The sequence below is a fragment of the Pseudomonas sp. MOIL14HWK12:I1 genome (assembly GCF_000510705.1).
GTDB classification, from domain to species: domain Bacteria; phylum Pseudomonadota; class Gammaproteobacteria; order Pseudomonadales; family Pseudomonadaceae; genus Chryseomonas; species Chryseomonas oryzihabitans.
Genome location: NZ_KI783308.1, coordinates 172474 through 284132, shown reverse-complemented (window position 1 = coordinate 284132; position 111659 = coordinate 172474). Strand labels below are relative to the sequence as shown.

The 111659-nt window shown below is 66.7% G+C and carries 105 protein-coding genes and 1 tRNA gene (2 of these 106 only partly in view); 54 read left to right on the top strand and 52 right to left on the bottom strand.

Annotation, left to right across the window (positions count from 1 at the left end):
• The 5 genes from uppS to rpsB form a co-directional block, all read right to left on the bottom strand.
• A protein-coding gene (gene uppS, locus PSEK12I1_RS0118955) for a polyprenyl diphosphate synthase (RefSeq protein WP_027602572.1) crosses the window boundary here: on the bottom strand, positions 1–300 show its start. Its footprint begins 450 nt before the window's first position; only the first 300 of its 750 coding nucleotides appear in the window; the start codon lies at positions 298–300; its stop codon lies beyond the left edge, outside the window.
• Between the two features lie 18 nt (positions 301–318).
• Entirely contained in the window at positions 319–876 is a 558-nt protein-coding gene (gene frr, locus PSEK12I1_RS0118950) for a ribosome recycling factor (RefSeq protein WP_007159491.1), read from the bottom strand.
• Entirely contained in the window at positions 873–1616 is a 744-nt protein-coding gene (gene pyrH / locus PSEK12I1_RS0118945) for a UMP kinase (protein ID WP_007159492.1), read from the bottom strand. The genes frr and pyrH overlap by 4 nt, the downstream gene beginning before the upstream one ends.
• A gap of 192 nt (positions 1617–1808) precedes the next feature.
• The gene (gene tsf, locus PSEK12I1_RS0118940; RefSeq protein WP_007159493.1) at positions 1809–2678 is read right to left on the bottom strand and encodes a translation elongation factor Ts; all 870 of its coding nucleotides are present in this window, start codon (positions 2676–2678) and stop codon (positions 1809–1811) included.
• A gap of 131 nt (positions 2679–2809) precedes the next feature.
• Positions 2810–3547, bottom strand: coding sequence for a 30S ribosomal protein S2 (gene rpsB / locus PSEK12I1_RS0118935; RefSeq protein ID WP_007159494.1), 738 nt, complete (start codon positions 3545–3547; stop codon positions 2810–2812).
• Positions 3548–3833: 286 nt separating this feature from the next.
• Between rpsB and map the strand changes: the two genes are divergently transcribed.
• The 3 genes from map to dapC are packed head-to-tail and all read left to right on the top strand — an operon-like array spanning position 3834 to position 8559.
• Positions 3834–4616: a type I methionyl aminopeptidase gene (gene map / locus PSEK12I1_RS0118930; RefSeq protein ID WP_007159495.1), complete on the top strand. Its 783-nt coding sequence runs from the start codon at positions 3834–3836 to the stop codon at positions 4614–4616.
• A 10-nt stretch (positions 4617–4626) separates the two neighbouring features.
• Positions 4627–7326, top strand: a complete 2700-nt coding sequence (locus PSEK12I1_RS0118925; RefSeq protein ID WP_027602571.1) for a [protein-PII] uridylyltransferase — start codon at positions 4627–4629, stop codon at positions 7324–7326.
• 39 nt (positions 7327–7365) lie between these two features.
• Positions 7366–8559, top strand: a complete 1194-nt coding sequence (gene dapC, locus PSEK12I1_RS0118920; protein WP_027602570.1) for a succinyldiaminopimelate transaminase — start codon at positions 7366–7368, stop codon at positions 8557–8559.
• Here the strand turns inward: dapC and PSEK12I1_RS0118915 are convergent.
• Entirely contained in the window at positions 8556–10190 is a 1635-nt protein-coding gene (locus tag PSEK12I1_RS0118915; protein WP_007159498.1) for a Na+/H+ antiporter, read from the bottom strand. The two genes, dapC and PSEK12I1_RS0118915, sit on opposite strands and share 4 nt — an antisense overlap.
• Before the next feature lie 211 nt (positions 10191–10401).
• On the opposite strand from PSEK12I1_RS0118915, the gene PSEK12I1_RS0118910 reads away from it, so the two are divergent.
• A complete protein-coding gene (locus PSEK12I1_RS0118910) occupies positions 10402–10719 on the top strand; it encodes a hypothetical protein (RefSeq protein WP_027602569.1) in 318 nt (105 codons plus the stop codon).
• Positions 10720–10769: 50 nt separating this feature from the next.
• Here PSEK12I1_RS0118910 and cysN read toward each other — a convergent pair whose 3' ends face one another.
• The 3 genes from cysN to PSEK12I1_RS0118895 form a co-directional block, all read right to left on the bottom strand.
• Entirely contained in the window at positions 10770–12668 is a 1899-nt protein-coding gene (gene cysN / locus PSEK12I1_RS0118905; RefSeq protein WP_027602568.1) for a sulfate adenylyltransferase subunit CysN, read from the bottom strand.
• A gap of 1 nt (position 12669) precedes the next feature.
• Positions 12670–13587 carry a sulfate adenylyltransferase subunit CysD gene (gene cysD, locus PSEK12I1_RS0118900; protein ID WP_007159501.1) on the bottom strand — a complete coding sequence of 306 codons (918 nt, stop codon included), beginning with the start codon at positions 13585–13587 and terminating at the stop codon, positions 12670–12672.
• 165 nt (positions 13588–13752) lie between these two features.
• Positions 13753–14508: a Nif3-like dinuclear metal center hexameric protein gene (locus PSEK12I1_RS0118895; protein WP_027597085.1), complete on the bottom strand. Its 756-nt coding sequence runs from the start codon at positions 14506–14508 to the stop codon at positions 13753–13755.
• A gap of 115 nt (positions 14509–14623) precedes the next feature.
• Here PSEK12I1_RS0118895 and PSEK12I1_RS0118890 point away from each other — a divergent pair, with 115 nt between their 5' ends.
• Positions 14624–15745 carry a S1C family serine protease gene (locus PSEK12I1_RS0118890; protein ID WP_027602567.1) on the top strand — a complete coding sequence of 374 codons (1122 nt, stop codon included), beginning with the start codon at positions 14624–14626 and terminating at the stop codon, positions 15743–15745.
• 13 nt (positions 15746–15758) lie between these two features.
• Here PSEK12I1_RS0118890 and hisC read toward each other — a convergent pair whose 3' ends face one another.
• From hisC to PSEK12I1_RS0118840, 10 genes are all read right to left on the bottom strand, one after another.
• On the bottom strand, positions 15759–16814 hold the full coding sequence (gene hisC / locus PSEK12I1_RS0118885; protein ID WP_027602566.1) for a histidinol-phosphate transaminase: 1056 nt from the start codon (positions 16812–16814) through the stop codon (positions 15759–15761).
• Entirely contained in the window at positions 16811–18130 is a 1320-nt protein-coding gene (gene hisD / locus PSEK12I1_RS0118880; protein ID WP_007159505.1) for a histidinol dehydrogenase, read from the bottom strand. The genes hisC and hisD overlap by 4 nt, the downstream gene beginning before the upstream one ends.
• Before the next feature lie 290 nt (positions 18131–18420).
• The gene (hisG, locus tag PSEK12I1_RS0118875; protein ID WP_007159506.1) at positions 18421–19053 is read right to left on the bottom strand and encodes an ATP phosphoribosyltransferase; all 633 of its coding nucleotides are present in this window, start codon (positions 19051–19053) and stop codon (positions 18421–18423) included.
• 9 nt (positions 19054–19062) lie between these two features.
• Positions 19063–20328, bottom strand: coding sequence for a UDP-N-acetylglucosamine 1-carboxyvinyltransferase (gene murA, locus PSEK12I1_RS0118870; protein WP_007159507.1), 1266 nt, complete (start codon positions 20326–20328; stop codon positions 19063–19065).
• 22 nt (positions 20329–20350) lie between these two features.
• The gene (locus PSEK12I1_RS0118865) at positions 20351–20590 is read right to left on the bottom strand and encodes a BolA family protein (protein ID WP_007159508.1); all 240 of its coding nucleotides are present in this window, start codon (positions 20588–20590) and stop codon (positions 20351–20353) included.
• Positions 20591–20663: 73 nt separating this feature from the next.
• Entirely contained in the window at positions 20664–20978 is a 315-nt protein-coding gene (locus PSEK12I1_RS0118860) for a lipid asymmetry maintenance protein MlaB (protein ID WP_007159509.1), read from the bottom strand.
• Entirely contained in the window at positions 20975–21625 is a 651-nt protein-coding gene (locus tag PSEK12I1_RS0118855; protein ID WP_007159510.1) for a phospholipid-binding protein MlaC, read from the bottom strand. The genes PSEK12I1_RS0118860 and PSEK12I1_RS0118855 overlap by 4 nt, the downstream gene beginning before the upstream one ends.
• A 14-nt stretch (positions 21626–21639) precedes the next feature.
• Positions 21640–22116 carry an outer membrane lipid asymmetry maintenance protein MlaD gene (mlaD, locus tag PSEK12I1_RS0118850; protein WP_007159511.1) on the bottom strand — a complete coding sequence of 159 codons (477 nt, stop codon included), beginning with the start codon at positions 22114–22116 and terminating at the stop codon, positions 21640–21642.
• On the bottom strand, positions 22116–22910 hold the full coding sequence (gene mlaE, locus PSEK12I1_RS0118845; RefSeq protein WP_007159512.1) for a lipid asymmetry maintenance ABC transporter permease subunit MlaE: 795 nt from the start codon (positions 22908–22910) through the stop codon (positions 22116–22118). The genes mlaD and mlaE overlap by 1 nt, the downstream gene beginning before the upstream one ends.
• Positions 22910–23719, bottom strand: coding sequence for an ATP-binding cassette domain-containing protein (locus PSEK12I1_RS0118840; RefSeq protein ID WP_027597091.1), 810 nt, complete (start codon positions 23717–23719; stop codon positions 22910–22912). Before PSEK12I1_RS0118840 ends, mlaE begins: the two co-directional genes overlap by 1 nt.
• Positions 23720–23923: 204 nt before the next feature.
• On the opposite strand from PSEK12I1_RS0118840, the gene PSEK12I1_RS0118835 reads away from it, so the two are divergent.
• The 9 genes from PSEK12I1_RS0118835 to PSEK12I1_RS0118795 all read left to right on the top strand — a co-directional run bounded on the left by PSEK12I1_RS0118835 (position 23924) and on the right by PSEK12I1_RS0118795 (position 30452).
• On the top strand, positions 23924–24898 hold the full coding sequence (locus PSEK12I1_RS0118835) for a KpsF/GutQ family sugar-phosphate isomerase (protein ID WP_007159514.1): 975 nt from the start codon (positions 23924–23926) through the stop codon (positions 24896–24898).
• A gap of 84 nt (positions 24899–24982) precedes the next feature.
• Positions 24983–25555 (top strand): LPS export ABC transporter periplasmic protein LptC, encoded by a 573-nt coding sequence (gene lptC / locus PSEK12I1_RS0118830; protein WP_007159515.1) that lies wholly within the window; start codon positions 24983–24985, stop codon positions 25553–25555.
• On the top strand, positions 25542–26084 hold the full coding sequence (gene lptA / locus PSEK12I1_RS0118825) for a lipopolysaccharide transport periplasmic protein LptA (protein ID WP_007159516.1): 543 nt from the start codon (positions 25542–25544) through the stop codon (positions 26082–26084). The genes lptC and lptA overlap by 14 nt, the downstream gene beginning before the upstream one ends.
• Positions 26081–26809, top strand: a complete 729-nt coding sequence (lptB, locus tag PSEK12I1_RS0118820) for an LPS export ABC transporter ATP-binding protein (protein WP_027597094.1) — start codon at positions 26081–26083, stop codon at positions 26807–26809. The genes lptA and lptB overlap by 4 nt, the downstream gene beginning before the upstream one ends.
• A gap of 102 nt (positions 26810–26911) precedes the next feature.
• Complete coding sequence (locus tag PSEK12I1_RS0118815) at positions 26912–28411, top strand: RNA polymerase factor sigma-54 (protein WP_027602565.1); 1500 nt, start codon at positions 26912–26914, stop codon at positions 28409–28411.
• A gap of 89 nt (positions 28412–28500) precedes the next feature.
• Positions 28501–28809 carry a ribosome hibernation-promoting factor, HPF/YfiA family gene (hpf, locus tag PSEK12I1_RS0118810; protein ID WP_007159519.1) on the top strand — a complete coding sequence of 103 codons (309 nt, stop codon included), beginning with the start codon at positions 28501–28503 and terminating at the stop codon, positions 28807–28809.
• Positions 28810–28827: 18 nt separating this feature from the next.
• Positions 28828–29292 (top strand): PTS IIA-like nitrogen regulatory protein PtsN, encoded by a 465-nt coding sequence (gene ptsN, locus PSEK12I1_RS0118805; protein ID WP_007159520.1) that lies wholly within the window; start codon positions 28828–28830, stop codon positions 29290–29292.
• A gap of 1 nt (position 29293) precedes the next feature.
• Positions 29294–30148 carry an RNase adapter RapZ gene (rapZ, locus tag PSEK12I1_RS0118800; protein WP_007159521.1) on the top strand — a complete coding sequence of 285 codons (855 nt, stop codon included), beginning with the start codon at positions 29294–29296 and terminating at the stop codon, positions 30146–30148.
• A 31-nt stretch (positions 30149–30179) separates the two neighbouring features.
• Positions 30180–30452 carry an HPr family phosphocarrier protein gene (locus PSEK12I1_RS0118795; protein ID WP_007159522.1) on the top strand — a complete coding sequence of 91 codons (273 nt, stop codon included), beginning with the start codon at positions 30180–30182 and terminating at the stop codon, positions 30450–30452.
• Between the two features lie 72 nt (positions 30453–30524).
• On the opposite strand, the gene PSEK12I1_RS0118790 is transcribed toward PSEK12I1_RS0118795, so the two are convergent.
• Both PSEK12I1_RS0118790 and pmbA read right to left on the bottom strand, forming a co-directional pair.
• Positions 30525–31139 carry a superoxide dismutase gene (locus tag PSEK12I1_RS0118790; protein ID WP_007159523.1) on the bottom strand — a complete coding sequence of 205 codons (615 nt, stop codon included), beginning with the start codon at positions 31137–31139 and terminating at the stop codon, positions 30525–30527.
• 223 nt (positions 31140–31362) lie between these two features.
• Positions 31363–32712 carry a metalloprotease PmbA gene (pmbA, locus tag PSEK12I1_RS0118785; protein ID WP_027602564.1) on the bottom strand — a complete coding sequence of 450 codons (1350 nt, stop codon included), beginning with the start codon at positions 32710–32712 and terminating at the stop codon, positions 31363–31365.
• Between the two features lie 92 nt (positions 32713–32804).
• Here pmbA and yjgA point away from each other — a divergent pair, with 92 nt between their 5' ends.
• A complete protein-coding gene (gene yjgA, locus PSEK12I1_RS0118780; protein ID WP_007159525.1) occupies positions 32805–33329 on the top strand; it encodes a ribosome biogenesis factor YjgA in 525 nt (174 codons plus the stop codon).
• A gap of 35 nt (positions 33330–33364) precedes the next feature.
• On the opposite strand, the gene tldD is transcribed toward yjgA, so the two are convergent.
• The 8 genes from tldD to mreB all read right to left on the bottom strand — a co-directional run bounded on the left by tldD (position 33365) and on the right by mreB (position 44671).
• Positions 33365–34810 (bottom strand): metalloprotease TldD, encoded by a 1446-nt coding sequence (tldD, locus tag PSEK12I1_RS0118775; protein ID WP_027602563.1) that lies wholly within the window; start codon positions 34808–34810, stop codon positions 33365–33367.
• 111 nt (positions 34811–34921) lie between these two features.
• Complete coding sequence (locus PSEK12I1_RS0118770) at positions 34922–35761, bottom strand: carbon-nitrogen hydrolase family protein (RefSeq protein ID WP_027602562.1); 840 nt, start codon at positions 35759–35761, stop codon at positions 34922–34924.
• Between the two features lie 58 nt (positions 35762–35819).
• The gene (locus PSEK12I1_RS0118765) at positions 35820–39656 is read right to left on the bottom strand and encodes a YhdP family protein (protein WP_027602561.1); all 3837 of its coding nucleotides are present in this window, start codon (positions 39654–39656) and stop codon (positions 35820–35822) included.
• Positions 39657–39668: 12 nt separating this feature from the next.
• The gene (rng, locus tag PSEK12I1_RS0118760; RefSeq protein WP_007159529.1) at positions 39669–41123 is read right to left on the bottom strand and encodes a ribonuclease G; all 1455 of its coding nucleotides are present in this window, start codon (positions 41121–41123) and stop codon (positions 39669–39671) included.
• A gap of 61 nt (positions 41124–41184) precedes the next feature.
• Positions 41185–41787: a nucleoside triphosphate pyrophosphatase gene (locus tag PSEK12I1_RS0118755; protein WP_027602560.1), complete on the bottom strand. Its 603-nt coding sequence runs from the start codon at positions 41785–41787 to the stop codon at positions 41185–41187.
• 62 nt (positions 41788–41849) lie between these two features.
• The gene (gene mreD / locus PSEK12I1_RS0118750; protein ID WP_007159531.1) at positions 41850–42338 is read right to left on the bottom strand and encodes a rod shape-determining protein MreD; all 489 of its coding nucleotides are present in this window, start codon (positions 42336–42338) and stop codon (positions 41850–41852) included.
• On the bottom strand, positions 42338–43546 hold the full coding sequence (gene mreC / locus PSEK12I1_RS23975) for a rod shape-determining protein MreC (protein WP_155951352.1): 1209 nt from the start codon (positions 43544–43546) through the stop codon (positions 42338–42340). The genes mreD and mreC overlap by 1 nt, the downstream gene beginning before the upstream one ends.
• Positions 43547–43633: 87 nt before the next feature.
• On the bottom strand, positions 43634–44671 hold the full coding sequence (gene mreB, locus PSEK12I1_RS0118740; RefSeq protein WP_007159533.1) for a rod shape-determining protein MreB: 1038 nt from the start codon (positions 44669–44671) through the stop codon (positions 43634–43636).
• 232 nt (positions 44672–44903) lie between these two features.
• Here mreB and gatC point away from each other — a divergent pair, with 232 nt between their 5' ends.
• The 4 genes from gatC (at position 44904) to PSEK12I1_RS0118720 (ending at position 48602) form a co-directional block, all read left to right on the top strand.
• The gene (gene gatC / locus PSEK12I1_RS0118735) at positions 44904–45191 is read left to right on the top strand and encodes an Asp-tRNA(Asn)/Glu-tRNA(Gln) amidotransferase subunit GatC (protein WP_027597101.1); all 288 of its coding nucleotides are present in this window, start codon (positions 44904–44906) and stop codon (positions 45189–45191) included.
• An 8-nt stretch (positions 45192–45199) separates the two neighbouring features.
• A complete protein-coding gene (gene gatA, locus PSEK12I1_RS0118730; RefSeq protein WP_027602559.1) occupies positions 45200–46651 on the top strand; it encodes an Asp-tRNA(Asn)/Glu-tRNA(Gln) amidotransferase subunit GatA in 1452 nt (483 codons plus the stop codon).
• A gap of 14 nt (positions 46652–46665) precedes the next feature.
• The gene (gene gatB / locus PSEK12I1_RS0118725; protein ID WP_027602558.1) at positions 46666–48114 is read left to right on the top strand and encodes an Asp-tRNA(Asn)/Glu-tRNA(Gln) amidotransferase subunit GatB; all 1449 of its coding nucleotides are present in this window, start codon (positions 46666–46668) and stop codon (positions 48112–48114) included.
• Between the two features lie 89 nt (positions 48115–48203).
• Complete coding sequence (locus tag PSEK12I1_RS0118720) at positions 48204–48602, top strand: septal ring lytic transglycosylase RlpA family protein (protein ID WP_007159537.1); 399 nt, start codon at positions 48204–48206, stop codon at positions 48600–48602.
• 8 nt (positions 48603–48610) lie between these two features.
• On the opposite strand, the gene PSEK12I1_RS23970 is transcribed toward PSEK12I1_RS0118720, so the two are convergent.
• The 6 genes from PSEK12I1_RS23970 to PSEK12I1_RS0118690 form a co-directional block, all read right to left on the bottom strand.
• Positions 48611–49630: an alginate lyase family protein gene (locus PSEK12I1_RS23970; RefSeq protein ID WP_231500972.1), complete on the bottom strand. Its 1020-nt coding sequence runs from the start codon at positions 49628–49630 to the stop codon at positions 48611–48613.
• 224 nt (positions 49631–49854) lie between these two features.
• Entirely contained in the window at positions 49855–50766 is a 912-nt protein-coding gene (kdgD, locus tag PSEK12I1_RS0118710; RefSeq protein WP_007159539.1) for a 5-dehydro-4-deoxyglucarate dehydratase, read from the bottom strand.
• Positions 50767–50899: 133 nt separating this feature from the next.
• The gene (locus PSEK12I1_RS0118705; RefSeq protein ID WP_027597104.1) at positions 50900–51652 is read right to left on the bottom strand and encodes a FadR/GntR family transcriptional regulator; all 753 of its coding nucleotides are present in this window, start codon (positions 51650–51652) and stop codon (positions 50900–50902) included.
• Between the two features lie 83 nt (positions 51653–51735).
• Complete coding sequence (locus PSEK12I1_RS0118700; RefSeq protein ID WP_007159541.1) at positions 51736–53469, bottom strand: ABC transporter ATP-binding protein/permease; 1734 nt, start codon at positions 53467–53469, stop codon at positions 51736–51738.
• A gap of 123 nt (positions 53470–53592) precedes the next feature.
• Entirely contained in the window at positions 53593–54153 is a 561-nt protein-coding gene (locus tag PSEK12I1_RS0118695; protein WP_007159542.1) for a response regulator transcription factor, read from the bottom strand.
• Between the two features lie 16 nt (positions 54154–54169).
• Positions 54170–55429: an ATP-binding protein gene (locus PSEK12I1_RS0118690; RefSeq protein ID WP_027602557.1), complete on the bottom strand. Its 1260-nt coding sequence runs from the start codon at positions 55427–55429 to the stop codon at positions 54170–54172.
• A 176-nt stretch (positions 55430–55605) separates the two neighbouring features.
• Here PSEK12I1_RS0118690 and PSEK12I1_RS0118685 point away from each other — a divergent pair, with 176 nt between their 5' ends.
• The 11 genes from PSEK12I1_RS0118685 to PSEK12I1_RS0118635 all read left to right on the top strand — a co-directional run bounded on the left by PSEK12I1_RS0118685 (position 55606) and on the right by PSEK12I1_RS0118635 (position 68823).
• Entirely contained in the window at positions 55606–56313 is a 708-nt protein-coding gene (locus PSEK12I1_RS0118685; protein ID WP_007159544.1) for an SIMPL domain-containing protein, read from the top strand.
• Positions 56314–56559: 246 nt separating this feature from the next.
• On the top strand, positions 56560–58158 hold the full coding sequence (locus PSEK12I1_RS0118680) for an ABC transporter substrate-binding protein (RefSeq protein ID WP_007159545.1): 1599 nt from the start codon (positions 56560–56562) through the stop codon (positions 58156–58158).
• Between the two features lie 70 nt (positions 58159–58228).
• A complete protein-coding gene (locus PSEK12I1_RS0118675; protein ID WP_027602556.1) occupies positions 58229–59827 on the top strand; it encodes an ABC transporter substrate-binding protein in 1599 nt (532 codons plus the stop codon).
• 42 nt (positions 59828–59869) lie between these two features.
• Positions 59870–61462, top strand: a complete 1593-nt coding sequence (locus tag PSEK12I1_RS0118670; RefSeq protein ID WP_027602555.1) for an ABC transporter substrate-binding protein — start codon at positions 59870–59872, stop codon at positions 61460–61462.
• Positions 61463–61607: 145 nt separating this feature from the next.
• On the top strand, positions 61608–63026 hold the full coding sequence (locus PSEK12I1_RS0118665; protein WP_027602554.1) for an OprD family outer membrane porin: 1419 nt from the start codon (positions 61608–61610) through the stop codon (positions 63024–63026).
• A gap of 360 nt (positions 63027–63386) precedes the next feature.
• Positions 63387–64397, top strand: coding sequence for an ABC transporter permease subunit (locus PSEK12I1_RS0118660; protein ID WP_007159549.1), 1011 nt, complete (start codon positions 63387–63389; stop codon positions 64395–64397).
• A 22-nt stretch (positions 64398–64419) separates the two neighbouring features.
• Positions 64420–65331 (top strand): ABC transporter permease subunit, encoded by a 912-nt coding sequence (locus PSEK12I1_RS0118655; RefSeq protein WP_027602553.1) that lies wholly within the window; start codon positions 64420–64422, stop codon positions 65329–65331.
• Positions 65328–66359, top strand: coding sequence for an ABC transporter ATP-binding protein (locus tag PSEK12I1_RS0118650; protein WP_007159551.1), 1032 nt, complete (start codon positions 65328–65330; stop codon positions 66357–66359). Before PSEK12I1_RS0118655 ends, PSEK12I1_RS0118650 begins: the two co-directional genes overlap by 4 nt.
• A complete protein-coding gene (locus PSEK12I1_RS0118645) occupies positions 66346–67371 on the top strand; it encodes a peptide ABC transporter ATP-binding protein (protein ID WP_037007201.1) in 1026 nt (341 codons plus the stop codon). Before PSEK12I1_RS0118650 ends, PSEK12I1_RS0118645 begins: the two co-directional genes overlap by 14 nt.
• A 214-nt stretch (positions 67372–67585) precedes the next feature.
• Positions 67586–68005, top strand: a complete 420-nt coding sequence (locus PSEK12I1_RS0118640) for a GNAT family acetyltransferase (protein WP_027602552.1) — start codon at positions 67586–67588, stop codon at positions 68003–68005.
• Positions 68006–68352: 347 nt separating this feature from the next.
• Positions 68353–68823, top strand: coding sequence for a helix-turn-helix domain-containing protein (locus PSEK12I1_RS0118635; RefSeq protein ID WP_027597112.1), 471 nt, complete (start codon positions 68353–68355; stop codon positions 68821–68823).
• Positions 68824–69055: 232 nt separating this feature from the next.
• Here the strand turns inward: PSEK12I1_RS0118635 and PSEK12I1_RS0118630 are convergent, their stop codons facing one another.
• Entirely contained in the window at positions 69056–70282 is a 1227-nt protein-coding gene (locus PSEK12I1_RS0118630; protein WP_051399077.1) for a hypothetical protein, read from the bottom strand.
• Between the two features lie 34 nt (positions 70283–70316).
• On the opposite strand from PSEK12I1_RS0118630, the gene PSEK12I1_RS0118625 reads away from it, so the two are divergent.
• From PSEK12I1_RS0118625 to PSEK12I1_RS0118605, 5 genes are all read left to right on the top strand, one after another.
• The gene (locus tag PSEK12I1_RS0118625; protein WP_007159555.1) at positions 70317–70622 is read left to right on the top strand and encodes a nucleotide pyrophosphohydrolase; all 306 of its coding nucleotides are present in this window, start codon (positions 70317–70319) and stop codon (positions 70620–70622) included.
• Positions 70619–71374: a methyltransferase domain-containing protein gene (locus PSEK12I1_RS0118620; protein WP_027602550.1), complete on the top strand. Its 756-nt coding sequence runs from the start codon at positions 70619–70621 to the stop codon at positions 71372–71374. The genes PSEK12I1_RS0118625 and PSEK12I1_RS0118620 overlap by 4 nt, the downstream gene beginning before the upstream one ends.
• 47 nt (positions 71375–71421) lie before the next feature.
• The gene (locus tag PSEK12I1_RS0118615; RefSeq protein WP_027602549.1) at positions 71422–72033 is read left to right on the top strand and encodes a DUF4136 domain-containing protein; all 612 of its coding nucleotides are present in this window, start codon (positions 71422–71424) and stop codon (positions 72031–72033) included.
• Between the two features lie 61 nt (positions 72034–72094).
• The gene (locus PSEK12I1_RS0118610; protein ID WP_027597115.1) at positions 72095–72679 is read left to right on the top strand and encodes a DUF4136 domain-containing protein; all 585 of its coding nucleotides are present in this window, start codon (positions 72095–72097) and stop codon (positions 72677–72679) included.
• Between the two features lie 160 nt (positions 72680–72839).
• On the top strand, positions 72840–75380 hold the full coding sequence (locus tag PSEK12I1_RS0118605) for an EAL domain-containing protein (protein ID WP_027602548.1): 2541 nt from the start codon (positions 72840–72842) through the stop codon (positions 75378–75380).
• 4 nt (positions 75381–75384) lie between these two features.
• Here PSEK12I1_RS0118605 and PSEK12I1_RS0118600 read toward each other — a convergent pair whose 3' ends face one another.
• The 3 genes from PSEK12I1_RS0118600 to nirB form a co-directional block, all read right to left on the bottom strand.
• The gene (locus PSEK12I1_RS0118600) at positions 75385–75594 is read right to left on the bottom strand and encodes a hypothetical protein (RefSeq protein ID WP_027602547.1); all 210 of its coding nucleotides are present in this window, start codon (positions 75592–75594) and stop codon (positions 75385–75387) included.
• Between the two features lie 382 nt (positions 75595–75976).
• On the bottom strand, positions 75977–76333 hold the full coding sequence (nirD, locus tag PSEK12I1_RS0118595) for a nitrite reductase small subunit NirD (RefSeq protein ID WP_027602546.1): 357 nt from the start codon (positions 76331–76333) through the stop codon (positions 75977–75979).
• Positions 76334–76335: 2 nt separating this feature from the next.
• Positions 76336–78885, bottom strand: coding sequence for a nitrite reductase large subunit NirB (gene nirB / locus PSEK12I1_RS0118590; protein WP_027602545.1), 2550 nt, complete (start codon positions 78883–78885; stop codon positions 76336–76338).
• Between the two features lie 581 nt (positions 78886–79466).
• Here nirB and PSEK12I1_RS0118585 point away from each other — a divergent pair.
• Positions 79467–83498 (top strand): bifunctional nitrate reductase/sulfite reductase flavoprotein subunit alpha, encoded by a 4032-nt coding sequence (locus PSEK12I1_RS0118585; RefSeq protein ID WP_027602544.1) that lies wholly within the window; start codon positions 79467–79469, stop codon positions 83496–83498.
• Positions 83499–83507: 9 nt separating this feature from the next.
• On the opposite strand, the gene PSEK12I1_RS0118580 is transcribed toward PSEK12I1_RS0118585, so the two are convergent.
• Positions 83508–84116 carry a TetR/AcrR family transcriptional regulator gene (locus PSEK12I1_RS0118580; RefSeq protein WP_231501053.1) on the bottom strand — a complete coding sequence of 203 codons (609 nt, stop codon included), beginning with the start codon at positions 84114–84116 and terminating at the stop codon, positions 83508–83510.
• Between the two features lie 145 nt (positions 84117–84261).
• Between PSEK12I1_RS0118580 and PSEK12I1_RS0118575 the strand changes: the two genes are divergently transcribed.
• Positions 84262–85272 carry a hypothetical protein gene (locus PSEK12I1_RS0118575; protein ID WP_027602543.1) on the top strand — a complete coding sequence of 337 codons (1011 nt, stop codon included), beginning with the start codon at positions 84262–84264 and terminating at the stop codon, positions 85270–85272.
• A gap of 10 nt (positions 85273–85282) precedes the next feature.
• Here the strand turns inward: PSEK12I1_RS0118575 and PSEK12I1_RS0118570 are convergent.
• From PSEK12I1_RS0118570 to PSEK12I1_RS0118560, 3 genes are all read right to left on the bottom strand, one after another.
• A tRNA-Sec gene (locus PSEK12I1_RS0118570) sits at positions 85283–85378 on the bottom strand.
• 9 nt (positions 85379–85387) lie between these two features.
• Positions 85388–87301, bottom strand: coding sequence for a selenocysteine-specific translation elongation factor (gene selB, locus PSEK12I1_RS0118565; RefSeq protein WP_027602542.1), 1914 nt, complete (start codon positions 87299–87301; stop codon positions 85388–85390).
• Between the two features lie 89 nt (positions 87302–87390).
• Positions 87391–88278 carry a LysR family transcriptional regulator gene (locus tag PSEK12I1_RS0118560; protein WP_027602541.1) on the bottom strand — a complete coding sequence of 296 codons (888 nt, stop codon included), beginning with the start codon at positions 88276–88278 and terminating at the stop codon, positions 87391–87393.
• A 110-nt stretch (positions 88279–88388) separates the two neighbouring features.
• On the opposite strand from PSEK12I1_RS0118560, the gene PSEK12I1_RS0118555 reads away from it, so the two are divergent.
• The gene (locus PSEK12I1_RS0118555; RefSeq protein WP_027602540.1) at positions 88389–89375 is read left to right on the top strand and encodes an aldo/keto reductase; all 987 of its coding nucleotides are present in this window, start codon (positions 88389–88391) and stop codon (positions 89373–89375) included.
• Between the two features lie 45 nt (positions 89376–89420).
• Here PSEK12I1_RS0118555 and PSEK12I1_RS0118550 read toward each other — a convergent pair whose 3' ends face one another.
• On the bottom strand, positions 89421–89729 hold the full coding sequence (locus tag PSEK12I1_RS0118550) for a DUF2288 domain-containing protein (protein WP_027602539.1): 309 nt from the start codon (positions 89727–89729) through the stop codon (positions 89421–89423).
• Positions 89730–89943: 214 nt separating this feature from the next.
• Here PSEK12I1_RS0118550 and PSEK12I1_RS0118545 point away from each other — a divergent pair, with 214 nt between their 5' ends.
• The 5 genes from PSEK12I1_RS0118545 to PSEK12I1_RS0118525 all read left to right on the top strand — a co-directional run bounded on the left by PSEK12I1_RS0118545 (position 89944) and on the right by PSEK12I1_RS0118525 (position 94833).
• Complete coding sequence (locus PSEK12I1_RS0118545; protein ID WP_007159570.1) at positions 89944–91065, top strand: branched-chain amino acid ABC transporter substrate-binding protein; 1122 nt, start codon at positions 89944–89946, stop codon at positions 91063–91065.
• A gap of 114 nt (positions 91066–91179) precedes the next feature.
• Positions 91180–92103 (top strand): high-affinity branched-chain amino acid ABC transporter permease LivH, encoded by a 924-nt coding sequence (gene livH / locus PSEK12I1_RS0118540; RefSeq protein WP_007159571.1) that lies wholly within the window; start codon positions 91180–91182, stop codon positions 92101–92103.
• Positions 92100–93356 (top strand): high-affinity branched-chain amino acid ABC transporter permease LivM, encoded by a 1257-nt coding sequence (locus tag PSEK12I1_RS0118535; RefSeq protein ID WP_007159572.1) that lies wholly within the window; start codon positions 92100–92102, stop codon positions 93354–93356. The genes livH and PSEK12I1_RS0118535 overlap by 4 nt, the downstream gene beginning before the upstream one ends.
• Positions 93353–94120 carry a high-affinity branched-chain amino acid ABC transporter ATP-binding protein LivG gene (gene livG, locus PSEK12I1_RS0118530; protein WP_007159573.1) on the top strand — a complete coding sequence of 256 codons (768 nt, stop codon included), beginning with the start codon at positions 93353–93355 and terminating at the stop codon, positions 94118–94120. The genes PSEK12I1_RS0118535 and livG overlap by 4 nt, the downstream gene beginning before the upstream one ends.
• Before the next feature lie 11 nt (positions 94121–94131).
• Complete coding sequence (locus PSEK12I1_RS0118525; protein ID WP_007159574.1) at positions 94132–94833, top strand: ABC transporter ATP-binding protein; 702 nt, start codon at positions 94132–94134, stop codon at positions 94831–94833.
• Between the two features lie 766 nt (positions 94834–95599).
• Here the strand turns inward: PSEK12I1_RS0118525 and PSEK12I1_RS0118520 are convergent.
• Entirely contained in the window at positions 95600–96511 is a 912-nt protein-coding gene (locus PSEK12I1_RS0118520; RefSeq protein ID WP_027602538.1) for a LysR family transcriptional regulator, read from the bottom strand.
• A gap of 98 nt (positions 96512–96609) precedes the next feature.
• On the opposite strand from PSEK12I1_RS0118520, the gene PSEK12I1_RS23965 reads away from it, so the two are divergent.
• From PSEK12I1_RS23965 to PSEK12I1_RS23960, 3 genes are all read left to right on the top strand, one after another.
• The gene (locus tag PSEK12I1_RS23965) at positions 96610–97209 is read left to right on the top strand and encodes a short chain dehydrogenase (protein WP_027597128.1); all 600 of its coding nucleotides are present in this window, start codon (positions 96610–96612) and stop codon (positions 97207–97209) included.
• Between the two features lie 59 nt (positions 97210–97268).
• Entirely contained in the window at positions 97269–97949 is a 681-nt protein-coding gene (locus PSEK12I1_RS0118505) for a membrane protein (RefSeq protein ID WP_027602537.1), read from the top strand.
• A gap of 260 nt (positions 97950–98209) precedes the next feature.
• Positions 98210–100690 (top strand): EAL domain-containing protein, encoded by a 2481-nt coding sequence (locus PSEK12I1_RS23960; RefSeq protein WP_081737534.1) that lies wholly within the window; start codon positions 98210–98212, stop codon positions 100688–100690.
• A 17-nt stretch (positions 100691–100707) separates the two neighbouring features.
• On the opposite strand, the gene PSEK12I1_RS0118495 is transcribed toward PSEK12I1_RS23960, so the two are convergent.
• Positions 100708–101670: a GlxA family transcriptional regulator gene (locus PSEK12I1_RS0118495; RefSeq protein ID WP_007159579.1), complete on the bottom strand. Its 963-nt coding sequence runs from the start codon at positions 101668–101670 to the stop codon at positions 100708–100710.
• Positions 101671–101953: 283 nt separating this feature from the next.
• The gene (acs, locus tag PSEK12I1_RS0118490; protein ID WP_027602536.1) at positions 101954–103912 is read right to left on the bottom strand and encodes an acetate--CoA ligase; all 1959 of its coding nucleotides are present in this window, start codon (positions 103910–103912) and stop codon (positions 101954–101956) included.
• Between the two features lie 162 nt (positions 103913–104074).
• Between acs and PSEK12I1_RS0118485 the strand changes: the two genes are divergently transcribed.
• Complete coding sequence (locus tag PSEK12I1_RS0118485; RefSeq protein WP_007159581.1) at positions 104075–104425, top strand: 4a-hydroxytetrahydrobiopterin dehydratase; 351 nt, start codon at positions 104075–104077, stop codon at positions 104423–104425.
• Between the two features lie 62 nt (positions 104426–104487).
• Here the strand turns inward: PSEK12I1_RS0118485 and PSEK12I1_RS0118480 are convergent, their stop codons facing one another.
• A complete protein-coding gene (locus PSEK12I1_RS0118480; RefSeq protein WP_027602535.1) occupies positions 104488–104901 on the bottom strand; it encodes a VOC family protein in 414 nt (137 codons plus the stop codon).
• A gap of 125 nt (positions 104902–105026) precedes the next feature.
• Here PSEK12I1_RS0118480 and PSEK12I1_RS0118475 point away from each other — a divergent pair, with 125 nt between their 5' ends.
• Both PSEK12I1_RS0118475 and PSEK12I1_RS0118470 read left to right on the top strand, forming a co-directional pair.
• Complete coding sequence (locus tag PSEK12I1_RS0118475) at positions 105027–105251, top strand: hypothetical protein (RefSeq protein ID WP_007159583.1); 225 nt, start codon at positions 105027–105029, stop codon at positions 105249–105251.
• A gap of 2 nt (positions 105252–105253) precedes the next feature.
• The gene (locus PSEK12I1_RS0118470; protein ID WP_027602534.1) at positions 105254–105706 is read left to right on the top strand and encodes a GNAT family N-acetyltransferase; all 453 of its coding nucleotides are present in this window, start codon (positions 105254–105256) and stop codon (positions 105704–105706) included.
• Here PSEK12I1_RS0118470 and PSEK12I1_RS0118465 read toward each other — a convergent pair.
• Positions 105703–105915, bottom strand: a complete 213-nt coding sequence (locus PSEK12I1_RS0118465) for a DUF3820 family protein (RefSeq protein WP_027602533.1) — start codon at positions 105913–105915, stop codon at positions 105703–105705. The genes PSEK12I1_RS0118470 and PSEK12I1_RS0118465 overlap by 4 nt on opposite strands.
• Positions 105916–106037: 122 nt before the next feature.
• Between PSEK12I1_RS0118465 and PSEK12I1_RS0118460 the strand changes: the two genes are divergently transcribed.
• Positions 106038–106844 (top strand): SDR family oxidoreductase, encoded by an 807-nt coding sequence (locus tag PSEK12I1_RS0118460; RefSeq protein ID WP_027602532.1) that lies wholly within the window; start codon positions 106038–106040, stop codon positions 106842–106844.
• Positions 106845–106900: 56 nt separating this feature from the next.
• Here the strand turns inward: PSEK12I1_RS0118460 and PSEK12I1_RS0118455 are convergent, their stop codons facing one another.
• Entirely contained in the window at positions 106901–107092 is a 192-nt protein-coding gene (locus tag PSEK12I1_RS0118455) for a hypothetical protein (RefSeq protein WP_007159587.1), read from the bottom strand.
• 252 nt (positions 107093–107344) lie between these two features.
• Between PSEK12I1_RS0118455 and PSEK12I1_RS0118445 the strand changes: the two genes are divergently transcribed.
• The 3 genes from PSEK12I1_RS0118445 to PSEK12I1_RS0118435 all read left to right on the top strand — a co-directional run bounded on the left by PSEK12I1_RS0118445 (position 107345) and on the right by PSEK12I1_RS0118435 (position 108808).
• Positions 107345–107620 (top strand): BrnT family toxin, encoded by a 276-nt coding sequence (locus PSEK12I1_RS0118445; protein ID WP_027602531.1) that lies wholly within the window; start codon positions 107345–107347, stop codon positions 107618–107620.
• Positions 107598–107870 carry a BrnA antitoxin family protein gene (locus PSEK12I1_RS0118440; RefSeq protein ID WP_027597134.1) on the top strand — a complete coding sequence of 91 codons (273 nt, stop codon included), beginning with the start codon at positions 107598–107600 and terminating at the stop codon, positions 107868–107870. The genes PSEK12I1_RS0118445 and PSEK12I1_RS0118440 overlap by 23 nt, the downstream gene beginning before the upstream one ends.
• 233 nt (positions 107871–108103) lie before the next feature.
• Positions 108104–108808, top strand: coding sequence for an aspartate/glutamate racemase family protein (locus PSEK12I1_RS0118435; protein WP_027602530.1), 705 nt, complete (start codon positions 108104–108106; stop codon positions 108806–108808).
• Here the strand turns inward: PSEK12I1_RS0118435 and PSEK12I1_RS0118430 are convergent.
• Positions 108805–110109: a leucine-rich repeat-containing protein kinase family protein gene (locus tag PSEK12I1_RS0118430; protein ID WP_027602529.1), complete on the bottom strand. Its 1305-nt coding sequence runs from the start codon at positions 110107–110109 to the stop codon at positions 108805–108807. The genes PSEK12I1_RS0118435 and PSEK12I1_RS0118430 overlap by 4 nt on opposite strands.
• 74 nt (positions 110110–110183) lie before the next feature.
• Entirely contained in the window at positions 110184–110861 is a 678-nt protein-coding gene (locus PSEK12I1_RS0118425) for a haloacid dehalogenase type II (RefSeq protein WP_027602528.1), read from the bottom strand.
• Between the two features lie 234 nt (positions 110862–111095).
• On the opposite strand from PSEK12I1_RS0118425, the gene PSEK12I1_RS0118420 reads away from it, so the two are divergent.
• Positions 111096–111659, top strand: the start of a protein-coding gene (locus tag PSEK12I1_RS0118420; RefSeq protein WP_027602527.1) for a bifunctional diguanylate cyclase/phosphodiesterase. The gene runs 1194 nt beyond the window's last position; 564 of the gene's 1758 nt are visible here — the first part of the coding sequence; its start codon is at positions 111096–111098; the stop codon falls past the right edge of the window.

The window sequence follows — 111659 nt, the reverse complement described above, 5'->3', positions numbered from 1 at the left end:
CAGCCGGATGCCATTCTGGTGCAGCTTCTTCGCCTCCCGCCGCAGGGCGGACAGGAAGAGCTCCATCAGGGCGCCGACCTCGTCGGCCGGACGCCGCCAGTTCTCGCTGGAAAAGGCGAACAGCGTCAGTACCTCGACGCCCGCATCGCCGCACACCTCGATGACCGCGCGCACGGCGTCCACTCCGGCCTTGTGACCGGCGACGCCCGGCAGCAACCGACGGCGCGCCCAGCGATTGTTCCCATCCATGATGATCGCCACGTGACGCGGCACCACCTTGCCTGGCTTGCTCATGCCCATGTTACGTCCCAACCGTTGTCAAACAGCCATCAAGTCGGCTTCCTTGGCCTCCAGAGCCTTGTCCACCTCGGCGACGAATTTATCAGTCAGCTTCTGGACTTCGTCCTGAGCGCGACGATCCTCGTCTTCACTGATTTCCTTTTCCTTGAGCAGATCCTTGAGCTGAGCCAGGGCATCGCGACGGATGTTGCGCACGGAAACCCGCGCCTGCTCGGCCTCGGCACGCGCCTGCTTGGTGAAGCCCTTGCGGGTCTCTTCGGTCAGCGCCGGCATCGGTACGCGAATGGTGGTACCGGCGGTGGCCGGATTGAGACCCAGGTCGGAGGTCATGATGGCCTTCTCGACCGCCTGGATCATGCTCTTGTCGAACACGCTCAGGGCCAGGGTTCGCGAATCCTCGACGGTGACGTTGGCCACCTGACGCAGCGGGGTGTCGCTGCCGTAGTAGGACACCATGACGCTATCCAGGATGCTCGGATGAGCGCGTCCGGTACGGATCTTGGCAAAGGCGTGGCCCAGGGCTTCCAGGGTCTTGGTCATGCGCGTCTGCGCATCCTTCTTGATCTCGTTGATCATGCTGCTCCCTCCTCGATCAGGGTGCCCTCACCACCGCCCACCACGATATTGAGCAGGGCGCCGGGCTTGTTCATGTTGAAAACCCGCAGGGGCATGCTGTGGTCACGGCAGAGACAGATGGCCGTGAGATCCATGACACCCAGCTTGCGGTCGAGCACCTCGTCGTAGGTCAGGCGCTCGAATTTTTCGGCATTGGGATCCTTGAAGGGATCGGCCGTGTATACACCATCCACCTTGGTGGCCTTGAGCACCAGGTCGGCCTCGACCTCGATGGCGCGCAGGCAGGCGGCGGAATCGGTGGTGAAGAAGGGGTTGCCGGTACCGGCGGAGAAGATGACGACTTCGCCATCCTTCAGCTGACGCAGGGCCTTGCGCCGATCGTACTGATCGGTCACGCCGACCATGGAGATGGCGGACATCACCGTGGCGGGAATGTTGGAACGCTCCAGGGCGTCGCGCATCGCCAGGGCATTCATCACCGTGGCCAGCATGCCCATGTGGTCACCGGTCACCCGATCCATACCGGCAGCGGACAAGGCCGCGCCGCGGAACAGATTGCCACCGCCGATCACCAGACCGACCTGGACACCGATACCTACCAGCTGGCCGATCTCCAGCGACATGCGATCCAGCACCTTCGGATCGATCCCGAAGTCTTCACTTCCCATCAGGGCTTCGCCACTGAGCTTCAGCAGAATACGCTTGTAACGGGGTTGGCGACCACTCATCTGCTGTGCCATTCACTCTCTCCTGTGGCGATGAACATGTGCGGGGGATTTTGATCCAGCGATAGGAAAGCGCAACCGCAGTTGCGTTCACTCCAATCGGCAAAAAACTCCTTGGAAGAGCAGAAATCAGACCTGCCTTCCAATTTGACAAAGAGGCCGCGCGCTCGAAGCGGGCGGCCTCCTGGTCAACGGCAGATGCCGGGCTTACTGCTTGCTGGCAGCCAGCTGGGCAGCCACTTCGGCAGCGAAGTCGACTTCGGCCTTCTCGATGCCTTCGCCCACTTCGTAACGCACGAAGGAGACGATTTCGGCGCCGGCTTTCTTGGCCAGTTCACCGACCTTGACTTCCGGATCCTTGATGAAGGGCTGCTCAACCAGGCTGGCTTCGGCCAGGAACTTGTTGATACGACCCTTGACCATGTTCTCCACGATGTTTTCCGGCTTGCCGGCGATCTTGTCGGCGTTCAGCGCCAGGAAGATTTCCTTTTCTTTGGCGACAGCTTCTTCGGAAACCTGGGAGGGATTCAGGAACTGGGGATTGCTCGCCGCGACGTGCATGGCGATTTCCTTGGCCAGCTCGGCGGTGCCACCCTGCAGGGTAACGACCACACCGATGCGGTGACCGTGGAGGTAGGCGCCAACGACATCGCCTTCGACACGGGTCAGACGACGGATGTTGACGTTCTCGCCGCACTTGGCGACCAGGGCCTCACGGGCGGCTTCCTGAGCGGCGATCAGCGGAGCGGCATCGCTCATCTTCTCGGCGAAGGCCTTGTCCAGGCTGGCGGCGACGAAGCCCTTGAAGTCGTCCTGCAGAGCCAGGAAATCGGTCTGGGAGTTGACTTCGATGATGACGGCAGCCTTGTGGTCGTCAGCGACCTTGACCGCGATGGAGCCTTCGGCAGCCACGTTACCGGCTTTCTTGGCGGCCTTGATGGCGCCAGCGGCACGCATGTCGTCGATGGCTTTCTCGATGTCGCCACCGGCAGCGGCCAGGGCCTTCTTGCAATCCATCATGCCTTGGCCGGTGCGCTCGCGCAGTTCTTTGACCAGGGCTGCAGTGATTTCTGCCATGTTTGAAATCCTCTTGAATCGGTTTCGAGGTCACTCCGCACGGAGACGGAGCCAATGAAACGCCAGTAGGCAAAAAGGGGGCTAGGCCCCCTTCTCGCACGTCGAACCGCTCGACCCTAGGGTCGACCTGCTCAGCCCTCGACGGCTTCAGCAGCGGTTTCTTCGACGAATTGCTCGTTGGCACCGCCGTTGTTGCCGCCACGGATCACGGCATCAGCAACGCTGCTCAGGTACAGCTGAACGGCGCGGAAGGCGTCGTCGTTGCCGGGGATGACGTAGTCAACGCCTTCCGGGCTGCTGTTGGTATCGACTACGCCGATGACCGGGATACCCAGCTTGTTGGCTTCGGTGATGGCGATGCGCTCGTGGTCGACGTCGACGACGAACAGGGCATCCGGCAGACCGCCCATGTCCTTGATACCACCCAGGCTGCGCTCGAGCTTCTCGAGGTCGCGGGTGCGCATCAGGGCTTCTTTCTTGGTCAGCTTGTCGAAAGTACCGTCCTGGGACTGGACTTCCAGATCGCGCAGACGCTTGATCGAGGCACGGATGGTCTTGTAGTTGGTGAGCATGCCGCCCAACCAGCGATGGTCGACGAAGGGCTGACCGCAACGAGCGGCTTCTTCGCGAACGATCTTGCCGGCGGAACGCTTGGTGCCGACGAACAGGATCTTGTTCTTGCCGGAAGCCAGGCGCTCAACGAAGGTCAGGGCCTCGTTGAACATCGGCAGGGTCTTTTCGAGGTTGATGATGTGGATCTTGTTGCGCGCGCCGAAGATGTACTTGCCCATCTTCGGGTTCCAGTAACGGGTTTGGTGGCCGAAATGCACGCCGGCTTTCAGCATGTCACGCATGGAGACTTGAGACATTTAGATGTTCCTCGTAGTCGGGTTGGGCCTCCACGCATCCCAATGACCAACTTCCCATCGGGAAGCACCCAGGTCATCGTGTCGATGCGTGTGTGGGGTTAGGAGCGCTAAAGGGCGGAGCCCCGAAAAAGCGCGCGACTTTATATCACGCCTTGCCGGATACCACCAGCGGCGATTGCCGGACACCGGAGATCCGGGGCCGCGCCGGTGACCACAGTGCGGGCGCCGGCTCTGATAGAATAGCGGATCGAAAGCTGACACCCGGCGTGATACCTAGAGATTTCCGATGACCGTCATCCTCAAGACCCCTGAAGACATCGCCAAGATGCGCATCGCCGGCCAACTGGCCGCCGAGGTGCTCGAAATGCTGGACGAGCACGTGCGTCCCGGCATCACCACCGAAGAACTGGATCGACTGGCCCACGACTATATCGTCAACGTGCAGCAGGCCATCCCCGCCCCGCTGAACTACAAGGGCTATCCCAAATCCATCTGCACCTCGCTCAACCACGTGGTCTGCCACGGCATTCCCAATGACAAGCCGCTCAAGAGCGGCGACATCATGAACGTGGACATCACCGTGATCAAAGACGGCTACCACGGCGACACCAGCAAGATGTACCTGGTGGGCGACGTGCCCGAGTGGGCCGAGCGCCTCTGCCAGATCACCCAGGAATGCCTCTACAAGGGCATCGACCTGGTCCGCCCCGGGGCGCGCCTGGGCGATATCGGCGAGGTCATCCAGAAGCACGCCGAGAAGAACGGCTTCTCGGTGGTTCGCGAATACTGCGGCCACGGCATCGGCAAGGGCTTCCACGAAGAGCCGCAGGTGGTGCACTACGGTCGCGCCGGCACGGGCCTGGAGCTGCAGGCCGGGATGATCTTCACCATCGAGCCGATGATCAACCAGGGCCGCTACGAGACCCGCCTGCTGGGCGATGGCTGGACCGCCATCACCAAGGACCGCAAGCTGTCCGCGCAGTGGGAGCACACGGTGCTGGTCACCGAACAGGGTTACGAGATCCTGACCCTCAGAAAGGACGAAACCTTTCCCCGCGTTTCTGCGTGAGTGAGCGCCCATGCCCCAGGTCGATTCGGAGTTGTTCGACGCCGGCCAGTTCCAGGCTGAGCTTTCGCTGAAAGCCAGCCCCATCGCGGCCTTCAAGAAATTCATCCGGGCCGCGAACGCCACCCTCGATGCCCGCTTCCTGGCCGGGCGCAGCGTGCGCCGGCTGGTCGAGGATCGCGCCTGGTTCATCGACCAGATGCTGATCGCGGCCTGGAGTCGCTTCAGTTGGCCGGACGATGGCATCGCCCTGCTCGCGGTGGGCGGCTATGGCCGTGGCGAACTGCATCCGCACTCGGACATCGACCTGCTCATCCTGCTCGCCGAAGAAGAGCAGGAGCGTTTCCGCGATTCCATCGAAGGCTTCCTGACCCTGCTGTGGGACGTGGGCCTGGCCGTGGGGCAGAGCGTCAGATCCCTGCGCGAGTGCACTACCGAGGCGCTGGCCGATCTGACGGTGATCACCAACCTGATGGAAAGCCGTACCCTCGCCGGCCCCGAGCACCTGCGCCAGGCGATGCTGGCGGCCACCAGTGTCGAGCACCTCTGGCCGGGACGGGCCTTCTACCTGGCCAAGCGTGCCGAGCAGAGCGCCCGACACGCCAAGTACAACGACACCGAGTACAACCTGGAACCCAACGTCAAGGGTTCCCCGGGCGGCCTGCGCGACATCCAGACGCTGCTGTGGATCGCCCGGCGGCAATTCGGCACCCTCAATCTGCAGGCCCTGGTGGGCCAGGGCTTTCTCACCGAGAGCGAGTGCAGCCTGCTGATCTCCGCCCAGGAATACCTGTGGAAGGTCCGCTATGCCCTGCACATGCTGGCCGGTCGCCCGGAGGATCGCCTGCTGTTCGACCATCAGCGGCGCATCGCCAACCTGCTCGGCTACGAGGACAACGACGCCAAGCTGGCGGTCGAGCGCTTCATGCAGAAGTACTACCGGGTGGTGATGGACGTCTCCCAGCTCAGCGACGTGGTGATGCAGCACTTCGAGGAAGTGAATCTGCGCGACGAGCAGCTGCCCGCCGCGGTGACGCCGCTCAACAACAGATTCCAGATCCGCAACGGCTATCTGGAGGTGGTGCATCCGCAGGTGTTCCTGCGCACCCCCTTCGCCCTGATGGAGCTGTTCGTCCTGCTGGCGCAGAATCCGGCGATCAAGGGGCCCAGCGCCGGCACCATCCGCCTGTTGCGCGACAGCCGCCACCTGATCGACGACGCCTTCCGCCAGGACATTCGCAACACCAGCCTGTTCATCGAACTGCTCAAGAGCGAATCCGGCATCCATCGCAATCTGCGGCGGATGAATCGCTACGGACTGCTGGGGCTCTACCTGCCCGAATTCGGCCAGATCGTCGGCCAGATGCAGCATGACCTCTTCCACATCTATACGGTGGACGCCCACACCCTCAATCTCATCAAGCACCTGCGCAAAATGAGCTACGACGTCCTGGCGGAAAAGTATCCGCTGGCGACGCGGGTGATCCACAAGCTGCCCAAGCCGGAGCTGATCTACATCGCCGGTCTCTACCACGACATCGCCAAGGGCCGTGGCGGCGATCACTCGGAACTGGGGGCGGAAGACGTGGAAGCCTTCGGTCGCCGTCACCAGCTGCCGGAGTGGGACACCCGCCTGGTCAGCTGGCTGGTGCGCAACCACCTGGTGATGTCCACCACCGCCCAGCGCAAGGACCTCTCCGATCCCCAGGTGATCCACGACTTCGCCCTGACGGTGGGCGACCACACCCATCTCGACTACCTGTACGTCCTCACCGTGGCCGACATCACCGCGACCAATCCGTCGCTGTGGAATTCCTGGCGCGCCACCCTGCTGCGGCAGCTGTACACCGAGACCAAGCGCGCCCTGCGTCGTGGCCTGGAGAATCCGGTCAATCGCGAAGAGCAGATCCGCAGCACCCAGCAATCGGCCCTCGATACCCTGATGCGTCGCGGCATCGATGCCGATGACGCCGAGCAGCTGTGGTCGCAGCTGGGTGACACCTACTTCCTGCGGCATACCGCGCTGGATGTCGCCTGGCACACCGAGGCCATCCTCGGCCACGGCGATACCGCCGAGCCCCTGGTGCTGATCCGCGAGACCACCCAGCGTGACTCCGAAGGCGGCACCCAGATCTTCATCTATGCCGCGGACCAGCACGACTTCTTCGCGGTGACCGTGGCGGTGATGGACCAGCTCAACCTGAACATTCAGGACGCGCGCATCATCACCTCCACCAGCCAGTTCACCCTGGACACCTACATCGTGCTGGATACCGACGGAGGCTCCATCGGCAACAACCCCGCGCGCATCGCCCAGATCCGCGGCGGCCTGATCGAGGCGCTCAAGCATCCCGAGGAATACCCGAGCATCATCAACCGGCGCGTGACCCGCCAGCTCAAGCATTTCGCCTTCTCGCCCCAGGTGAACATCTATACCGACACCATGCGCTCGGCGAGCCTGATCGAGCTGACGGCGCCGGATCGCCCCGGTCTGCTGGCACGGGTGGGCCGCATCTTCCTCGACTTCGACCTGTCCGTGCTCAACGCCAAGATCGCCACCCTCGGCGAGCGCGTGGAAGACGTCTTCTACGTCACCGACGCCGATGGCCGTCCGTTGGCGGATCCCGGTCTGTGCAGCGCCCTGCAGCAAGCCCTGATCAAGCAGCTGGGCGAGCCGGACAGCCAGACGCCACTCAGCCGCATCAGCATCTAGCTCCCTGATCTAACGCCTCGAACGAAGGACCACCCGACGATGAATCCCACCCTCGACCTGCTGCAGCCCTACCCGTTCGAGAAGCTGCGCGCCCTCCTCGCTGGCGTGACCCCGCCGGCGGCGCTCAAGCCGATTCCGCTGTCGATCGGCGAGCCCAAGCATCCGTCCCCCGCCTTCGTCGCCGAGGCGCTGACGGCGAATCTGGATCAGCTGGCGGTCTATCCGACCACCCTCGGCATCGCCGAGCTGCGCGAGGCCATCGCCAGCTGGGCTGGCCAGCGCTTTGGCGTACCGGCCGGCTGGCTGGATCCGGCGCGTCATGTGCTGCCGGTGACCGGCACCCGGGAGGCGCTGTTTTCCTTTACCCAGGCGGTGGTGGATCGCAGCCAGGCCGGCCTGGTGCTGAGCCCCAACCCCTTCTACCAGATCTACGAAGGCGCGGCCCTGCTGGCCGGCGCCGAGCCGCACTACCTGCCATGCCTGGCGGACAAGGGTTTCAATCCCGATTTCGACAGCGTGCCGGACGAGGTCTGGCAGCGCTGCCAGTTGCTGTTCCTCTGTTCGCCCGGCAATCCCACCGGCGCCCTGCTGCCGGTGGCCACGCTGAAAAAGCTCATCGCCCTGGCCGATCGCCACGACTTCGTGATCGCCGCCGACGAGTGCTACAGCGAACTCTATTTCGACGAAGCCAGCCCGCCGCCCGGCCTGCTGACCGCCTGCGCCGAACTGGGGCGCACCGACTTCGCCCGTTGCGTGGTGTTCCACAGCCTGTCCAAGCGCTCCAACCTGCCGGGCATGAGATCCGGCTTCGTCGCCGGCGATGCCGCCATCCTCAAGCGCTTCCTGCTCTATCGCACCTACCACGGCTGCGCCATGCCGGTGCAGGTGCAGAAGGCCAGCGCCGTGGCCTGGCGCGATGAAGCCCATGTCCGCGAGAACCGCGAACTCTATCGGCAGAAGTTCGCCGCCGTGCTGGACATCCTGCAGGGCAGCCTGGAGGTGTCACTGCCGGACGGTGGTTTCTATCTCTGGGCCAGGACGCCGGGCGATGACGAAGCCTTCGCTCGCGATCTGTTCGCCCGCGAACACGTGACCGTGGTGCCGGGTTCCTACCTGTCGCGGGAAGTCGCGGGCGTCAATCCGGGTGCCGGACGGATCCGCATGGCCCTGGTCGCCCCTCTGGCCGAATGCGTGGAAGCGGCAGAGCGCATCCGCCGCTTCTGTCAGGGCTAGCGGTTACCCTGATCGCGCATCAGCGCGGTCTCCTGGATATCGAGCTCGCGCAGGAATTCGGTGACCACCAGGTCATCGATCACGCCGGCGATACGCAGCCGATAGAGTTCACGGCGCTGGGCACGGATGGCGAGCAGGCGCAGCTCGCCATCCAGGGTGTCCCGCAGACGTGCCAGCGAACGGGCATCCTCGCTGTCATCGGCGGAACTCAGCTCGTCACGGAACTCGGCGATGATGCCGGCCTTGATCTCCGCCTGCAGCGCCGCCCGCGCCGGCTCGTCGGCATCGCTGGACTCCACGTCTTCCAGTGCCGTGATGGCGGCGCGGGCGGCGTTGATCCGCACTTCGCAGCGTTCCCGCTCAAGCAGGTCGTTGGATTGCTCCGGCAGCCGCGCCAGCAGCAGCGGAATACCGATGCTCGCCACCACCAGTGACAGCAGAATCACCCCGGCGGCGATGAATACCAGGACGTCACGCAGGGGAAAGGGCGTGCCATCCGAGAGCAGCAGCGGCAGCGACAGCACACCGGCCAGGGTCACGGCGCCGCGCACCCCGCTGAGGGAGGCGATGGCGGCGATCAGGCGCGGATCGCCCGCGATGGTCATGGGTCCGCTGCCAGGCTGGGTCAGGTGCCAATAGCCGAGGATGACCCCGAAGCGGATGGCCATGATCACCAGATAGGCACCCAGCACATAGAGCGTCAGCCAGCCCGCGGCCGGCCAGAGCGCCTGGGAGGCCGGCAGCGCGGCCGCCAGGATGTCCGGCAGTTGCAGCCCCAGGATCAGGAACACCAGGCCGTTGAAGGCGAATTCCACCAGTCCCCAGACGCTGTGGTTGAGCAACCGGGTGGCGGTCTGCCGGGGCAGCATGTCGACCCGGCTCTGCATCATCCCGGCGGCCACGGCGGACAGGATGCCGGAAACGCCCAGTCGCTCCGCCAGCACATAGGCAGCGAAGGGCAGCAACAGCATGAAGACCACATGGGGCGCGGCGTCGCTCCAGCCGCGCTTCACCACCATCCAGGCGCGCGCCCGCCCGACCAGCCAGCTCAGCACGCCACCGACCAGCACGCCGCCCACTGCGACGATGACGAATTCCAGGCTGGCCTGGCTCAGCGAAAAGGCGCCGGTCAGGGCCGCCGCCACGGCGAACTTGAAGGTCACCAGACCCGAGGCGTCGTTGAGCAGGGCCTCGCCCTGGATCACGTGCAGCAGGGCGCTGGGCAGCCGGCCACGGACGATGCTGGACACCGCCACGGCATCGGTGGGCGACAGCACCGCCGCCAGGGCGAAGGCCACCGCCCAGGGCAGGTGCAGCATCCAGTGCAGGAACCAGCCGGCACCCAGCACCGTGAGGAACACCAGGCCGAAGGCCAGGACGAAGATTGGTCGACGCAGCCGCCAGAATTCGCGCTTGGGCATGCGCCAGCCATCGGAGAACAGCAGCGCCGGGATGAACAGCAGCAGGAAGAGTTCCGGGTCCAGGGCCACGTGCAGCCCCAGGGTGGGCCAGGCGAGCAAGGCGCCGACCACCACCTGGATCAGCGGCAGCGGGATGGGAATCAGATGGGCGCTGAGTCGGGTGGCACCCACCATCAGCAAGAGGATCAGAGCGGTATAAAGAATCTGCACGGTGGTCTCGTGGTCAGGGCACCGGTCGCGGTGCCAGATACAGGAGATGCATCCCGCGGGAGTTGGGACACGTCGACCTCGAGTTGTTGGGACTGATGTCCCCGGATTTGGTTTTACCCAAACTTTACCCGAGGCGATCTAGGCGACTGGCCACCGTTGCGGTCTGATAGACATACCCGGTTTCATTTCCCCGGGTCGCAGGAGAAAGATCATGCTACGTCGCATCACTCAAGTCGTGGTGCTTGCCGGTTGCCTCGCCATCGCCGGTCAGGCGTCCGCCCACGGTCGTGGCCCCGGTCCGGCCTTTCTCGGTGCCGTAGTGGGCGCCGTGGTCGGCGGAGCCATCGTCTCCCATTCCTACGCCCGCGAGCCGGTCTATGTCGAAGGCCCCCCGTCGCCTCCGCCGCCGCGCGTGGTCTACTACGAGCCGGCACCGGTCTACGAATATCGCGTGGTGGAACCCCGCCCGGTGTACTACGGCCCGCCGCCCGGCGCCTACTACTACTACGGCCCGCCACCGCGCTGGTAAGGCCCATGAAAAACCCCGCCTCTCGGCGGGTTTTTTCATGGCTGGACGCCCTAGACCACCTGGCGCCGACGCAGGACGTCGAGGATCTGCTGGACCCCCTCCTCCACCGACAGCTGCTCGGTGTCGATCACCAGATCGGCATCTTCCGGTGCATCGTAGGCGAAGGAGATACCCGGGATGTTGTCGCCACCGGCGGCATAGAGACCCTGGGGATCACGCTCGGCGCAGGCCTTGGGCGACGCCTTGACGTGCACGGTCAGCAGACGCTCGGCACCGATCAGCGCCTGGGCCTGGGCACGGCCCTCGGCATCCGGCGCGACAAAGGCTGCCAGGGCGATCAGACCCGCTTCGTTGAACTGGCGGGCTACCTGGGCGGCACGCAACCAATTCTCGCGACGCCCGGCGCGATCCTGTGGCAGACCCTTATTCAGGTCGTGGCGCAGATTCTGACCGTCCAGCACGAAGACCGCACGACCGGCATCGAACAGGCGACGCTCCAGGGCATAGGCCAGGGTGGTCTTGCCGGCGCCGGAAAGGCCGGTGAAGAGCACGGTGCTGGGCTGCTGACCGAAGCGCGCGGCCCGCTCGCTGGTGCCGACGTGCAGCTGGTGCGCGCCCTGGCCATGACCGCCCCTGCCCACCGGGTCGGCGATGATCATGCCGGCACCGACGGTGCCATTGGTCAGGCGATCGATGACGATGAAGGCGCCGGTGGTGCGGTTGACGCCATAGCCATCCAGGGCGATGGACGCATCGAGAGCCACCTTGACCCGGGCGATCTCGTTGAGCTTGAGCTCGCTGGCGGCGCCACGTTCCAGGGTATTGACGTCAACCGTGTGCACGATGCTCGGCAGCGAGCCGGGCACGTAGCTGGTGGCGCGCTTGATGTCGTACTTCTTGCCGGGCCGCATGGGTTCTTCGGCCATCCACACCAGCATGGCCTCGAAGCTGTCGGTGACCTGGGGACGGTTGTCGGCATGCACCAGGACGTCGCCCCGGGAGATGTCGATCTCGTCTTCCATGGTCAGGGTCACCGCCTGGCCAGGTCCGGCCTGCTCCAGCTCGCCTTCGTAGGTGACGATGGACTTGATGCGGCTGCCCTTGCCCGACGGCAGGACCACCACGGCATCGCCCTTGGTGACCACGCCCGAAGCCAGGGTTCCGGCGAAGCCGCGGAAGTTGAGGTTGGGCCGGTTGACGTACTGCACCGGGAAGCGCAGATCGTCGAGATTGCGATCCGCGGCGATCTCCACGGTCTCGAGGATTTCCATCAGCGGCTTGCCGCTGTACCAGGGCGTCTGCTCGCTGCGATTCACCACGTTGTCGCCCTTGAGCGCCGACATGGGCACGAAGTGGATGTCCTTGGCGTTGAGGTCGATGCGCTGGGCGAAAGCCAGGTAGTCGTCCTTGATGCGCTCGAACACCGCCTCGTTGAAGCCCAGCAGGTCCATCTTGTTGATGGCGACCACGATGTGCTTGATGCCCAGCAGCGAAGCGATGTAGCTGTGCCGGCGGGTCTGGGTCTGGATGCCGTGACGGGCGTCGACCAGGATGATCGCCAGGTCGCAGGTGGAAGCCCCGGTGGCCATGTTGCGGGTGTACTGCTCATGGCCGGGGGTATCGGCGATGATGAACTTGCGCTTGGCGGTGGAGAAGTAGCGGTAGGCCACGTCGATGGTGATGCCCTGCTCGCGCTCGGCCTGCAGGCCGTCCACCAGCAGCGCCAGATCGACCTCTTCGCCGGTGGTGCCGACCTTCTTGGAATCGCGGGTGATGGCTTCCAGGTGATCCTCGTAGATCATCTTGGAATCGTGCAGCAGGCGCCCGATCAGGGTGCTCTTGCCGTCGTCGACGTTGCCGCAGGTGAGGAAGCGCAGCAGCTCCTTGCGTTCGTGCTGTGCGAGGTAGGCCAGGATGTCCTGGCCGATCAGATCGGATTGGTGCGACATCTTAGAAATACCCCTGACGTTTCTTCTCTTCCATGGATCCGGCGCCATCGTGGTCGATGACCCGGCCCTGGCGTTCGGAGGTGCGGGTGAGCAGCATCTCCTGGATGATGTCCGTCAGCGTGGTCGCCTGGGACTCCACCGCGCCGGTCAGGGGGTAGCAGCCAAGGGTACGGAAGCGCACCTGGCGCTTGTGGATGCGGGCCTTCTCTTCGGGCGAGAGGTGCTCGAGGATACGGTCGTCGTCGATCATGAGCAGGGTGCCGTTCTTCTCGATCACCTCGCGCTCGGCGGCGAAGTACAGCGGCACGATCGGGATGCCTTCGAGGTAGATGTACTGCCAGATGTCCAGCTCAGTCCAGTTCGACAGCGGGAAGACGCGGATCGACTCGCCCTTGTTGGTCTTGCCGTTGTAGATGTTCCACAACTCGGGACGCTGGTTCTTGGGATCCCAGCGGTGCTTGCTGTCCCGGAAGGAGTAGACGCGCTCCTTGGCGCGGGACTTCTCCTCGTCGCGGCGGGCACCGCCGAAGGCGGCGTCGAAGCCGTACTTGTCCAGCGCCTGCTTGAGGCCCTGGGTCTTCATGATGTCGGTGTGCTTGGCACTGCCATGGGTGAAGGGGTTGATGCCCTGGGCGACCCCTTCCGGATTCTTGTGCACCAGCAGATCGAGGCCCATGTCGGCGACCATGCGATCGCGGAATTCGTACATGGCCTGGAATTTCCAGCCGGTGTCCACGTGGAGTACCGGGAACGGCAGCTTGCCGGGAAAGAAGGCCTTGCGGGCCAGGTGCAGCATCACGGCCGAATCCTTGCCGATGGAATACAGCATGACCGGATTGTCGAACTCGGCGGCCACTTCACGGATGATGTGGATGCTTTCCGCCTCAAGCTGTTTGAGGTGCGTCTGTTTGTCGAGCATGGCTACTCACGATTGCAGAAAGGTGGCCTAGGAGATGTCCGTTGCGGCATCCAGTCGACTGGACACACCGGACAGAGCGGGCCGTGGACGAACCTCAACCTTACCATAGGCAACGGTTATGGCCCGCCAGGCTATTTAGAACCAGAAGTTCTATGCTTATGACGCTCAGGCGGGATTGTCGCAGTCGATGAAGAGGTGCTGGATCCCCAACTGCGCGGCCAGATGGTCGCCCAGCGCCTGCACCCCGTAGCGCTCGGTGGCATGGTGGCCGGCGGCGAAGAAACTCACGCCGTTCTCGCGAGCGCTGTGCACCGTCTGCTCGGACACCTCTCCGGTCAGGTAGGCATCCACTCCGCCGGCGATGGCCTGGTCGATATAGCCCTGGGCGCCACCGGTGCACCAGGCCAGGCGTCGGATCGAGCGCCCGCCGTCGACCACCAGCGGCTCGCGCTGCAGCACGTCCGCCACCTGCCGACCGAAGTCCGCGGCGGATTGCGCCTGTGGCAACTCCCCCTGCCAGATCAGCCCCTTGGCATCGCCTGGCAGCGGCCGGATATCCTGCAGCCCCAGGCGGCGTCCCAGCTGGACGTTGTTGCCCACCTCGGGATGGACATCCAGGGGCAGGTGGTAGGCCAGCAGGCTGATGTCATGGCTCAGCAGCGTCTTGATCCGCCGGTGCTTCATGCCGATGAGGCGGGCATCTTCGTTCTTCCAGAAATAGCCATGGTGCACCAGGATGGCATCGGCACCGGCGGCGACGGCGGCGTCCAGCAGCTGCTGGGAAGCCGTGACGCCACTGACCAGCAGGCGCACCTGCTCACGGCCCTGGACCTGCAGGCCGTTGGGGCAGTAATCCTGGATCCGGGCCGATTCCAGGTAGCGGTCGGCGGTCTCTACCAGTTGCTCAAGGGACAGGGTCACGTGCGGCTTACCTCCTCGTTGGCGGCGCCAGCGTGTCTTCGGCTGGCGCCGCTCCTTATAATGGCCGCCAGCTTATCCGGCGCACCCCGGGTGGACAAATTCAAGGATGTGATCGATGTACAAGGCTTTGCGTTATCTCGGCTGGCCCGTGCTGTGCGGTCTGCTCGTTGCAGCCCTGATCATGCAGCGCTATCCCCAGTGGCTCGGCCTGCCCGCCCAGCCACCGCTGTTCGAGGCCGCCCAGGCGCCCGCCAATTCGCGCCAGGAGGGACCGGTTTCCTATGCCGACGCGGCCAGTCGCGCCGCGCCCGCGGTGGTGTCGTTGCGCTCGACCAAGGCCGCCAAGCCGGGCAAGGCCGGGGATACGGCCAGCGACCGCAAGGGCGCGACCAAGCCGGTGGAAGAACTCAGCCTGGGTTCCGCCGTGCTGATGAGCCATGACGGCTATCTGCTGACCAACAACCACGTGACCCTGGACGCCGAGTCCATCGTGGTAGCCCTCGCCGACGGCCGTCAAACCCTGGCCAAGCTCATCGGCAACGATCCGGCCACGGACCTCGCCGTGCTCAAGATCGACCTGCCCAACCTGCCGGCCATCTCGGTGGGCGATTCGACCGCCATCCGCATCGGCGACGTGGTGCTGGCCATCGGCAACCCCTTTGGCGTCGGCCAGACGGTGACCATGGGCATCATCAGCGCCACCGGTCGCAACCAGCTGGGTCTCAATACCTACGAGGACTTCATCCAGACCGATGCGGCGATCAACCTGGGCAATTCCGGCGGGGCGCTGGTGGATGCCAGCGGCAATCTGATCGGCATCAACACCGCCATCCTCTCCGGCGGCTCCCAGGGCATCGGCTTCGCCATCCCGATCAAGCTGGCCATGGAGGTCATGCGCTCGATCATCCAGCACGGCCAGGTCATCCGAGGCTGGCTGGGCGTGGCGGTGGAGGTGATCACCCCGGAGCTCGTCAAGGCCTATGGCCTCAAAGTCGACCAGGGCATCGTGGTGACCGACATCGATCCCGATGGACCGGCGCACAAGGGCGGTCTGCGCGCGGGCGACGTGCTGGTCAAGCTGGCTGGCCAACCGATCAGGGACGGCCGGCTGGCGATGAACCAGATCGCCCGCAAGCAGCCTGGCGACAGCATCCCCATCGAGGTGCTGCGCCAGGACAAGACCGTGCAGGTCAAGGTGACCGTCGGGATGCGCCCCCTGATGGAGAAGGCGCGCTAGCCGCGAACGAGGCTCAGAGGGTGTCGAGGGCCGTGATCAGCGCCTGATTCTGCGTCGGCGTGCCGATGGTGATGCGCAGGAAGTCGGCGATGCGTTCGGGGCGGCTGAAGTGGCGCACGATGACGCCGTGCTCACGCAAGCCCGCGGCCAGCGCCGCCCCACTCTTCTGCACATGACGGGCGAAGATGAAGTTGGCGGCCGAAGGCAGGACCTCGAAGCCGCGCTCCAGCAACTGGCCCACCAGCGCTTCGCGACTCTCGATCACCTGCCGGCAGGTCTCGTCGAAATAGGCGCGATCCTCGAAGGCCGCGGTCGCGCCGGCCAGGGCCAGGCGATCCAGCGGATAGGAGTTGAAGCTGTTCTTGATCCGCTCCAGGGCTTCCATCAGCGGCGCCTGTCCCAGGGCCAGCCCTACCCGCAGACCGGCCAGCGAACGGGACTTGGACAGCGTCTGGGTCACCACCAGGTTGGGATGGCGCTCGATCAGGGCGACCGCCGACTCCGCCCCGAAGTCGACATAGGCCTCGTCCACCACCACCACCGAGGTCGGATTGCCGGCGACGATGCGCTCGATGGCGTCCAGCGCCAGGGCGCTGCCGGTCGGCGCATTGGGGTTGGGGAAGATGATCCCGCCATTGGGGCGCAGATAGTCCTCGGGGACGATCTGGAAATCCTCGTCCAGCCCCGGCGTCTCGAAGGCGATGTCGTAGAGGCCGCAATAGACCGGATAGAAGCTGTAGCTGATGTCCGGAAACAGGATTGGGCGGCCATGGCTGAACAGACCCAGGAAGATGTGCGCCAGCACCTCGTCCGAGCCGTTGCCGACAAACACCTGGTCGCTCTGGAGGCCGTAGTAGCGGGCGACGGCGTCCTTCAGTGCCTGACCGTTGGGGTCGGGATAGAGGCGCAGGTCGTCGGTGGCCGCGGCGCGAATGGCGTCCAGCGCCCGCGGTGACGGACCGTAGGGATTCTCGTTGGTATTGAGCTTGACCAGGTTGGTCAGCTTGGGTTGCTCACCCGGCACATAGGGCACCAGGTTCTTGACGAAGGGACTCCAGAGCTCGCTCATGCCTGCTCCTCCTGAATACGGTATTCGGCGCTGCGGGCGTGGGCGGTCAGGGACTCGCCACGCGCCAGCACCGAGGCGACCCGGCCCAGCGCGGAAGCGCCCGTAGCCGAGCAGTGGATGATCGAGGAACGCTTCTGGAAGTCGTACACGCCCAGCGGCGAGGAGAAGCGCGCGGTGCCCGAGGTCGGCAGCACATGGTTGGGACCGGCGCAGTAGTCGCCCAGGGCCTCGGCGGTGTAGCGACCCATGAAGATGGCGCCGGCGTGGCGGATGCTGGGCAACCACTGCTCGGGTTCGGCGACCGACAATTCCAGGTGTTCGGGGGCGATGCGGTTGGCCACCTCGATGGCCTGGGCCATGTCGGCGACCTGGATCAGGGCGCCGCGGCCTTCCAGGGAGGCACGGATGATCTCGGCACGCTCCATCTCCGGCAGCAAGCGGGCGATGCTTTCCGCCACGGCGTCGAGGAAGGCGGCGTCGGGACTGACCAGGATGGCCTGGGCGTCCTCGTCGTGCTCGGCCTGGGAGAACAGGTCCATGGCGATCCAGTCGGGATCGGTCTGGCCGTCGCAGACCACCAGGATCTCCGACGGGCCGGCGATCATGTCGATGCCGACCTTGCCGAACACGTGGCGCTTGGCGGTGGCGACATAGATGTTGCCAGGGCCGACGATCTTGTCCACCGGGGGTACGCTTTCGGTGCCATAGGCCAGAGCGGCCACGGCCTGGGCGCCGCCGATGGTGAAGACACGATCAACACCGGCCAGGGCTGCGGCGGCCAGCACCAGTTCGTTGACCTCGCCGCGGGGCGTGGGCACCACCATGACCACCTCTTTTACGCCGGCGACCTTGGCGGGGATGGCGTTCATCAGCACCGAGGAGGGATAGGAGGCCTTGCCCCCCGGCACATAGAGCCCGGCACGATCCAGCGGAGTGACCTGCTGGCCGAGCACGGTGCCGTCGGCCTCCTGATACTGCCAGGAATCCTGGCGCTGCTTTTCGTGATAACGACGGACGCGCTCGGCAGCGGCTTCCAGCGCGGTGCGCTGCTCCGGCGTGATGCGGGTCAGGGCTTCTTCCAGACGCGCCCGCGGCAGGATGAGATCGCTCATGGCGGTCGCCTCTACGGCATCGAAGCGCCGGGTGTATTCCAGCAGCGCGGCGTCGCCCTGGTGGCGCACGTCGGCGATGATCGCCAGGACCCGCTGGTTGATGTCGGCATCCGACACCCCTTCCCAGCTCAGCAGATGATCCAGATGCTCGGCGAAATCCGGAGCGGCGGCGGCGAGTCGGCGGATGGCGAGCGGAGCGGTCATGGCGGATCCTCTTCAGGAGAGCGAAAGGGGCGCCCGAGAGTAACAGCCGGTTCCGTGTGGGCGCCCGACAATTTGGCTATGGCACGGATAGGCGAAGCTGGAGGGATGGAAGCAGTCTGGGCCGGCATTCGGCATGCCGACCAGGACGTAGAGCCTGTTCAAAGTCTCGCGAGCTAGAGACAAACAAGGCAAAAATGGCTGAGGAAGCGGAGTTTACGAGTGGTAAATGAGCATTCCGAAGCCATTTTTAACGCAGTTTGGCCGACGCGTAGCAGGCTTTGAACAGGTTCTCAGGCGCCTCGCGCCTCGACGGCGTGTCTCAGGGTCTCGATGAGGGCCTGAATGCGGCCATGCTGCATCTTCATCGAGGCCTTGTTGACGATCAAGCGCGAGCTGATATGGGCGATCAGCTCCTGGGGTTCGAGTCCGTTGGCCTTGAGGGTATTGCCGGTGTCGACCACGTCGATGATCTTGTCAGCCAGGCCTACGAGCGGTGCCAGCTCCATGGAGCCGTACAGCTTGATGATGTCGACCTGCCGACCCTGCTCGGCATAGTAGCGCTTGGCGACATTGACGAACTTGGTCGCCACCCGCAGTCGGCCACGCGGCGCCGGAGCGCCCACGGCGCCCGCGGTCATCAGCTTGCAGCGGGCGATGCGCAGGTCCAGCGGCTCATAGAGACCGTCGCCGCCGTATTCCATCAGCACGTCCTTGCCGGCCACGCCCAGGTCCGCGGCGCCATGTTCCACATAGGTGGGCACATCGGTGGCGCGGACGATGAGCAGCCGTACATCGTCCTGGGTGGTCGGGATGATGAGCTTGCGGCTCTTGTCCGGATTCTCGGTCGGAGCGATCCCCGCCGCCGCCAGCAGCGGCAGGGTGTCGTCGAGGATACGGCCCTTGGACAGGGCGATGGTCAGCATCGGAGGTCCTTACTTGGGCGTGCGACGGATCTTGGCGCCGAGCAGCTGGAATTTCTCCTCGATGCATTCGTAGCCGCGGTCGATGTGGTAGATGCGATCGATCAGGGTATCGCCTTCGGCCACCAGGGCGGCGATGACCAGGCTCGCCGAGGCGCGCAGGTCGGTCGCCATGACCGGCGCGGCCTTCAGGCTGGGCACGCCGGTGACGATGGCGGCATTGCCTTCGATGGCGATGTTGGCGCCCATGCGCACCATCTCGTGAACGTGCATGAAGCGGTTCTCGAAGATGGTCTCGACCACGGTACCGGTGCCTTCGGCGACGGCGTTCATGGAGATGAACTGGGCCTGCATGTCGGTGGGGAACGCCGGGTAGGGCGCCGTGCGGATGTTGACCGCGCGGGGGCGATTGCCCTTCATGTCCAGCTCGATCCAGTTGCTGCCGGTGGCGATGTGGGCACCGGCCTCTTCCAGCTTGGCCAGCACGGCCTCGAGGATGGTCGGATCGGTGTCCTTGAGCTTCACGCGACCGCGGGTGGCGGCGGCGGCGACCAGGTAGCTGCCGGTCTCGATGCGGTCCGGCAGCACCGAATAGGTGGCGCCACCCAGGCGCTCGACGCCTTCCACGGTGATGGTGTCGGTACCGGCGCCCTGGATGTTGGCACCCATGGCGATCAGGCAGTTGGCCAGGTCGACGACCTCGGGCTCGCGGGCGGCGTTCTGGATGACGCTGCGGCCCTTGGCCAGGGTGGCGGCCATCAGCACGTTCTCGGTACCGGTCACGCTGACGGTGTCGAAATAGTAGTGGGCGCCGCGCAGGCCGCCGGCCGGCGCCTTGGCCTTGATGTAGCCGCCTTCGACGGTGATCTTGGCGCCCATGGCTTCCAGGCCGCGCAGGTGCAGATCGACCGGCCGCGAACCGATGGCGCAACCACCGGGCAGGGCGACTTCCGCTTCGCCGAAGCGGGCGACCATCGGGCCCAGCACCAGGATCGAGGCGCGCATGGTCTTGACCAGCTCATAGGGCGCGACCAGGGTCTTGATGCTGGAGGCATCGACCTCGACATTGAGCTTTTCACCGATCACCGGCTGGACGCCCATGCGGCCGAACAGCTCGATCATGGTGGTGATGTCGTGCAGGTGCGGCAGGTTGGCGATGGTCACCGGGGTGTCGGCGAGCAGGGTCGCGGCCAGGATCGGCAGGGCGGAGTTCTTGGCCCCGGAAATGCGAATTTCACCGTTCAGGCTGTTGCCGCCGGTAATGATCAGTTTGTCCATAGCGAGTTCTCGGCGCTGCGAATCAGGCGCGTTCGGCCCAGGCAGCACGGGTGAAGAATTTCATGGTGACAGCATGGATGCTGCCATCGGCGATCTGCGGCTGGAGATGGGAGTAGACCTGCTGCTGACGCTTGACCGGGCTGAGTGCCTGGAGCTCGTCGCTGATCAGGTAGAGCTGGAAGTTGCAGCCCTCGCCTTCCACTTCGACCTGGGTATCGGCCAGTTTTGCCTCCAGGAGGCTTTTGACTTCTTGGGCCTGCATGGCGGCACCTCGGCAATCTAGTACAGCCGGCGATCATACAAAAAAACCGGCTGTACGGCGACTGCGATGACCGCTACCCGTGCGCGTCTTCCGCCAGGGGCAGCAGGGCGAGGGCATCCGAGACGTCGGCGATCTGCCGCAACTCGGAAGGCAGGCTGGCGATGGTCAGCGGTCGCCCCGCGGCCTGGGCATCGCGCAGCCAGGCCAGCAACAGCGCGAGGCCGGCGCTGTTGGAGCGTTCGACACCGGCGCAGTCGAGCACCAGCGGACCACTGCCCTGGCCGATCAGCGCCCTGCCCTGCTCGCGCAGGGTGGGCACATTGGCGTGATCGAGCACGCCCGACAGTTGCAGTCGGGCGCCTTCGCCGGTGATGGCGGCGCGACTCACGAACCGACCTTGGCCTTCTGGGCCTCGGGAGAATCCTTGGCCTTGGCCACGGTGCCCGCCCAGTTGTTGATGGTCTTGTCCAGGTCGTTGCCGTTTTCCTGCATCGCCTGGGCGAACTGGTCACGGAACAGCTTGCCGAGGTTCAGGCCATTGATGATGACGTTACGCACCTTCCACTCGTTGCCCTGCTTGACCATGCTGTACTGCACCGGGTACACGGCGCCGTTGTTGCCCTTGACCTCCATGCCCACGCTGGTGCGGTCGGGACCGTCGGACGGCCCTTCGGGCAGCACCCGGATGCCCTGGTTGTTGTACTCCAGCAGCGCATTGCCATAGAACTGCATCAGGCTGCGCTTGAAGTTTTCCTGGAAGCGCGCCATCTGCTCGGGCGAGGCGCTGCGGCTGTAGCGCACGGTCATGATGCTGCGCGAGATGCCTTCGGCATCCACCACCGGGCCGAGGATGTTGTTGAGCGACTCGTAGAAGGCTTCCGGGCTGCTGCGATACTTGTCGCGGTTGGCCTCGAGGTCGCTGAGCAGGGTGGTGGTGGTCTGCTGGATCACGTCGTGGGCCGAGGGCGCCGCCTGGGACACCAGGGGCAGCAGGGCCAGGATCGCGATCACTCCGTGACGAAGTAGCTTGAGCATGGAAAAGCCTCTCATCATTTATTGGCGGAAGAGTCTTTATTGACCGAATTGAGCAGGAATTTGCCGATCAGGTCTTCGAGAACCAGCGAGGATTGTGTATCCCGAATGGTCGAGCCTTCCTTGAGCACCTGCTCGTCACCGCCCACGCTGATGCCGATGTACTTCTCGCCGAGCAGGCCGGCAGTCAGGATCGAGGCGATGGAGTCGGTTGGCAGGTTGTCCACCTGCTTGTCGATCTGCATGGTGACCCGGCCGCGGTAGCTGTTGCGGTCGAGATCGATGGCGGTGACCTTGCCGATGGTCACGCCCGACATGGTCACCCGCGATCTCACGGTGAGACCGGCGATGTTGTCAAAGTAGGCGTAGACCTTGTAGGTATCGTGATGGTCGCTCATCGTCAGACCGCTTACCCGCAGCGCCAGCAGCAGCAGTGCGAGCACGCCGGCCAGCAGGAAGAGTCCGACACCGATTTCCTGGGTGCGGGTTTGCATCAGAGATCTCCAAACATCAGGGCGGTAAGAATGAAGTCGAGGCCGAGCACGGCAAGCGACGCATAGACGACGGTACGGGTGGTGGCGCGGCCGATACCTTCGGAGGTGGGCTCGCAGTCATACCCCTGGAAGACGGCGACCCAGGTCACCACGAAGGCGAACACCAGGCTCTTGATCACACCGTTGAGCACGTCGCTGAGCATCACGCTGTTCTGCATGGTGGCCCAGAAGGAACCGTCATAGACGCCGAGCCAGTCGATGGCGACCATGGCCGCGCCCCAGATGCCCACCACGTTGAACATGGCGGCCAGCAGCGGCATGGAAATGAAGCCGGCCCAGAAACGCGGCGCGACGATGTACTTGAGCGGGTCCACGCCGATCATTTCCAGACTGGACAGCTGCTCGGTGGATTTCATGTTGCCGATCTCGGCGGTCAGGGCGGAGCCTGCCCGGCCGGCGAACAGCAGGGCCGTCACCACCGGGCCGAGTTCACGCAGCAAGGTGAGGGCGACCATCTGCCCCACCGCCTGCTCGGAGCCGTACTTGACCAGGATGTTGTAGCCCTGCAGGGCGATCACCATGCCGATGAAGAAGCCCGACACCACGATGATCGGCAGCGACATCACCCCTACCGAATAGAGTTGCTTGCCCAGCAGCTGCAGACCACTGCCTACGCCACCGCGACCGAACACCGCCAGCAGCAGGACGATGACCGAGCGGCCTATAGCCGCCACGACATCCAGCCCGGCGCGGCCCAGTCGACGAATCCGCTCCACGGCGGAGACCTTACGCATCAGTGTTTCCCCAGCAAGGCATCGCGCAGATCCGGCGCGGCGAAGTGGAAGGGTACCGGGCCATCGGGGATGCCCTGCATGAACTGGCGAACCCGCGGATCCGGCGATTCGCGCAATTCCTTCGGCGTGCCCTGCCCCAGCACCTTGGTATCGCCCACCACATAGAGGTAGTCGGCGATGCTGGCGGTCTCGGCCAGGTCGTGGGAAACCACGATGCTGGTCAGTCCCAGCGCCTGGTTGAGCAGGCGGATAAGGCGCACCAGCACGCCCATGGCGATGGGGTCCTGGCCGACGAAGGGCTCGTCGTACATGAGGATCTGCGGATCCAGGGCGATGGCCCGCGCCAGGGCGACCCGGCGCTTCATGCCACCCGACAGTTCGTCCGGCATCAGTTCGATGGCACCGCGCAGTCCCACCGCCTGCAGCTTGAGCAGGACGATGTCGCGGATCATCTCCTCGGGCAGCTTGGTATGCACGCGCAAGGGAAAGGCCACGTTCTCGAAGACATCGAGATCGGTGAACAGCGCGCCGCTCTGGAACAGCACGCCCATCTGCCGGCGCATCTCGAACAGCTCGCCGCGGGACAGCTGCGGCAGGTTGGCGCCATTGACCCAGATCTCGCCACTGCTCGGTCGCAACTGGGCGGCGATGAGGCGCAACAGGGTGGTCTTGCCACTGCCGGACGGTCCCATGATCCCGGTGACCTTGCCCCGCGGGATGCGGATATCGACTCGGTCGTAGATCAGACGCGTGCCGCGCTTGAAGGAAACGCCCTTCAGCTCCACGGCGTACGGGCTATCGACGGTCATCAGGACTCCTAAGGTTCAACTCTGTGCAGGGAGACGCCGCTCCGCCGCTTCAGGGCACGCGACACTCGCGTTCGGCGGCCCCGGCAAAAGGGCGGCACTATAGCATTCGTTGCCGATGAGACTCCTGAGCCACGGGCGGCGTTGCTGAGTGTCGCGGCTTTGCGCATATAATTTCCGATTGTCCCGTCACCTGCCTTCTGACCCATGTCCGACTCAATAGATTTCATCGCCTCCGCCAAGCGCACCATAGATGTAGAGCGAGCGGCAGTGGCCGCCCTGGGCGAACGCATCGACGACAGCTTCGCCGCCGCCTGTCGCCGGCTGCTGGCCTGCCGCGGGCGCATCGTGGTCCTGGGCATGGGCAAATCCGGGCATGTCGGCAACAAGATCGCCGCGACCCTGGCCAGCACCGGCAGCCCGGCCTTCTTCGTGCACCCGGCGGAAGCCAGCCATGGCGACATGGGCATGATCACCCGCGATGACGTCATCATCGCCATCTCCCAATCGGGCACCTCCAGCGAGATCCTGACCCTGCTGCCGCTGATCAAGCGCCTGGGCGTCCCGCTGATCAGCTTTGCCGGCAATCCCGCCTCGCCCCTGGCCAAGGCCGCAGACGTCAATCTGGACACCAGTGTCGCCACCGAGGCCTGCCCGCTCAATCTGGCGCCCACTTCCTCCACCACCGTCGCCCTGGTACTGGGCGATGCCCTGGCCATCGCGCTGCTCGAGGCGCGCGGCTTCACCGCCGAGGATTTCGCCTTTTCCCACCCGGGTGGCGCCCTCGGCCGGCGCCTGCTGCTCAAGGTGGAGAACGTCATGCATGCCGGCGCCGACCTGCCGCAGGTCGGCGAGGACACCCTGGTCTCCGACGCCCTGCTGGAGATGTCGCGCAAGGGCCTGGGCATGACCAGCGTGCTGGCCGCCGATGGCCGTCTCGCCGGCATCTTCACCGACGGCGACCTGCGTCGCGCCCTGGATCGCGGCATCGACGTGCGCACCACGGCGATCGCAACCGTGATGACCCGCGGCGGTCGAACCGCCAGGGCGCAGATGCTCGCCGCCGAGGCGCTGAAGATCATGGAGGAGCACAAGATCAACGCCCTGGTGGTGATCGATGACGAGCGCCGCCCGATCGGCGCCCTCAACATGGGTGACCTGCTACGCGCCGGGGTGCTGTAGGCCGGGTTATACTGCTCGACTAAATGCGCCGACATCTCGTGTTCAACCCGCCGCCCCCTGGTGCGGCCCACCACAGGTACCCTCATGTTTCGCAGCTTGCGCCGCCCCGTGCTGTTGGTCCTGATCGCCGCCGCGCTCATCGCGATCGGCTACTGGAACATCCTGCCGCAGCGCTTCGTCGATGCCCCGGCCTCGTCGACCCCGCAAGACAGCGCCATCGACGGCTATGCCCTCAATACCCGGACGATTCAGTATCGCCTGGACGGCAAGATCCAGTACGAACTCAAGGCCGAGCGCAGCGAACACGTCAAGGCGACCGACGTCACCCTGGTGACCCGCCCCGACATGCTGGCCTTTCGCGGTACCGACTATCCCTGGCACATTCGCAGTGCCCGCGCCGAGGTCGCCCCCGGTGGCAGTCAGGCGGAGCTGATCGATGACGTGCGCGTCGAGCGTACCGATGAGAAAGGCCGCCCGGTGGTGTTGACCACCACCCGCATGACCGTCTTTCCTGACAAACAATATGCGCAAACCGAGCAAGCCGTTAGAATCGAGGCCGCCAATGGGGTGACCACGGCCAATGGTATGAAAGCGTATCTAGAAGACGGCAGAATGCTCCTGCTGTCCAACGTAAGAGGCCAGCATGAGGTTCGTTAAAACCCTCCCCTTCCTGTTCACCCTCGGCGCCACCTTTGGCAGTGCCGCGGCTTGGGCCCTGCCGACCGATCGCACCCAGCCGATCCGCGTGCAGGCCGATAGCGCCGAGCTCGATGACAAGCAGGGCGTGGCCGTGTACCGCGGAGACGTGGTCATCACCCAGGGCAGCATGAAGATCACCGGCAACACGGTGACCCTGACCCAGGACAACCAGGGCAACATCAAGGTCGCCACCGCAGTGGGCAAACCGGCCTACTACGAGCAGAAGCCCTCGGCGGACAAGGACATCGTCAAGGCCTATGGTCTGACGATCCAGTATTTCGCCCAGGAAAATCGCATCATCCTGATCGATCAGGCCAAGGTGGTCCAACAGGGCAACACCTTCGAAGGCGAGAAGATCGTCTACGACACCCAGCGCCAGATCGTCAACGCCGGGCGCGCCAACGGCAGCAAGGTCACCACGCCGCGGCCGCGGATCGACATGGTCATCCAGCCCAAGGATCAGCAGCAGTCGGGGCAGGGACAATGACGGTTACGCTCAAAGCCCAGCATCTGGCCAAGAGCTACAAGGGTCGTCAGGTCGTTCGCGACGTCAGCGTCAGCATCGACAGCGGGCAGATCGTCGGCCTGCTCGGTCCGAACGGCGCCGGCAAGACCACCTGCTTCTACATGATCGTCGGCCTGGTCAAGGCCGATCAGGGTCGCGTGCTGATCGACGACCAGGACGTCACCGCCCTGCCCATGCATGGCCGTGCCCGTGCCGGGATCGGCTACCTGCCCCAGGAAGCCTCGATCTTTCGCAAGCTGACCGTGGCCGACAACATCCTCGGCATCCTGGAAACCCGCAAGGACCTGGACAAGGCCGGCCGCCTACGCGAACTGGAGAGCCTGCTGCAGGAATTCCACATCACCCACATCCGCGACAACCGCGGCATGAGCCTGTCGGGTGGCGAGCGGCGCCGTGTCGAGATCGCCCGCGCCCTGGCCACCGCGCCCAAGTTCATCCTGCTGGACGAACCCTTCGCCGGCGTGGACCCCATCTCCGTGGGCGACATCAAGCAGATCATTCGTCACCTCAAGGCCAAGGGCATCGGTGTCCTCATCACCGACCACAATGTCCGGGAAACCCTGACCATCTGCGAGACGGCCTATATCGTCAACGATGGCCAGCTCATCGCCGAGGGTACCGCCGAGGAAGTCCTCGCCAACGAGCTGGTGAAGGAAGTCTATCTGGGCCACGAATTCCGCCTCTAGGCAAACCCGGGGAAACAAGGCATATAATTTGCTAACGCTCGCAGGGTTCGCGAGGTTCGGTGGCGCTGTTCGCGTCGGTAGACAAGGTGTATTTCCGCAGCCATGAAACCATCGCTAGTCCTCAAGATGGGCCAGCAGCTGACGATGACGCCGCAGCTGCAACAAGCCATACGTCTGCTCCAGCTCTCGACGCTCGACCTGCAGCAGGAGATCCAGGAAGCCCTGGAATCCAATCCGATGCTGGAACGCCAGGAAGAAGGTGAAGACTTCGACCAGAGCGACGCCTCGGGCGAAGGCGACGAGCTGGCGAATCCCGGCGGTACCGAAATCAACTTCAAGGAAACCTCGGTCGCCACCAACGAGATGGCCGACGAGTCCGAGTGGAGCGAACGCATCCCCAGCGACAGTGAGCTGCCGGTGGATACCGCCTGGGAAGACATCTACCAGACCAGCGCCAGCAGCCTGCCCAGCAACGACGACGACGAGTGGGACTTCACCACCCGCACCTCGGCCGGCGAAAGCCTGCAGACCCACCTGCTCTGGCAGCTCAACCTGGCGCCCATGTCGGATCTCGACCGCCTGATCGCCCTGGCGATCATCGACGGCATCGACACCGATGGCTATCTGCAGGAAAGCCTGGAAGACATCCATGCCTCTCTCGATCCCGAACTGGAAGTCGATCTCGACGAAGTCGAGGTGGTGCTTCGACGCGTCCAGCAATTCGAGCCGGCCGGCGTCGCCGCGCGCAATCTGCGCGAGTGCCTGCTGATCCAGCTGGCCCAGCTGCCGGCCAGCCTCCCCCTGCTCGGCGAGGCCAAGCGCCTGGTGGGCGACTACCTGGATCTGCTCGGCAGTCGCGACTATGCGCAGTTGATGCGCCGCATGAAGATCAAGGAAGACGAACTCAAGCCCGTCATCGAACTGATCCAGACCCTGCACCCGCGCCCCGGCTCGCAGATCGAGTCCGGCGAGGCCGAATACGTGGTACCGGACGTCATCGTGCGCAAGCACAACGAGCGCTGGCTGGTGGAGCTCAACCAGGAAGCCGTCCCGCGCCTACGGGTCAATCCCCAGTACGCCGGCTTCGTCAAGCGCGCCGACAGCAGCGCCGACAACACCTACATGCGCAACCAGCTGCAGGAAGCGCGCTGGTTCATCAAGAGCCTGCAGAGTCGCAACGAGACCCTGATGAAGGTGGCGACCCAGATCGTCGAGCACCAGCGGGGCTTTCTCGAATACGGTGAAGAGGCCATGAAGCCGCTCGTCCTGCACGACATCGCCGAGGCGGTGGGCATGCACGAGTCGACCATCTCCCGGGTGACCACCCAGAAGTTCATGCACACCCCGCGTGGCATCTACGAACTCAAGTACTTCTTCTCCAGCCACGTCAGCACCGCCGAGGGGGGCGAATGTTCCTCCACCGCGATCCGCGCGATCATCAAGAAATTGGTGGCGGCGGAAAACGCGAAAAAGCCGTTGAGTGACAGCAAGATCGCTGGTTTACTGGAATCGCAAGGTATACAAGTCGCTCGTCGCACGGTGGCTAAGTATCGGGAATCCCTGGGTATCGCTCCGTCCAGCGAACGCAAGCGCCTCATCTGACGCGTCCTGATGTGACCGTGCCTCGATCGACCCTTGTCATGTCGGCGAGCAGCTTCGCCGATCGTAGCCCGGCAATAAGGAGAAGCGGTATGCAAGTCAACATCAGTGGCCATCAGCTTGAAGTGACAGAAGCCCTGCGTGACTACATCGGCGAGAAACTCGCCCGCCTCGAACGGCACTTCGACCGTATTACCAACGTCCAGGTGATCCTGGAAGTGGACAAGCTCAAGCAGAAAGCCGAAGCCACCCTGCACGTCGCCGGCGCCGCAGTGGTCGCCAATGCCGAGCACGACGACATGTATGCCGCCATCGATCTCCTGGCCGACAAGCTCGACCGCCAACTGATTAAACACAAGGAAAAATCGATCGAACGCCAGCAGGGCGTCGGCGTCCGCTGAGGTTTCGATCGCCGCTTTATGATCAGACTCGAAAACATCCTGACCCCCGGCCGCACCCAGACGGGTGCGCCGGGCGGCAGCAAAGCCGCTGTACTGGAACGTATCGCCGAGCTGGCCGCGCAGGAACTGCCCGGCCACGACGCCGCGCACATCCACGAATGCCTGATGGCGCGCGAGCGTCTGGGCTCCACCGGTTTCGGCAATGGCATCGCCATTCCCCACTGCCGCCTGGCGGGTCTGCAGCAACCGCTGTGCGTGCTCTTCCACCTGCAGCAACCGGTGGACTTCGATTCCCTCGACGGCGCGCCGGTAGACCTGGTGTTCGTCCTGCTGGTCCCGGAAGCCGCCACCGAACAGCACCTCACCCTGCTGCGCCAGATCGCCGGCATCCTGGATCGCGCCGACATCCGCGAGCGGCTGCGCAAGGCCAAGGATAGCCAGGCGCTCTATCAGATCGTCGTCGAGGCCCAGAGCGGACACTGACATGCACCTCATCATCGTGAGCGGACGTTCCGGGTCGGGCAAGAGTACGGCGCTCAACGTGCTTGAGGACAATGGCTTCTATTGCATCGACAACCTGCCGGCCAGTCTGCTGCCCGATCTGGCCCAGCACGCCTTGACCGACATGGAGCGGCCCCAGCCCAAGGTCGCCCTGTCCATCGATGCACGCAACCTGCCCAGCCAGTTGCAACGCTTTCCCGAATTGCTCGAACAGGTACGCAGCCGCAACATCCGCTGCGACATCCTCTACCTGGACGCCGATGACCAGACGCTGCTCAAGCGCTTTTCCGAGACGCGTCGCCGGCATCCGCTGTCCAACCAGGAAAGATCCCTGGCCGAGGCCATTCACGACGAGCAGGTGCTGCTGTCGCCCATCGCCGACCTCTCCGACCTGAAGATCGACACCACTCACCTGAATCTCTATCAGCTGCGTGACATCCTCAAGTTGCGCCTGCTGAACGCCCCCGAGCCCGGCACCGCCTATCTGGTGGAGTCCTTCGGCTTCAAGCGGGGCCTGCCGGTGGACGCGGACATGGTGTTCGACGTGCGCTTTCTGCCCAATCCCTACTGGAAACCGGACCTGCGCGACTTTTCCGGACTGGATGCCCCGGTGCGGGACTATCTCGAGCAACAGCCCGAGGTAGAGACCCTGTACAATGACATCCGCGATTACCTGGTGAAGTGGTTGCCGCGTTTTGCCGCCAACAACAGGTCCTATGTGACCGTAGCCATTGGTTGTACCGGTGGTCATCACCGCTCGGTCTATCTGGCCGATCGCCTGGGTCGCGAACTCAAGAACCTGCTCAAGAACGTCCAGATCCGTCACCGCGATCTCTGACGCCCGTTTTGTTTCGACAAGGACAGACTCAATGCCTGCCCAACAGATCACCATCATCAACAAGCTGGGCCTGCACGCCCGTGCGGCGGCCAAGTTCGTCGGCGTGGCCGGCCGCTATCCCGCCAGCGTCCGCGTCGGCCGCAGTGGCGAATCGCCGGTCGATGGCAAGAGCATCATGGCGGTCATGATGCTGGCCGCCGGCAAGGGCACGGTCCTGCAGCTGGAAACCGAGGGTGAGCAGAGCGACGAGGCCATGCGCGCCCTGGTCGAGCTGATCAACAACTACTTCGACGAGGGCGAGTGACAGGCCCCCTGCGCCCGTCGCAGCTCCGATAAAAAAAGCCGCCCGAAGGCGGCTTTTTCATTGGGTGTCGACTCAGGCGTTGAGCGCCGCTTCGTAGCGACGGGACACTTCCGGCCAGTTGATGACGTTGAAGAAGGCACCGATGTACTCGGGACGACGGTTCTGGTAGCGCAGGTAGTAGGCGTGCTCCCAGACGTCCAGGCCGAGGATCGGGGTGTTGCCGGTCATCAGCGGGCTGTCCTGGTTGCCGGTGCTCTCGACCACCAGCTTCTTCTCGGGGGTGACGCTCAGCCAGGCCCAGCCGCTGCCGAAGCGGGTCAGGGCAGCCTTGGTGAAGGCTTCCTTGAAGGCGTCGAAGCCGCCCAGCTGGGACTCGATGGCTTCGGCCAGGGCGCCTTCGGGCTTGCCGCCGGCATTGGGGGCCATCACGGTCCAGAACAGGCTGTGGTTGGCATGGCCGCCACCGTTGTTCTGCACGGCGCCGCGCTTGTCCTGGGGCAGCTTGTCCAGCTGGCGAACCACGTCTTCGGCGGACAGGTTGGCGAACTCGGTGCCTTCCAGCGCCGCGTTCAGGTTGTTGATGTAGGTCTGGTGGTGCTTGGTATGGTGGATTTCCATGGTCTGGGCATCGACGTGCGGTTCCAGCGCGTCGTAGGCGTAGGGCAGCTGAGGCAGAGTATGCGGCATGCGGATTGTCTCCATGGTGGCTTTGGTATGGACCCACCGCCCTTGGGCGATGGGGTGTACGGCTGGTGCGCCACGGCGCACCGTCTGAAGCCTTGGCCGTCCGGTCAGCGGATTCGACCGCACGGCTATGTCCTAGTGCATTGCTAGGATACTAACGAGTAACGGGGTGGGCTGTCTCCCGTTCGACAGGATTTTCCTCATCGCAACGGCTTCCACCGCCCTTCTAGCTGCCCGCCAGGGTCATGCCATCGATCAGGACCGAACCGGTGCGCAGACTGCCGCGGCGTTCCACGTCGCTGCCCACCGCCAGGATCTGGCGGAACATGTCGCCCAGCCGCCCGGCGATGGTGACCTCCTGGACCGGAAACTGGATCTCGCCATTCTCGATCCAGAAGCCGCCGGCGCCCCGGGAATAGTCACCGGTGACCAGGTTGGTGCCCTGCCCCATCATTTCCGTGACCAAAAAGCCCGTGCCCATCTGCCGGATCAGCTCGGCCTGGTCGGCCGTGCCATGGCTGACGTGCAGGTTGTGCACGCCGCCGGCATTGGCAGTGCTTTGCAGGCCCAGCTTGCGCGCGGAATAGCTGCCGAGCACATAGGACACCAGTTGGCCGTTTTCGACGAAGGGCTTGGCGTAGGTGGCCAGGCCTTCGCCGTCGAAGGCGGCGCTGCCCAAGGCGCGTGGCAGGTGCGGCCGCTCGTCCAGGGTCAGCCAGTCGGGAAACACCTGCTGGCCCAGGGCGCCTTCGAGGAAGGACGACTTGCGATAGAGGTTGCCGCCGGAAATGGCGGCGAGAAAGGTACCGAACAGGCCGGCGGCCATTTCCGGCGAAAACAGCACCGGGACCTTGGCGGTGGGCACCGGCCTGGCCCCCAGGCGACTCACGGCGCGCTCGGCGGCGCGGCGACCGATCTCCTCGGGGCTCATCAGCTCGTGGCCGATCCGATTGACGTCGTAGTAGTAGTCGCGCTGCATGGCCTCGCCGCTGCCGGCGATCATCACGCAGCTCAGGCTGTGCCGGGTGCTGGCATAGCCGCCGACGAAGCCGTGGCTGTTGCCGTACACCCGGCAGCTCTGGTGGGTGTTGAGGGTAGTGCCGTCGGCATTGCCGATGCGGCTGTCGGCGGCGTAGGCCGCGGCTTCGCAGGCCAGTGCCTGCTCGATGGCCTGCTCGGGGGTGATGTCCCAGGGATGATAGAGGTCGAGATCGGGCAGTTCGCCGTGCGCCATCAGTTCGGCGTCGGCCAGACCCGCGCAGGGATCCTCGGAGGTGTGCTTGGCGATGGCCAGGGCCGCGGCCACGGTTTCGCGGATCGCCTCGGGACCGGTGGCGGAGGTGCTGGCCGAGCCCTTGCGCTGACCGGCATAGAGGGTGATGCCGAAGCCCTGGTCGCGATTGAATTCGACGGTTTCCACCTCGCCCTTGCGGACCGAGGTGGACAGACCCTGGTCGACCGAGACGGCCACTTCACCGGCACTGGCGCCCTGGCGCCGGGCCTCGGCCAGGATGGCCTCGACCTGTTCGCGCAATTCGGGGAGCGCAGCGGGACCCACGGCGGCGTTGCGATTCATGACGTTCTCCTTACGGACGGCGCCGGCCAGGCCGGACAACCGTGCGGCAACTCGTTATGATGGCGCCCATTCTTAGCTGGACCCCATAGTTCATGGTTGATTCTTACGACGACGACGCGCCGCTGGGCGAAAAGAGCAAGACACAGGTCAAGCGCGAGCTGCATGCGCTGCAGGATCTGGGCGAACGCCTGGCCGGGCTGCCGGCCGAGCAGCTGGACCGCCTGCCGCTGACCGATCCGCTGCGCAAGGCCCTGGCCGAGGCGCCCAAGCACAAGACGCACATCGCGCGCAAAAGGCATGTCCAGTACCTGGGCAAGCTGATGCGTGACCAGGACCTGGAAGCCATCCTGGTGCTGGTCGACCAGATGGACACCTCGACACGGCAGTACAACGAGCGCTTTCACGCCCTGGAGCGCTGGCGCGACCGGCTGATCGCCGAAGGCGACCAGGCGCTGGAGGCCTTCGTGGCGCTTTACCCGGAGACCGACCGCCAGCACCTGCGCGGCCTGGTGCGGCATGCCCAGCACGAAGCGGCGCACAACAAGCCGCCGGCGGCGGCGCGCAAGGTCTTCAAGTACATCCGCACCCTCGACGAAACCCAGCGCGGTCTGCGCTAGGTTTCCGTCCGCGATGGCCACGGCCGGTGCCCGCATCAGGCGCCAGTGCCGCCCACGGTGATGGCATCGATCTTCAGCGTCGGCTGCCCCACACCCACCGGCAGTGACTGGCCGTCCTTGCCACAGGTCCCTACCCCCGCATCCAGCGCCAGGTCGTTGCCGACCATGGACACCCGGTTCATGACCTCGGGGCCGTTGCCGATCAGGGTGGCGCCCTTCACCGGGCGACCGAGCTTGCCGTTCTCGATGAGGTAGGCCTCGTTGGTGGTGAAGACGAACTTCCCGCTGGTGATGTCCACCTGACCGCCGCCCAGGCTGGCGCAATAGATGCCCTTCTCCACCGAGGCGATGATCTCGGCCGGATCGCTCTGGCCGGCCAGCATGTAGGTGTTGGTCATGCGCGGCATCGGCAGATGGGCATAGGATTCACGGCGGCCATTGCCGGTGGGCGCCACGCCCATCAGCCGGGCATTGAGCTTGTCCTGCATGTAGCCCTTGAGGATGCCGTTCTCGATCAGCACGTTGTAGCCGCTGGGCGTGCCCTCGTCGTCGATGGATAGCGAGCCGCGGCGATCCGGCAGGGTGCCGTCGTCGACGATGGTGCAAAGCGAGGACGCCACCTGGCGACCGAGCTGGCCGCTGTAGTTGGAGCTGCCCTTGCGGTTGAAATCGCCTTCCAGGCCATGGCCGACCGCCTCGTGCAGCAGCACGCCGGACCAGCCTGCCCCCAGCACCACCGGCAGGGTGCCGGCCGGCGCCGCGGTGGCTTCGAGATTGACCAGCGCCTGGCGCACCGCCTCGCAGGCATAGCCCAGGGCACGGTCATCACGCTGGAAATAACGGTAGTCGCAGCGACCGCCGCCGCCGCTGTTGCCGCGCTCGCGGCGGCCGTTCTGCTCGACGATGACGCTGACGCCCAGGCGCACCAGCGGGCGCACATCGGCTGCCAGGGTGCCGTCGACCGCGGCCACCAGGGTGCGCTCCCAGACCCCGGCCAGGCTGATGGTGACCTGCTGGATACGCGGATCCAGGGCACGGGTCGCCTCGTCCAGCTGCTTCAGGAAGGCGACCTTGGTGGCGCGATCCAGCACGTCCAGCGGATTGTCCTGGCCATAGAGACGCTGCGCCGGCTCCACCGCGCGAAACGCCTGGACGTGGCCTTCGGCGCCGCTGCGGGAAATGGACCGCGCGGCCTGGGCGGCCAGATCCAGGGCCTCGCCGGTGATGGCGTTGCTGTAGGCGAAGCCGGTCTTCTCGCCGGACAGTGCGCGCACGCCAACGCCCTGGTCGAGGTGGAAGCCGCCTTCCTTGACGATGCCGTCTTCCAGCAGCCAGGACTCGGAGACGATGCTCTGGAAATACAGGTCGGCGGCGTCGATGCCGGGACCGGCCAGCCGCTGCAGCACGGGTTGCAGATCGTCCACCGCAAGTCCGCCGGGACCCAGCAGGGCCGAGCCGACGCTATTCAGGTAATCACTCATGGAAACTCCAGACGACGCCACAATGGACGTCGGAACGATGAAAGGGTCGCGACCTGGCCTCTAGCCTACTCGCGGAAGTCTCGGTGCCCTGATGCAAAAGACCAATGGCGGTCATTGCCGTTCGGCCAGGCGCGCCGGCAGGAAGCGGCGGTGCCGGGTCACCGGCATCCGCTGACGCAACGCCGCCTGGCGCTCGGCATCGCGCTCGATGAGCAGCACCGCCTCGCCGCTGGCCTGGACGGCGAGCACCTCGCCCCAGGGATCCACCGCCATGGCGTGTCCCCAGGTGCTGCGGCCATTGGCATGGGCCCCGCCCTGGGCGGCGCCCAGCAGATAACTCTGGGTCTCCACCGCCCGGGCGCGCAGCAGCAGCTCCCAGTGGGCCTGGCCGGTGGGCACGGTAAAGGCCGAGGGCGCGCTGATCAGCTCCGCCCCGGCAGCGCGCAGGGCGCCGTAGAGTTCGGGAAAGCGCAGGTCGTAGCAGACGCTCAGGCCCAGGCGGCCGACCGGGGTGTCCACCACCGTGAGGGTCTCGCCGGCGGCATAGTGGTCGGATTCGCGATAGCTGCCCTGGCTGTCGCTGACGTCGGCATCGAAGAGGTGCAGCTTGTCGTAGCGGGCGACGCGGCGGCCCTGGTCGTCATACAGCAGCGAACAGGCGCAGGGCTTGCCCTCGGTGGCGCCGTCAGGCAGCAGCGGCAGGGTCCCGGCGAGCACCCAGAGCCCCAGCTCGCGCGCCCGGCTGGACAGCCAGGGCAGGATCTCGCCCTGACCGAGCGCCTCGGCCCGCGCCAGCTCGGCGGGCGCCGGATGGCCGATGGCGACGAAGTTTTCCGGCAGCACCGCCAGGCGCGCGCCCGCCCCGGCAGCGCGTTCGAGCAGGCGCTCGGCGGCGCGCAGATTGGCCGTCACCGCGGGGCCGCTGACCATCTGCAGGATGGCTATGGACATGCAGGCACTCCAGAAGGGAGCGTCCATCCTAAGCAGCGGGGCGGCCGCAGGGCAATGCTCAATCGCGCTTGCCCGTGGTCATGGTCGGATTCTGCCAGGGGCCTTCGATGTGATAGTTGATGCTGGCCATGCGGGTGATGCGATCACCGATCAGCCGATCGACGATGAACAGCGCGCCACCGATGGCCGGGGCCCCGGCGATCAGCGCGGCCAGCGGCAGGGAGTTGCTGACCGGCAAGCCGACCTTGAGATTGGCGTCGACGCGGTTGCTGGCCATGTCCAGCAGGCCCTGCAGACTCATCTCGGCACCCGGCCCGCTGAGGCTGATGGGCTTGCGGGTACGGAAGGATCCCTGCTGGGCGTCGAGCACGCCGGTGATGCTGTCGTAGCTCAGGCCCTTGCCGAACAGATCGGAGAAATCCAGTCGCAGGCGGCGGCGGATGGATTCGAAGTTGAGCAGGCCGAAGATGCGCAGCGCCGAGGCCGTGCCCTCCACCTGGCGCAGCTGGCCGTCGTTGAAGCGGGCATCGAGGCTGCCATTGAGGCGGGCCAGGGCGACATAGGCCGGCGAGCCGGGCCAGTCGACCCGGGCATCCAGGCGGAAATCGCGACTGGTGACGCTGGAGGCGAAATTCCAGCCCAGCAGGATATCGGCGATGTTGCCGCCCGCGAGACGCCCCTGGTAGTAGCTGTGGGTCGCCCCCGGCGCCCCTTCCCAGCGCAGGGCGCCCTGCACCTTGAGGCCGCGCAGGTCGAGATCCAGGGCGTTGAAATTGGCGCCTGACGGCGAGGGCCTGAGCTGCAGGCGCTGGGCGCCGACCAGCCGGCCGCCCAGCTCCAGACGATCGATGGCCAGATTCAGCGCCGGCAGGGCGCGCGGATCGACGTCGGCCAGGGGATCGGGACGTGGCGCAGCGCTTTCCACCGAGGGATCCGCCGGCGTCTGGGGAATGCGCAGGTGCTGCAGGTTGATGTCGATCGGCTGGCCGGTCTGGCGCGGAATGCGTACCTGGCCGGCGATGGTCTGACTGGCCAGGCCGAGTTGCCAGGCATTGCCCTGGGGTTCATAGGTGAGGCGCAGGTTGTCGATCTGCTGACCGAACGCCAGGAAGCGCCCGAAGCCGAGATCGCCCCGCCCGAGGCTGGAGATGTCCAGGGTGTTGCCACCGCCCTGCCCTGCGCCAGCACTGCCACCGCCACTGGCCTTGCCATAGCGCTGATAGACGTCCTGCCAGGCCGCCAGGTCGAATTCCGCCAGTTGGCCGCGCAGGTCGTAGCCGGCGGCCGTGGGCAGATTGGCGGTGCCGCCGCCCACCACGATCTCGCCGCGGCCCTTGGCGATGGCCTTGGGGTCGAGCATCAGCACGGCATCCGCGAGGCCCTTGTAGGTCGCCTCCACCCGCCGCTCGCCGTCGTTGAGCGCCAGGCTGAAGAAGCCTTCGCGTGGCTCGTCGGCCTTCTTGCCGAAGGGGGCCGGCAGGTCGACGGTCACTCCGCGCAGATCCGAGGTGACCGCCAGCTCGCTGTGCTCGGCCAGGATCAGGCCGAGGCGATAACCGAGCAGGCCACGCGCCGGGATGGGTCGGCCTTCGCTGCCCAGCCAGCGTGCCAGCTGGTCGACGTCGACGCGGCCATCCACCACCAGCCGGGTGCGGGGATCGTCGGGCTTGCCTTCGGCCAGCGCCTGGCCGCGGATGGGCTGGTCGAAGACCCGCGCCTGGATGTCGGGGGCGCTGAGGCCGCTGCGGGTGTCGTAGCGAAAACTGCCGCGCAGGTCGGTGAGGGTCAGCTGGGGATCGGCCAATTCCAGACGCGCCTTGTCCGGTGTCAGCTCGACCACCACCACCGGTGGCTGCCCCTTGGCCAGGGGAATGTCCAGATTCAGGCTGCTGTTGGCGAGCGCACCCTCGCCCTTCCAGCCGGCGAACACCTTGGCGGTCGGCAACGGCGTGTCCTGGAGGATCTTCAAGCCATCGCGCACGCTGCTGTCGAGTCGCGCGCTGAGCCGCAGGTGCGGCGCGCTGCCATCGTGCAGCAGCGGGATGCGCGCCTCGACGTCCCGGACCCGGGTGTCGAGGATGCGTCCTTCGGGAACCTGCACCTTGACCCCGTCGCTTTCGATGAAGACATCGCCGCGGGCCTCGCGCAGGGCAGGCCAGCCGGGCTGATAGGCCAGTTGGGCGTCGTGCACCCGGAAGAACAGGCTCATGGTGCGCGAATGCGCCGGCGAGCCGTGGCGCAGCGAGCCCTGGTACTGGTAGATCCCCTCGTCGATGCGACCACCGACGATGGCAGTGGCCAGCCACTGGGCCAGCTCCGGACTGAAATCCGTGGCCGGCAGCTTGGTCGGCAGGTACTTGCGGGTGTAGCTGGCGTCGCCATCCTTGAGGCCGACGCGCAGGTCCATGTAGCTGTCCACCTCCGGATGCAGGCCAAGCTGGATATGCATGTCGCCACTGGCGGCGCCTTCCGGCCCGGTGACCTGCATCAGGGCACTGCCCAGGGTGAAGCGCTGGTCGTCGAGACTCCAGGTCAGCCGTGCCCTGGCGGTGCGATAGCGCCAGGGTTCGGGAAAGAGATCGCTCAGGTGCAGCATGAAATCGGTAGTGTCCAGGCGCAGCTCGCCGCCGCCCAGGCTGCCGCTCAGGCTGCCGGTAACGCCCTCGGCGGCCGGCGCGCCGTGGTAGGCGGCAAAGCCCACCCGCTCCAGGTTGGCCGCATAGGAAAGGCGCTCGCGCAACGGCTTCTGCGGATAGAAGTCGGCGTTGAGGTTGCGCAGCTGGCCATGGGGCGCCAGTGCCTGGAGCGCCTGGGCGACCGGCGCCGGCAGGGGCGCCAGATCCCGCGCCAGCCGGGCAGCCTGCCTGAGATCCAGCTGGTCGCCGCGCACCTGCAGGTGCTGGGCGGCGCTGTCATAGCCCAGGCCATAGCGGGCCTCCAGCGGCTTGCCATCGAGCTGGGCCTTGAGCGCCAGGGACCCCTGGTACTGGCTGGCGTCGCCGGCCTGCTGGTCGGCGTCCAGGGTCAGGGCCTGCAGGCGCACCTGAGGATGATCGGCATAGGCGAGCGTCAGGTCATCCGCCTTCAGCCGCAGGTGGGAACGCTGCAGCCGCCCTTCGCCCCAGGCGAACCACAGCTCCCCTTCCGCCTGGGCACGCCGCAGTTGCCACTGCCGGGTCAGGGCCGCCGGCACCCAGCGGGACCAGTCGCTGGCGGGCAGGCTGAGATAGCCTTCGAGGGTGCTGGCACGCCAGTCTTCGGGGCGCGGCGTGGCGGTGAAGTGCGCCGCGACCGTGCCGCCATCGGGCAGCCGGAAACGGGTCGCCAGTTCCAAGGCGCCACCGAGCTGCCGGGACAGACTGGCCTCGGCGTACCTCAGGGTCACCGGCGAACCCTGCTGGGGAATCAGGCTGAGCTGGCTGTCCAGCAGACTGGCATGGCCCAGACGCGCCAGGCCATCGAGCAGCGGACCCGGATCGAAGGGCTTGGCCTCCGGTGCCCGGGGCGGCAGGCCGCGCAGTTGCCAGTGTCCCTGAGGGTCTTCCTGCAACACCAGATGGACGCCATCGACCTGCACGGACTTGAGTCGCAGCTGGCGGTGCCAGAGGCTGCCGAAGACATCCGGCACCACCTGGAGATGATCCAGCTGCACCGTGCCTTCGCCGCGACCCAAGGACAGGTCGCGCAGGATCAGCACCGGATTCCAGCGGGCCCAGCGCCCTTCGAGCCGGCCCAGGCGCACCGGTTCGCCGAGCGCCGCCGCGGCGCGCGCCTCGACCTCGTTGCGGTATTCGCCGACCCAGGGCATGAGCAGCCGACCCAGGCCCAGGTAGAGCGTCACCAGAACGAGCGCCAGCAGCGCCAGACCCAGCGCGCCGCGTTTGAGCAAGGCCATCAAGACGCGGACCTAGAGCAGCACGACATCGTACTGCTCCTGGGAATACATGGTCTCCACCTGGAATTTGACGGTGCGGCCGATGAAGGCTTCGAGGTCGGCGACATTGCCCGACTCCTCGTCCAGCAGTCGATCCACCACTTTCTGGTTGGCCAGCACCAGATAGGAATTGGCCTGGTAGGCCCGTGCCTCGCGCAGGATCTCGCGGAAGATCTCGTAGCAGATGGTTTCCGCGGTGCGCAGGATACCGCGGCCCTGGCAGTTGGCGCAGGGCTCGCAGAGCACCTGGGACAGGCTCTCCCGGGTGCGCTTGCGGGTCATCTGCAGCAGGCCCAGTTCGGTGATGCCGATGATGTTGGTCTTGGCATGGTCGCGTTCGAGCTGCTTTTCCAGGGTGCGGATCACCTGGCGCTGGTGCTCTTCGTCTTCCATGTCGATGAAGTCGATGATGATGATGCCGCCGAGATTGCGCAGCCGCAGCTGGCGGGCAATGGCGGTGGCCGCCTCCAGATTGGTCTTGAAGATGGTCTCTTCCAGATTGCGATGGCCGACGAAGGCGCCGGTGTTGACGTCGATGGTGGTCATCGCCTCGGTGGGATCGATCACCAGATAGCCCCCGGACTTGAGCAGCACCTTGCGCTCCAGGGCCTTCTGGATCTCGTCTTCCACGCCATAGAGGTCGAAGATCGGCCGCTCCCCCGGATAGTGCTCCAGCCGCGCCGCCACCTCGGGCATCAGCTCTTCGACGAACTGGCCGATGCGCTGGAAATTCTCGCGGCTGTCGACGCGGATCTTTTCCGTGCGTGGCCCGACCAGATCGCGCAGGGCGCGCAGGGCCAGGGTCAGGTCTTCGTAGATGGGCACCGGCGTGGGTCCCTGGAGATTGCCGGAGATCTGCTGCCAGAGCCGTCGCAGGTAGCGGATGTCGGCGAGGATGTCTTCTTCGCGCGCCGCCTCGGCAGCGGTGCGCAAGATGAAGCCGCCCTCGTGCTCGATGCCCTCGCTCTCCACGCAGCGCGCCATGATCGCCTTGAGCCGCTCGCGCTCGGCTTCGTCCTCGATCTTCAGCGAGATGCCGACGTGGGAGGTGCGCGGCATATAGACCAGGTAGCGCGAGGGGATCGACAGATGGGTGGTTAGGCGAGCGCCCTTGGTGCCTATGGGGTCCTTGGTGACCTGGACCACCAGCGTCTGGCCTTCGCGCACCAGGGCGTTGATGCTTTCCACCGCCGCGCCTTCGCGCTGAGAGATCTCGGCGGCATGGATGAAGGCCGCGCGGGCCAGGCCGATGTCGACGAAGGCCGCCTGCATGCCCGGCAGCACCCGCACCACCCGCCCGCGATAGATGTTGCCGACGATGCCGCGCCTGAGGGTGCGCTCGACGTGCACCTCCTGCAGCACACCGTTTTCCACGACGGCGACACGGGACTCCATGGGAGTGATGTTGATGAGGATCTCTTCGCTCATGGAGGACTCTTGGACGACGTGGAAGGGCGGAAGGGAGGCCGAGGCGCCGGGCGCCTCAGGACTAGGCGGTCGGCCGTCCGACAGACCGCCAACAAGGGATGGCGAAAGCGCTCAGCAGTTCCGCGGTCTCGCACAGCGGCAGCCCTACGACGGCGCTGTAGCTGCCGTGCAGGCTGCGCACGAAGACCGCGCCGGCGCCCTGGATGGCGTAGCTGCCGGCCTTGTCGGCCGGCTCGCCGGTGTCCCAGTAGCGCTCGGCCTCGCCGGGCGCCAGGGGGCGGAATTCCACCTCGGCGGACACCACGCGACTCAGGCAGCGCTCGCCATCGGCAACGGCGACGCCGGTCACCACCCGATGCCGGCGTCCACTGAGCGCCGCGAGCATGGCCAGGGCGTCGGCGCGATCCCGGGGCTTGCCGAGCAGCCGGTCATCGAGCACCACGCAGGTGTCGGCGCCCAGCACGCAGCCACTGGAGGCACCGGCCAGCACCTGCCAGCCCATCGCCGCCTTGGCCCGCGCCAGGCGCTCGACATAGGCGTCTGCGGCTTCCCCCGGATGCGGGGTTTCGTCCACGGTTGCGGCGACCTTCTGGAAGCCCACGCCGATCTGTTCGAGCAGTTCGGCGCGGCGGGGCGAAGCGGAGGCAAGGTAGAGCTGGGGCATCGACAACAACCAGACGACAGGGGATGACGGGAGAATGCCAGCCTGTCGCAGGTGAAACCAGCTTAGTTGACGCCGAATCTGAGGCGCAGCCCGCGGAGCAGCAGATAGATCCACGGCCAGAGCAGCGCGCTGACCAGCGAGGGCGTGAGAAACACCAGGGTCGGCGGCCGGCTGCCGGCCAGGGCGTTGAGCCACAGCGCCAGCAGCTGGGCGATGCCATAGACCACCAGCAGCACGAAGCTCTGCTGCCAGATCGGAAAGGCCCGCAGCCGCTGGGCCAGGGAACGCACGAGAAAGACCACCAGGCTCAGCACCAGGGCGGTCTGGCCGAGCAGACTGCCGTAGAGCACGTCTTCGGCGATGCCCATCACCCAGGCGGTGAGCAGGCCGACGCGGTGCGGCAGGGTCAGGGTCCAGAAGGTCAGCAGCATGGCCAGCCACAGCGGCCGGCCGATCTCCATGAACTCGGGCATGGGCACCACGGACAGCAGCAACCCGACCAACAGGGTGAGCCAGATCACCCACCCGTTGTGGCCGATGCGCAGCGCCATCAACGATCACCCTCGTCGGGCAATTCCGGCGCGGGTTGCTGGAGCCGGCGCTGCGACTGGCTAGCGCCTGGCGCCGGCTGAGCGGGCGTGGCAGTCGCGCCCTGGGCCGCCGGCCTGGCCGGCGTCGCCGGATGCGCCGCACTGCCGTTGGCGGGCGGCTTGGTCGGCGTGGCGGGATGAGCCGAACTGCCGCCCTGCCCCGCCGGTGGCTTGGTCGGGGTCGCGCTGCGACTGCCGCTGCTGGCCGCAGGCGCCGGGGTGGCGTTGGCGGCCGCCGGTTGAGCGGCCGAGGCGCCGGCCGGCGGCGGATTCGCCGGGGCCGCCGGGCGCTGGGCCGCGTGGCGATCGGCGGCTTCCTGGGCCTCGGCGGCGTCATTGGCGCGCTGTTCAGGCGTGCGGGTGTCGCTGAACACCAGCAGCATGTAGCGACTGCGATTGAGCTTGGCGGTGGGAATGGCGCGCACCACGGCGAAGGGTTGCCCCGAGTCGTGGATCACCTTGGACACGGTGGCCACCGGGTAGCCGGCCGGGAAGCGCTGCCCCAGGCCGGAGCTCACCAGCAGGTCGCCTTCCTTGATGTCGGCGGTGTCGGCCACATAGCGCAATTCCAGGCGCTCGGGATTGCCGGTGCCCACGGCGATGGCGCGCAGGCCGTTGCGATTGACCTGCACCGGAATGCTGTGGGTCACGTCGGTGAGCAGCAGCACCCGCGCCGAATAGGGCATCACCTCCACCACCTGCCCCATCAGGCCGCTGGCGTCGAGCACCGGCTGGCCGACGAAGACGCCGTCCTTCGCGCCCTTGTCGATGATGATGCGATGGGTATAGGGATTGGGGTCGACGCCGATCAGCTCGCCGACCAGCACCTTGTCGTCCACCAGGGCGGCGGAATTGAGCAGTTCGCGCAGGCGCACGTTCTGTTCGGTGAGGGCGGCGAGTTTCTGCAGACGGCGCTGCAGCAGCAGCTGCTCGGCCTTGAGTCGCTCGTTTTCCGCCATCAGCTCGGTGCGGCTGGAAAACTGATCGCTGACGCCTTCCCAGGCGCGCAGGGGAAAGCCCGCCACCTCATAGAGGGGCGAGAGGACCAGCGCCAGTTCGCTGCGTACCGGTTTCAGGTAGTCGAAGCGCGCGTCGGTGACCATGACACCCACCGAAAGGGCGGCCAGGATCAGCAGACGAATGCCCAGCGCCGGGCTTTTGCTGAAAATCGGCTTGATGGTGAGTTCCTCGCAGAACGCGCCCGGCGCTCCGGCCGCCAGGGGCAGCCGGAGCGGGGCCTGTAGCCTGGAACTGCCTTATTCGGTGGACAGCAGGTCCATGGCGTGGCGATCCATCATGTCCAGCGCCTTGCCGCCGCCACGGGCCACGCAGGTCAGCGGGTCTTCGGCGACGATCACCGGCAGCCCGGTTTCCAGCGACAGCAGCTTGTCCAGATCGCGCAGCAGGGCGCCACCACCGGTCAGCACCAGGCCGCGCTCGGCGATGTCGGAAGCCAGCTCCGGCGGCGACTGCTCCAGGCAACTCTTGACCGCCTGGACGATGGTCGCCAGGGATTCCTGCATGGCTTCGAGCACCTCGTTGGAATTGAGGGTGAAGCTGCGCGGTACGCCTTCGGCCAGGTTGCGGCCACGGACGTCGATCTCGCGGACCTCGCCGCCCGGGTAGGCGGTGCCGATTTCCTGCTTGATGCGCTCGGCGGTGGATTCGCCGATCAGGCTGCCGTAGTTGCGGCGCACATAGGTGACGATGGCTTCGTCGAAGCGATCGCCGCCGACGCGGACGGATTCGGCATAGACCACGCCATTCAGCGAGATCAGGGCGATCTCGGTGGTGCCGCCACCGATGTCGACGACCATGGAGCCATGGGCTTCCTCGACCGGCAGACCGGCGCCGATGGCCGCGGCCATCGGCTCCTCGATCAGGAACACCTCACGGGCACCCGCGCCCAGCGCGGATTCGCGAATGGCGCGACGCTCGACCTGGGTCGACTTGCAGGGCACGCAGATCAGCACCCGCGGACTGGGCTGCAGGAAGCTGTTCTCGTGCACCTTGTTGATGAAGTATTGCAACATCTTTTCGCAGACGCTGAAGTCGGCGATGACGCCGTCCTTCATCGGGCGAATGGCGGAGATGTTGCCCGGCGTCCGGCCGAGCATGCGCTTGGCGTCGGTACCGACGGCGACGACGCTCTTCTGGTTGCCGTGGGTACGGATGGCGACGACCGACGGCTCGTTGAGCACGATGCCACGCTCGCGGACATAAATAAGGGTGTTGGCGGTTCCCAGGTCGATCGACAGATCGCTGGAGAACATGCCACGCAATTTCTTGAACATGAGGTGACCCTAGGCGGTGACAAGCAGGCACGCGACAGGACAAACGTGCGGGTAAAAAAGTGCGGCAGACTCTATCAATCGCAGGGATTTAGGGCAAGGCGCCGATATGCTAGATTGAGAGCTTTTCCGGGCCGTTAAGCCCCTGTTCAACGCGGCGCCCGACCCGCCCAGCCCGTCTCCAGCATACGCGGCCACCGACCGGGTCACGCCGCCTTCCTGCTTGGAGAAGCCGATGGCGCTCGAACGCACCGACGTCGAAAAGATCGCTCACCTGGCCCGCCTGGGTCTCGATGAAGCGGATCTCGCCGCTACCACCGCCACCCTCAACGACATCCTCGGCCTCGTCGACCAGATGCAGGCCGTGGACACCACGGGTATCGATCCCCTCGCCCACCCGCTGGAAGCCACCCAGCGTCTGCGCCCCGACCAGGCCACCGAAGGCGACCGGCGCGAGGCCTACCAGGCCATCGCCCCGGCCGTGGAAGCCGGCCTGTACCTGGTCCCCAAGGTGATCGAGTGAGACACGACATGCATCAGCTGACCCTGACCGAAATCGCCGCCGCCCTGGCCGCGAAGGATTTTTCCGCCGAGGAACTGACCCGCGGCCTGCTGCAGCGTATCGAGCAGCTCGACCCGCAGCTCAACAGCTTCATCACCGTGACCGCCGACGCGGCCCTGGCCCAGGCGCGGGCCGCCGACGCCCGACGCGCCGCTGGCGAGAATGGCGCCCTGCTCGGTGCGCCCCTCGCCCACAAGGATCTGTTCTGCACCCAGGGGGTGCTCACCAGCTGCGGTTCGAAGATCCTCACCGGCTTCAAGGCGCCCTATGACGCCACCGTGGTGGAGCGCCTGGCCGCGGCCGGTACCGTCTCCCTGGGCAAGCTGAACATGGACGAATTCGCCATGGGTTCGGCCAACGAGTCCAGCCACTACGGCCCGGTGAAGAATCCCTGGGACCTGACCCGGGTCCCGGGCGGTTCCTCCGGTGGTTCCGCCGCGGCCGTGGCCGCGCGCCTGCTGCCGGCCGCCACCGGCACCGACACCGGCGGCTCGATCCGCCAGCCGGCGGCCCTGACCAACCTCACCGGCATCAAGCCCACCTACGGCCGCGTCTCGCGCTGGGGCATGATCGCCTACGCTTCCAGCCTTGACCAGGGCGGTCCCCTGGCGCGCACCGCCGAAGACTGCGCCCTGCTGCTGCAGGCCATGGCCGGTTTCGACCCCAAGGACTCCACCAGCGTCGACCAGCCGGTGGACGACTACCAGGCTGCCCTGCAGCAGCCGCTGAGCGGCCTGCGCATCGGCCTGCCGCGGGAATACTTCGGTGCCGGCCTAGACGCCCGCATCGGTGACAAGGTACTGGCCGTGGTCGAGGAGCTGAAGAAGCTCGGCGCCACCGTCAAGGACATCTCGCTGCCCACCCTGCAGCACGCGATTCCGGCCTATTACGTCATCGCCCCGGCCGAGGCCAGCTCCAACCTGTCGCGCTTCGACGGCGTGCGCTTCGGCTATCGCTGCGAGAATCCGGTCAACCTGGAAGATCTCTACAAGAGATCCCGTGGCGAAGGCTTCGGTGCGGAAGTGAAGCGCCGCATCATGGTCGGCACCTATGCCCTGTCGGCCGGCTACTACGACGCCTACTACCTCAAGGCCCAGCGCATCCGCCGGCTGATCAAGAACGACTTCGTCGCGGCCTTCGCCGAGGTCGACGTCATTCTCGGCCCGACCACGCCGAACCTGGCCTGGAAACTCGGCGAGAAGAGCAACGATCCGGTCTCCGCCTATCTCGAAGACCTCTACACCATCGCCGCCAACCTCGCCGGCATCCCCGGCCTGTCGATGCCGGCCGGCTTCGTCGACGGCCTGCCGGTGGGCGTGCAGCTGCTCGGCAACTATTTCCAGGAAGGCCGGCTACTCAACGTCGCCCACCAGTACCAGCAGGTCAGCGACTGGCATCGCCAGGCGCCAAGCGGCTTCTGAGGAAGGATAGAGACATGCAATGGGAAACCGTGATCGGGCTTGAGATCCACGCTCAGCTCAGCACCCAATCGAAGATTTTCTCCGGCAGCGCCACCAGTTTCGGCGCCGAGCCCAATGCCCACGCCAGCCTGGTCGACCTGGGCATGCCCGGCACCCTGCCGGTGCTCAACGCCGAGGCGGTGCGCATGGCCTGCAAGTTCGGCCTGGCCATCGACGCCGAGATCGCCGAACGCAACGTCTTCGCGCGCAAGAACTACTTCTACCCGGACCTGCCCAAGGGCTACCAGACCAGCCAGATGGATCATCCCATCGTCGGCAAGGGCCACCTGGACATCACCCTGGAAGATGGCACCGTCAAGCGCATCGGCATCACCCGCGCGCACCTGGAAGAAGACGCCGGCAAGAGCCTGCACGAAGACTTCCACGGCATGAGCGGCATCGACCTGAACCGCGCCGGCACGCCGCTGCTGGAGATCGTCTCCGAGCCGGACATCCGCAGCGCCAAGGAAGCCGTGGCCTATGTGAAGGCCATCCATGCCCTGGTGCGCTACCTGGGCATCTGCGACGGCAACATGGCCGAAGGTTCGCTGCGTTGCGACTGCAACGTCTCGGTACGCCCCAAGGGCCAGGAAGCCTTCGGCACCCGCGCCGAGATCAAGAACGTCAACTCCTTCCGCTTCATCGAGAAGGCCATCAACCACGAGGTCCAGCGCCAGATAGAATTGATCGAGGACGGCGGCACCGTGGTGCAGGAAACCCGCCTGTACGATCCCAACAAGGACGAGACCCGCTCCATGCGGAGCAAGGAAGAAGCCAACGACTACCGTTACTTCCCCTGCCCCGACCTCTTGCCGGTAGTGATCGAGCCGGCCTTCCTGGCCGAGGTGCGCAGCCAGCTGCCCGAGCTGCCGACCGAGAAGCGCGATCGCTTCCAGAGCGAGTACGGGCTGTCGGTCTACGACGCCAGCGTGCTGTCCGCCAGCCGCGAACAGGCCGACTACTTCGAGGAAGTCCAGCGGGTGAGCGGCGACGCCAAGCTGGCCGCCAACTGGGTGATGGGCGAATTGTCGAGCCTGCTCAACAAGCAGGACCTGGACATCGCCCAGGCGCCGGTGAGCGCGGCCCAACTGGGCGGCCTGATTCTGCGCATCAAGGACGACACCATCTCCGGCAAGATCGCCAAGATGGTGTTCGAGGCGCTGGCCGCCGGCGAAGGCGCGAGCGCCGACGCCATCATCGAAGCCAAGGGCCTCAAGCAGGTTACCGACAGCGGCGCCATCGAGGCCATGCTGGACGAGGTCCTGGCGGCCAACGCCGCCCAGGTCGAGCAATACCGCGCCAGCGACGAAGCCAAGCGCGGCAAGATGTTCGGCTTCTTCGTCGGCCAGGCCATGAAGGCCTCCAAGGGCAAGGCCAACCCCGGCCAGGTCAACCAGCTGCTCAAGCAGAAACTGGAAGGCTGACGGCGGTCGCACGGGGTAACGGAGCGGGGCTGACAGTCCCGCTCCGACCCCTTAAGCTGCTGCCGGTCGTTTTGCCAGGAGGCATCGAGATGCATCGGATCCACCGTGCCGGACTGCTGTCGCTGGTCCTGCTGTTCGCCGGTTGCGCCAGTCAGGAAAGCTTCCCGCCCACGCTGTCCTCCAGTGCTGCCCATGACTATCAGGACACCGGCATGGCGTCCTTCTACTCCAAGTGGCATGCCGGGCGCCGCACCGCCAGCGGCGAGAAATACGATCCCGGGGCCCTGACCGCGGCCCATCGCACCCTGCCCTTCGGCACCCGGGTCCAGGTCACCAACCTGGCCAATGGTCGCAGCGTGGTGGTGCGCATCAACGATCGGGGGCCGACGGTCCGCCGTCGGCTGATCGACCTGTCGCGCAGTGCGGCCGATCGTCTCGACATGGTGGCCGACGGGACCTCCCGGGTCAGCATCCGCAGCCTCGACTGATACGGGCGCTAGCCCTGACAGGCCGGGGCAAAGGCCCACAGCAGCCGTGGCGGCGCCGCGGCGAGCTGTCGGGCGATGGAGGCATAGCGCGGATCGAGCAGACTGGCCGACCAGTACAGGTTTCTGGCGTTCTGCGGATCCCAGCGCCCCGCATAGCCGGGCAGACCGGCCTCGGCGCGTTGCACATCGAAATGTACTGTCGTCTTGCGGAATTCCTCATGACTGCGCTGGCCTTGCGCATAGGGCAGCAGCCAGTCGAGCGCCCTGGCCAGGGTCTGACCGTCTCGACCCCGCAAGTGCAGCCAGTCCTCGCCGCGCCCCTGGGCCACCGCCGCCGCCAGCACCAGGGGTTCGAGGTCGTAGACGACATAGTGCAGGGCATCGCGCTCGCCGAAGTCCAGCACCTCGCCATCGGGCTTGAGATTGACCGACAGCTGCGCCACGAAGGCCGCCCGCGCCCGGGCGAACAGCGCCGGGTCATCCAGGGCACCCGCCGCCAGGGTCGCCAGCTTGATCCTGTGACTCTGCCAGTTGTTGCTCCAGACGCCACGGGCATCCCCACGATGCGCTTCCATCTGCTGCAGATAGCCCTCGGCCAGGGTCTCGATGAACGCGCGGGTGCGCTGGGCCGTGGCCAGGGGCAGGTCCGCCGCGGTCAGCCGATAGGCGAGGATGAGACCGCCCAGGTTGGTTTCGTCGATGGGCTGGAAGCTGGGCCGATACCCTGGCAGCCAGGCATCGAGATAGCGGGCCAGACGTGCCAGGGCCGCGGCATCGCGACTGTCCCGCCAGGCCAGCGCCAGATCGAGCATGTAGCCGAAGTCGCGCACCGCCGCGGCGGATTGATCGTGGATGCCGGTGTGCGGCAGGGTCCCCGCGGTATGGATCACCGGCAGCGCCTGGGGCTCCGGCGCCGGAGGCCGGCTGACCGCCAGTGCCAACGCCGCGGCCGAGGGTGGCGTCGCGGCCAGGCAGGTCGAATGCCCGGGTGCTGCGGCCAGGGCGAGATACAGCAAGGCAGCGCTCATGGCGGGAATCCCCTGGCTAGCGGTGGCACGACTGGGCTGGTATCCCCCAGCCTGGCACCCGCGCCTTAGCAACGCCTTAAGTCAGGCGCCCAGGGTAGCCCTCTGACGCTGGCGTCCTGCCAGCCGCCAGGAAAACCGGCCAAAAAAAAGCCCGCGACCAAGCGACTGGCCGCGGGTTGTGCAACGGGGGGAGAGGCGCCGGAGCCCCTCTCGAAAAGCGGATCTTACTGGGGACCGAGCTTGTCCATCAGGGCAGCGAGCTTTTCGTACTCGTCCTGCTTGAGATCCGTCAGCGGGGTGCGCACGGGACCGGCGTCGTAGCCGGCGATGCGGGCGCCCGCCTTGACGATGCTGACGGCGTAGCCGGCGCAACGGTTGCGGATTTCCAGGTACGGCAGGAAGAAGTCGTCGATCAGCTTGCCGACCGCCTGGTGATCGTCACGGGCGATGGCTTCGTAGAACTGCACGGCGGTCTTGGGGATGAAGTTGAACACGGCCGAGGAATAGACCGGCACGCCCAGCGCCTTGTAGGCGGCGGCATAGACTTCCGCGGTGGGCAGGCCACCCAGGTAGCTGAAGCGATCGCCCAGGCGGCGGCGAATGGCGACCATGAGTTCGATGTCACCCAGGCCGTCCTTGTAGCCGATCAGGTTCGGGCAGCGCTCGGCCAGTTGCTCCAGGTGATGGGGCTGCAGGCGGCAGACGTTGCGGTTGTAGACCACCACGCCGATCTTGACCGACTTGCAGACGGCTTCGACATGGGCGGCCACGCCGTCCTGGCTGGCTTCGGTCAGGTAGTGCGGCAGCAGCAGCAGACCCTTGGCGCCCAGCCGTTCGGCCTCCTGGGCATAGGCGATGGCCTGGCGGGTGGAGCCACCGACACCGGCGAGAATCGGCACACTGCCCTGGCAGGTGTCCACCGCGGTCTTGATGATGCCGCTGTATTCGCTGGCTTCCAGCGAGAAGAATTCACCGGTGCCGCCAGCGGCGAACAGTGCGGTCGCACCGTAGGGGGCCAGCCACTCCAGGCGCTTGGCATAGGTGTCGGGGCGGAAGTCGCCGTTGGCATCGAAGTCGGTCAGCGGAAAGGACAGCAGACCGGAAGAGAGGACGTGTTTGAGTTCTTGTGGAGTCATCTTGAGTGCCTCGGCATAGGTTGGACGGGGGTGCGGCAGATCCGCTACCCGTTGTAAGTCATCGTACAACCTCCTTTGTGGAAGGGGCAAGCCCCAACCAGAAAAATGCCAATCGCGACGTCAAAGCCCTGCTTCAGACCTCTTCCGCCTGGCGTTCCATTTCTTCATGGGCGCGTCTGAGCCGCTCGCGACTGTTGCTCAGGTGCAGGCGCATGGCCGAACGAGCCGCCTCGAGGTTGCCGTCTTCGATGGCCTGGACGATGGCTTCGTGCTCGGCATCCAGCCGCTTCTGATAGAGCTGCTGGTCGTCGTGGGCGAGATAGGCGGAATTGAGCCGGGTGCGCGGAATCAGCACCGTGCCCAGGTAGCTCATGATGTCGCTGAAATAGCGATTGCCGGTCGAACTGGCGATCAGCAGGTGCAATTCCAGATCCGCGCTCACCGCGCGATCGGGCTGCTCGACGCCGGTGCGCATGGCTTCCAGCAGCGCCCACATGGCCTGCAGTTGCTCGGCCGAGCGGCGCTGGGCGGCCAGGCCGGCGGCCTCGACTTCCAGACTGATGCGCAATTCGAGCATCGCCAGGACGTCCTTGAGGGTGGTGATGGTGGCCGGATCGATCGGCAATGGCGACTCGGGGCGCCGCTCCAGCACGAAGGTGCCGATGCCGTGGCGCGTTTCCACGTAACCCCCGGCCTGCAGCCGGGAAATGGCCTCGCGCACCACGGTGCGACTCACGCCCTGGGCCTGCATGATGGCCGACTCGGTGGGGAGCTTGTCGCCAGGCTGGAATTGGCCGTCGCCGATCTGCTGAATAAGCACTCCGACGACCTCTTCTGCCAGGCTGCGGGGTCTTTTTCGGGGGCGGGATACGGTAGCTGCTGACATGGATTCTCGTACCGATTGAAGGGACTCTGGAATCATAGCACCCCCCTTCCCGAAAACGCCCGATTTAGACCGCTTAGTCCATCTCAGCGACCCTCGCCAACCGCTCTAGGACGCAGTTCTTGGCCCTCCAGGAGCAGGTGACGACGATGGTAGGCGCGCAGGCTCGGACGATGGCCGACACTGACCAGGGTAAGACCCGGATTTTCCGCCAGCAGACGTTCATAGAGCGCACGCTCGTCCGCTTCGCTGAGCGCCGAGCTGGCTTCATCGAGAAACAGCCAGTCGGGGGCATAGAGCAGCGCCCGCGCCAGGGCTACCCGCTGCTGCTCGCCGGGCGACAGGGTGCGTTCCCAGTGGCGGGCTTCATCCAGGTGCTCGCGTAGGTGATCGAGACGGCACTGCTGCAGCACCTCGGCCAGCCGCTCGTTGGAATAGGCATCCGCCGGCTGCGGATAGGCCAGGGCTTCGCGCAGGGTGCCGATGGGCAGATAGGGTTGTTGCGGCAGGAACAGCTGACGCCCCGGCGGGACGCCGATCCCGCCCTGCCCTTGCCGCCAGAGTCCGGCCAGGGCCCGCAGCAGGGTGCTCTTGCCACTGCCCGAGGCGCCTTCGATCAGCAGGTGTTCGCCACGGGCGATGCGCAGATCGGTGGGATGCAGCAGCAACCGGCCGGCGGCACCCAGGGAAAGACCTTCCAGGACCAGGTCGCTGCTACTGGCATGGGGCACCAGGATGTCGGTCTCCTGGCTGAATTCGGCCATGGTCTCGCGAAAGGTCAGCAGACGATCGGACACGGCGCGCCAGCCGGCCAGGCTGACGTAGGCGTCGACGAACCAGCTGAGACTTTCCTGGACATTGCCGAAGGCCGAGTTGATCTGCATCAGATCGCCCAGCTGGATCTTGCCGGAGAAATAGCGCGGCGCCGCCAGGACGAAGCCGGCGATGATGGCGATCTGGCTGTAGCCAGCGGTAAAGAAGGTCAGCCGCTTGGTGTAGTTCATCACCAGGTGGTAGTTGCCCCAGACATAGCCGAAGCGATCCAGCAGACGGCGGTGCTCGTTGGCCTCACCGCGGAACAGCGCCACGCTCTCGGCCTTCTCGCGGACGCGGATCAGGCCGAAGCGCAGGTCGGCTTCATAGCGTTGCTGCTGGTTGTAGAGACCGATCAGCCGACGGCCGATCAGATGGGTCAGCCAGGTGCCGACGGTGGCGTAGATCAGGGCCGCCCAGAACATGTAGGCCGGGATGGTGATGCCGAACAGGGTGATGTCGCCGGAGATGCCGAACAGGATGACGCTGAAGGACACCAGGCTGACCACGGTGCGGATGAAACCCAGCCCGAGGCTCAGGGTGGTTTCGGCGAAGTCGCGGATGTCTTCGGTGAGGCGCTGGTCGGGGTTGTCGGCGCCGCCTTCGCGTTCCAGCTGGTAATAGTTGCGGTCGGACAGCCAGAGGCCGAAGTGCTTTTCGGTCAGCCAGCGCCGCCAGTTGATGGTCAGCGCCTGGGTCAGGTACAGCCGGTACACGGCCAGCAGGATGGCGGTGGCGGCCAGCCCGCAGAAATACAGCATCAGCCGGATGAAGGCGGCCAGATCGCGATTCTGCAGGGCGTCGTAGAAGTAGCGATACCAGGTGTTCAGGGCCACCGACAGGCCGACCCCGGCCAGCGACAGGGCGATGACCACGGACAGCAGGAGCCAGGCCTTGCCTTTCTCTTCACTGCGCCAGTAGGGGGTGATCAGGGCCCAGACGCGGGCCAGGAAATGCCCACGGGAAGCCCCGTAGACGGAGGGCACGGGTACGGCGGATTCGGACATGCTCGGACTCTCAAGGACTGCTCAACGAGACGCCTGCACAGCCTATGCCGGAAAGCCTGAACGAATTCTGACTGAAACAATGTAACAGTTTGTCGCCCACGGCGATCGTGGGCGATGCCAGCCTCAGCGACGCACCGGACGCTTCTGCAGCTTGCGCTGCAGGGTACGGCGGTGCATGCCCAGCGCCCGCGCGGTCGCCGAGATGTTGCCTTCGTGTTCGGACAGTACCCGCTGGATGTGCTCCCACTGCAGGCGATCCACCGACATGGGATTGTCCGGCACCAGGGTGTCGAGATCGGCGTGCTGGGCGAGCAGACCGGCCAGGACGTCGTCGGCATCCGCCGGCTTGCACAGGTAGTTGGTGGCGCCGCGCTTGATGGCCTCCACGGCGGTGGCGATGCTGGAATAGCCGGTGAGGATCACCACGCGCATCTCCGGGTGCAGCTCCAGCAGCTGGGGCAGCAGTACCAGCCCCGAGTCCCCTTCCATCTTGAGGTCGAGCACGGCGTAGTCCGGCAGGTCTTCCTTGGCCAGTTGCAGGCCTTCCTCGGCGCTGTCGGCGATGGACACGCGCAGGCCGCGGCGATCCATGGCGCGGGCCATCACCCGGGTAAAGGTGGGATCGTCGTCGACCAGCAGGATGTGGGGCTGGTCGTCGAAACCGCTGTTGAGGTCGTCAGTCATAGAATTCTCCAGGCATTCACGCCAGGGCGTAGTGCCGCGGCAGGCGCAATTCGGTCAGGGTGCCGCCTTCTTCGTGATTGTAGAGCTTCACCGTGCCGCCGGCGCGGGTGACGCTGGCCTGGCTGAGAAACAGGCCCAGTCCGAAGCCCTTGCCCTTGGTGGTGAAGAAGGGCTTGCCGAGCTGTTCGGCGATGGCCAGGGGTACGCCGGCACCGTGATCGCGGATCGACAGGCACAGCTCGCGCGCATCCCAGTGCAGACGGATGGCCAGGTTCTCCGGGCAGGCATCGGCGGCATTGTTGAGTAGATTCAGCAGTGCCTGGGTAAGTTCGACCGGCGGCGTCAGGCGCGGTGGCGTGCCCAGACTGACCACCTCGAAGCTGTAGGTGGCTTCCGGTCGCATCAGGTGCCAGCGATCCATGGTCGCCTCCAGCCACTCCACGGCGGTCTGCTCCTGCACCGTCTGGCGGCGGTCCGCCTCGGCCGCGCGCACCAGTTGCTGCAGGGTCTGCTTGCACTGGCCGACCTGGGCCTGCAACAGCGCCAGGTCCTCGCTCAGGGTCGGCTGACCGGCGTGCTCCTGCTGCAGCTCCTTGAGCAACACGCTCATGGTGGACAGCGGCGTGCTCAGCTCGTGGGCCGCGCCGGCGGCCTGGGTGGCCACGGCCAGCAGCTGCTGATCGCGCATGGCCTGTTCGCGGCGCTGGGCCTGCAGGCTCTCCTGCTCGCGCAGGGCGGTGGCCATGCGCGCGACGAACAGGGTGATGACCGCGGCGGAAAGGGCGAAGCTCAGCCACATGCCGTAGCTGAGCACCGCGCCGTCGTTGGCCACCAGCAGGTGCAACGGCTCGTAGGACAGCAGCATCAGCGAGAAGACCGCCAGGGTCAGGGCCGCCAGGACCAGGGTATAGAGCCAGGGCAGCGTGGCCGCGGCGATGGTCAGGGGCACCAGGTAATAGGAGGCGAAGGGGTTGGTCGGACCGCCGGCGAAATACAGCAGGGCACTGTGGATGGCCAGGTCGCAGCCCAGGTGGGCGGCGTATTCCTGCTCGGTGACCGGCCAGGGGCGGGTCAGCCGCAGGGCGGCGAACAGGCAGAGTACGGCCGAGACGCCCAGGGTGATGGCCAGGGCCGTCCAGGGCAGCTGGACGATGCCCGACAGCCGGGCGATGCCTACCGAGCCGGCCTGCGCGGCCAGCACCAGCACGCGGATGATGACCAGGCGCCCGAGATTCTGGCGATTGGCGGACAACCATTGAACAGGCAAGGAGAACATGCGAGGTTCCAGGCGCAAGAAACGATCGAGACGACAGCCCCGCGGGGCTGCCGGTCAGAGCAGACTTGGCATTATAGCGATGGGTATCCGCCCGCAGCCGCCGACGCGGCAAAGCGACGCACCATCCGCCAGGTCCGCGGTCACACCGCTTTCGGACTGCCAATCAGGAGAACACCATGACCTTTCCCCTACGCCCGCTCGTGCTGGGCGCCGCGCTGTTCAGCACCCTGCTCGCCACCGGCGTCCAGGCCGATGAGCCGCGCTACAACCAGATCAGCCTGAGGGCCGAGGTCAGCCGCGAGGTCCCGCGCGACCGCATGCAGGTCATGCTCTACACCGAAAGCCAGGGCCAGGATCCGGCGGCCCTGGCCAGCGACACCACCAAGACCCTCAACGCCGCCCTGGAGCAGGCCCGCAAGGTCAAGGGGGTGGACGTTTCCCTGGGCAATCGCAACACCTATCCGGTCTATGAAGACCAGGGCCGCGCCATCAACGCCTGGCGCGAGCGCGGTGAACTGCGCCTGGAAAGCGCCGACTTCGCCGCCCTGTCCAAGCTGACCGGCGAACTGCTGGGCAGCCTGAAGATGGGCAACCTGCAATTCACCATCGCCGATGGCACCCGCAAGCAGCAGGAGGATGCCCTGTTCAAGGACGCCGTGGCCGCCTTCAAGGCGCGCGCCCAGCTGGCCACCGAAGCCCTGGGTGGCTCGGGCTATCGCATCGTCAGCCTGGACCTGGGCACCAGCGGCGTACCCCAGCCGCTGCCGATGCTGCGCATGTCGGCGATGAAGGCCGCCAGCGATGCCGTGACCCCGGATGTCGCCCCCGGCACCACCACCGTCGAAGTGACCGCGGGCGGTACCATCGAAGTACAGATGCCCTGATCTAGTGCAGAAAAGTAACAACGCTGTTTCGGTGCGCACTTTTGGTGCGCACCGGGTTCCTGCCGCGACACCTTGTCTTACATCTTTGCGACATCTGTTTTGTGTTTGGGTCGCCTGGGGTCAATAGCTCGCCTGAGCTATGGACATGGGCACAGGCTGTGCATGTGGGCTCATCTGTCCACAAGACATCGGCATTCTGTTTCGCAACGCCACATCGTGTTGCGCCGTCCCCGACATGAGGTCTCCATGCACAAGAACGTACTCGCTGCCCTCTTCGCTTCCGGTCTGCTGGCCGGCGCACCCCTGGCCCAGGCGACCAACCTGGTGTTCTGCTCCGAAGGCAGCCCGGCCGGCTTCGATCCGGCGCAATACACCACCGGTACCGACTTCGATGCGTCGGCGGAAACCATCTTCAACAAGCTGACCCAGTTCGAGCGCGGCGGTACCCAGGTCAAACCGGGTCTGGCAGAAAGCTGGGACATCAGCGAAGACGGCAAGGTCTACACCTTCCACCTGCGCAAGGGTGTGAAATTCCACACCACGGACTACTTCAAGCCGACCCGCGAATTCAATGCCGATGACGTCCTGTTCACCTTCCAGCGCATGCTGGACAAGAACAATCCGTTCCGGAAGGCCTACCCCACCGAATTCCCCTACTTCACCGACATGGGCCTCGACCAGAACATCGCCAAGGTGGAAAAGGTCGACGACTACACGGTGCGCATGACCCTCAACGAAGTAGACGCCGCCTTCCTGCAGAATCTGGCGATGCCCTTCCCGTCGATCCAGTCGGCCGAATACGCCGACAAGCTGCTCAAGGCCGGCAAGGCGGCCGAGATCAACCAGAAGCCGATCGGCACCGGTCCCTTCGTCTTCAGCCGCTACCAGAAGGATGCGGTGATCCGCTACAAGGCCAACCCGGACTACTGGGACAAGGTCGACGGACCCAAGGTGGACAACCTGATCTTCTCCATCAACACCGATCCTTCGGTGCGGATGCAGAAGCTCAAGGCCGGCGAGTGCCAGATCACCGTCTATCCGCGTCCGGCGGACCTGGACGGGCTGAAGAAGGACCCGAATCTCAAGCTGCCGTCGCAGCCGGGCTTCAACCTGGGCTACATCTCCTACAACGTCGAGCACGGCGAGCTGGCCAAGCTCAAGGTACGCCAGGCGATGGACATGGCGGTCAACAAGGAAGCCATCATCAACGCCGTCTACCAGGGCGCCGGCCAGGTAGCCGTCAACAGCATGCCGCCGACCCAGTGGTCCTATGACAAGTCCATCAAGGACGCGCCCTACGATCCGGAAAAGGCCAAGGCCCTGCTCAAGGAAGCCGGCTTCAAGGAAGGCACCGAGCTCACCCTCTGGGCCATGCCGGTGCAGCGTCCCTACAACCCCAATGCGCGCCTGATGGCGGAGATGCTGCAGCAGGATTGGGCCAAGATCGGCGTCAAGACCAAGATCGTCAGCTACGAATGGGGCGAGTACATCAAGCGTTCCAAGAGCGGCGAGCAGGACATCATGCTGATCGGCTGGAGCGGCGACAACGGCGACCCGGACAACTGGCTGGCGACCCTCTTCGGCTGCAAGGCCATCGGTGGCAACAACTTCTCCCGCTGGTGCTACCAGCCGTTCGAGGACCTGGTGGTCAAGGCCAAGCGCGTGACCGACCAGGGCGAGCGCACCAAGCTCTACGAACAGGCCCAGCAGGTGCTCAAGCAGCAGGTACCCATGACGCCCATCGCGCACTCCACGGTCTACATGCCGATGCGCAAGGAAGTCCAGGACTACAAGATCAGCCCCTTCGGGTTGAACGAGTTCTACGGCGTCAGCGTCAGCAAGTGAAGCCTCTTGGCCAGGGTCGGGAGCTAGACTCCCGACCCTGGCCGTTCATTTGACTGATGGAGTGAGACCCATGCGCCTTCCCTACGCCTACTCGTTGCTGGCGGCGAGCCTGCTCGCCTGTGCTCCGCTCGCCCAGGCGGCGAGCAACCTCGTCTATTGCTCGGAAGCCAGCCCGGCCGGTTTCGATCCGGCGCAATACACCTCGGGCACCGAATTCGATGCCTCGGCCGAAACGGTCTTCAACCGCCTGGTGCAGTTCCAGCGTGGCGGCACCACCCTCGAGCCGGGCCTGGCGACCCAATGGGACGTGAGCGCGGATGGCAAGACCTATACGTTCCACCTGCGCCAGGGCGTGAAATTCCACACCACCGACTACTTCAAGCCCACGCGCGACTTCACTGCCGACGACGTGGTCTTCACCTTCCAGCGCATGCTCGACAAGGAGCAGCCATTCCGTAAGGCCTATCCCACGGAATTCCCCTACTTCACCGACATGGGGCTGGACCAGAACATCGCCAAGGTGGCCAAGGTCGACGACCACACCGTGGTCTTCACCCTGAACAAGGTCGACGCCGCCTTTGCCGCCGACCTGGCCATGAGCTTCGCCTCCATCCAGTCGGCGGAGTACGCCACGCAGTTGCTCAAGGCGGGCAAGCCCGAGCTGCTCAACCAGCAGCCCATCGGCACCGGCCCCTTCGTCTTCAGCCGCTATCAGAAGGATGCGGTGATCCGCTTCAAGGGCAATCCGGACTACTGGAAGCCCGAGGACGTCAAGCTCGACAACCTGATCTTCGCCATCACCCCCGATGCCGCCACCCGCCTGCAGAAGCTCAAGGCCAACGAATGCCAGGTGAGCGGCTATGCGCGTCCGGCGGACCTGGTGGAGATGAAGCAGGATCCGCAGCTCAAGGTGCTGCAGCAGCCGGGCTTCAACGTCGGCTTCCTCGCCTACAACGTCCAGCATCCACCGCTGGACAAGCCCGAGGTGCGGCGTGCCCTGGACATGGCCATCAACAAGCAGGCCATCGTCGACACCGTGTTCCAGGGCGCCGGCCAGGTCGCGCAGAACGTGATCCCGCCGAATCAGTGGTCCTACGACAAGAACATCAAGGGCGCGCCCTACGATCCGGAAAAGGCCAAGGCCCTGCTCAAGCAGGCGGGGATCAAGGACGGCACCGAGATCGCGCTCTGGGCCATGACGGTGCAGCGCGCCTCCAACCCCAACGCCCGCCAGTCGGCGCAGATGATCCAGCAGGATTGGGCCAAGGTCGGCATCAAGGCCAAGATCGTCAGCTACGAATGGGGTGAGTACATCAAGAGAGCCAAGGCCGGCGAACACGATGTGCTGACCTATGGCTGGACCGGCGACAACGGCGATCCCGACAACTGGCTGGGCGTGCTCTATGGCTGCAGCGCCATCGGCGGCAGCAACTATGCGCGCTGGTGCGACAAGAGCTACGACGCCCTCATCCAGAAGGCCAAGACCAGCAACGATCGCGCCGAACGCACCCGTCTCTACGAGCAGGCGCAACAGCTCATTCGCCAGCAGATGCCGGTGAGCCCCATGGCCCACTCGGTGGTGTCCCAGCCCATGCGCAAAGAAGTGCAGGGCTTCAAGATCAACCCCTTCGGCGTCACCGGTTTCTATGGCGTAAGCCTCGACCGCTGACCCTGTCCGGCCCGCCTCGCGGGCCTTCACGAGGAGCCTTCCGTGTCCAAACCGCTATTCTCGCTGTCTCTCGCCGCCCTCCTCTGCCTGACGGCCAATGCCGCCCTGGCACGCCCCCTGGTGGTCTGCACCGAGGCCAATCCGGAAGGCTTCGATCCGGGTCGCTACACCTCCGGCTATACCTTCAACGCCTCGGCCACCCCGCTGTACAACCGCCTGGTGGAATTCAAGCAGGGCACCGCTGAGCTGGAGCCGGGCCTGGCCGAAAGCTGGGAGGTCTCCCCCAATGGCCTGCAGTACACCTTCACCCTGCGCCAGGGGGTGAAATTCCACACCACCGACTACTTCAAGCCCACGCGCGATTTCAACGCCGACGACGTGGTGTTCAGCTTCGAGCGCATGCTCGACAAGAACAATCCCTGGTACAACCTCTCCCCCAGCGGCTATCCCTATGCCGCCGCCATGGAGATGGGCACCCTGATCAAGTCCATCGACAAGGTGGACGACAGCCACGTGCGCTTCACCCTCAACCAGCCCGAGGCGCCCTTCCTAGCCGACCTGGCCATGGCCTTCGGCTCGATCCTGTCCAAGGAATACGCCGACAGCCTGCTGGCCAGCAAGAAGACCGACGACATCAACCAGAAGCCCATCGGCACCGGTCCCTTCGTCTTCCAGCGTTATGCCAAGGATTCCAACACCCGCTACAAGGTCAATCCGGACTACTTCGGCAAGAAGCCGCAGATGGACGGCCTGGTGCTGGCGGTGACCCTGGATCCCAATGTGCGCATCCAGCGGGTGCGCAACAACGAGTGCCAGATCGGCCTGACGGTCAAGCCGCAGGACGTGCCGATGCTCAAGCAGGACAAGAGCCTCAAGCTGGCCCAGGTGGAAAGCCAGACCACCTCCTACCTGGCGATGAACACCAAGCACAAGGCGCTGAGCGACGTGCGGGTGCGCCAGGCCATCGCCATGGCCTTCGATCAGCAGAACTACCTGAAGACGGTGTTCGGCCAAGGCGGCGCCAAGGCGGCGATCAATCCCTATCCCTCTTCGCTGCTGGGCTACGCCAAGGACATCAAGCCCTGGCCCCATGACGTGGAAAAGGCCAAGGCGCTGCTCAAGGAAGCCGGCTATCCCGATGGCTTCACCCTCAAGTACTACATCAGCACCGGCACCGGCCCGGGCGGCAGTCCGGCGCTGGTGGCCCAGCTGATCCAGGGCGACCTCGCCAAGATCGGCATCAAGGCCGAGATCACCCAGTTCGAGTGGGGCGAATTCGTCAAGCGCACCAAGGCCGGCGAGCACGACCTGATGATGATGAGCTGGACCGGCGACAACGGGGACCCGGACAACTTCCTCACCAACAACCTGAGCTGCGCCGCGGTGCAGGGCGGCGAGAACCGCGCCTTCTGGTGCGACAAGGCCTTCAACGACGCCATCGAAAAGGCCAAGCGCATCAGCGACCCGGCCCAGCGTACCGCCCTCTACGAACAGGCCCAGCAGATCTTCCACCAGCAGATGCCCTGGATTCCGCTGGCGCATCCGCTGTTCACCGACGTCCTGCAACCCAAGGTGCAGGGCTATGTGCAGAGTCCGCTGGGGGTCTACGACTTCTCCACGGTGACCCTCGACTGATCGGCACCTGATGCCGTAAGCGACCGGGCCCGGGCGGCCCGCCCCCTCGACCTCTCCCGCCTCGCGCCGTGTTTCGGCGCGACGGGTTCGGTCGTGCCGGAAACGCCCAAAAAAACAGAAAAACGACCGCTTTGGAGCACAGCCGATGACCAACGTCCACCGTGGAGGCCTCGCCCTCTCGCTACTCACCCTGGCCCTGACCGCCCACGCCCAGTCCCCGGCGCCGGAAGATCCCAGCTACGCCAACGAGGTCCAGACCCTGCCCAACGTGCAGAAGCCGGTGAAGGGCCAGGAAGGCGCCAAGGGCTTTTTCGCCGACGACAGCCTGACCCTGGCCACGCGCAACTTTTTCGCCCGCGAGACCAGCTCCGATCCGATCTTCAGCTACACCAAGAACGGTACCCGGGTGCGCACCCACTCGCGCAATACCTGGGTCCAGGCCACGGCGCTCAAGTACAGCTCCGGCTACACCCAGGGCCCGGTGGGCTTCGGCATCGACGTGGCCGGCTATCAGGCCACCAACCTGGAGCGGGGCAAGGGCCAGATCGGTGGCGGCGGCAACCGCACTCTGGCCAACGCCGAGGGCGAGGGCCATGCCGAGTGGTCCAAGCTGGGCATCGCCGATGCGCGCTTCCGCGTTTCCAACACCGAACTCAAGATCGGCCGTTTCATGCTCGACACCCCGGTGATCAGCTACAACGACAACCGGCCCTTCCCCTCCGGCTTCGACGGCTTCGCCCTGACCAGCGACGAATGGGACAACCTCTCGCTGCAGGGTGGCAGCTTCACCCGCGTCAGCCCGCGGACCGGTGCCGGCGACGAGAAGTGGACCACCGAGTACGGCACCCGCGAGGTCACCGCCGACCGCCTGAGCTTTCTCGGTGGCAACTACAAGCTGCCCCAGGGCTGGGAAGTCAGCGTCTATGGCGCCAACTTCGAAGACGTCTGGAACCAGTACTTCCTGAGCGTGACCCAGGCCGGCGGCTCGCTCGACACCTTTGCCTGGAAGGCGGTGGCCAACGCCTATCGCACCGTCGACGCCGGCAGCGCCAAGGCCGGCGACATCGACAACACCGCCTGGAGCCTGGCGTTCACCGGCAGCCACCAGGCCCACAGCCTGACCCTGGCCTACCAGCAGATCGACGGCAACGAGTACTTCGACTACGCCCACGAGACCGCGGCCATCTACCTGGCCAACTCCCTGGTCTCGGACTACAACGGCCCCAACGAGAAGTCGCTGCAGATCCGCTACGAGACCGACTGGAGCTACTTCGGCGTGCCTGGCCTGAGCACCGGCGTCTGGTACGCCAAGGGTTGGGACATCGACGGCACCCACTACGACGCCGGCGCCGGCAAGTACGCCAACTATGCCGAGGTCCTGCAGCAGGATGGCGAGAAGCACCACGAGATCGGCCTGGTCACCACCTACAAGGTGCAGCAGGGCACACTCAAGGACAGTCGCTTCCGCCTGCTGCTGACCGATCACCGCGCCAGCCAGAACCAGGTCGACGGCAACGTCAAGGAGCTGCGGCTGGTCTCCACCCTGCCGTTCAACCTGCTGTGATGACGAAACCCGGCGGATTTCGTGCTGCGCCCGGCATCTCGCCGGGATCGCGTCGCGAACACCGGCGAAGCCCTGGCCATGTCGAGGATATCGACGGCCGTGGCAACGTGGTAGTCTGCCGGGTTTGGAGCGCTGGCCCAGAGCGCTCTTCGAACCTATTCGTAGGACCGAACCAGCCTGCCTCCGGCAGGCCTCGTTCGTCGCGGACCAGGACGGTCCGCGCAGGGATGAATCCGGACCCACAAGGTCTGAGAGTCAGATCAAAAGCCCGCGGGCTTTTGAGCGGGCTTTCACTTAAAAACGCGGCCGGGCACGTACTCGCGCCGTCTTGATCAGCCTCAAGAGGAGATACCCCCTCCGATGCTCGCCTTCATCGCCCGTCGCTTCGGGCTGCTGATACCGACGTTCTTTGGCGTCACCCTGCTGACCTTCGCCCTGATCCGCCTCATCCCCGGCGATCCGGTGGAAGTCATGATGGGCGAACGCCGCGTCGATCCGCAGATGCACGCCGAAGCCATGCACCGCCTGGGCCTCGACAAGCCCCTGTACCAGCAGTATTTCGACTACATCGGCAATCTCGCCCAGGGCAACCTCGGCGAATCCCTGCGCAGCCGCGTCGGGGTCTGGGACGAATTCCTGACCCTGTTCCCGGCCACCCTGGAACTCTCGGTGGCGGCCATGCTGTTCGCCACGGTATTCGGCGTGCTGGCCGGCATCATCGCCGCCCTCAGGCGCGGCTCCACGGTGGACCACGGGGTGATGGGCGTGGCCCTGACCGGCTACTCCATGCCGATCTTCTGGTGGGGCCTCTTGCTGATCATGCTGTTCTCGGTGCAGCTCGGCTGGACCCCGGTCTCCGGCCGCCTGGACCTGCTCTACGACATCCCGCCGCGCACCGGCTTCATGCTCATCGACACCCTGCTCTCCGACGAGCCCGGCGCCTTCGTCGATGCCCTCAAGCACCTGATCCTGCCGGCCATCGTGGTGGGCACCATTCCCCTGGCGGTGATCGCGCGCATGACCCGCTCGGCCATGCTCGAGGTCCTGCGCGAGGACTATGTGCGCACCGCCCGCGCCAAGGGTCTGTCGCCCAAGCGGGTGGTCTTCGTCCACGCCCTGCGCAACGCCCTGATCCCGGTGCTGACCGTGCTCGGCCTGCAGGTCGGCAGCCTGCTCTCCGGCGCGGTGCTCACCGAGACCATCTTTTCCTGGCCCGGCATCGGCAAGTGGCTGATCGAGGCCATCGGCGCCCGGGACTACCCGGTGGTGCAGAACGGCATCCTGCTGATCGCCACCCTGGTCATTCTGGTCAATTTCGTCGTGGACATCCTCTACGGCCTGGTCAATCCGCGCATCCGCCACCAGCGTTGATGCGCCCATACGGACAGAGCCTATGACAACGGTAAATACCCCGGCCGCTCAAGACCCGAGCGCCCTCTACCCCTCCCCCTTCAAGGAGTTCTGGCACGCCTTCGCCCGCAACAAGGGCGCCCTCGGCGGGCTGATCTTCATGGTCATCGTGGTGTTCTGCGCGCTCTTCGCGCCCTGGGTCGCCCCCCATGCGCCCAGCGAGCAATTCCGCGACTTCATGCTCACCCCGCCACTGTGGCTGGATGGCGGCAACAGCCAGTTCCCGCTGGGCACCGACGAGCTGGGGCGTGACCTGCTCAGCCGACTGATCCACGGCGCCCGGCTGTCGCTGCTGATCGGCCTGGCCTCGGTGGTCTTCTCGCTGATCCCCGGCATCCTGCTCGGCCTGGTCGCCGGCTTCTCGCCCAATCGCGCCGGTCCGGTGATCATGCGCCTGATGGACATCATGCTGGCGCTGCCCTCGCTGCTGCTGGCCGTGGCCATCGTCGCCATCCTCGGCCCAGGCCTGATCAACACCGTGGTGGCCATCGCCATCGTCTCGCTGCCGTCCTATGTGCGCCTGACCCGCGCCGCGGTGATGGGCGAACTGCATCGCGACTACGTCACCGCCTCGCGGCTGGCCGGTGCCGGCACCCTGCGCCTGATGTTCGTCAGCGTGCTGCCCAACTGCATGGCGCCGCTGATCGTCCAGGCCACCCTGAGCTTTTCCTCGGCGATCCTCGATGCCGCCGCCCTGGGCTTCCTCGGCCTCGGCGTGCAGCCGCCCACTCCCGAGTGGGGCACCATGCTGGCCTCGGCCCGTGACTACATCGAGCGCGCCTGGTGGGTGGTGACCCTGCCGGGTCTCGCCATCCTCTTCACCGTGCTGGCCATCAACCTGATGGGCGACGGCCTGCGCGATGCCCTCGATCCGCGTCTGAAGGTGCAGTCATGAGCCTCCTCGAAATCCAGAACCTCTCGGTGCGCTTCGGCGGCGCCGACGCCCCGCCGGTGGTGGAAGGCCTCGATCTCACGGTGGATCAGGGCGAAATCGTCGCCATCGTCGGTGAGTCCGGCTCCGGCAAGTCGGTGACCATGATGGCCGTGATGGGCCTGATCGATCACCCCGGCCGCATCACCGCCGACCGCCTGGCCTTCGACGGCCAGGACCTGCTCAGCCTCAAGGGTCGCCGCCGGCGCCACCTGATCGGCAAGGAGCTGTCGATGGTCTTCCAGGACCCGATGACGGCACTCAACCCCAGCTACACCGTGGGCTTCCAGCTGGAAGAGGTGATCCGCCAGCATCTGGGCCTCAAGGGTCGCGCCGCTCGCCAGCGCGCCCTGGAATTGCTGGAAAAGGTCGAGATCCCGGCCGCGGCCAGCCGTCTCGGCGCCTATCCGCACCAGCTGTCCGGGGGCATGAGCCAGCGCGTCGCCATCGCCATGGCCATCGCCGCCGAGCCACGTCTGCTGATCGCCGACGAACCCACCACCGCCCTGGACGTGACCATCCAGGCGCAGATCATGGAGCTCTTGGTCAATCTGCAGCGCGACGAGGGCATGGGCCTGATCCTCATCACCCACGACCTCGCCGTGGTGGCCGAGACCGCCCAGCGCGTGGTGGTGATGTACGCCGGCCAGGCGGTGGAGAAAGGCGTGGTGCCGACGCTGTTCGACGCCCCCGCCCACCCCTATACCGAAGCCCTGCTGGCGGCCATTCCCGAGCACAGCCAGACGGATCGCCTGCACACCCTGCCCGGTATCGTCCCCGGTCGCTATGACCGGCCGGCCGGCTGCCTGCTCAGTCCGCGCTGCCCCTATGTGCAGCCGCGCTGCCAGGAGCGCCCGGCGCTGGAGCCCTATGACCGCGGTGCGGTGCGCTGCTTCTTCCCGCGCAACGTCGCCCCGGGCGAAGCCCCCGAGGTGCTGCCCGAACATCAACGTCCCAGCCAGTTGCCGGAGGATCGCCATGGCGCCGTCTGAAGCCACCGTCCTCGCCCGCTCCACCACCCCGGAGCAGGCGCCCGAGCACCTCGTGCTCGAAGCCAAGGGCCTGACCCAGCACTATCAAATCTCCCGCGGGCTGTTCAAGGACAGCGCCACGGTCAAGGCGCTCAACGGCGTCTCCTTCGACCTCCAGGCCGGGCGCACCCTGGCCGTGGTGGGCGAGTCGGGCTGTGGCAAGTCCACCCTGGCCCGTGCCCTGACCCTGATCGAGCAGCCCACCGCCGGCAGCCTGGTCATCGGCGGCCAGGACGTGGCCCAGGCCGACGCCGCCCGCCGCAAGGAGCTGCGCCGCGAGGTGCAGATGGTGTTCCAGAATCCCTACGCCTCGCTCAATCCGCGGCGCAAGATCGGCGACCAGCTGGCCGAGCCGCTGCAGATCAACACCAGCCTGTCGCGCACCGAAAGGCGCGAGAAGGTGCAGGCGATGATGCAGCAGGTGGGCTTGCGGCCCGAGCACTACCAGCGCTATCCGCACATGTTCTCCGGCGGCCAGCGCCAGCGCATCGCCGTGGCCCGCGCCATGATGCTGCAGCCCAAGGTGCTGGTGGCGGACGAGCCGACCTCGGCGCTGGACGTGTCCATCCAGGCGCAGGTGCTCAACCTGTTCATGGATCTGCAGCAGCAGTACCGCACGGCCTATGTGTTCATCTCCCACAACCTCTCGGTGGTGCGCCACATCGCTGACGAGGTGATGGTGATGTACCTGGGCTGCATCGTCGAAAAGACCAGTCGCGACCTGCTGTTCGAGCGGCCCCTGCATCCCTATACCCAGATGCTGCTGTCGGCCACCCCGAGTCTGCACCCGGATCCGAGCAAGCCGCGCATTCGCATCCAGGGCGAACTGCCCAATCCGCTGGATCCGCCACCCGGTTGCGTCTTCCACCGTCGCTGCCCCTATGCGACGGAAAAGTGCAAGACCGAGGTCCCGGCGCTGCGCAACGTGGAAGCCCGCCAGGTGGCCTGCCACTATGCGGAGAACTTTCTGTAGGCCAACGGCGCCGTTGGGCTTCGCTGGCGATCAATCCAACCTACTCACTGACGCTGGTACGTAGCAGCAACTCTCTTATCGCGGCCATGGGCCGCTCCTACATGGTGATCAGAACCCGTAGGAGCGGCCCATGGCCGCGATAGAGCCGTTAAAGCCAGCAGCATCCTCGAACGCACCTGTTATCTTTGGGCTTCATCCCGCTGCCAGACTCCCAATGTACATCCGCCCCTTCCAGCCCGCCGACACCGAGGCCGTGGTCAGCCTCTGGCAGGCTTGCGGTCTGACCCGTCCCTGGAACGATCCCTACCGCGACATCCAGCGCAAGCTCGCCGAGCAACCCGAATTGTTCCTGGTGGGCGAAGCGGACGGCGTGCTCATGGCCAGCGCCATGGTCGGCACCGATGGCCATCGCGGCTGGCTCTACTACCTGGCGGTGGCCCCGGCCCACCAGCGCTGCGGCCATGCCCGGCGACTGGTGGCGACCGCCGAACAGCTGCTTACCGAGCGCGGCTGTCCCAAGCTGCAGCTGATGGTGCGCCGGGACAATGCGGCGATCCTCGGCTTCTATGCGGCCTTGGGTTATGTGGAGGCCGAGGTCGTCACCCTGGGCAAACGGCTGATCGCCGACAACTAGAATGGAAGGCGGCGAAGCCCTGTCCTCTGCCGATACTCAATGCCCAGTGGAAAACGCTTCGCGGTTTTCCACGCTACGGACTGACAGCTGACTGTAGGGTGGGTAACGGCGCAGTCTTACCCACGCGCAGCCGAACCTGTTGTGGAAACCCCTGGACGGTTTCCACCAGGTATAGCCGGTGTAGAGTGGACGGATCCTCTGAGGAGACAGGCTTCCGAATCCCCCTGCCAGCGAGGCCGTCAGGTCCCTGTCGCCTCCCTGTCAGGCTGCTGTCGGGTTGCCGTCGTGTCGGACAGAGGGCTCTGCAGCTAGGCTTTCCCTCGTCCCTCATCGCTGGAGAAATCGAGATGCAACTGCCCAACAGGATCAAGGAACACCGCCTGGCGCGAGCCTGGTCGCAAGAGCAGCTGGCCGAACTCGCGGGCATCAGCACCCGTACGGTGCAACGCCTCGAAAATGGCGAGCAGGCCAGTCTGGAGACGCTGAGCGCCCTGGCCGCCGTCCTGGAGATCAGGGTGAGCGATCTGACCGAGCAAACCTCCCAGGAAGCAGGATCCGCCGCAGACGAGCGGATCGCCAATGCTCGTGAACAGGTGGCCGCCGAGATCGGCTTCTATTGGCAGGTGCTGCGAGGCCTGGTCATCTGCATCTTTCTCTATGTGCTCAATCGGGAGACCTCGCCCGACAGCCACTGGTCCTGGTGGGTCGCCGCCATCTGGGGAGTTCTGCTGCTGGGCCGCGGCATCCAGACCTTCTTCCTGCGCGACCGAATCGCCCTCTGGCAGCACGCCCGGCTGCAAAAGCTGCTACGCAAGTAGCAAAGGCCGGCGATCGGCACCCACCTCCCGGCGGCCTCGGGCCATAGCGCGGCCATCCGGCCATCGGACTGCCGAGCCAGGTGGCGATCCTGGACTTCAACAGGCTCAGCGCCAACCCACGAGCGTGCGACCCGCTGCCGTAGGTTGGGCTGAGACGGCTTCATCGTCGAAGCCCAACATCCCAGACCTTTTCCTTGCTGTCGGGCTTCGCTGGGCTCAACCCAACCTGCGTTTAGCGTGGCAGCAGCCCCACCAACGGCCCCGGATGCTTGCGGACCTCGGCGTAGGGCACCAGGGTGCCGCCGGGTTCGTCGCAGTTGCGGGCGGCGCGGAAGAAGGTCGGACCGAGGTAGAGACCCTTGGGCGTCAGGTACCAGGGCGCGAGTTGCCAGACGTCGGCGCTGCGATAATCGCAGCCGTCGCCATCGGCCGGCGCCTGCATCAGCTCTGGATACAGGCGGGTGAACAGCCCGATCACCCAGGGCGCCAGGGTCTGTTCCCGATAGTCCGCCAGGGCCTGGGAATAACGATCCGCCGGCTGCGGGCGGATCGGCTGGCCGTGACCCAGCCAGAGAACGTCTTCCAGCGCCAGCTCCTGGCCGGTCTGGAGATCCAGGGTCAGGGGCGCGCTGCCGAAATCCGGGTGGGCCGCGCCGCTGCAGCTGTACTGGCTGAACAGATTGACGCTGAGCACCCGCTCGGTGAGCAACTGCGGGGTCACCTGCAGGCTGTGCTCGCCGTCAGGACCGATGCAGCTCAGATGGGCGTCCACCTCCGCCCAGAGGCGGTCGCGCAGCACGGCATTGGCCGCCTCGCTGGCGCCCTCCACGGTAAACAGCTGCATGCCCGAGACCGGCTCGCGCCACCCGCGCAGCTCACGCCCCATGAAGGTCTGGCGCTCGCCCGGTTCCAGCTGGAGTCCCTGCAGGCGGCGATATTCGTAGGGGTCGTCCCGGCGCAGTTGCTGCCGATAGCGATCGTCCGCGGCGGGCTGCGCCAGGTGCAGCGGGGCCAGGGCGAGGGGCAGGGTCTTGCCGGCCCCGCTCCAGCTGCCGGTCCAGCGACCGTCGGTGCCGCGCGTCAGCGACCAGCTGGCCTTGGCGCCCTCCTGCCAGGGCGCGCCCTCCTCCAGCTCCAGCCGGTCGCCCGGCTGGGCCGGACCGCTCAGGCGCAGGTCGCGGCGATAGCGGTCGTAGAAATAGCGCCCATAGGCTTCGTCATTGGCGGTGGGATCGAGCTCCACCACCACCCGGGCCTGGCCCAGGGTGCCTTCCAGCAGCAGCTTTTCGGCATGGGCGACGCCGGTGGTCAGCAGCAGGGCCAACCCCAGTCCGGTCAGGCAAGCTTTCATCAGGGCTCCCGCAGCCAGCGTATCGGTGTTGCGCCCAGGGTAGAGCAGCGGCGCCAGGCTGTCTCGCGGGTCGGCGGACGAGCCACTGCCGCCCGCGCGTTCAGCCATGGGAGAATGGCGTTTTTTCGCCCCCCGGACGCCCATGGACCTCCCCGCCCTGCTCACCCGCCTGCACGCGATCCGCGATGCCAACGCCTGGCGGCGCTATCACAACCCCAAGAATCTGGCGATGGCCGCCAGCGTCGAGATGGCCGAACTGGTGGAGATCTTCCAGTGGAAGAGCGATGTCGAAGCTCGCGCCCTGAGCGCCGCCGAGCGCGAACACGCCGGCCAGGAAATCGCCGATGTGCTGCTCTATCTGCTGCAATTGGGCAGCGAACTGGAACTGGACGTGGAACAGGCGGTGCTGGCCAAGCTGGCCGATAACGAGAGGCGCTTCCTGCCGTGAGCGATACCTTCTTCGACGACCGCGCCACCCGCTTCGCCGCCAACATCTATGGCGGCACCAAGGGCGCCATCCGCCTGGCCGTATTGCAGGCGGATCTGACCGAGGTGCTGCCGCAACGCCCGCTGCGGGTGCTGGACATCGGCGCCGGGCTCGGCCACATGAGTCTCTGGCTGGCGCAACAGGGCCATGCGGTGACCCTGGCCGAACCCTCGGCGCCCATGCTGGCGGGGGCCCAGGAGGCCTTCGCCGCCGCCGGCCTCGACGCCGCCTGGCTGGCGCTGCCCTGGCAGGAGCTGCCCTTCTTCGCCGAACCCTTCGATCTGGTGCTCTGCCACGCGGTGCTGGAATGGCTGGAGACGCCCACGGCGATCCTGCCGACCCTGCAACGCTGCCTGGCGCCGGACGGCTGGCTGTCGCTGGCCTTCTACAACCGCGACGCCCTGATCTATCGCAATCTGCTCAAGGGGCACTTTCGCAAACTCCGGCAGGGTGAATACGCCGGCGCGGGCCAACGCGGCCTCACCCCGCAACAACCGCTGGACCCGCGCGAGGTCGAGGCCTGGCTGGCGCCGGACTGGCGGATCCAGGCGCGCAGTGGCGTACGGGTCTTCCATGACTACATGCCGCCGGAATTCCAGGCGCGCGCCGCGGGCGAGGAGCTGGTGGCCATGGAACTGGCCCATCGACGGCATCCGGCCTTCGCCGGTCTCGGCCGCTATCTGCATTGGCTCTGCCAAGCTAAGGCAGGATGACCCCGGGCGCGGTATGCTCTGGCCAGCATTCCTTCGAGGAACCGGTCATGCGTCGCCCCCTGTTCTGCCTGTCGCTCGCGCTGCTCGCCCTGGCCGGTTGCCAGACGCCCAATCCCTATGTCGCCAGCAGCCTGCCCGAAGCCTCGGTGCCGGTGCTGCCGCAGCAGGATCCGGCGGCCTATCCGCCGGCACCGCGTGACTGGAGTCGCTATCGTACCTGGCGCTGGGCCCCCGGCGCCGCCGTGGTCAGCGGCGGCCTGGATGGCCAGACCGTGCAGCAGGCGGTGGCCGACGGTCTTGACCAGCGTGGGCTGCGACCGGCCCTTGGCGGTGCCCGCGCCGATCTGCAGGTGCGGGCCCGCCTTACCCAGCAGCAGCGCAGCGAGCAGTACACCGACTACTACGACACCGGCTATGGCTACGGCGGCTACGGGCCCCATGGCTACGGCCCGGGCTATGGCGCCACCGTCGGCCAGGCGCGGACCCGCACCCGGACCTTTCTGGTCGACGTGCTGGAGGTGGAATTGCTCGATCCCGCCACCGGCCGCGTGCTCTGGCATTCGGCCGCCGAGCAGGCCAGCGGCGGCAACAGCGGCGAACGCGCGCGCACCCTGAGGGATACCACCCGCCGCCTGCTGGCCAACTATCCGCCCAGCTGACGCGATAAGTCGCCCTTAAGCCAGTCCAAGCAGACTAGTCCCCTGACCCAGAGGATCGCCCATGAAACGTTGCCTCCTGCTGCTTGCGGTCCTCTTGCTGGCGGCCTGCGCCGAGCGTGGCCCGCGCAATCTGGACTATGACGCCAGCCGCGATTTCGCCGCCTATCGCAGCTGGGGTTGGGCGGATCCCGCCATCGAGTACCGCCCCAACGATCCGCGGGTGCGCAGCGATCTCACCGAACAGCGCCTGCGCGATTCGGTCAGCAGCGGGCTCGACCAGCGCGGGCTGCGTCCCGCACCGGCCGGCGCGCGCCCGGATCTGAAGATCAAGCTCTATGTGATCCTCGATCAGCGCCAGCAGAGCTTCAGCTATGCCGATCCCTACTGGGGCCCGGGCTGGGGTGGCCCCTGGGGCTCCGCCTGGGGTCCCGGTCCCTGGGGGCCGAGCTATGTGCGCACCCAGACCGTCACCTACCCGGTGATGACGGTGCAACTCGACATGCTCGATGGCCGTGACGGCAAGCTGGTCTGGCGCGCCAGCGAAGAGCGCCTGCTGGACGACCAGAACGCCACCCCGGCCCAGCGCAGCGCCGCCTTCAGCCGGCTGATCGGCGACCTGCTCGTCAGCTATCCGCCGCGGCCTTGAGCGGTCTACCGTCCGGGCGGCTCTTGGCTGCCCCCGGTCCGACGCTGAGCAGACGGCCGCTGGGCGGTAACGGATAATGGCCTCTGGCCAGGTACCCCGCGCGTCGTCTGTAGCCCGCTTGCGGGGAACCTGACTGTCTCCAGCGCCGCCCAGGTTGATCATGACGTCCACGCCCATCGCCACCCGCCGCAGCCACAATCTGCTGCTGCGCCTCTTTCCGGTCATCTGCGCCCTGCCGATCCTGCTCGGCCTCGGCTGCTACCTGCTGATCAGGACCGCCACCAGCCAGGACGCCGACGTCCAGCAACGCGCCCGCACCTATATCGAGCGCACCCTGGTGCAGGTGGAAAACGAAATCGGCCACAACATCATCAACTACGCCAAGTGGGGCGAGGCCTACAAGCACCTGCACCTGACGGTCGATCTGTTCTGGGCCAACGACGAGCGCAACGTCGGCGACATCCCCTATGAGCTCTACGGCTACAACGGGGTCTTCGTACTGGATCCGCAGGACCGGACCGTCTACGCGGTGATCGATGGTCGGCCGACCGAGCGCGCGGCGGCGCAATGGCTCGAAGGCGATCTGGCCGGTCTGCTGGCGGAGACCCGCCAACGCCCCGGCGAGACCGAAAGCCTGGTCCGGGTGCTGAGCGTGGGCGGCGTCCCGGCGCTGGTCGCCGCGGCCACCATAACGCCGGGCGCGAGCTACAGCGTGGCCCCTGGCCCCGGCGCGCCCTCGGTGATGCTGTTCGTCAACGTGCTCGATCCGGACACCCTGGCCCATCTCAGCGACACCTATGGCCTGCCGCGACTCGAGGCGTCGCGGGCGCCCCTCGCCGATCACCAATACCTGCAGTTTCTGGATTCGCCGCTGCTGCTCAACTGGCAACCGCCGCAACCCGGTGCCCAGCTCCTGCGCCGTACCCTGCCGATCTTTCTGGCCGGGGTGCTGCTGCTCGGGCTGGTGCTGGCCCTGCTGATCCGTCATGCGCTGAATTCGGCTCGCCAGCTCGACCGGCAATTCGATGCCCTGGTCGCCAGCCAGGCCGAACTGAGCCGCAGCGAAAGCCGCTTTCGCGAACTCGCCGAGGCCGCCTCCGACTGGCTCTGGGAAAGCGACGCCGCAGGCCGTATCACCTATCTGTCCGAACGCTTCGCCCGCATCACCGGTCATGCGCCCGGCAGCTGGCTCGGCCGGCCGCTCACGGAGCTGTTCAGCAGCGAGACCACCCGCCTGGCCAACTGGCTCCAGGACAACGTTCACCAGCGCGACGAGCGTCAGGTGCTGCGCTGCCACTATCGCGACCGCCAGGGTCACGCCCGGGTCTGCGAGATCACCGCCCGGCCGCTGCCCGAGGGCGCCGGCTTTCGCGGTACCGCCAGCGACATCACCGCCGCGGTCAATGCCCAGGCGGAAATCGAACACCTGTCGCAACACGACAGCCTGACCGGCCTGGCCAACCGGCTGCAATTGCAGCACTACCTGGCGCGCAAACTGGCGCAATCCAGAACGCCGCTGACGCTGCTCAGCCTGGACCTGGATCGCTTCAAGCCGGTCAACGACAGCCTCGGCCATGCCGCCGGCGATCGGGTGCTGCAGGAAATCGCCCGCCGCCTGCAGGCCAGTCTGAGGCCCGGCGGCCTGGTGGCGCGCCTGGGTGGCGACGAATTCATCGTGGTGTTGCTCGGTCACCTGGACGTGGCGACGGTCGACCAGATCTGTGCCCGCCTGGTAAACGCCATCGGCCGGCCGATTCTGCTGGAGGAGCAGTCGGTCAGCGTCGGCACCAGCATTGGCATCGCCCAGGCCCCGGACCAGGCCACCCAGGTCGAGGACCTGCTGCGTCTGGCGGATATCGCGCTCTACCAGGCCAAGGCCGCGGGTCGCAACGGCTGGTGCTTTCATGCGCCGGCGATGGACGCCCAGCTCAGCCAGCGGCGCGATCTGGAGCAGGAATTGCGCCAGGCGCTGGCGCTCGACCAATTGCGCCTGGGCTACCTACCGCGCCGAGGCATCTCCACGGGTGACCTGAGCGGCGTCGAGGTCCAGCTGCACTGGGCCCATCCACTGCGCGGTCTGCTGCCGCCCGCCGCCTTCCTGCCGCTGGCCGAGGAAACCGGACTCAGCGTTGCCCTGGGCCTGTGGCTGCTGGACGACGCCTGTCGCGCCGCCGCGGCCTGGCCCGTGCCGCTGCGGCTGGTCATCAGCCTATCGGCGCGCCAGTGCCCCGATGCCGAGGCCCTGGTGGAGGCGGTCGCCAGCGCCCTGCAGACGAGTGGTCTGGCAGCTGGACGCCTGGAGCTGCAAGTGCCCGAGGCCTTGTTACAGGTGGAAGACGCGTCTCTCACTCAGCTGCAGGCGCTCAAGGCCCTGGGCGTGCGCCTGAGCCTGGCCGACTTCGGCAGCGGCTCAGGCGGCCTCGAGGCGCTGCGCCAGTCCGTGCTGGATGGCATCAGCCTGGATAGCCGTCTCGTCGCTCGCCTGGAAACTCAGCCTGCCGATGCCGCCATCGCCCAGGCCCTGATCGGCCTCGGACGGACCCTGGGCCTGCGGGTGGCGGCGACGGGCGTGGAGACGCAGGACCAGTTGGACTGGCTGCGGGCGCACCTCTGCGACGAGGTCCAGGGCCCGCTGTTCGGCCCGGTCCTGGCCGGCAACGACCTGGCGTTGCTGCTGGCTAGCGAACAGCGGCCGGGATGACGACCTAGAGGCGCTCCAGCCACCCCAGATCGCCCCCGCGGGCCGGTACCGGATAGCAGCCATAGGGCGCATAGCCATGGGTACAGACCGGATCGGCGCGCAGCGTGGGTTCGCCCACCGGTTGCGCGCGCCGGCCCTCCAGCAGGGCGATGGCGGCCAGGGCCAGAAGCAGGGTGATGAACAGCGCGGAGCGAATTGTTCTTGTCAGGCGCATGGTGACCTCCCGCGAGGCGATTGCCAGGATCGGCAGACAACGTCCCCGCTCCTTAAGTATCGACCCTTGGAAGTCATTTCGCCGCCCCGCGCAGCTCCCGATTGCGCAAAGCTGCACTGCGGTGGGTGCAACAGTGGGCTAGGGCGAAGGGTGGAGATCCCGGACAAGGCTGCGCCGTTGTCCAGGCTACGCGCCAAGCCCCGCCCCACTCTAGACCGCCCCCTCTCCCGCCGGGAGAGGGTTGGGGTGAGGGCCACCTGGCTTCGCCTTGGCCATTTCCGGACAAGGCCGCGCCTTTGTCCAGCCTACGCGCGAAGCCCCGCCCCACTCCGGACCGCCCCCTCTCCCGCCGGGAGAGGGTTGGGGTGAGGGTCGAGCCGCGTCAGGCGATCTCCACCTGCTCGCCGTTCAGCCGCACCGCCCAGGTGGGCAGGGCCTGCTCGGGGTACTCCAGGCAGCCGCCGTCCGCCAGGCGGAAGTGCTGCTTGTACAGCGGCGAGGCGATCACCAGATCCGGGCCCAGCTGGCCGACGATGCCGCGGCCGATGACGTTGGCGCCGGACTTGGGGTCGCGGTTGCCCACGGCGAAGACCTTCTGCTCGGTGTTGGGCAGGTAGAACAGCGCCACCTGCTCGCCCTCGTGCAGGGCCACCACGCCGGACTGGGGCACCAGGTCGGCCAGGCTGCACAGGGGTTGCCAGCGGGGTTCCAGGGCACGCGCGGTAGTGGTCTGGGTCATGGTCAGGCCTCCTCGGTCAGGTTGATCAGGTGCAGTTCGCCGTGGCGCGCCGGCCGACGCTGGCCACGCTCCTTGACGAAATGGATGTCCGGGTCGCTGCCGCGCTGGTTGACGAAGGTACGGAAGCGCTTGAGCTTGTCCGGGTCGTTCAGGGCGTTGGCCCATTCGCATTCGTAGCGATCCACCACCAGCTGCATCTGGGCTTCCAGCTCGGCGCCCAGGCCCAGGCTGTCGTCGATGATCACCTGCTTGAGGTAGTCCAGCCCGCCTTCCAGGGACTCGCGCCACACCGAGGTGCGCTGCAGGCGGTCGGCGGTGCGGATGTAGAACATCAGCAGCCGGTCGATGTAGCGGATCAGGGTCTCGTCGTCGAGGTCGGTGGCGAACAGCTCGGCGTGGCGCGGGCGCATGCCGCCGTTGCCGCAGACATAGAGGTTCCAGCCGTTCTCGGTGGCGATCACGCCGATGTCCTTGCTCTGCGCCTCGGCGCATTCGCGGGTGCAGCCGCTGACGGCGAACTTGAGCTTGTGCGGGGCGCGCAGGCCCTTGTAGCGGTGCTCGATGTCCAGCGCCATCTTGACGCTGTCCTGCACCCCGTAGCGGCACCAGGTGCTGCCCACGCAACTCTTCACCGTGCGGGTGGACTTGCCGTAGGCATGGCCGGTCTCGAAGCCGGCGGCGATCAGCTCGCCCCAGATGTCCGGCAGCTCGTGCAGCTGGGCCCCGAACAGGTCGATGCGCTGGCCGCCGGTGATCTTGGTGTAGAGGTCGTATTTCTTCGCCACCTGGCCGATGGCGATCAGGCCTTCCGGGCTGATCTCGCCGCCCGGAATGCGCGGCACCACCGAGTAGGTGCCGTTCTTCTGCATGTTGGCCATGAAGGTGTCGTTGGTGTCCTGCAGCGGCACCAGGTGCGGATCGGTGATGGAGCCGTTCCAGCAGGACGCCAGGATGGAGCCCACCGCCGGCTTGCAGATGTCGCAGCCATGGTGCCCGCGCCCATGCCGCGCCAGGAGCTCTTCGAAGCTCTCGATACCCTCCACCCGCACCAGGTGATAGAGCTCCTGGCGGGTATGGGCGAAGTGTTCGCAGAGACTCTTGTCGACCTCGACGCCCCGGGCGATCAGCTCGTGCTCGAAGACCTGCTTGACCAGCGCCGCGCAGCCGCCGCAACCGGTGCCGGCCTTGGTGCAGCTCTTGATGCCGGCCAGGTCCGTGCAACCGGCGTCGATGGCGGCGCAGACCGCGGCCTTGGTGACGTTGTGGCAGGAGCAGAGGGTGGCGGTGGCCGGCAGGGCATCGGCGCCCAGGGTCGGGGCGCCCTCGCCCACCGGCATGATCAGGCTGGCCGGATCCTGGGGCAGCGGGATGCCATTCTGGGCGTATTGCAGCAGGGTGTCGTAGTAGCTGTTGTCGCCCACCAGCACGGCGCCGAGGACGTGCTTGCCATCGGCGGACACCACCAGGCGGCGGTAGCTGGCGCTGGCTTCGTCGATGTAGCGATAGCTGCGCGCGCCGGGCGTGGCGCCGTGGGCATCACCGATGGAGCCCACGTCCACGCCCAGCAGCTTGAGCTTGGTGGACATGTCGGCGCCGGTGAAGGGCGTGGCCTGACCGTGGCAGAGGGTGGCGGCCACCAGGCGCGCCATCTGGTAGCCCGGGGCGACCAGGCCGAAGATGCTGCCGTTCCAGGCGGCGCACTCGCCGATGGCATGGATGAAGGGGTCGCTGGTCAGGCAGCCGTTGTCCACGGCCACCCCGCCGCGGGCGCCGAGTTCCAGGCCGCAGCCGCGGGCCAGGGCGTCCTGGGGACGGATGCCGGCGGAAAACAGGATCAGGTCGGTCTCGAGGAAATCCTCGCCGGCGAAGTTCATGCGGTAGCGGTACTCGCTGCCGGCGGTGATGTTCTGGGTGGCCTTGGACAGGTGCACGCCTACGCCCAGGTCCTCGATGCGCTGCCTGAGCGCGGCGCCGCCCAGATCGTCCAGCTGTACCGGCATCAGCCGCGGGGCGAACTCCACCACATGGGCTTCCAGGCCCAGGGATTTCAGCGCATTGGCCGCTTCCAGGCCGAGCAGGCCACCGCCCACCACCACGCCGCGGCGCGCGCGGGCGGCGGCCAGGCGGATGGTGTCCAGGTCGTCCAGGGTGCGATAGACCAGGCGCGAATCCCCTTCGGCACCCTCGATGGGCGGCACGAAGGGATAGGAACCGGTGGCCAGCACCAGGCGGTCGTAGCCAAAGGCGCCCTCGGGTGTCAGCACCTCGCGCTGTTCGCGGTCGATGGCGGTCACCGCGCAGCCCAGGTGCAGCACCAGGCCGGGCACGGCATAGAGGCCGGCTTCGCTCATGGCCAGGGATTCGGCATCGCGACCGGCGAAGTACTCGGAGAGATGGACCCGGTCATAGGCGCGCTGGCGCTCTTCGCCGAAGACATGGATCTCGTAGTGGTCCAGGGCGCCGGCCGCCAGCAGCTGCTCGACGAGGTGATGGCCGACCATGCCGTTGCCGACGACGATCAGGCGTTCTTTGCGGGTCACGATGCTGTTCATGGAGGCTATCCCCCGGCCGAGGCCAATCAGGTTGATTCGCGGCAAATAAAAAGGCGCCTGAAACCTTGCGGTCTCAGGCGCCTTTGCCTGTTCTAGTAGGGAGGAGCCCTTGGCTCTGCTCCGTGCCCGTCGCCTGCAGTGGCTGTCGATCGCCGTTGATCGACCGGGCGACCCGAATGGGCGGGTCTGCCAGAGCTTTTGCATCGGTTGTGCCAGTTTCGTCGGCTGGCCCGCAGATCGGCCACTGGCGCGGGCTGCAGCCCGCCAAGCGGCTTGCCGGCGCCTTTCCGGACGGCTGCCGACTGGAACCACAACGGTGCAAGGCAGGGTCGGCCTGCCCTGTCCCGGCGCATCTCGACCGCCGTGGCTGTGACCTCGCCAGGCGCCACCGCCACCCCGCCAGGCCAACAGTCATGCGCTCCCCGCGCGCACCGGACCAAGCTGGCGCGAGCCTTGCTAATTCCCTGGCATGGAGCGGTCAACGTCGATCGCCCCCTTCACGACAAAGGCGCCGTGTTCGCCTCCCTCCGGGGAGCGCGACCGGCGCCTTTTCGCTTTCTGGTTTTCGAAGGATCCTTGCCATGACCACTACCCACCTCAAGAGCGTCTGCCCCTACTGCGGCGTCGGCTGCGGGATCGTCATGCAGGTGGAAGACGGTCGGGTCACCAAGGTCAGCGGCGATCGCGACCACCCCGCCAACCGCGGCCGCCTCTGCACCAAGGGCAGCACCAGCCACCAGGCGCTGGTGGACAGCGGGCGCATGGAGCAGGCCTATGTCCGCCACGACCGCTCCCACGAACCGGTGCAGACCGGGCTGGAGCAGGCCGTCGCCGTCACCGCCGAGCGCCTGCGCGCCATCCTCGACCGCGACGGACCCGACGCCATCGCCTTCTATGTCTCCGGGCAGATGTCGCTGGAGGCCCAGTACCTGGCGAGCAAGCTGGCGCGGGGCTTCATCGGCACCAACCAGCTCGAATCCAATTCCCGCCTGTGCATGGCCAGTGCCGGCACCGGCTACAAGCTGTCCCTCGGCGCCGACGGTCCGCCCGGTTCCTATGACGACCTCGACCGCGCCGACCTCTTCCTGGTCAGCGGCGCCAACATGGCCGACTGCCACCCCATCCTCTTCCTGCGGCTGCTGGACCGGATCAAGCGCGGCGCCCGGCTGATCGTCGTCGATCCCCGGCGCACCGCCACCGCCGAGAAGGCCGATCTCTTCCTGCAACTGCGTCCGGGCACCGATCTGCTGCTGCTCAACGGCCTCTTGCACCTGCTGCACGCCGAGGGCTATCTGGACGAAGCCTTCATCGCCGCCCATACCGAGGGCTGGGCGGCCATGCCGGCCTTTCTCGCCGACTACAGCCCGGCGCGCGTGGCCGCCGGGACGGGGCTGGCCGAGGCGGACATCCGCACCGCGGCGCGCTGGATCGGCGAGGCCGGTGAATGGACCAGTCTCTGGACCATGGGCCTGAACCAGAGCACCCACGGCACCTGGAGCACCAACGCCCTGTGCAACCTGCACCTGGCCACCGGCAAGATCTGCCGCCCCGGCAGCGGCCCCTTCTCCCTGACCGGCCAGCCCAATGCCATGGGCGGACGCGAGATGGGCTACATGGGGCCCGGCCTGCCCGGCCAGCGCAGCCTGCTGTCCGCCGCCGACCGCGCCTTCGTCGAGCGTGCCTGGAAGATTCCGGAAGGCACCCTGCACACCCGCCTGGGCCAGGGCACCGTCGCCCTGTTCGAGGACCTGGCCGCCGGCACCGTGAAGGCCTGCTGGATCATCTGCACCAATCCGGTGGCCAGCGTGGCCAATCGCGACACGGTCATCCGCGGGCTGCAGGCCGCCGAACTGGTGATCACCCAGGACGCCTTTCTCGACACCGAGACCAACCGCTACGCCGACATCCTCCTGCCCGGCGCGCTCTGGGCCGAGGCCGACGGAGTGATGATCAACTCCGAGCGCAACCTGACCCTGGCCCCCCAGGCCGTCACCCCGCCCGGCGCGGCCCGCGCCGACTGGCAAATCATCGCCGACGTGGCCTGCGCCCTGGGCTATGGCGAACACTTCACCTACGCCTCGGCCGCCGAGGTGTTCGACGAGATCAGGCAGTTCCACAACCCCCAGACCGGCTACGACATCCGCGGCGTCAGCCATGCCCGGCTGCGCGAGACGCCGCTGCAATGGCCCTGCCCCAGCGCAGCGAGCGATCCGCGCCAGCCGATCCGCTATCGCAACGACGGCCGCAGCCAGACCCTGCGCCTGGACGAGACCGGCGAACCCACCGCGCTCAACTTCGCCACCCCCAGCGGCAAGGCGCAATTCTTCGCTCGCCCGCACCTGGACCCGGCGGAATTGCCCGATGCCGACTACCCCTTCGTGCTCAACACCGGGCGTCTGCAGCACCAGTGGCATACGCTCACCAAGACCGGCAAGATCGCCGCGCTGAATCGCCTCAATCCGGCGCCCTTCGTCGAGGTACATCCCCAGGACGCCCAGGCGCTGGGGCTCAGCGCGGGCGATCGCCTGGAAATCACCTCGCGGCGCGGTCACGCGGTGCTGCCGGTGACCGTCAGCGACCGGGTCCAGCCCGGCAACTGCTTCGTCCCCTTCCACTGGGCCGACGTCCAGGGCAGCGACCTGGCGATCAATGCCGTCACCAGCGACGCCGTCGATCCGCTCTCGCTGCAACCGGAACTCAAGGTCTGCTCGGTGCGCCTGACCCGGGTCGCCACCATCCCCCACCGCCAGCTGCCGGTCGACGAGCCGGTCACCGAGAGCGTCCAGCAACCCGCCCTGGCGCGGCTGGCCGATCTCACCGGGGTCGCCACCGCGGTACGGCCCCAGCTCAGCGCGGCCGAACGCACCTACCTGGCCGGCTTCATGGACGGCCTGCGCGACGGGGGCGCCCAGGGCGTGCCCTGCCTGCCGGCCCAGGCGCCGCTGGCCGCCGACACCCGCCTCTGGCTCGATGGCCTGCTCGCCGGGCTATTCAGCCGCCTGCCGCAAAGCCAGAGTGCCGGCCTGCCCCAGACCGCTACCGCGCCGGCCGATCTGGTGGTGCTCTGGGCCTCCCAGACCGGCAACGCCGAAGCCCTGGCCGAGCGCTGCGTCGCCCGCCTGTGCCAGGCCGGTCTCACCGTGGAATTGCACGACATGGCCGCCTATGCCGTGGAACGCCTGAGCGGTGCCCGCCGCGTCCTGCTGGTGAGCAGCACCTTTGGCGACGGCGATGCCCCGGACAATGGCCAGGCCTTCTGGCAGGGCCTCGGTCGCCTCGATGCCTCCCTCGCCGAGCTGGACTACGCCGTGCTGGCCCTGGGCGATTCCACCTACGAGCAGTTCTGCGGCCACGGCCAGCGCCTCGACGCCCGCCTGGCCGAACTCGGCGCCCGGCGCCTCTGCCCGCGCCTTGACTGCGACGCCGATGGCCTCGACGCCGCCGACGCCTGGCTGACCGCCCTGCAAGGGCAACTGGCGCCCCAGGCCGCCCAGGTGCCCGTCGCCCCTCCGACCACGATCGGTCGCCCGACGGCGGTGCCCGCGCGGCTGGTCATCAACCGGAGACTCAACGGTGCCGGATCGAACAAGGAGGTGCGGCTGTTCGGTTTCGAATCCGCGCAGCCCCTGATCTACCAGGCCGGCGACGCCTTGAGCGTGAAGGCGCGCAACTGCCCGGAGCTGGTCGAGGAGGTCCTCGCCCTCGCCGGACTGGACGGCGAACAAGCGGTCGCGGTGGCCAAGGTCGGCGAGCTGTCGCTGCGCCAGGCGCTGAGCGAACACTTTGAGATCGCCCGTCCCAATCCCGAGACCCTGGCGCTGATCGCCGAGCGCAGTGGCGCTGCCGAGTGCCGCGCCCTGCTGGGCAACCGGGATGAACTCAAGACCTGGCTCTGGGGCCGGCAACTGGCCGATGTGCTGGCGCACTTTCCCGCCCGCCACGATGCCAGCGAGTTGCTCGGCAGCCTCAAGCGCCTGCAGCCGCGGCTCTACTCCATTGCCTCCAGCCCCCTGGCCCATGCCGGCCAGGTGCACCTCACGGTCTCGGCGGTGCGCTACGGTCAGCGCAAGGGCGTGGCCTCCACCTTTCTCGCCGACCGTCTGCAGGACGCCACCACCGAGGTGCATGTCCAGCCTTCACGTCACTTCCGCCTGCCGGACCAGGGCGACGTCCCGCTGATCATGATCGGCCCCGGCACCGGCATCGCGCCCTTCCGCGGCTTTCTCCATGAGCGCCGCGCCCGGGGCGACCAGGGCCGCAACTGGCTGTTCTTTGGCGAACAGCACGCCGCCCATGACTTCTACTACCGCGACGAACTGGAAGCCTTCCAGCGCGATGGCCTGCTGAGCGAACTGAGCCTGGCCTTCTCCCGCGACCAGGCCGAGAAGATCTATGTGCAGGATCGGCTGCGCGAACGCGGCGCCGAGGTCTGGCGCTGGCTGCAGGACGGCGCCCGCGTCTACGTCTGCGGCGATGCCAGCCGCATGGCCAGGGACGTCGACCAGGCCCTGCGCCAGGTGGTGGCCACCCATGGCCACCTCAGCGACGAGGCCGCCGCCGACTATGTGCGCGGGATGAGCGGGCAGAAGCGCTATCTGAAGGACGTCTACTAGCGCCGGTCGCTACAGCACCGCTCGCACCAGGCGGGTAAAGGCCTCGATGGCCTCACGCTCGCCCAGCGCCCCGCGCACCACAGCCGCGGCCAGAGCCTCGCCGGCGCCGACCAGGCCAATGCAGGACACCTGCAACTCTGCGGCGGACCTCGTGCTGTGCGGCGTGAGCACCGCCGCCACCATCCGGGTGCCGTGCTCCAGCAACTCCTGATACACGGCGGTCTTTTCCTCGCTCCCTGCCAGGGCCGCCGCCAGCACGCCGACCTCGCCCTGCATGTCGGTCACGCAACGGATGTAACCCTCGGCCAGCGCCGCGGTGGCCTCTTCGGCGCTCTGCTGCCGGGCCGTCATGGCCTGGCGAAAGGCATCCATCTGCGCCAGATCGAGCCAGCGATAGAGTTCGATGAGCAGTCCCGAGCGGGTACCGAAATGCTCGTAGACGACCGGCTTGGAAACGCCTGCCTGTACGGCCAGATAGCCCAGGGTCAGGCGATCCGCGCCCTCTTCCCGGACGATGAGCCGCGCTGTTTCCAGCAATTGCTGACGCCGCGCCGCCTTAGAAAGACGCCGCCCGGCACCATCGGAGATCGGTTTTTCAGGGGTGGATCGCTCTGCCATTGGTCACGTCTTCTTGCAAACCTACCAAAGGTAGGTTAATCCTGATTTAGAATCTACTCTTGGTAGGTTAACGCGGGGAGCAGCTGCTGGCCAGCTGGCGGTGCGGTCTCCGCGATCTCAGCACTGCAACCACGAGGACAGCATCATGCCACTGCAACCCATACTCTTTGCCGGCGGTTCGGGCACGGTAGGCCGCCAGGCCGTCCACTGGTTCCGCCAGCGCCAGCCTGACTGGCCGCTGCTGGTGGGGGGCCGCAACCTCGCCACGGCCGAGGACGTCGCCCAGGCCGCCGGCCAGGCCCGGGCAGTGGGCCTGGATCTCGACCAGCCAGGGCTGGGACTGGATCCCGCCCTCACCCCGGCAGCCATCATCATGCTGGCACCGGATCAGGCCCTGCACGGCCTGAGCCTCGCCCAGCGCCTGGGCATCCCCTATCTCAATGCCAACACCGGCGTCACCGAACTGGGGCCGGAAGTCGCCCAGTTCATGCACCACCCCGGCGCCCATGCCCTGGTGCTGTCCAGTCACTGGGCTTCGGGCGCCGCCCTGGCGCTGGCGCTCGATCTCGCCCGCCGCTTCACCCGGGTCGCGGCCATCGGGGTGGAGGTCTTGCTGGACGAAGAAGATCCGGCCGGTCCCCTGGCATGGGAGGATATGGCGCGGGTGCACAGCGCGGCGCCCGCGGCCCTGGCGTTTCGGCATGGGCGCCGCCACTGGCTGAGCGGTGCCGACCTGCAGGGCAGCGTCACGGCGCTGGACGGTCGCACGCTGGCCGCCACGGCCTTTGGCTCCATCGACCTGCTCAGTCTCTGGGCCACCACCGCCGCGCCGGAGCTCCGCTTCGACATCGCCATGGGCGAGTCCTCCAGCCGGCGGCGGGGCGCGGAAACGGCGGCCGAGATCGCGGTCAGGGTGACCGGTGAGAGGGACGGCCAGACCACCACCGCACGGTCCGTGCTGGAATTCAGCCAGGGGCAGGCCTCGCTGACTGCCCTCGGGCTGGTGCTGTCGCTGGAGCGGGCGCTGGGCCTGGTGGGCGGTAGACCGCTGCCGGCAGGTCTCTATATGCCCGAACAGCTCTGGGCGGCCGACTGGTTCCTGCAGGAGTTGCAGCGGGAGGGCGCGGTGCTCCATCACCCGGTGAACGGGCACTGAACTCAGGAAATGGCGGAAGGCAGTGGGAGTCGAACCCACCCGGGAACGGCTGCCGTCCCCAACCGGGTTTGAAGCCCGGCCACGCCACCGGGCGTGATTGCCTTCCTCTGTTGCGCTAGCCCTCGGCGGCGCGGGCCCAGGCGCTGTCCGGGCGGACCCGGCGCTCGTCGCCGAAGCGACGGGTGAAACCGATGCGATCCAGGCATTCGAGGATCTGGATGCTGCGCTTGCGACCGATGCCGAGGGCATCGCGAAAGGCCGCGGCGCGAATGATCCCTGCTTCGCGCTCCAGGCGCAATGCCTCACTGGCCGCGGCTTCCAGACTGGCCTGGGGATAGAAGAGATCCTTGACCACCTGGGTCAGTTCCCCCAGCCGGGCCAGTTTGCGCAGCAACAGGCGCACCTCGGCCTCGGGCTGACCCAGGCTCTTGGCGAGATCGCGGGTCCAGGGCGGATCGAAGCGCTGGGCCTCCAGCAGCGGCCAGAGCCGGGCCTTGAGCCCCTCCTCCGCTTCGGTGAGGCGTACCCGGTGATCGGGTAGGTGCAGCCAGGGACCGCTGCTCTGCAAGTGTCCCTCGGCCAGGGCCGTCTCCAGCAGCGCCAGATAGACGGGCCGCTCCAGTTCCGGCGCGGCGATGCGGCGCAGGCGATCGCGATCCGGTCCCAGTTCGTCGGGTTGCTCCTGGTGAAAGGTAGCCAGCGCCACGCCCAGGCGCTCGAGTGCCGCCTGCCACAGAGCCGCCGCGAACAGCCGCGGACCGACCCGCGTGTCCACCCTCAGGGTGTCGGCGGGCAACTGCCAGTCGCCTTCGGGGCGGTTGAATTGCCGGGCCAGCAGTCGCGGATCGAGACCGCCCGCGGCCTGGGCCAGGAGTTCGGGCAGGGCTTCCTCCAGGCCGCCCTGCCGCAGCGCCTGGAGTTGCGCCAGGCGCTGCGGGGTGCGGCGATGGCGGGCCGGGGCGAAGGGATCGAGCAGCCGCGCACCGCCCAGGGTGCGCTGGGCGGACTGGTCGCGCAGCACCAGGCGATCACCGTGCACCCCGTGCAAAGGCGCATTGAGCACCAGTTGCGCCAGGGCCGTGGCACCCGGGGCGAGGCTGTCCCCTTCCAGCAGGGCGACGCGCCCGGTGAGATCCTGGGCGCCGAGGTGCACGTGCACCGGCGTCCAGTGCGCCAGGTTGCGCGCCTCGCCCGGCAACAGGCGCAGCTCCACGTCGATGCGGGTGGTGGGCGCGTGCAGCGCCTCGGCCACCAGCCAGTCGCCGCGGGCGAGGCTGTCGGTGCTCAGGCGCTCGCCCGCCAGATTGAGCGATACGCGCTGACCGGCCTGGGCGGCTTCTGCCGCGCGATTCTGCGCATGCAACCCCCGCACCCGCAGGCGCTGGCCGCGCGGGGTGAGGATGAGCTCGTCGCCAACGGCCACCTGGCCGGCGAAGGCGGTGCCGGTGACCACCACCCCGGCCCCGGCGACGCTGAACACCCGGTCCACCGCCAGGCGAAAGCCACCGCGGACGTTGCGCTGGCGCACCTGGTCCAGGGCCGCGAGCAAGGCGGCGCGCAACGCGGGGATACCGGCGCCGCTGGGGCTGGCCACCGGATACAGCGGCGCCCCGGCGAAGGGCCCGGCAGCCAGCAGCGCACTGACCTCCTGCCCCACCTGCGCCAGCCGCTCGGCGTCCACCCGATCGGCCTTGGTCAGGGCCACCAGCAGCCGGGGAATGCCGAGCAATTCGAGGATCGCCAGGTGCTCGCGGGTCTGCGGCATGACGCCGTCGTCGGCCGCCACCACCAGCAGGGCCAGATCCAGGCCGCTGGCACCGGCCAGCATGTTGTGCACGAAGCGTTCGTGGCCGGGCACGTCGATGAAGCCGGTGAGGCCGCCGTCGCCCAGATCGGCATAGACATAGCCCAGGTCGATGGTGATGCCACGCGCCTGCTCTTCACGGCGGCGGTCACCAGCGACTCCGGTGAGGGCCTGGATCAGCGCGGTCTTGCCATGGTCGATGTGGCCGGCGGTGCCGATGATCATGGGGACGGTACCAGGCGGGAGAACAGGGGCGTCATGGGGGCTCCAGGCGGCGGACTGGCGCTCAGGGTAGCGGCGCCCCGCGCGCCCGCCTAGCCGTGATGCTCGCGCAGGAAGGCCACGAAGGCGCGCAGCGGGGCTGGCAGCTGGCGGCGATCCGCGTAGTAGAGCCGCGGACCGGGAAAGGACGGGGACCAGTCCGCCAGCACTTCCACCAGGCGGCCGTCGGCCAGGGGCACGGCCAGGTAGTCGGCGAAGGAATAGATGAGGCCGACGCCGTCGAGGGCGGCCTGCAGTTCCAGGTCGAGTGCCGAAGCCAGCAGGCGACTGCCCGGCGCGATGTTGATGACCTCGCTGCCGCGCTCGAAACTCCATTGCGCCACCAGGCCGCTGGCGAAGCGATGCCCGATGCAGGAATGCCGGACCAGGTCGGCGGGATGCGCCGGTACGCCATGCTGTTCCAGGTAGGCCGGGGTTCCGGCCACGGCGAATCTCTGGGTGGCCGGGCCCAGCCGCACGCTGATCATGTCGGCTTCCAGGTGCTCGTCGTAGCGCACACCGGCATCGAAACCAGCGGCGAGCACGTCGATCAGCCGGTCCTCGGCCACCACCTCCAGGCGAATGCCCGGATGCCGAGCCAGGAAGGGGCCGATCAGCGGCGGCAGCAGCACCCGGGCGACGATGGTGGGCACATTGAGTCTCAGGCTGCCCACCGGACTTTCGCCCTCGGCATTGATGGCGTCCAGCGCGCCGCGCACCTCGCACAGGGCCGGGGTAAGGCGTTCCAGCAGGCGCTGGCCGGCCGCGGTGGGCGTCACGCTGCGGGTGGTGCGGTGCAGCAGCCGCACATCCAGTTCCCGCTCCAGCCGCCGCACCGCATCGCTCAGCGAAGAGGCGGCCACGCCACGCACATAGGCGGCGCCGCGAAAGCTGCGGGCCTCGGCCACGGCGGCGAAGGCCGCCAGGTCATCCAGATTCAAGGCGCCTCCATTGTACGGCTAGGCGAACAGGTCGTTGTGTCAGGACCGGATTATCGCACGGCACCCTGGCGACTAGAGTGAAGCCTCATCCATCTGACGAGGAATCCCTTATGCAACAGCGTCGCTTGGGCCAGCAGGGCCCTCTGGTATCCACGCTCGGTCTGGGCTGCATGGGCATGTCCGATCTCTATGGCGCCGCCGACCGTGGCGAGGCCATCGCCACCGTCCAGGCCGCCCTCGAACGCGGCGTCACCCTGTTCGACACCGGTGACTTCTATGGCATGGGCCACAACGAACTGCTCCTGGGCGAAGCCCTGCGCGGTCGGCGGGAGCAGGCGCTGATCAGCGTCAAGTTCGGCGCCTTGCGTGGTCCGGGTGGCGAGTGGCTGGGCTACGACGCCCGGCCGGTGGCGATCAAGAATTTCGTCGCCTACAGCCTCAAGCGCCTGGGCGTGGACCACATCGACATCTATCGCCCGGCGCGGCTGGATCGCCAGGTGCCCATCGAGGACACCATGGGCGCCCTCGCCGAGCTGGTCCAGGCGGGCTACATCCGCCACATCGGCCTTTCGGAGGTGGGCGCCCAGACCCTGCGGCGAGCGGCCGCGGTGCACCCGGTCTGCGACCTGCAGATCGAGTATTCGCTGGTCTCGCGCGGCATCGAGGCCGAGATCCTGCCGACCTGCCGCGACCTGGGCATCGGCATCACCGCCTATGGCGTGCTCTCCCGCGGTCTGCTCAGCGGTCACTGGCGCCAACCCTCGGGCAGCGGCGACTTCCGCGCCCTCAGTCCGCGCTTCCAGCCGGGCAACGTGGAGCGCAACCTGGCGCTGGTGGAAGGCATGAAGCAATTCGCCGAACGCCGCGGCACCACCCCGGCCCGGCTGGCGGTGGCCTGGGTCGCCGCCCAGGGCGACGACATCGTGCCGCTGGTGGGTGCTCGCCGCCGCGCTCAGCTCGACGAATCCCTCGGTGCGCTGGAGGTGACGCTGAGCGATGCGGATCGCGCCGAACTGGAACGCCTGCTGCCGCCAGGCGCGGTGGCCGGCGATCGCTACGGCGAACATCAGCTGCGCGATCTCGACAGCGAACGCTGAACCACCCCCGGCAACAACGGCCCGCCTTGCGCGGGCCTTTGCGTTTCAGCGCTCGGCCGGACGCTCCTGCATCAGCACCCAGGGCGCCACCACCACCGCCCACAGCGCCACCTCGGGCGCCTCCAGCCGGCGCCGCGCGCGCGCTTCGTCGACCTTGGCCAGCTGACCCTGCTGCAGCCACAGACCCACCCGGGCGGCATCGTCCTGGGTCACGGCGATGGCCGCCTCGATCAGGTCCAGCTCGAGGGCCACTTCCAGCAGCACGCCCCGCGCAAAATGCGGTTGCAATTCTTCCCAGCCGATGGCGGCGGTCTGCCCGAGCAGGGTGGCGTAGCGCGTTGCGTGATCGGTCATGGTGCGGGCCTCGCGAAAAGGGCGGATTCTAACCTTGCCCTCCCCGCTTGCCGAGCGCCCGGACGCACGGTCGACAAGTCCGACAAGTTGTCGTCGCCAGCTTTCCAAGACGAACAGACGGTGATTAAACTGCGCGGCGCGTCATAAAGAACAAAATCGGCACATTTTCGCTTCCAACTGCCTCATTAATAAAAGCATTCCGAGTGGAGCACTCATGAAAAAGGCAACTCTGCGTTTCTCCCGCTTGGTCGCGGCCCTGGCCCTGGCCGGCATGGCCAGCCACACCCTGGCAGCCGACACCCTGAAGATCGGTCTGGCCGGCCCCAAGACCGGTCCGGTCGCCCAGTACGGTGACATGGAGTTCATTGGTGCCCAGATGGCCATCGAGCAGATCAACAAGGCCGGCGGCGTCAAGGGCAAGCAGCTCGAAGGCGTGATCTACGACGACGCCTGCGATCCCAAGCAGGCCGTGGCGGTTGCCAACAAGATCGTCAACGATGGCGTCAAGTTCGTCGTCGGCCACCTCTGCTCCAGCTCCACCCAGCCGGCCTCCGACATCTATGAGGACGAAGGCATCCTGATGGTGACCCCGGCGGCCACCAGCCCCGACATCACCAACCGTGGCTACAAGCTGATCTTCCGCACCATCGGCCTGGACAACATGCAGGGTCCGACCGCCGGCAAGTTCATCGTCGAGCACGTCAAGCCGAAGATCGTCGCGGTCATCCACGACAAGCAGCAGTACGGCGAAGGCATCGCCACCGCGGTCAAGCAGACCCTGGACAAGGCCGGCGTCAAGGTCGCCGTGTTCGAGGGCATCAACTCCGGCGACAAGGACTTCTCCTCGCTGATCGCCAAGCTCAAGCAGGCCAACGTCGACTTCGTCTACTACGGCGGCTACCACCCCGAGCTGGGCCTGATCCTGCGTCAGGCGGCCGAGAAGGGCCTGACCGCCAAGTTCATGGGTCCGGAAGGCGTGGGCAACAGCTCCATCTCCGCCATCGCCGGCAAGGCCTCCGAAGGCCTGCTGGTCACCCTGCCGCGCTCCTTCGACCAGGATCCCAAGAACCAGGCCCTGGTGCAGGCGTTCAAGGACAAGAAGCAGGATCCGAGCGGTCCCTTCGTGTTCCCCTCCTACGCCGCCGTGCAGGTCATCGCCGAAGGCATCGCCAAGGCGGGCGACGAGAAGCCCGAGGATGTGGCCAAGGCGCTGCGCAGCAACACCTTCAACACCCCCACCGGCGAGCTGGCGTTCGACGAAAAAGGCGACCTGAAGAACTTCGAGTTCGTGGTCTACGAATGGCACGCCGACGGCACCAAGACTGAAGCCAAGTAAGCCCTGCCTGTAACACCGGAGCCCACCGCCAACGGCGGTGGGCTTCGTTTATCCGCCTCCATCCGAGGCCTGGGACCTGCACCAGAAGTGCACTTGGGTCCCCTGGAGACACCCATGCCCGAGTTCTACCACTACCTGCAACAGCTGGTGAACGGCCTCACGGTCGGCAGCACCTATGCCCTGATCGCCATCGGCTACACCATGGTCTACGGCATCATCGGCATGATCAACTTCGCCCATGGCGAGGTGTACATGATCGGCTCCTACGTGGCCTTCATCGCCATCGCCGGCCTCGCCATGCTGGGCATCCACAGCCTGCCCATCGTCATGCTCGCCGCCTTCGGCGCCAGCATCATCATCGCCAGTGCCTACGGCTACAGCATCGAACGCATCGCCTATCGCCCCCTGCGCGGCGGTAACCGGCTGATCCCGCTGATCTCGGCGATCGGCATGTCGATCTTCCTGCAGAACTGGGTGCTGCTGGCCCAGGACTCCAAGGACAAGTCGATCCCCAACCTGCTGCCGGGCAACTTCATCATCGGCACCGACGCCATGAACGGCGTGGTGATCTCCTATGTGCAGGTGCTGATCTTCATCGTCACCCTGCTCACCATGTTCGGCCTGACCTGGTTCATCTCCCGCTCCCGCCTGGGCCGCGCCTGCCGCGCCTGCGCCGAGGACATCAAGATGGCCAACCTGCTGGGCATCAACACCAACGGCATCATCGCCCTGACCTTCGTCATCGGCGCCACCCTGGCCGCCGTGGCCGCGGTGCTGCTGGGCATCCAGTACGGCGTGATCAACCCGAGCCTGGGTTTCCTGGCCGGCATCAAGGCCTTTACCGCCGCCGTGCTCGGCGGCATCGGCAGCATCCCCGGCGCCATGCTCGGCGGCCTGGTGCTAGGCGTGGCCGAGGCCTTTGGCGCCGATGTCTTCGGTGACCAGTACAAGGACGTGGTGGCCTTCAGCCTGCTGGTGCTGGTGCTGCTGTTCCGCCCCACCGGCATCCTCGGTCGTCCGGAGGTGGAAAAGGTATGAGTGCCCGTCTGCGAACCGCCTTCTTCAGCGCCCTGCTGGTGCTGGCCGTCGCCTATCCCATCCTCGGCCTCAAGCTGGAGACGGTGGGCGTCAACCTCGAAGTGCACGGCGCCACGCCGCGCACCCTCTGGATCGTGGCCCTGGCCGCGGTGCTGATGTTCGTCTGGCAACTGGTGCGCGACCAGGTCACCGCCGGCTGGCGCCGCAGCGGCGGCCTGCCGTTGCCGGCCACCGGCCTGGGCACCAAGCTGACCGAACCCAAGACCCAGCGCTGGGTGATCCTCGGCCTGGTGCTGGTCGCCCTGGTGTGGCCTTTCTATGGCTCGCGCGGCGCGGTGGACATCGCCACCCTGATCCTGATCTACGTGATGCTCGGCCTCGGCCTGAACATCGTGGTGGGCCTGGCCGGTCTGCTCGACCTGGGCTACGTCGGCTTCTATGCCGTCGGCGCCTACACCTACGCCATGCTCTCCCACTACTATGGCCTGGGCTTCTGGGTGTGCCTGCCGCTGGCGGGGCTGATGGCGGCGCTGTTCGGCTTCCTGCTCGGCTTCCCGGTGCTGCGCCTGCGCGGCGACTACCTGGCCATCGTCACCCTGGGCTTCGGCGAGATCATCCGCATCCTCTTGCGCAACCTCACCGAATGGACCGGCGGTCCCAACGGCATCAGCGGCATCGACAAGCCGACCCTGTTCGGCCTGACCTTCGAACGCCGCGCACCCGAGGGCATGACGCCCTTCCACGAGTACTTCGGCATCCCCTACAACTCCGAATACAAGGTGATCTTCCTCTACCTGATCGCCCTGCTGCTGGTGCTGCTGACCCTGTTCGTGATCAATCGCCTCCTGCGCATGCCCATCGGTCGCGCCTGGGAAGCCCTGCGCGAAGACGAGATCGCCTGCCGCGCCCTGGGTCTGAATCCCACGCTGATCAAGCTCTCGGCCTTTACCCTGGGCGCCTGCTTCGCCGGGTTCGCCGGCAGCTTCTTCGCCGCCCGCCAGGGCCTGGTGTCGCCGGAATCCTTCACCTTCATCGAATCGGCCATCATCCTGGCCATCGTGGTGCTGGGCGGCATGGGTTCCCAGCTCGGCGTGATCCTCGCGGCCATCGTGATGATCCTGCTGCCGGAGCTGATGCGTGAATTCAGCGAATACCGCATGTTGATGTTCGGCCTGCTGATGGTCGTGATGATGATCTGGCGTCCGCAAGGCCTGCTCCCGATGCAACGCCCGCACCTGGAGTTGCGCAAATGAGCCAAGCCCTTCTCGATGTCTCCGGCCTGTCCATGAGGTTCGGCGGCCTGCTGGCCGTCAACGGCGTCAACATCCGTGTGGAACAGGGCCAGGTGGTCTCGCTGATCGGTCCCAACGGCGCCGGCAAGACCACGGTGTTCAACTGCCTGACCGGCTTCTACCGGCCCAGCGGCGGCGAGATCCTCCTGCGCGGCGAGGCCATCCAGGGCCTGCCCGGGCACAAGATCGCCCGAAAGGGCGTGGTGCGCACCTTCCAGAACGTCCGCCTGTTCAAGGAAATGACCGCGGTGGAGAACCTGCTGGTGGCCCAGCATCGCCACCTCAATACCGGCTTCCTGGCCGGGCTGTTCAAGACCCCGGCCTTTCGCAAGAGCGAAGCCGAGGCCATGGACTACGCGCGTTTCTGGCTGGAGCAGGTCAATCTCACCGAGTTCGCCAACCGTAACGCCGGCAATCTCGCCTACGGTCAGCAGCGCCGCCTGGAAATCGCCCGCTGCATGATGACCCGCCCGCAGATCCTCATGCTCGACGAGCCGGCCGCCGGCCTCAACCCGCGCGAGACCGAGGACCTCAAGGCGCTCATCGCCCTGCTGCGCGCCGAGCACGGCGTCACCGTGCTCTTGATCGAGCACGACATGCACCTGGTAATGAGCATTTCCGACCACATCGTGGTGATCAACCAGGGTACCCCCCTGGCCGACGGGACGCCGGAGCAGATCCGCAACAACCCCGACGTGATCAAGGCCTACCTGGGCGAATCCTGATGGAGACCTCCATGCTGCAGTTCGACAACGTCTCCACCTTCTACGGCAAGATCCAGGCGCTACATGGCGTCAGCGTGCAGGTGAACCGGGGCGAGATCGTCACCCTGATCGGCGCCAACGGCGCCGGCAAGTCCACCCTGCTGATGACCCTCTGCGGTACCCCGCGCGCCCATGGCGGCAGCATCCGCTACGAAGGCGAGGAACTGGTCGGCCAGGAAACCGCGCAGATCATGCGCAAGGGCATCGCCGTCGTACCGGAAGGCCGCCGGGTGTTCGCCCGCCTGACCGTGGAAGAGAACCTGGCCATGGGCGGCTTCTTCACCGACAAGCACGCCTATGACCGCCAGCTGGAGAAGGTCCTCGGCCTCTTCCCGCGCCTCAAGGAGCGCTATGCCCAGCGCGCCGGCACCATGTCCGGCGGCGAGCAGCAGATGCTCGCCATCGGCCGGGCGATGATGAGCGAGCCGCGCCTGCTGCTGCTCGACGAGCCCTCCCTGGGCCTGGCGCCCATCATCATCCAGCAGATCTTCGAGATCATCGAGCAACTGCGCCAGGATGGGGTGACGGTGTTCCTGGTCGAGCAGAACGCCAACCAGGCGCTCAAGCTGGCCGACCGCGGCTATGTGCTGGAGAACGGCCGCATCGTCATGCAGGACAGCGGCGCCGAACTGCTGGCCAACCCGGATGTGCGCAAGGCCTATCTGGGCGGTTGAGCATGTCCTCGCTGCCCGAAACGCTTCAACTTCGGCGCGGCGAAGCCCAACGGTGCCGTAGCGTGGAAAACGGCGCAGCCTTTTCCACTGGGGGCTTCACAACGAAGCGCGCCCTCACCCCAGCCCTCTCCCGCAGGGAGAGGGGGCTTTCAACGCGTAGGTTGGGTTGAGACAGCTCCACTGTCGAAGCCCAACGGTGCCGTAGCGTGGAAAACGGCGCAGCCTTTTCCACTGGGGGCTTCACNACGAAGCGCGCCCTCACCCCAGCCCTCTCCCACAGGGAGAGGGGGCGATCCATGCAGCGCGTAGGTTGGGTTGAGACGGCTCCACCGTCGAAGCCCAACGGGGCCGTAGCGTGGAAAACGGCGCAGCCTTTTCCACTGGGGGCTTCACAACGAAGCGCGCCCTCACCCCAGCCCTCTCCCGCAGGGAGAGGGGGCTTTCAACGCGTAGGTTGGGTTGAGACAGCTCCACTGTCGAAGCCCAACGGTGCCGTAGCGTGGAAAACGGCGCAGCCTTTTCCACTGGGGGCTTCACGACGAAGCGCGCCCTCACCCCAGCCCTCTCCCACAGGGAGAGGGGGCGATCCATGCAGCGCGTAGGTTGGGTTGAGACGGCTCCACCGTCGAAGCCCAACGGGGCCGTAGCGTGGAAAACGGCGCAGCCTTTTCCACCGGGGGCTTCACGGTGAAGGGTGCCCTCACCCCAGCCCTCTCCCGCAGGGAGAGGGGGCTTTCCGCGCAGGCGTTGAGGTCCATCAACCTCGCTACCCCAACGCCTCCAACCGCTGCCGACTGCGCTCGAACCAGTCGCTCAGGGCTTCCGCCACCACTCTGGTGCGCTTCGGCAACCCACCTTGGTAGGGATGGACCAGAAACAGCGGCTGGCTGGGGGTGCGCCATTCCCGGAGCAGCCAGACCAGGGCGCCGCTGGCCAATTCTTCGTGCACCATGAATGACGGCAGCCGGGCGATGCCCTGCCCGGCCAGGGCAGCCTGCTTGAGCAGGCTGTAGTGGTTGCAGGAAAGACTGGGCTCCACCTGGACGCGGCTGAGCTGATGCTCGCGGTGATAGAGCCAGACGTCGCCCTCGGCATAGTGACTGTTCACCAGGCAGCGATGGCCGAGCAGATCCTCGGGCACCCGGGGGACCTCGACCCCGGCCAGATAGGCCGGTGCCGCGCAGGTCACCTCCTGCATGGCGAACAGCGGGCGGGCGACCAGGCGTTCGTCCGGCTCCAGCCGGGCGCGGATCGCCAGGTCGAAGCCCTCGGCCACCAGGTCGCGGTAGCCGTTGTCCAGCACCAGGTCCAGCTGGATGGCGGGATGGGCGGCGCGACAGGCCAGCAGCACCTCGAAAAAGGTGTAGCCCAGGGACACCGGCACGGTCAGGCGCACCGGGCCGACGGCTTCCTCCTGCAGCCGGGCCACGCTCTGCAGGGCCCGCTCGCGCTGGCGCACCAGGGCCTGGGCCTCCGGCAGCAGGGCACGACCGGCAGGGGTGGGATCGAGGCGTCGGGTGGTGCGGTGCAGCAGCTGGGTCTCCAGCCGTGTCTCCAGCGCCCGGATGCGCTTGGACAGCTGGCCCTTGCTGCAGCCCAGGCGCTCGGCCGCGCGGGTGAAGCTGCCGCTGTCACAGAGGATGGCGAAGGCAGCGAGATCGGCGAAGTCGTCCTGCATCGTTTCCCCCTGGAAACACTGGATTGCCATTCAGGCGATTTATCCGGGCAATGGGCCATTCTAGGCTGAGGACTCCTTTCCCTTCACGGAGCCACCCCATGAAAATCATCCTCGTCGGTGCCAGCGGGACCCTGGGCAGCGCCATCGCCGAACGCCTGGGCAGCCGCCATGACCTGATCCGCGTCGGCCGCCGATCCGGCGACCTGCAGGTCGACATCACCCAACCCGAGTCCATCCGTGCCCTCTTCGCCCAGGTGGGTCGTTTCGACGCCCTGGTCAGCGCGGTGGGTTCGGTGACCTTCGCCCCCTTCACCGAGATGACGCCCGAGGCGTACCAGAAAGGCCTGCAGGACAAGCTCATGGGCCAGGTCAATCTGGTGCTGCTCGGCCAGCAGCAGGCCGCCGAGGGCGCCTCCTTTACCCTGACCACCGGCATCCTCAGCGAACAGCCCATCGCCCAGGGCAGCTCGGCGGCCATGGTCAACGCGGCGCTGGAAGGCTTCGTGCGCGGTGCGGCCATCGAGTTGCCCCACGGTCAGCGCCTCAACGCGGTCAGCCCGACGGTGCTGCAGGAGTCCCTGGGCCACTACGGTGATTTCTTCCGCGGTTTCAAGGCGGTCAGCGGCGCCGAGGCCGCGCTGGCCTACGAACGCAGTGTGGAAGGACGAGAAACCGGCAAGACGTATCGCGTCTGGTAAGTCCTTGAGCTCGCGGCGCTGTCTGAGTAACGTGTGCCCACCTCAGTCGGAGTCCTGCGATGCCAGCGCCGCGTGCCATCTTTCCCCTAGCCCTGCTCGGCCTCCTCGGCGGCTGCAGCCTGTTCCAGAGCGACGACACCCCGCGTGCACCGGGCGGCGAGCGCCTGCAGGGCGATCTGCGCTGGAGCGGTGACCAGCTGCTGTTCCGCCCCTGCCAGGAACAGCGTTTCTTCGACGTCACCGACGCCAACAACACCGCCATCCTGCGCGATGCCCACGAACTGGCCGCCGACAGCGGCGCCGCTTCGCTGTTCGCCGACCTGCGCGGCAAGCTCAAGTCCGGCGGCCGCGATGGTGCCCAGGGCGTGTTCGCCGTCACCGATGTCTACCGCGTGCAATACAGCGGACCAGGTTGCAGCGATCCCAACTTCAAGCGCACCGCCATGAACGCCGGTGGCCATGGACCGGACTGGAGCGTCCAGGTCAGCAACCAGGGCATGCTGGTCAGCACCGCCGGCCAGCAGCGCCGCGCCCTGCCCTTCGTCCAGGAAGAATTGCCGGGCGGCATGCGCGCCCTGTCCAGCGAAGCCAATGGCGAGAAGGTCGAGTTGTGGATCAATCCGCGCCGCTGCGTGGACGGTCGCACCGGCACCGTGCAGTCACTGCAGGCCGAACTGCGCATCAATGGCCAAACCTGGCAGGGCTGCGCCTTCTATGGCGGAGCCGGCAACCCCACCTAACTCGGGCGTTCGCGCGATGCTTAGCGCGATCCCCTTGGCATCTCCCGCTTTACGTTTAGCGTCGCGCGCCCCAAGGGGCTAGTCTAGCGACGGCAAGGTTTCATCCGCTTCGCTTGGTCACTTCCGGGTTGCACCAGGCGAAGGCACAGGAACGCTCATCCAGCCAGGGTCCAGGCATGCCAACATCCCCAGCGTCTCGTAGCGCGCCTCCGCGCCGACGGGGCCATACCGTTCTCCTGCGGCTGTTCCCCGCGCTCTGCGTGCTGCTCCTGGGTCTCATCGGCCTGGGTTGCTATCTGCTGGTCGACAATGCCGTGCGCCAGGATGCCACCGTCGCCCAGCATACCGAGCGCGCCGTTGGCCGCACCTTCACGCGCCTCGACGAAGAGGTCGCCCGCAACCTGATCGACTACAGCAAATGGGACGAAGCCTATCGCCGCCTGCACCAGACACTGGACAGCGACTGGGCCTTCGAACAGGGCAATCTGGGCGAGTCCCTGTTCCAGGTCTATGGCTATGAGGGAGTGCTGGTGTTCGACGGTCAGGATCGGCCCCGCTATCGCCTGCTCGACGGCCAGCTCGCCGATCCCGCTGCCCCCTGGCTGCAGGGCGACATCGCCGGCCTGCTGGCCGCGGCGCGCAGCGCCGACGCCCGCGCCGGCAGCGTGTCCGGCGTGCTGACCGTGGCCGGGATGCCGGCGCTGGTGGCCGCCGCCGCCATCACCCCGGGCGACCAGGCCGGCGTTCGCCCCCAGGACGCGCCGGCCTCGGTACTGGTCTTCGTCAATGTGCTCAGTCCGGCGCGGCTGGCGGCCCTGAGCGAAGCCAACAACCTGCCGCCGCTGAGCATCAGCGCCAACGGCGCCGGCAGCCGCGCCAGCTGGCAACTGCCGGGTTCCCGCTATCAGCTGACCTGGCGCCCACCGCGTCCGGGGCTGTGGCTGATGCAACAGACCCTGCCGCTGTTCGGCGGCGGGGTGCTGATCCTGCTGCTGGGGCTGATCTGGCTGTTTCGCCAGGCGCTGATCTCGATGCGCCAGCTGGATGCCCAGTACGATGACCTGTTGGCCAGCCGCAGCGAACTGGCCATCGGCGAGCGGCGCTTCCGCGACATCGCCGAGGCCACTTCGGACTGGCTGTGGGAGGTCGACGCCTCGCTGCGCCTGGTCTATGTCTCGGATCGCTTCGCCGAGGTCACCGGGGAAGCCACCGAGCGCTGGCTCGGCCGGCCGCTCGCCGAATTGCTCACCCCCCATGCCGACACCCTGGCGCACTGGCTCGCCGGCCAGGCCCACGACCGCAAGCCGCGCCCGCCGCTGGTCTGCCACTACCTGGACGGCAACGGGCGCGAACGCACCTGCCGGGTGGCCGCCCGGGCCATTCCCGAAGGCGGCTATCGCGGCACCGTCACCGATCTCACCGACGAGATCGAGGCCCTGGCCCAGGTCCAGCACCTGTCCTGGCACGATCCCCTGACCGGCCTGCCCAATCGCCATCGCCTGCACCAGTTTCTCGCCACCCATCTGGAAGGCCCGGAGCCCCGCCCCCTGGCGCTGATCAGCCTGGACCTGGATAGATTCAAGACGGTCAACGACGCCCTCGGCCATGCCGCCGGCGATCAGGTCCTGCAGGAAGCGGCGCAGCGCCTGCGGCAGAACGTGACCGCCACCGATCTGGTGGCGCGCCTGGGCGGCGACGAATTCTGCGTGGTGCTCAGCGGCGATCGCGACCCCGCTGCCATCGCCGACCTCTGTCGGCGCCTGGTGGAGCAGTTGCGCCAACCCTTCCGCCTCGGCGAGCAGCGGGTCTTCATCGGCAGCAGCCTGGGCGTGGCCCTGGCGCCGCGGGATACCGGCATCCCGGCGGAATTGCTGCGTCTGGCCGACATCGCCCTGTACCAGGCCAAGGCCGCTGGCCGCGGCACCTGGCGCTTCCATGAACCGGCCATGAACGAGCAGGTGCTCCTGCGCCGGCAGCTGGAACAGGATCTACGCCAGGCCCTGCGCGATGATCGCCTCAGTCTCTACTACCAGCCGCGCCGTTGCCTGGCCGATGGCAGCCTGCGCGGCTTCGAGGCGCTGGTGCGCTGGGAGCACCCGACCCAGGGCCTGCTGGAGCCGCTGGATTTCCTGGCCCTGGCCGAAGACGCCGGCCTCGGGCAGCGCCTGGGGCGCTGGGTGCTGGAGACCGCCTGCCACGACGCCCAGGGCTGGCCGGAACGCCTCTCGGTGTCGGTCAATCTGTCGCCGCAGCAATTCCACGCCAACGAAGATCCGGTGCAGACCGTGGCCGAGGCGCTCTACCAGAGCGGCCTGGCGGCCTCGCGCCTGGAGCTGGAACTCACCGAGCGCACCCTGCTGGATCCCGCCGCCGATGTGGCCAACACCCTGGGCGCGCTCAAGGGCCTGGGCGTGCGCCTGTGCCTGGACGACTTCGGGTCCGGCCTGTGCTCCCTGGCCTACCTGCGCCGCTATCCGCTGGACGGCATCCGCCTCGACCGCAGCCTGATCGCGCGGCACCGGCAAGCGCCGGAAGACAGCGCCCTGGTGCGGGCCATGATCGATCTCGGCCGCTCGCTGGGGCTGAGGGTGACCCTCAAGGGCGTGGAAGACGCCGAGCACCTGCGCCAGCTGCAGCACCTGCCGGCGGACGAGATCCAGGGCTTCCACTGCGGCGCGCCGCTACCGGCCGATCGGCTGGGCGCCTGGCTGGACGAAGGGGTGGCGGAGCCGTTGAGCTGAAGGGGTGCGCCGGGCGCCTAGCGCTCGGCCACCATGCTGCCCTCGCCCGCCGCACCGCGTCGCTGGTTGCGGTCGTCGCGAGGAGTGACGCCAAAGAAGTTGCGATAGGCGCTGGAGAAGTGCGGCCCCGACGAGAAGCCGCAGGACAGGCCGATCTGGATGATCGATTTGCTGGTCTGGGTGAGCATCTTGCGTGCCCGATTCAGCCGTAGCTCCAGGTAGTACTGGCTGGGCACCCGCGCCAGGTACTGCTTGAAGATCCGCTCCAGTTGCCGCCGGGAGACGCAGACGTGCTGGGCGATCTCGTCGGTGGTGAGGGGCTCTTCGATATTGGCCTCCATCAGCATCACCGCCTGGGTCAGCTTGGGATGACTCGACCCCAGGCGATTCTTCAGCGGAATGCGCTGCCGCTCGCTGCCTTCGCGCAGCCGCTCGACGATCAGCTCCTCGGCGATGGTGCCCGCCTGTTCGGCGTCGCGGTCACGGCCGATCATGGCCAGCAGCAGATCGAGGATGGCCAGGCCGCCGCAGGCGGTCAGGCGATCGCGGTCCCACTCGTAGAGGTGGTGGGTGGCGATGACCTTGGGAAACTGCTCGCTGAATTCCTCCAGCCAGCGCCAGTGCACGGCGGCGCGATGCCCGTCGAGCAGACCGAGCTGGGCGAGGATGTGCACCCCGGCGGAAAAGCCTCCCATCACCACCCCGGCCCGGGCGGTCTGGCGCAGGGCCGCGGCCAGGGGCGGCGGCAGCGCGGGCGAGGGTTCGTCGGCCAGCACGAAGAGGCGATCCAGGCGTTCCAGCTGCCCTTCCCAGTGGCCACCCGGCAGGCGCGGCTGCAACTCGCTGCCGGCCTGCAGAAAGCGCACCTCGTAGGGTGTATCGCTCGAATGGCGAGCGGCGAGTTCCAGCGCTTCCTCGACCAGGCCCACGGTCAGCGGACGAACGTCGGGCCACAGCAGAAAGGCGATGCGGATGGTCATCTAACGTCTGGCTTCCTGTCGAGAGCGGCGGGGGCGACCGATCCGGGGCCCGCGCGCCATGAAACCCTTGTGGGGTGGCACGCATGGTACGCCGGAGCGCTGCCCCTGTCCCGGCCTTTGCCCGGGGTAGCGGACCGGTGTGCCCTCCGGTCCGCTGGCTGGCGCGATTCTAGCGCCAGCGCAACGGCCAGGGCTTTTACCCTGGCGACAACTCCTTACAGGACCGCCAAAAACAAACCGCCCGCTACCGGGACGATAGCGGGCGGTTGGCGAAGCCGTCGAATCAGGCGACGGCCTGGCTCATCTGCTGGTGGGTGCCGACCAGGTGCTGCACCACGCCCGGATCGGCCAGGGTGGAGATGTCGCCAAGGGCGTCGTATTCACCCACGGCGATCTTGCGCAGGATCCGCCGCATGATCTTGCCGGAGCGGGTCTTGGGCAGCCCCGGCGCCCACTGGATGACATCGGGCGTGGCGATCGGGCCGATCTCCTTGCGCACCCACTGCTTGAGCTCCTGGCGCAGGGCTTCGTTGCCCTCCTCGCCCTGGTTGAGGGTCACGTAGACATAGATGCCCTGGCCCTTGAGGTCATGGGGCATGCCCACCACCGCGGCCTCGGCCACCTTGGGATGGGCCACCAGGGCGCTCTCGATCTCGGCGGTGCCCATGCGGTGGCCGGAGACGTTGAGCACGTCGTCGACGCGCCCGGTGATCCAGTAGTAGCCGTCTTCGTCGCGGCGGGCGCCGTCACCGGTGAAGTACATGCCCTTGAAGGTCTTGAAATAGGTGTCGACGAAGCGGTCGTGGTCGCCATAGATGGAGCGCGACTGGCCCGGCCAGGAATCGAGGATCACCAGGTTGCCTTCCACGGCGCCGTCGAGCAGGTTGCCTTCGTTGTCCACCAGCGCCGGCTGGATGCCAAAGAACGGACGGGTCGCCGAACCGGGTTTCTGACCGATGGCGCCGGGCAGCGGGCTGATGAGGATGCCGCCGGTCTCGGTCTGCCACCAGGTGTCGACGATGGGGCAGCGCTCCTGGCCCACGGTCTTGTAGTACCAGTGCCAGGCCTCGGGGTTGATCGGCTCGCCCACCGAACCGAGCAGGCGCAGGCTGCTGCCATCGACGCCGCGCATGGCCGCGTCGCCCTGGGCCATCATGGCGCGGATGGCGGTGGGCGCGGTGTAGAGGACGTTGACCTGGTGCTTGTCCACCACCTGGCCCATGCGGGTGACGTCCGGGTAGTTGGGCACGCCCTCGAACAGCAGGGTGGTGGCGCCATTGGCCAGGGGGCCGTAGACGATGTAGCTGTGGCCGGTGATCCAGCCGACGTCGGCGGTGCACCAGTAGACCTCGCCCGGGCGATAGTCGAAGACCCGCTCGTGGGTCAGGGCGGCATAGGTCAGGTAGCCACCGGTGGTGTGCAGGATGCCCTTGGGCTTGCCGGTGGAACCGGAGGTATAGAGGATGAACAGCGGCGCCTCGGCGGACATCTCCTTGGGCTCGCAGTGTTCCGGGGCCACCGAAGTGATGTCCTCGTACCAGACGTCGCGGTGACGATGCCAGGCGATGTCGGCGCCGGTGCGCTTGCAGACGATCACCTTGCGCACCGAATAGGTGGCCGGATTGGTCAGGGCCTCGTCGACGTTGGCCTTGAGCGGGATCTTGCGGCCACCGCGCACGCCTTCGTCGGCGGTGATCACCAGCTTGGACTGGCAGTCGCTGATGCGGCCGGCCAGGGATTCGGGAGAGAAGCCGCCGAACACCACCGAGTGCACCGCGCCGATACGGGCGCAGGCCAGCATGGCCACCACGGCCTCGGGGATCATCGGCATGTAGATGGTCACCACGTCGCCGCGGTGGATGTCCTGGCCGCGCAGCGCGTTGGCCAGCTGGCAGACCTCGCGATGCAGCTCGCGGTAGGTGATGTGGCGGCTGTCGGCCGGATCGTCGCCTTCCCAGATGATGGCGGTCTGGTCGCCGCGGGTTTCCAGGTGGCGATCCAGGCAGTTGTAGGAGGCGTTCAGGGTGCCATCGGCGAACCACTGGATGTCGACGCGATGATCGTCGAAGGAGGTCTGCTTGACCCGGCTGAAGGGCTTGATCCAGTCCAGGCGCTGGGCCTGCTCGCGCCAGAAGCCATCGGGGTTGAGGATGGACTGCTGGTACAGCCGGCGATAGGTGACTTCATCGGTCAGGGTCTGGGAAGCGACTTCCGCGCGGACCGGGTAGAAAGCGGCACTCATGGGACGATCTCCTCGGCGGGAAACTGTTGTTCTTGTTGTGTTCCGTTGTACGGCGCGCACCGGTTTCGGACCATTCGACCATGGTCGGACGGGACGCCGGGAGCTGACCGGCGGGTCTGTTACCCTGCCCTTTCGTGACTTTCTTTCCCCAAGGAGCGCCCCATGGCCGATCTCGCCCACTCCCATTGCGTCCCCTGCCGCTCCAGCGAGCCTGCCCTGAGCGAGGCCGCCAGCAACGAATTGCTCAAGGCCGTCCCGGGGTGGACGCTGGTCGAGCGCGAAGGAATTCCACGGCTGGAACGCCGCTATGCCTTCGGCAACTTTCTGGAAGCGCTGGACTTCACCAACCGCGTCGGCCGCGAGGCGCAGGATGAGGATCACCACCCGGCCCTGCTCACCGAATGGGGCGCGGTGACGGTGAGCTGGTGGACCCACAACATCGGCGGCCTACACCGCAACGACTTCATCATGGCCGCCCGTACCGATGCGGTCGCCCTGGCGGCCAACGTCTGAGCGCCGGAATACCGGAGCGCCGGGGCGCCGGATCGCCGGCCGCCGGATTGCCGGGCCACACGCTAGTCGCAGGCGGCGGCGAGTTCCTCGGCATGCACGAAGCACAGCTTGTTGCCTTCCGGATCCCGGCAGTAGGCGGCGTAGAAGTCCGCGCCATAGTCCGGCCGGATGCCGGGAGCGCCCTCGTCATTGCCGCCCAGTTGCAGGGCGCGGTGCCAGGCCGCCTCGACGGCCGCCGGCGACGGCGCGGCGAAGCTCACCTGGACGCCATTGCCCCAGGAGGCCGGCAGGCCATTGAAGGGCAGCTGTACATAGAATTGCGGCCACGCTCGCCCCGGGCGCTGCCAGCCACACCCGGGCGGGCCACCATCGTCTTCGGCCGGCATCCGCACCAGACCGAGCTCGTGCAACACGCCGTCGTAAAAATCGATCAGGCGCTCCAGATCACGCGCGCCTACCTGTACATGGCTGAACATGGGCTCTCTCCCGCTTGCCAGGGGCCATCAGGCCACGTTAGACCAGTCCGCTGCGGCTGCCTATCGGCTCGACAAGCCCGGTCCGGGCGGTTAGCGTGGCGGCCTTTGCCTGTGACGACATAGCCATGAATCTGCGCACCCTCCCCCGCCTGACCAAGATCGGTCTGGTCTTCTTCATCCTCGGCCTGCTGGGCGTGGCCTTCGCCCTCTATGGCCTCTACCAGGGTCCGCGTCCCTCCGAACCCGGCGCCATGCGCAGCCTGCTGTTCGCGGCAGGCTTGCAGCTGACCGGCTACGTGCTGCTCAACCGCAATCGCTTCCGCATGCTGTCCGGCCGGCGCAAGGACTGACCATGACCCTCCAGTGGAGCTGCCGCGCCGCACCGGCGCTGACCACCGCCGAGCTTTATGCCGCCCTGGTGCTGCGCGCCCGGGTCTTCGTGGTGGAGCAGCAGTGCATCTATCCCGACGCCGATGGCCTGGACCTGGCGGAAGACGTCTGGCACCTGTTCGGCTGGCGCGACGACCAGTTGCACGCCTACCTGCGCCTGCTCGGCGCGGTACGCGAGGAAGTGGTGATCGGCCGGGTGATCGTCGCCCCCGAGGGCCGCGGCAGCGGCCTGGGGCATCTGCTGCTGGCGGAAGCCCTGCGCGTCTGCGCCGAGCGCTGGCCCGGGCGCCCGCTGTTCCTCTCCGCCCAGGCCCATTTGCAGGCCTACTATGGCCGCTATGGCTTCACGCCCTGCTCAGCGGTCTATGACGAAGACGGCATTGCCCATATCGACATGCGTCGCCTGGCGGACTAACGGCAGCGCAGCGGATCGAGCAGCGGCTTGAGGCCGTTGTGGTCGATCTCCTGCATCAGCGCCAGCAAGCGGCCCAGCTCGCCAGGCGGAAAGCCGCTGCGGGCGAACCAGTTGAGGTAGTGGCCCGGCAGGTCGGCCAGCAGGCGGCCGGCGTACTTGCCATAGGGCATGGTCCAGGTCACCAGGGCTTCCAGATCCGCGGGTTGCATCTCTTGTCTCCTCTACACGGCCTGGCGATTATGCCATGCCCTCAGGGGCCAACCGTCGGCCGCGGGGAGCGCCAGCCGTCCGCGACGATCCCAGCTACACCAGGTCTGCAGAGGATTTCAGCATGAGCAACGTTTCCCGGCCGCTGGCCGCCGTCACCGGTGCCTCCAGCGGCATCGGCTTCGAACTGGCCAAGCAACTGGCCCGCCATGGCCATGATCTGCTGCTGGTCTCCCGCGGCGACGGGCTGGACGCCGCCGAGCGCGAATTGCGTGCCCTGGGGGTCAAGGTCTGGAGCCATGCGGCCGACCTGCGCACCGCCGTGGGAGTGGAAGAGACCTTTAGATTCCTGCGTCGCCAGGGCCGCCCGCTGGACGTCGTGGTGCTCAACGCCGGGGTCGGCCTGGGCGGCGCCTTCGTCGGCCAGACGCGCCTGGAAGACGAGATGGCATTGATCCAGCTCAATGTGATGGCCACCGTGCACCTGGCCAAGCTGGTGTTGCCGGAGATGGTCGCCGCCGGCCGCGGCCGGGTGCTCTTCACCTCCTCCATCTCGGCCACCGCGCCGATTCCCTTCGAGGCCGTCTATGGCGCCTCCAAGGCCTTCATCAACTCCTTCGCCTTCGCCCTGCGCAACGAGCTGAAGGACAGCGGCGTGACCCTGACGGTGCTCATGCCCGGCCAGACCGACACCAATTTCTTCCACCGCGCCGGCGAAGACGACACCAGCGTCGGCGCCGGGCCCAAGCACGATCCGGTGCAGGTGGCCGCCCAGGGTTATGCCGCCCTGATGCAGGGCCTCGACCATGTCTATGGCGGCGGTCCCGAGGTCCAGCACGAGGGCGAGGTGCTCAATCGGGTGGAAAGCGAGGCTCAGAAGGCCGAACGGCACCGCGCCTGGTCGGAGCCGGGATCGGCGGAAAAGGACTAGCTGCGCTTACGCCAGGCGAGGTGTCAGGCCCCTGCCTGACGTCCGCCCGACAGCCTCTAGTTGACCGGCGTGGCCCCGGGCGTGCCGCACTTGGCGAACTTGCCCTTGGCATCCTTGCATTGCACCGCCTTGGTCTTGGTCGTGTCGCATTTGACGAACTTGCCGTGGGCATCCCGGCATGGCGCCGCCTGGACGCTGGCGGATGCGAAAAGGGTCAGGGCTAGCGCGGCGAACAGTGCTTTGAGCATGACGATCACCTCCAGGGCCGGGAGTGGCTTCTCGAAGCGTAGCTTGCATGCCAGGGCGCTGCCACCGGCGCTAGCTAGCGACACAAAAGCTCGTATCCAGGCACTGGAGGGAAGACCGTCAGGGTTGCTCGACGCGTGTCGAGGCCGCTCCCCAACGCTCGTTGACGTCATCCGCAGGCTGCCTCATCTTCCGCAGGCTCGTATGGACGAGAAAGTCTTGCCGCCCCCAATTAATGTACATACGATAAATCCATGGACATCACCTTCGACCCGGCCAAGAACGCCCTCAACATCGCTGCTCGCGGATTGAGCTTCGAAGGGGTTGCCAACTTCGATTTCGAAACGGCGCTGATCTGGGTCGACGACCGCAGGATCTATCCGGAAGTACGGTATTCGGCCCTGGGCCTGATTGCGGGCCGAGTGCATGCCGTGGTGTTCACCGAAACCGCTACCGGCATTCGGGTCATCAGCTTCCGCAAGGCAAACAATCGCGAGGTAAAACGCTATGAGCAAGCCACTCAACCCTGAATTGATCGACGCGGAAAACCCTGAGTGGACCGACGAGAAGGTCGAGCAATCGGTGCGTATCGGTGCGTTGCCGGTGACCTTGCAAGCCAAGCTGCGTCGCGGCCGACCCCAAGCGAGCGTCACCAAGGAGCGCATCACCATTCGGCTTTCCCCGGACGTTGTCGACGCCTTCCGCGCGACGGGTTCAGGCTGGCAAACCCGCATGGATGCCGCGCTCAAGGACTGGCTGAAAACGCATTCGCCGTCCTGATCGTGCTCCGCCTTGCCCTGACACTGGGCGTCCATCTCCAAGCTGGATAAATCAGGAGTCGCGCTCTCCAGACCTGCCGCTAGAGGCCTAGGGCAGCATCCGCCGATTCCCCTCGACGTTCTTGCGGCCGACCAGGCTGCTCACTGTACCGCCCGATCTCTGCCTCACTGATCCTCGCGCACCGCGGGAACAGGCGCCAAGATGCCCATTCGCCAATCACCATGGAAAAGACCATGCGCACCCTGGGCCTGCTGGGCGGCATGAGCTGGGAGAGTTCGGCTCACTACTATCGCATCCTCAACGAAGAGGTCCGGCGGCGACTGGGTGGCAGTCATTCGGCGGCCTGCCTGCTGCTGTCGGTGGACTTCGCCGAGATCGCTGCCCTGCAGCACGCCGGCGACTGGGCGACGCTGGGTCTACGTCTGCAGGCGCATGCGCGACAACTGGCGGCCGGCGGTGCCGAGGCATTGGTGCTCTGTACCAACACCATGCATTGCCTGGCGGCGGAGATCGAGGCGGCCACGGCCCTGCCGCTGTTGCACATCGCCGATCCCACCGGGGCGGCGATCCAGGCGAAGGGCCTGCGGACCGTCGGCCTGCTGGGCACCGCCTTCACCATGGAGCAGGCCTTCTATCGCGAGCGGCTGACGGCGCGCTTCGGCCTGGAGGTGCTGGTGCCTGAAGCGGACGCGCGCCAGACCGTGCACCGGATCATCTATGAAGAGCTGGTGCGCGGCGAGGTACGCATGGAATCTCGGGCGGCCTATCGAGCGATCATCGCCGAACTGGTCGCCCGGGGCGCCGAGGGCATCGTGCTCGGCTGCACCGAGATCATGCTGCTGGTGGACCAGAGCGACAGCGCGGTGCCGCTGTTCGACACCACGCGACTGCACGCCCTGGCCGCCGTGGACTGGGCCCTGGACGAGCCCCGGGACTAACCCTGCAGTCGCTGCGCCACCTCGGCCAGCAGCGGACGGGCATCGAGCGCGGGCTGCTGGCACTCCGCGGCCAGGGCCGCCAGTGCCGGATCGACCGGCTCGCTGCACCGCGCCAGCCACTCCTCCAGCAGGATGCCGAAGGCGCGACTCTCGAAGCGTTGCAGGCGCGCCGCCTGAATCTCGTCCTCGGGCAGCAGCGAGGCACCGCCAAAATCCCCCAGCAGGCAGCGGGCGCCACCGTCCCAGAGGATGTTGTGGGCATAGAAATCACCGTGGACCAGGCCGTGCCCGTGCAGGTGCGCCAGGGCACTGGCCATGCCGCCAGCCATGCTGCGCACGGCGCTGGCGGTGAAGCGGGTGTCCTCGGGATAGACGTCGCGGCTGCAGGTGGTGAAGCTGGGCGGACCGGCCAGGTTGCCGAAGGCCGGCTCCACCAGCTCCAGCACCAGGCCGCTGCGCTGCTCGGGATGCTCGGCCAGGTCACCGAGAGCACCGATCAGCCAGGGATGGGTGCCGGCGCTGAGGCTGGCGGCGCTTTCGCTTTCCGGGGTGCCATCGCTGGTCATGCTGCCCTTGAACAGCTTGACGGCAACCTCGCGCGACCCGGTGGGCGATTGCCAGCGCGCCTGATGGATGATGCCGGAGGCGCCCTCCCCCAGCCGCTCGCCAAGCTGCAGATCACCCCAGGCGATGCGCTGCTGGCGGGCGGCCTGAGCTCGCACCGCGCGCTCGCGCTCGGCGCCCAGGGGATTGTCGCCATAAGCCAGCCAGGTCAGCCGTGGCAACTCCAGGATGGCCGGCGGCAGCGCGGCGAAGCGATTCGCCGACAGCCGCAGCAGTTCCAGCTGGTGCAGGTCGGCCATGGACGCCGGCAGATGCTGCAAGCGGTTACCGGCCAGCATCAGCTTTTGCAGGGCGGGCCGTTCGCCCAGGGCGGCGGGCACCTCGGCGATGCGGTTGTCGGTAAGGATCAGCCAGCGCAGGCGTGGCGGCAGGGCCGCGGCGCCTACCCGCTCCAGCTGGCAGGCCTTGAAGCCGATCATCTCCAGCCTGGGCAGCGTGCCCAGCACCTCGGGCAGTTCAGTGAAGGGATTGCCCGAGCAGAAGAGAATGCGCAGCTGGTGCAGCCGACCCAGGTCGGCGGGCAAGCGGGTCAGCCGATTGCCCGACAGGTCGAGGATTTCCAGGCTGTCGGCCAGGCTAAAGATCTCTTCGGGAAATTCGGTCAGGTCGGCGCGCAGGGTCAGGCGCGTGGCCCCGGCCAGTTCGCCGGCACGCAGCCGGGCAAGGGTATCCGTCATGGGAAAGCGACTCTCACTGTCTGGAAAAACCGGCACCCGCCGGTGATGGCGCGGACGTTAGCACGCCGGGGCAACTAGCCGCGGCCCTCGTGCGCCAGAATGCGCGCCACTGCCTCTTGCAGCGTGCCGGCGGTCACCTGGGGCGGCGCCAGGGGATTGGCCACCTGGTCGGGACGCCGCTGCAGCAGGGCACCCTTGAACCCGGCGGCCTGGGCGCCGGCGATGTCCCAGGCATGGACGGCGATCAGCCACAGGTCTTCGGCGGGTTGACCCAGGCTGCTGGCGGCCTGGCGATAGGTGGCCGTAACCGGCTTGCTGGCGTCGGCGTCCTCGGCCGAGAGGATATCGGCGAAGGCGTCGCTCAGGCCGGCGTATTCCAGCTGCGCCCGGGTCGCGGCGCGCGCATTGTTGGAAAAGGCGATGCAGCGCACGCCCTGTGCCCGGGCGAAATCGAGGCCCGCGCGGACATCGGCATGGGCGGGCAGCCGTTTGAGGGCGTCCGCGACGCGCTGCCGGTCGGCGGCGGTGAGCGTTCGCCCGAACCGTGCGCCGATCATCTCCAGCGCCGCCTGACCCTGGGTCTCGAAGGGGGCGTGCCGGCCACAGAGCTCGGCGCTCATGGCGTTCTGCAAGGTCTGGGCGAACCATAGCGTGCGGCTCTGAGGGTCACCGAACAGCTCGGTGAACAGGCAATCCAGCGCGGACAGGTCCAGCACGGTCTCGTTGATGTCGAACAGGCAGGTCAGGGTCATGGTCGCTACTCGGCAGGGGATATCCCTTCGACCAGGGCTCGCGATTGACGTGCAGCCGCGCTAAGGTTCCAGACTGGCAGGCGAGACGAAACGGCTAAAGTCTTATGATTTCTCGCCGATACTTCCGCAGACCTGCCTCTCGTTTGCTGCACTCGCCTGGCTCGGGTCGCGGCAGTTCTTCCAGGATGGGCTTGTTGCTCAAGCAAGGCTCATCGATATTCCCGAGATAGCCTGATGGCCGATTCACTGAAGTACGAAGATGACCGCCTCAACGCCCTGCACGCCCTGGAGTTGCTCGATTCGGCGCCGGCGGAGGAATTCGATCGCCTCTGCGAGCTGGTCGCCAGCAGCTTCAATGTGCCGACCGCGCTGATCAGCCTGGTGGATCGCGATCGCCAGTGGTTCAAGGCCCGCGTCGGCTTCGACCTGGCGCAGATGCCCATCGAGGACGCCTTCTGCGCCCACACCATCCAGGCCGAGGATGGCCGGATGGAGATCAACGATGCCTGCTGCGATACCCGCTTCAGCCATAACCCCCTGGTGGTCCGCGCCCCCCATGTGCGCTTCTATGCCGGCTCGACCCTGGTCACCGAGGGCGGCTATGCCATCGGTAGTCTGTGCATCCTCGACAGCCAGCCGCGCGAACTGACGGCCGCGGAACGCAAGCGCCTGGACGATTTCGCCGCCCAGGTCATGAAGCTCATCGCCCTGCGCCAGCACCTGCGCCGCCGTGATCCGGTCAGCGGCCTGCCCAATCGCCAGCAGTTCCAGGCCGATGTCGCCCAGCTGGCCGAACTC

Bases quoted from the DNA above. Each gene is read 5' to 3' on its own strand.
- frr (WP_007159491.1), bottom strand. From the start codon at position 876: ATGATCAACGAGATCAAGAAGGATGCGCAGACGCGCATGACCAAGACC.
- pyrH (WP_007159492.1), bottom strand. From the start codon at position 1,616: ATGGCACAGCAGATGAGTGGTCGCCAACCCCGTTACAAGCGTATTCTG.
- tsf (WP_007159493.1), bottom strand. From the start codon at position 2,678: ATGGCAGAAATCACTGCAGCCCTGGTCAAAGAACTGCGCGAGCGCACC.
- rpsB (WP_007159494.1), bottom strand. From the start codon at position 3,547: ATGTCTCAAGTCTCCATGCGTGACATGCTGAAAGCCGGCGTGCATTTC.
- map (WP_007159495.1), top strand. From the start codon at position 3,834: ATGACCGTCATCCTCAAGACCCCTGAAGACATCGCCAAGATGCGCATC.
- PSEK12I1_RS0118925 (WP_027602571.1), top strand. From the start codon at position 4,627: ATGCCCCAGGTCGATTCGGAGTTGTTCGACGCCGGCCAGTTCCAGGCT.
- dapC (WP_027602570.1), top strand. From the start codon at position 7,366: ATGAATCCCACCCTCGACCTGCTGCAGCCCTACCCGTTCGAGAAGCTG.
- PSEK12I1_RS0118910 (WP_027602569.1), top strand. From the start codon at position 10,402: ATGCTACGTCGCATCACTCAAGTCGTGGTGCTTGCCGGTTGCCTCGCC.
- cysN (WP_027602568.1), bottom strand. From the start codon at position 12,668: ATGTCGCACCAATCCGATCTGATCGGCCAGGACATCCTGGCCTACCTC.
- cysD (WP_007159501.1), bottom strand. From the start codon at position 13,587: ATGCTCGACAAACAGACGCACCTCAAACAGCTTGAGGCGGAAAGCATC.
- PSEK12I1_RS0118890 (WP_027602567.1), top strand. From the start codon at position 14,624: ATGTACAAGGCTTTGCGTTATCTCGGCTGGCCCGTGCTGTGCGGTCTG.
- hisC (WP_027602566.1), bottom strand. From the start codon at position 16,814: ATGAGCGAGCTCTGGAGTCCCTTCGTCAAGAACCTGGTGCCCTATGTG.
- hisD (WP_007159505.1), bottom strand. From the start codon at position 18,130: ATGACCGCTCCGCTCGCCATCCGCCGACTCGCCGCCGCCGCTCCGGAT.
- hisG (WP_007159506.1), bottom strand. From the start codon at position 19,053: ATGCTGACCATCGCCCTGTCCAAGGGCCGTATCCTCGACGACACCCTG.
- murA (WP_007159507.1), bottom strand. From the start codon at position 20,328: ATGGACAAACTGATCATTACCGGCGGCAACAGCCTGAACGGTGAAATT.
- PSEK12I1_RS0118865 (WP_007159508.1), bottom strand. From the start codon at position 20,590: ATGCAGGCCCAAGAAGTCAAAAGCCTCCTGGAGGCAAAACTGGCCGAT.
- PSEK12I1_RS0118855 (WP_007159510.1), bottom strand. From the start codon at position 21,625: ATGCTCAAGCTACTTCGTCACGGAGTGATCGCGATCCTGGCCCTGCTG.
- mlaD (WP_007159511.1), bottom strand. From the start codon at position 22,116: ATGCAAACCCGCACCCAGGAAATCGGTGTCGGACTCTTCCTGCTGGCC.
- mlaE (WP_007159512.1), bottom strand. From the start codon at position 22,910: ATGCGTAAGGTCTCCGCCGTGGAGCGGATTCGTCGACTGGGCCGCGCC.
- PSEK12I1_RS0118840 (WP_027597091.1), bottom strand. From the start codon at position 23,719: ATGACCGTCGATAGCCCGTACGCCGTGGAGCTGAAGGGCGTTTCCTTC.
- PSEK12I1_RS0118835 (WP_007159514.1), top strand. From the start codon at position 23,924: ATGTCCGACTCAATAGATTTCATCGCCTCCGCCAAGCGCACCATAGAT.
- lptC (WP_007159515.1), top strand. From the start codon at position 24,983: ATGTTTCGCAGCTTGCGCCGCCCCGTGCTGTTGGTCCTGATCGCCGCC.
- lptA (WP_007159516.1), top strand. From the start codon at position 25,542: ATGAGGTTCGTTAAAACCCTCCCCTTCCTGTTCACCCTCGGCGCCACC.
- lptB (WP_027597094.1), top strand. From the start codon at position 26,081: ATGACGGTTACGCTCAAAGCCCAGCATCTGGCCAAGAGCTACAAGGGT.
- PSEK12I1_RS0118815 (WP_027602565.1), top strand. From the start codon at position 26,912: ATGAAACCATCGCTAGTCCTCAAGATGGGCCAGCAGCTGACGATGACG.
- hpf (WP_007159519.1), top strand. From the start codon at position 28,501: ATGCAAGTCAACATCAGTGGCCATCAGCTTGAAGTGACAGAAGCCCTG.
- ptsN (WP_007159520.1), top strand. From the start codon at position 28,828: ATGATCAGACTCGAAAACATCCTGACCCCCGGCCGCACCCAGACGGGT.
- rapZ (WP_007159521.1), top strand. From the start codon at position 29,294: ATGCACCTCATCATCGTGAGCGGACGTTCCGGGTCGGGCAAGAGTACG.
- PSEK12I1_RS0118795 (WP_007159522.1), top strand. From the start codon at position 30,180: ATGCCTGCCCAACAGATCACCATCATCAACAAGCTGGGCCTGCACGCC.
- PSEK12I1_RS0118790 (WP_007159523.1), bottom strand. From the start codon at position 31,139: ATGCCGCATACTCTGCCTCAGCTGCCCTACGCCTACGACGCGCTGGAA.
- pmbA (WP_027602564.1), bottom strand. From the start codon at position 32,712: ATGAATCGCAACGCCGCCGTGGGTCCCGCTGCGCTCCCCGAATTGCGC.
- yjgA (WP_007159525.1), top strand. From the start codon at position 32,805: ATGGTTGATTCTTACGACGACGACGCGCCGCTGGGCGAAAAGAGCAAG.
- tldD (WP_027602563.1), bottom strand. From the start codon at position 34,810: ATGAGTGATTACCTGAATAGCGTCGGCTCGGCCCTGCTGGGTCCCGGC.
- PSEK12I1_RS0118770 (WP_027602562.1), bottom strand. From the start codon at position 35,761: ATGTCCATAGCCATCCTGCAGATGGTCAGCGGCCCCGCGGTGACGGCC.
- PSEK12I1_RS0118765 (WP_027602561.1), bottom strand. From the start codon at position 39,656: ATGGCCTTGCTCAAACGCGGCGCGCTGGGTCTGGCGCTGCTGGCGCTC.
- rng (WP_007159529.1), bottom strand. From the start codon at position 41,123: ATGAGCGAAGAGATCCTCATCAACATCACTCCCATGGAGTCCCGTGTC.
- PSEK12I1_RS0118755 (WP_027602560.1), bottom strand. From the start codon at position 41,787: ATGCCCCAGCTCTACCTTGCCTCCGCTTCGCCCCGCCGCGCCGAACTG.
- mreD (WP_007159531.1), bottom strand. From the start codon at position 42,338: ATGGCGCTGCGCATCGGCCACAACGGGTGGGTGATCTGGCTCACCCTG.
- mreB (WP_007159533.1), bottom strand. From the start codon at position 44,671: ATGTTCAAGAAATTGCGTGGCATGTTCTCCAGCGATCTGTCGATCGAC.
- gatC (WP_027597101.1), top strand. From the start codon at position 44,904: ATGGCGCTCGAACGCACCGACGTCGAAAAGATCGCTCACCTGGCCCGC.
- gatA (WP_027602559.1), top strand. From the start codon at position 45,200: ATGCATCAGCTGACCCTGACCGAAATCGCCGCCGCCCTGGCCGCGAAG.
- gatB (WP_027602558.1), top strand. From the start codon at position 46,666: ATGCAATGGGAAACCGTGATCGGGCTTGAGATCCACGCTCAGCTCAGC.
- PSEK12I1_RS0118720 (WP_007159537.1), top strand. From the start codon at position 48,204: ATGCATCGGATCCACCGTGCCGGACTGCTGTCGCTGGTCCTGCTGTTC.
- PSEK12I1_RS23970 (WP_231500972.1), bottom strand. From the start codon at position 49,630: ATGAGCGCTGCCTTGCTGTATCTCGCCCTGGCCGCAGCACCCGGGCAT.
- kdgD (WP_007159539.1), bottom strand. From the start codon at position 50,766: ATGACTCCACAAGAACTCAAACACGTCCTCTCTTCCGGTCTGCTGTCC.
- PSEK12I1_RS0118705 (WP_027597104.1), bottom strand. From the start codon at position 51,652: ATGTCAGCAGCTACCGTATCCCGCCCCCGAAAAAGACCCCGCAGCCTG.
- PSEK12I1_RS0118700 (WP_007159541.1), bottom strand. From the start codon at position 53,469: ATGTCCGAATCCGCCGTACCCGTGCCCTCCGTCTACGGGGCTTCCCGT.
- PSEK12I1_RS0118695 (WP_007159542.1), bottom strand. From the start codon at position 54,153: ATGACTGACGACCTCAACAGCGGTTTCGACGACCAGCCCCACATCCTG.
- PSEK12I1_RS0118690 (WP_027602557.1), bottom strand. From the start codon at position 55,429: ATGTTCTCCTTGCCTGTTCAATGGTTGTCCGCCAATCGCCAGAATCTC.
- PSEK12I1_RS0118685 (WP_007159544.1), top strand. From the start codon at position 55,606: ATGACCTTTCCCCTACGCCCGCTCGTGCTGGGCGCCGCGCTGTTCAGC.
- PSEK12I1_RS0118680 (WP_007159545.1), top strand. From the start codon at position 56,560: ATGCACAAGAACGTACTCGCTGCCCTCTTCGCTTCCGGTCTGCTGGCC.
- PSEK12I1_RS0118675 (WP_027602556.1), top strand. From the start codon at position 58,229: ATGCGCCTTCCCTACGCCTACTCGTTGCTGGCGGCGAGCCTGCTCGCC.
- PSEK12I1_RS0118665 (WP_027602554.1), top strand. From the start codon at position 61,608: ATGACCAACGTCCACCGTGGAGGCCTCGCCCTCTCGCTACTCACCCTG.
- PSEK12I1_RS0118660 (WP_007159549.1), top strand. From the start codon at position 63,387: ATGCTCGCCTTCATCGCCCGTCGCTTCGGGCTGCTGATACCGACGTTC.
- PSEK12I1_RS0118655 (WP_027602553.1), top strand. From the start codon at position 64,420: ATGACAACGGTAAATACCCCGGCCGCTCAAGACCCGAGCGCCCTCTAC.
- PSEK12I1_RS0118650 (WP_007159551.1), top strand. From the start codon at position 65,328: ATGAGCCTCCTCGAAATCCAGAACCTCTCGGTGCGCTTCGGCGGCGCC.
- PSEK12I1_RS0118645 (WP_037007201.1), top strand. From the start codon at position 66,346: ATGGCGCCGTCTGAAGCCACCGTCCTCGCCCGCTCCACCACCCCGGAG.
- PSEK12I1_RS0118640 (WP_027602552.1), top strand. From the start codon at position 67,586: ATGTACATCCGCCCCTTCCAGCCCGCCGACACCGAGGCCGTGGTCAGC.
- PSEK12I1_RS0118635 (WP_027597112.1), top strand. From the start codon at position 68,353: ATGCAACTGCCCAACAGGATCAAGGAACACCGCCTGGCGCGAGCCTGG.
- PSEK12I1_RS0118630 (WP_051399077.1), bottom strand. From the start codon at position 70,282: ATGGCTGAACGCGCGGGCGGCAGTGGCTCGTCCGCCGACCCGCGAGAC.
- PSEK12I1_RS0118625 (WP_007159555.1), top strand. From the start codon at position 70,317: ATGGACCTCCCCGCCCTGCTCACCCGCCTGCACGCGATCCGCGATGCC.
- PSEK12I1_RS0118615 (WP_027602549.1), top strand. From the start codon at position 71,422: ATGCGTCGCCCCCTGTTCTGCCTGTCGCTCGCGCTGCTCGCCCTGGCC.
- PSEK12I1_RS0118610 (WP_027597115.1), top strand. From the start codon at position 72,095: ATGAAACGTTGCCTCCTGCTGCTTGCGGTCCTCTTGCTGGCGGCCTGC.
- PSEK12I1_RS0118605 (WP_027602548.1), top strand. From the start codon at position 72,840: ATGACGTCCACGCCCATCGCCACCCGCCGCAGCCACAATCTGCTGCTG.
- PSEK12I1_RS0118600 (WP_027602547.1), bottom strand. From the start codon at position 75,594: ATGCGCCTGACAAGAACAATTCGCTCCGCGCTGTTCATCACCCTGCTT.
- nirD (WP_027602546.1), bottom strand. From the start codon at position 76,333: ATGACCCAGACCACTACCGCGCGTGCCCTGGAACCCCGCTGGCAACCC.
- nirB (WP_027602545.1), bottom strand. From the start codon at position 78,885: ATGAACAGCATCGTGACCCGCAAAGAACGCCTGATCGTCGTCGGCAAC.
- PSEK12I1_RS0118585 (WP_027602544.1), top strand. From the start codon at position 79,467: ATGACCACTACCCACCTCAAGAGCGTCTGCCCCTACTGCGGCGTCGGC.
- PSEK12I1_RS0118580 (WP_231501053.1), bottom strand. From the start codon at position 84,116: ATGGCAGAGCGATCCACCCCTGAAAAACCGATCTCCGATGGTGCCGGG.
- PSEK12I1_RS0118575 (WP_027602543.1), top strand. From the start codon at position 84,262: ATGCCACTGCAACCCATACTCTTTGCCGGCGGTTCGGGCACGGTAGGC.
- selB (WP_027602542.1), bottom strand. From the start codon at position 87,301: ATGATCATCGGCACCGCCGGCCACATCGACCATGGCAAGACCGCGCTG.
- PSEK12I1_RS0118555 (WP_027602540.1), top strand. From the start codon at position 88,389: ATGCAACAGCGTCGCTTGGGCCAGCAGGGCCCTCTGGTATCCACGCTC.
- PSEK12I1_RS0118550 (WP_027602539.1), bottom strand. From the start codon at position 89,729: ATGACCGATCACGCAACGCGCTACGCCACCCTGCTCGGGCAGACCGCC.
- PSEK12I1_RS0118545 (WP_007159570.1), top strand. From the start codon at position 89,944: ATGAAAAAGGCAACTCTGCGTTTCTCCCGCTTGGTCGCGGCCCTGGCC.
- livH (WP_007159571.1), top strand. From the start codon at position 91,180: ATGCCCGAGTTCTACCACTACCTGCAACAGCTGGTGAACGGCCTCACG.
- PSEK12I1_RS0118535 (WP_007159572.1), top strand. From the start codon at position 92,100: ATGAGTGCCCGTCTGCGAACCGCCTTCTTCAGCGCCCTGCTGGTGCTG.
- livG (WP_007159573.1), top strand. From the start codon at position 93,353: ATGAGCCAAGCCCTTCTCGATGTCTCCGGCCTGTCCATGAGGTTCGGC.
- PSEK12I1_RS0118525 (WP_007159574.1), top strand. From the start codon at position 94,132: ATGCTGCAGTTCGACAACGTCTCCACCTTCTACGGCAAGATCCAGGCG.
- PSEK12I1_RS0118520 (WP_027602538.1), bottom strand. From the start codon at position 96,511: ATGCAGGACGACTTCGCCGATCTCGCTGCCTTCGCCATCCTCTGTGAC.
- PSEK12I1_RS23965 (WP_027597128.1), top strand. From the start codon at position 96,610: ATGAAAATCATCCTCGTCGGTGCCAGCGGGACCCTGGGCAGCGCCATC.
- PSEK12I1_RS0118505 (WP_027602537.1), top strand. From the start codon at position 97,269: ATGCCAGCGCCGCGTGCCATCTTTCCCCTAGCCCTGCTCGGCCTCCTC.
- PSEK12I1_RS0118495 (WP_007159579.1), bottom strand. From the start codon at position 101,670: ATGACCATCCGCATCGCCTTTCTGCTGTGGCCCGACGTTCGTCCGCTG.
- acs (WP_027602536.1), bottom strand. From the start codon at position 103,912: ATGAGTGCCGCTTTCTACCCGGTCCGCGCGGAAGTCGCTTCCCAGACC.
- PSEK12I1_RS0118485 (WP_007159581.1), top strand. From the start codon at position 104,075: ATGGCCGATCTCGCCCACTCCCATTGCGTCCCCTGCCGCTCCAGCGAG.
- PSEK12I1_RS0118480 (WP_027602535.1), bottom strand. From the start codon at position 104,901: ATGTTCAGCCATGTACAGGTAGGCGCGCGTGATCTGGAGCGCCTGATC.
- PSEK12I1_RS0118475 (WP_007159583.1), top strand. From the start codon at position 105,027: ATGAATCTGCGCACCCTCCCCCGCCTGACCAAGATCGGTCTGGTCTTC.
- PSEK12I1_RS0118470 (WP_027602534.1), top strand. From the start codon at position 105,254: ATGACCCTCCAGTGGAGCTGCCGCGCCGCACCGGCGCTGACCACCGCC.
- PSEK12I1_RS0118465 (WP_027602533.1), bottom strand. From the start codon at position 105,915: ATGCAACCCGCGGATCTGGAAGCCCTGGTGACCTGGACCATGCCCTAT.
- PSEK12I1_RS0118460 (WP_027602532.1), top strand. From the start codon at position 106,038: ATGAGCAACGTTTCCCGGCCGCTGGCCGCCGTCACCGGTGCCTCCAGC.
- PSEK12I1_RS0118455 (WP_007159587.1), bottom strand. From the start codon at position 107,092: ATGCTCAAAGCACTGTTCGCCGCGCTAGCCCTGACCCTTTTCGCATCC.
- PSEK12I1_RS0118445 (WP_027602531.1), top strand. From the start codon at position 107,345: ATGGACATCACCTTCGACCCGGCCAAGAACGCCCTCAACATCGCTGCT.
- PSEK12I1_RS0118440 (WP_027597134.1), top strand. From the start codon at position 107,598: ATGAGCAAGCCACTCAACCCTGAATTGATCGACGCGGAAAACCCTGAG.
- PSEK12I1_RS0118435 (WP_027602530.1), top strand. From the start codon at position 108,104: ATGCGCACCCTGGGCCTGCTGGGCGGCATGAGCTGGGAGAGTTCGGCT.
- PSEK12I1_RS0118430 (WP_027602529.1), bottom strand. From the start codon at position 110,109: ATGACGGATACCCTTGCCCGGCTGCGTGCCGGCGAACTGGCCGGGGCC.
- PSEK12I1_RS0118425 (WP_027602528.1), bottom strand. From the start codon at position 110,861: ATGACCCTGACCTGCCTGTTCGACATCAACGAGACCGTGCTGGACCTG.